Source organism: Thermodesulfovibrionales bacterium (genome assembly GCA_026417875.1).
Classification (GTDB): Bacteria; Nitrospirota; Thermodesulfovibrionia; order Thermodesulfovibrionales; family CALJEL01; genus CALJEL01.
In genome coordinates this window covers 1-89,333 of sequence record JAOACK010000001.1, presented here as the reverse complement: position 1 = coordinate 89,333, position 89,333 = coordinate 1, and the positions used below count along the sequence as shown (strand labels likewise).

Sequence of the window (89,333 nt, the reverse complement as noted above, 5' to 3'; positions counted from 1 at the left end):
GGACAGCACAGAGAGTACGCAATGAAGTTCATCGATGCCTATTCCACTTATAAAAAATTTGAGGATATGATAAACCTGGGTGCCTATAAAGAGGGTTCCAATCCAAAGGTTGATTATGCCATGAAGAAGTATGATTCAATGAGAGCCTACATTAGACAGGATATGAATGAGCACCGTGATCTTTCAGACAGTATTCAGGATCTAATATTACTTTTTGATAAAGGGAGGTCCTGATGACAGAGAAGAGGATAAGGAGAATAATAAACCTTAAGGAAAACGCTAAAGAAGAGATGGACAGGGAGATTAAAAGGATAAACAGGGAGCTTACTCAGGGTAAGGAGAATCTCAACAGTATTGAAAATGCAATGGACAGGCTTCTTGCAGGATTTCAGCCACATGCTTCATCCATGAATCCATTGGAGCTTGAGCTTTTTTATAATTCTCTTTTTGAACTTCAGAAAGAGGCCTCAAAGGAAAAGAGGCAGATAAAAGCCCTTGAAGATGATCTCGAGACCAAAAAGGCAAAGGCACTTGAGTTAAGCAGAGAGAAAAAATTACTTGATATTCTTCTTAAAAGACTTGTCAGGGAACGTTTAACAAAGGCATCAAAGGATGAACAGAGGGAGATGGATTTTGATTTCATAATCAGGAGACTCAGGGAATGACAAGATTGATATCCTGCTTTTTTGCCATCTTAATTGTGCTTTTTAGCACAGCAGGTAATGTCCGCTGTCAGGATGAACTCCTTGCCTTAATTGAGAAAAGGCAGAAAGAGCTTGATGAAAGAGAAAGGAATTTAAAAGTAGAAGAGGAAAGGCTTGCGGCACTAAAGAGAGACCTGGAGCTCAAGATAAAAAAATACTCAGAGCTCCTGAAAAAAATAAATTCCATACTTGATGAAATTGAACAGCGGGATATTAAAAATATGGAATATCTTGTTAAGGTCTATGAATCAATGCCACCTGAAGAAGCAGGTGAGAGACTGAGTGCACTTGATGAGCTTACGGCAGTAAGAATCCTTGAAAGGATGAAACCAAGAAAGGCTGCTGCAATACTCTCCACAATGGATCCAGGGAAAGTCTCTTCCATAACAAGGCATCTATCAAGTAAGAAAAATATTCCCCGGCGGTAAAATTTTCCTTCTTGCTTTATTAAAAATGCTTTGCCTTCAATCTTATTTCCTGGCATGAATATTGAATATGCCTTTTTATGAATATTATGATGGTCTTCCAGCATGCAGAGGTTGTTCAAAGGATTAATGAAATGACCAGAAATATGCCAGCTTCTTTTTATAAGCTTCTTTTTTGCGAAGCAGAGATCCTGAGGGATAATGAAAAACCTGACCTATTGCAGTATACTTGTCCTTTTACGGAAAGTGCAGAGCTCAGTTCTGAATCAAAGGATGAAGATAAACCTGATTTTAAAAAAATAAATTTTTTCGGCGAACCGGTGCGACCAGCGGAAACTTCATGTGTAGAGGTTAAGATTGCTCCAGAGATTTTTTTTCCTAATAATGGATATTTACCTGAATTGAAAGATAAAGACAAAGAATTACAGGTCATTATGTTTCCGTTGAAATTCTGTGAAAGTAACAGTGCGGGGTTTCAGAGTACCGAAAACCTTAATGCCTTTCAGACGGGATCCCTTCATTCCGGAACCTCTAACCTTTTATCTAAAAAATCTGATATCTCTTCTTTTAACAGACAACCTCTCTCAGGGCTGTCCAATGATGCTCGGACTTCTGAAAACATCATGATTCATGGTTTTTATGAACCTCTTACCAAGGTCTCATCCGGACTCTACGAAATTGTTACAAGAGATCTTGATCCCGCTGCTGATACTGTTGCTGGATTTTTTAAGAGCCGGGTTCAGGATTTAACGCTCACAGAACCTCTGATGAAGATGAGCAGTGGTAATTCTTTCTTTAAAGAGAGAAGATTTACTTTAACGGAGAAAGACCAGATTCTGGATTTCTTACACTCAGGCTCTATTGAATTTCATGGTTCTAAAGGGGATATTAAAGCAATTACGCAATTGGGTACAGACCTTGATACCAGAATAAAAAAGATAGAAAAACTCAGTTCCTATTATGAAAAGGACATTCAGACTTTACGGGTTTCTGTAGAGCCTGAGGGTCTTGGACGACTCGAGATTGCCCTCAATTCACAGAAAGGAGTGATAAAGGGGTACATTAGCGTCTTTGAGCTGCCCTCAAAGGAGGTGATAGAAAGAAATCTCTTTAATATTATCTCTATGCTCCAGAGGGATGGCATCAATATTGGTTCATTAACAGTGGGTTTAAGGGATAGCAGAAACAGTAATGATGAAAGGGAAAGAACCTCAGGTCCAAGAAACAGAATTGAAGGTAAAAAAGAAGTTTATCCATTTCAGAACTATGAGGGTCTAAGATATAAGCCTTTAATTAATGGCTTGAGCATATATGCATAACATGAAAGGAGGAAAAGATGATAAGGGATGTAATGAGTGGTACAGTGCATGGACAAAATATGCCTGGCAGACAGCTTTCAAAGAATGAATTCCTGAGGCTCTTCATAACCCAGTTGAGGTTTCAGGATCCCCTCAACCCCCTTGACAGTACAGGCATGACAGCCCAGCTCGCTCAATTCAGTGCACTCGAGGAGCTACAGAATCTCAGAAGCCAGATGAATGACCTTCTCCTCTATCAGAATTCTCTGCAGAACACCATGGCTATAAGTTTAATCGGTAAGAGGGTCAGGACTGGAGATGAACCCTTATATAAAACAGTAACAGGCATAACCTTTGAGGACAACACAACCTATCTTTTACTGGACAGTGGTGAGAAGGTCCAGTTAGGAGATATTAAAGAAATAGGAGGTGTATTATGATCACATCACTTTACACAGCCATCAGCGGCATGAATGCCAACGGGACCTATCTATCCGTTATTGGTGACAATATTGCCAATATGAATACCATCGGTTTCAAGGCAAGCAGGGTTGCCTTTGGAGATGTCTTGAGCCAGACAATTACAGGACTTGTGGGCACATCCCAGGTTGGTAGGGGTGTGCTTGTCAGTAGTATCACACCTCTATTCACACAGGGTTCTTTTGAATCAACAGCAAGTGCTCTTGACCTCGCCATTGATGGTGATGGATTCTTTATAGTTACTGATGGAGGCGCAAGATACTATACAAGGGCAGGTCAGTTCCAGATTGACAAAAATGGAAATATAGTGAACCCGGAGGGTTTGATTCTTCAGGGATACCTTGCTGATGCAGCGGGAAATATCACAGGTACTGTCGGAAATCTCACCATAGCAACAAGGCAGACGCCTGCAAATATGACCAGGGCAGTAAACATCGCCATTAATCTCAATGCCCAGGCAACATTACCTGCTGCTCCTTTTACACTTGATGGAAATGGAGATGGTATAAATAATGATCCCCAGAATTATAATTTTTCCTCTTCTGTTACAGTGTACGATTCTCAGGGAGGACCTCATCAGATAACACTTTATTTCGTTAAGACAGGTGCAAACACATGGGATGTTCATTATGTTTATAACGATCCTCTTAATCCCGGTCAGCTACTTGATGCAGGTACTCAGACCCTGATCTATAATGCTGATGGCTCACTGAACACTGATAATTCAGTACCAATCAATTTTAACTTTGGAGCAGGTATAACCTCACCTCAGGCCATTACATTTAATTATGGCATAGGAACAAGTGAAACACCTTCAGGAAATGGACTTGATGCATCAACACAGTTTGCCTCTGAATTCAGCCTTATGAATCTCAGCCAGGATGGGTATCCAGCAGGGTTTCTGAAAAACATAATAATATCAGAGGACGGAGTAATAACAGGTATATTCACCAATGGTCAGACAAGGACACTGGCACAGGTAGCCCTCGCAAGATTTCTTGCACCAACTGAACTAACAAAGCTCGGACGTAACCTCTATGCAGAGTCCTTTGATTCAGGCCAGCCAATTGTTGGTATGCCTTCAACCTCAGGTCTTGGAAGGGTGCTTTCAAATACCCTTGAACTCAGCAATGTTGACCTTGCAGAGGAGTTTGTAAAGATGATATCTGCCCAGAGAGGATTCCAGGCAAACTCAAGGATCATTACAACAACTGATGAGCTTCTTCAGGAACTTGTCAATCTGAAAAGATAGTAATAATTTAGAGGGACACCTTTATAATTTAGCAGGGGTGTCCCTGTTTCATCATTTAATTATGATGTAATTTTTTTGCTTGATACTATCGAGATATACAATTCTCTTAAAGAAGACCTTCCAGAGGCTGTAGCACTGTAGCCTGCCAATTTACTGGGAAAGGACGAGAGGAATGGACACTTTTTACCTGGTTTATAAACTTATCAAAAGTTAAAAAAGAAACTTTTTATGAAAGAAAGGGTTAAACATTTAGTTAATAAAGGATACTTGAGCCTTAATATATGAGATTGTTGAAGAGCGGAGAATTAAAAAGGCATTAGAACATAAAAAGTAGGCAGGAAGAAGATTTTAGATATCTTCAATAATATAGGCCAGGTGGGACAGGAGATAGCCAGCTCAGGCTGAGATACTTATTTCAACTGAAAAAGCACCGATATTATGTCATTTGTTTGACAGAAAAATTTTTCTTTTAAAAAAAATTTTTAATTTCAAAGATTTATATCTTGGCATGTTTTTTGATTATATTCTTAAAAAATTCAGGAGGTCCTATGACAGAAGAGAGGCATGACGAAATCCATCACGATGCTAAGAAAAAGGGGAAAGGTTTTCTTATATTAATTATTATCTTTACCCTCGTTGCAGCTGGCGGACTAAGTTATTTCTTTTTATTCAGCAAAAAATCAGCTCCCTCTGAGACCGAAACCAAGAAGCATGCTCAGAAATCTGCCCTTATTGCCCTTGATCCTTTTGTTCTCAATCTTCTTGAACAGGGAAGGTTTCTTAAGGTCTCCATGCAGCTGGAGATTGTGGATGAAACTCAGAGGGAGCTTGTCCAGTCAAAGATACCCCAGCTCAGGGATGCCATTATCACCCTTGTAAGCAGTAAATCTGTTGAGTCCATTTCAAGTCCTGAGGGTAAGATTCAACTCAAGGATGAGATACTACTCAGGGCAAATCAGATTATGGAAAAGGATGTAATCAAGAATATTTATTTTACGGAATTTGTGATGCAGTAGGTCAGGTATGAGCAGGATACTTTCCCAGGAAGAGGTTGAAGCTTTACTTAAAGGTGTCCAGACAGGAAGGATAAGCACAGAGGCAAAAAAAAAGGCCTTTGAGGTAAAGCCCTATGACTTTCTTAATTCTCCCAAACCATTAAAGAGTGCACCAGGGCTTGACAGGGTCTTTCAGAAATTCGGTTCTTTATTTAAGAATTCACTTTCAACTCTTCTTTATAAACCCCTTGATCTTCATACAAGGCCGTCAGAGCATGTAAGGTTCAGTGAATTTGTAAAAATGGTTCAGGTGCCCTCAAGCGTAAATGTAATCAAACTGAATCCATTAAATGGAAACGGTCTCTTTATTATGGAGACATCCCTGGTTTTCGCACTTGTAGAACTCTTTTTTGGAAGTCATAAAGTGAAACTCCAGAAGATAGAACCAAGGAATTTTACCTCTACAGAGGAAAGGGTTATTAAAAGGATAGTACTTCTTGCCCTTAATGACCTTGCAAACGCATGGAAGGACCTTTTTGTATTGAATCCTGAGTTGGTCGGCTCTGATATAAATCTTGAGTCAACAGGAATTGCCACTACATCTGAATTGATCATTAAGGCAGAGTTTCAGATAAATGTTGATGAGTTCTCAGGTAAAGCATTCTTTGCCATTCCTTTTTCGGTTATTGAGCCCTTTTCTGAGCAGCTCGTGAAAAAGAGTCCAGAGATAAAGGATGATGAGTGGATAAGTGTTTTGAGGGAAGCAATCCTTGATTCAGAAATTGAGGTGATTGCAGAACTTGCAAGACTGGAATTTACCTTTGGAGAAATCCTTAACCTCAAGCCAGGAGATGTAATAGCTCTTGGTGTGGGTGTAAATGATGAACTACTATTAAGGATTGAAGGTATCAGGAAATTTAAAGGCGTTCCTGGTAACAGCAGGGGAAATCAGGCTGTAAAGATAACTGCTTTATGTTAAAGAGGAGGAAAGATGGCAGAAAAAACAATTACAGAATCAAAGGTTTCGCACCGGGATCTGGATTTTCTTCTTGACATACCTCTTGAGGTTACTGTTGAGCTCGGAAGGGCAAGGATGCTTATAAGAGATCTTCTACAGCTCGGGCAGGGTTCTATACTTGAGCTCGACAAGCTTGCTGGAGAGCCCCTTGAGATACTTGTGAATAACAGGCTTGTGGCAAGAGGTGAGGTTGTGGTTGTTAATGAAAAATTCGGCATAAGGCTTACAGAGGTCATAAGTCCCCAGGACAGGATTAAACAGTTAAGATGATGGATTCTTATATTCAGATGGTTTTTGCCTTTGGTGCTGTTTTAGGGCTTCTACTTATTTTTTATGGTTTTACACTCAGGAGAAGGCAGACAGAAAGAAGTCTTATAAATATAATTGCCTACAGGGTTCTGGATCCAAAGAGAGGTGTTGCTGTAGCAGTAATGAAGATTGGAGAAGAGATCCTCTTTATAGGTATCACACCAAATGATATGAGGATTCTGAAGAAAATGCCGGATACAGAGGTCAGAAATCATAAATCAGCAGTAAATGATCTGAGATCAGAGGTAAGGAATAAGGATGCTTTCTCTGTTCAGGATGAATTCAAGTTCCGGACTTCTGATCTCCGGTCTCTAACATCTGCCATGAGGAAAAGGCTCAATGAAGATAACTGATCCAGCAATAGAGGTATTTTTTCTGGTAGGAGCGCTATCACTCCTTCCTTCTATACTTGTGAGCTTTACATCCTTTACAAGGATAGTGGTTGTTATGAGTATCTTAAGGCAGGCACTTGGAAGTCCCAATCTTCCACCAAACTCTGTAATCATAGGCATATCATTATTCCTTACTTTTTACATAATGGGTCCAACCCTGGATAGCGTCACCAGAAATGCCTTAATGCCCTATATTAAAAAGGAAATATCAATTGACCAGGCCTTAAAAAAGGCAGAACCAGACATAAAGGCCTTTATGCTAAGGCAGACCAGAGAGAAAGACCTTGCCCTCTTTGTGAAGCTATCAAAACAGGAGATTCCCTCAAGGCCTGAGGAATTGTCCCTAAGGATAGTTGTTCCTGCATTTGTTATAAGTGAGCTCAGCACTGCCTTCAAGATAGGGTTTCTCATTTATCTGCCCTTTCTTGTTATAGATATGGTTGTGAGCAGTATTCTTCTTTCCATGGGTATGATGATGCTTCCGCCAGTGCTTGTATCTATGCCCTTTAAGCTTTTGCTCTTTGTTATGGTTGATGGATGGAATCTTATTGCGGGTTCACTTGTAAGGAGTTTTCAATGACCGTGGAGCTTGTAAGGGACATAGCAGGTGAGGTTCTGAAGACTCTTCTCATGGTATCAGGTCCGGTACTTATGGTGAGTCTTATAGTGGGTCTTCTTGTGAGTCTCTTCCAGGCAGTCACTCAGATACAGGAATTTACACTTGTCTTTGTGCCGAAGATAGTTGCTGTATTTATCTGTATTTTTTTATTGATACCCTGGATGGCTAGGATACTTATTTCTTTTACTGTAAGTCTAATGGATAAGATCCCTCTTATGGTGAAGTAGATGGAGATAAGGACTGAGGAGATAATTGATTTTTTGTTGATATTTGTGAGAGCAGGTATCGCGATGACCCTGCTTCCTGTCTTTGGAAGCAGAAATGTACCGGCTACCTTCAGGATAGCTTTTATTATTAGCTTTTCATTTCTGCTGACTCCTGTAATGGATATAAAGATATCTCAGGGCGATATACCTTTACTCATGATCTCAGAGTTTTTGGCAGGTATGGTTCTGGGAATAATCGCAAGGACGGTATTCTTGGTAGCTGAAATTGCCGGGCAGGTAATAAGCAATACAGTAGGTCTTTCAATGGCAACAATTTTCGATCCAGAGGCCGGACATTCCACAGAGATATCAAGGCTCTTCTGGATTCTATCCCTTTTTATATTTTTTACCTCCGGTATTTACAGAGACATCATTTATATATTTGTAAAAAGTTATGAGATCGTTCCGCCCGGAAGACTTTATTCAGGAGATATTGTGAAGGAACTCATCCCCTATGGAGGCACAATTATTACTACAGCTCTTAAGATGGCATCTGGAGTTGTTGTCGTTATGTTTGCTGTGAATATTGTTATGGGATTTATCTCAAGGGCTGTTCCACAGATGAATGTATTTTTTGTAGCCTATCCATTTTATATAGGTCTGGGCCTTTTTGTAATGCTTGTATCTCTGCCTGCTTATATATATTTTTACAACACATCCTTTGATGCAATGAAAGAAGAATTAATGAAATCCCTTTATTTGATGAGGAGATAATGCCTGACTTTGAAGAAAGAACTCAGGAAGCCACACCTAGAAAAAGACAGAGGGCAAAAGAGAAAGGCCAGGTTGCTCGTAGCAGGGAACTTGTATCAATGGCTGCCTCTGGAGCAATCCTACTGGGTTTTTTTGTTTCAGGAGAAAAGCTGATGGCAGGGGTGTCTGACCTTTTAAGGGGAGGATTAAGTTTGCAGTACGGAACAGAGCCTCTTGAGGTTATAAGAAAAACAGGTAGCGAGTTATTCCTGTATATTATGCCCCTTCTTATTGTTAGCTTCTCAATGGTGCTTCTTTCAGGTTTTATGCAGGGAGGCTTTGTCCTGAAGTCAGTAGAGATTGATATGGAGAGGATAAATCCCTTAGGGGGATTCAAGAGGCTTTTTTCCATGACAGGAATCTTTGAGTTTCTGAAGGGATTAGCTAAATTTCTTATAGGAGGATTTGTTATTTATCTTGTACTAAGGAAATACCTTCCGGAAATTTCAAGGATGCCTGCCATGTATTTTGAAGATATTGAGAGAAGCAGTCTTATGATAATAAAAAAATCAACACTGACAATATTCATTACTTTTTTGAGTCTTTCTTTTATTGATTATATCTATGAGAGATTTAGATTTGAAAGATCTCTAAGAATGACGAGACAGGAACTTAAAGAGGAGTTTAGAGAAACAGAAGGTGATCCCCTGATAAAGGCAAGAATCAGGAGCATACAGAGGGAGCTTGCAAGGAAAAGGATGCTTCAGGAAGTTCCAAAAGCAACTGTGGTTGTTACAAATCCCACCCATATTGCTGTTGCCCTGCTGTATAAGAAAGAGATGGCAGCTCCAAAGGTCATTGCAAAGGGAGCAGATTTTCTAGCAGAGAAGATAAAGGAGATTGCAAGAACCCACGGAGTTCCCATCTACGAAGACAGGGCAATTGCAAGAGCACTCTTTAAGGTAAAGCTTGATTCCTATATTCCTGAAGAACTTTACAGGGCAGTGGCAAGGATAATTGCCTATGTATACAGATTGAGAGGTGTATCATGACCGCAGTAGATTTTCTGAACAGACGTTCTGACATAGTAATCGTTACTGCTATTGTGGGTATTATAGGAGTGATGATCCTTCCTGTGCCTCCTTTGATGCTCGATCTTCTCCTTACACTTTCAATCTCCCTTTCTATAGTAATCATAGTAACAAGTATATTTATTAAAAAGCCCCTTGATTTTTCTGCCTTTCCGACCATTCTTCTTGTTGCTACCCTTTATAGACTTGCCCTTAATATTGCATCAACCAGATTGATTCTTCTTAGAGGTCATGAAGGTCCGCAGGCAGCAGGTGAAGTTATAAAATCCTTTGGAAATTTTGTTGTTGCTGGCAACTATGCTGTAGGAATGATAGTATTCCTCATACTGGTGATCATTAACTTTGTGGTTATAACAAAGGGTTCTGGAAGGATTGCAGAGGTTGCAGCAAGATTTACCCTTGATGCAATGCCTGGCAAACAGATGGCTATAGATGCTGACCTTAATGCAGGAATTATTGATGATGCAGAGGCAAGAAAAAGGAGGGCTCTCATTGCTCAGGAAGCAGATTTCTACGGCGCAATGGATGGTGCAAGTAAATTTGTAAGGGGAGATGCAATTGCTGGTCTCATCATAACAGGAATAAATATAATAGGAGGACTTCTTATAGGTGTTCTCCAGCAGGGCCTTCCTCTAAGTGAGGCTCTCAGAACCTATACCATACTAACGATAGGTGATGGATTAGTTGCCCAGATACCAGCCCTTCTTGTATCTACAGCAGCAGGTATTGTGATAAGCAGGGCAGGCACAGAGACAGACCTAGGTAAAAGCATAGTGTCTCAGCTTTTCATGAGTTCAAGGGCGCTCTGGACTGCCTCTGCGCTTTTATTTATATTCGGAATAATCCCTGGGCTCCCCCATCTTCCTTTCTTCATGCTCTCTGTTGCAACAGGTGCTCTTGCCTATGTGGTTACAAAACCACCTGAACAGGAGGTGAGAGTGGAGCAGGCTCCAAAAGAGATACCCCCCGAATCTTTTATAGAAATAGAACCTATGACCTTTGAGATAGGATATGGACTTGTGAGCCTTGTTGATGGAGAGGCACCTTTACTTGGAAAGATAAAGGCAATGAGAAGACAGCTTGCGCAGGAACTTGGCTTTGTTATCCCTTCTATTCACATAAAGGATAATCTTCAGCTCAGGCCCCATGAGTATTCTTTTTACATAAGGGGTATAGAGGTTGGTAGAGCAGAGATTATACCTGGCCATTTTCTTGCTGTATCTGCTGAAAACACAGAGAGACTCAGGGGTATTCCGACAAAAGAGCCTGCCTTTGGAATTCCTGCTTACTGGATTGAAGAGCAGGAAGTTGAGGAAGCACGCATGAAGGGTTATATGGTGGTTGATATTCCAACCGTCATAGTTACCCATATAACAGAGCTTATTAAAAACCATTCATGGGAACTACTAACAAGAAGTGAGGTTCAGAATATACTAAACAGTGTATCCAGGAATTATCCAAGACTGGTTGATGAACTAATACCAGCTAGTATGACACTTGGCGGAGTTCAGCGGGTTCTCCAGAATCTTCTTAAAGAGAGAATTCCCATTAATGATATGGTTACAATCCTTGAAACACTCCTCGATCATGCACAACAGACAAAAGATGTTGAGCTTCTTACAGAGTATGTGAGACAGTCGCTTTCAAGATATATTACAAAGAATTTTGCCAGGGATGGCTTTATCCATGCCCTGACCCTTGATCCGAGGTGGGAGTTAAAGCTTAAAGAGGCAATTGATTCAGGCGGTCATATATCTCCAGATGATCTGGGAAGGCTCCTGAGAGCCATAGAGAATGCCATAAAATCTGCAGGAGAGAACTTAAAGGGTTTTCAGCCTGTTATAATCACCTCACCTTATATCAGGAGATTTCTGAGGAAACTGATTGAGAGGATTATTCCTTCACTGATGATTCTTTCCACAGCCGAGATTTTACCTTCAGTAAGAATATATACAGCGGGGGTGGTGAGATATGAAGATTAAGAGATTCCGGGCAAAGAGTTTTTCAGAAGCTCTTGAACTTGTAAAGAAAGAGCTCGGTGAGGATGCAGTGGTACTTAGTACAGAGGAAAAGAAGGGTATAATACCCTCCGTAGAGGTGGTGGCAGCAATTGACTACGATGATCCTTCAGAGAATTATAAAAATTTTTCATCACAGATAAATAAAAAGCCAGATCTTAACAATTCTCTAGAACCAGAGGCGTCAGAGATAAGACAACTCCTTTCAGAGATAGCATATCTCAAAGATTCAATCAATGAACTTAAAAGATATGGATATGAACTAACTTTGCCGGAAAAGAAGAGAGAGATATTTAATTATCTCAGAGAGAGGGCTATAAGGGATGAATTCTCTCTGAGGCTCTGCAACAGGGTCAGTACAAAGGAAGAACTTTTAAGACAGATATCTATGGACTTAAAGATAAAGAGGACTGTTTTTAATAGAAGGGCAATAATGCTCATCGGTCCAACCGGTGCTGGCAAGACCACAACAATTGCAAAACTTGCCTGGATTGCAATAAGTCAGGGACAGAAGGCTGCACTGCTTTCTCTCGATACTTACAGAATAGGTGCAATGGAGCAGATAAGAATCTATTCAAGGATCATGGGTATACCCCTTCTTGTAGTCTCAGGAGTAGAGGAATTAAAGGAGGGTCTTGAAAAATTCTCTTCTAGAGATACTGTGCTTATAGATACTACCGGAAGGAGTCCATCAGACAGAAGATATATATCTCAGCTTTCATCTATCATAACAGAACTAAAGAATCTTCCCGGAGATTTCAGCCTTGAGCTTCATCTTCTCATAAGCTCAAACTCTGATGAAAGCTCGATGATAGAGGCTTATAATCATTACAGAGAACTTCCCATAAATTGCATTGCCTTTACTAAGGTAGATGAGGCGGTAAGATTCGGACATCTTTACAATATTTACCTTACCTACCAGAAGCCTGTTGCGTACATAACAACCGGTCAGACTGTACCTGACGACATAAAATTTCCTGACCAGCGGGAACTCGCTTCACTTTTTCTCAGAAAGGGTTATTTTTGTAAGGAGGTGGTTAATGTCTGAAAGGGCTGTAAAGACTATATCAATCACGAGTGGAAAGGGTGGTGTGGGAAAAACAAATATTGTTGCAGCTCTTGCAATTGCCATGAGAAGACTCGGAAGGGATGTAATGATATTTGATGCAGATCTCGGTTTGAGTAATATAGATGTCCTGCTTCACCTGGCACCGAAGTACAATATTCAGCATCTCCTGAGGGGAGAGAAGACACTCAGTGAGATCATAATAGATGGACCTTTTGGAGTGAAGATAATTCCAGCAGGTTCTGGCATCCAGGAGCTTACAGCCCTTAATGAGTTCCAGAGATTGAAGATAATGGAGAGCTTTGACTCATATGATGGAAAGGTTGATGTGCTCCTGATTGATACACCTGCAGGGATATCTGAGAATGTTGCCTTTTTCTGTACCTCTTCTGAGGAAATAGTTGTTATAACCTCTCCTGAACCCACCGCAATTACCGATGCCTATGCAATAATTAAGGTGCTCTTCACAAGATATCAGGAAAAGGATTTTCATATCATAGTAAATTCAGCAAAAGACAAAGAGGAAGCCCTTGAGATTTTTGATAGATTATCACTCGCAGCCGAGAGATTTCTCAATATATCCTTGAATTATCTCGGCTATATACCACTTGATGATGCAGTGAAGAAATCAGTGATGGTGCAGCGTTCCTTTGCAGATCTCTATCCAGGTTCTCCAGCAACAAAGGCTGTTATGGAGATAGCAGAGAAGCTTCTTGAAGAAGAGGTACGGATAAAGGGAGGTCTTCAGTTTTTTATAAGAAATCTTATCGGTGGTTTGAGGGAAAAATCACTCTGTACGGTGGAAGAGAGATGAAAAGGATTGACATTTTATTAGAAGAGAAAGAAAGGACTGAAAAAACTAATCTTGAGGAATCCAGAAGGGAAGAAATAATCAGGTCCTTCTTACCCTTTATAAAATATACGGCATTGCGATTAAGCTGGAGACTTCCACCCCAGTTAACAACCGAAGACCTCATGAGTGCAGGGATAGCAGGTCTCCTTGAATCCCTCGACAGATACAGGGAAGAACTCGGAAATCTTGATTCCTTTGTGAAACAGAGGATCAGGGGTGCAATGATTGATGAGCTCAGGGCAAACAGTCAGCTATCAAGATCTTTAAGAGAAAAACTTTGTGCGATCAGGGATATGCACAGGGAGCTGGAGATAAAGCTTGGAAGGGCTCCGGAGGCAGAAGAGATAGCTGAGGGACTTAATATATCCATAGAGCAATACTACAGTATCCTCAGCGAGACAGCTAAATCCCATACCCTCAGGATGGACGAGTATATTGATCACAGATATGATGATGAGCTTTCTTTACATGAGTCCATACCTGATAGAAATATGAAGACGCCGGAAACCCTTTTTGAAGAAAAAAGATTGAAGGAGAGGATAGCCTCCTTAATAAATAAACTTCCAGAAAAAGAAAGACTTGTCCTTTCCCTTTATTACTGGGATGAGCTTACCATGAAGGAGATTGCCTCTATTCTTGGAATCACGGAAGGAAGAGTTTCGCAACTTCATAACCAGGCAATAATGAGACTGAGAAGTTCTTTTATGGAGGAAGCATAATGGATGAAATAGCTCTCATTTATTGTGATATAATGAAAAAAAGAGGGATGGGGGCTGGCTTGAAAGAGATTCTTGTAATTGATGATGAAGAGTTTATATCTGATATACTGAGTATTGTGCTTTCAGAACTTGGCTATTCTGTGACTGCTCTTCAGGATGGTACGGAGGCCTTGAAATATATAACTGAGAGAGAATACTGGGCTATTTTCTGTGATCTCAAGATGCCTGGCCTTGATGGCTTTGAGGTTTATGAGAAGGCTGTCGAATTAAGACCTGAGCTGAAAAATCGTTTTGTGCTTCTTACAGGCACCCTGCTTGATAAATCTATAAAAGAACTAATAGAGAAAAGGGGTATGAAGATACTCTTCAAGCCTTTTAATTTTGAAGATGTTAGCAGACTTCTCAGGGAGCTAGAGAAAAGCCATGTTGAATGATGACCTTAAGAGACTGATCCTTTCAACCTGCGATATACCTGCTGTGCCCCATGTGGCATTAAAGGTTGTAAGGTTAATTGATGCACCCGGTACCAGACTTGATGAGATTCAGAGGGCAATCCTTGCAGACCAGGCACTCACATCAAGGGTTTTGAAGATCGCCAATTCAGCCTATTATGGATTGAGACATAGTGTTGATACTGTATCAGAGGCAGTTGCAATAATGGGATTTAATACATTAAGAAGTCTTGTCCTTGCAGCAGCAACAAAGGAGGTCTATAAGAGGTTTGGCATTATTGAACAGAAACTCTGGGAGCACAGCCTTGGTGTTTCTGTTGCGGCATCATTAATTGCAAGGAGAAAAAGAAATATAAAGATGGAGGAGGCATCAGTTGCCGGGCTTCTTCATGATGTTGGCAAGGCGCTGATGAACAATGCCCAGCCCGAGAGATTCATGCTCCTTATGGAGAGGGTTTATGATGACAGAGTCACCTTCAGTTCTGTGGAGAGAGAATATTTTGCTTTCAGCCATTCGGACGCAGGCTCTATCCTTGCCGAAAAATGGGGATTTCCGTCGCTTCTCTGTGAGGTTATAAGGGACCATCACAGCTGTGATTCACAACAGGGTGATGATCCCTACAAAGACGAACTCTGCAGAATAATAAGTCTTGCAGATACCCTCTGCCTGAAACTCGGGGTAGGTTACAGGGGACCTATGCAGGATATAGACCTTAAAGAGGAAGAGAAAATCAGATCCCTTTTTATTGCACCGGATGAATATAAAAAGATTGAAGAGGAATTCAAGAATATCTATCTTAAAGAGAAGTTATTTTTTCTGGAGTGAGCTATGAAGGTGGAATCAATAAATCCATCAGGAAGTGCCACACAGAGACAGGAGACACAGCAGAAAAAGAAGCAGAAGAAGAGACCGGATGCCTTTCAGGCAAAAGCAAAAGAAGGAAAGGTGGATATAAAGGTCTGAGGCGACTTCCGGATGGTAGATTTTTAAATTGAACTATTAAAAGGGGAGTCATTATTAAGAGAATGCGCTTTTTCTTTAAAAAGTTCCTGAAATATTAAATCAGGGCAGGAGGTATTTTATGTTAAAGAGATTTTTAAAAATAGGTGATCGAACCAGTGAGTCAAGAGAGCTCAGAGAGATAGGTGAGCTTGTGATCAAAAGAATTGACAGAAAGATCAGTGAACTTAAAACAATTGAAAAAAAAGTTGAGCAGAAGATTGATGCCCTGAAGGTATTAATTCAGAAGGCTGAGGAGCTTCACCAGAGGGATATTAGAAAGGAGGAGATCATCTCTCTCTACAGAAAGGGTTTGAAGATTGACGATATTGCCTCGAGCCTCAAAATCCCCTCAGGGGAGGTTGAGCTTGTGCTAAGACTGTGCAAAAATTATCCTCAGGGAAAAAATTTCCTGTCAGATTCCCGACAGTTTTAAAACTTCAGTTCTTTTTTAAAAAAAATTTTTTTATTTTTCAACAAATAATAATTTTTTTTCTCTGGCATCAGATTTGCTAAATCATTTGGCATGCATAAAGGAATTTATATAGCCCTTTCAGGAGCATTGATGAAACAGAGGGAGCTTGAGCTTCTTTCAGAGAACATTGCAAATTCTGATACCCCGGGTTATAAATCTGCAAATATTTCCTTCAGAGATTATCTCATAAGTAAAGAACAGGATGATTCAAGGATAATGACCTATCTTAGCAATATGTCTGTCCAGTTTACACCAGGAGTTTTTATTAATACGGGAAAGATTCTCGATATAGCAATTGAGGGAAAGGGTTTTCTTAGCCTTGAGGGAGGTTTTTATACGAGAAGGGGAGACCTCAGAAAGACAGATGAAGGTTATCTTGTAACCTCCACTGGCAGGAAAGTTATGGGGAATAACGGTCCAGTCCGGATATCTGAGGGAGAGGTAGAGATTAAAGAAGATGGAAGTATATACGTTGATGGGAACATGATTGATAAACTTAAGATCGTTGATTTCGATGACCCCAGCGCATTAAAGAGAGCTGGTGAAGGTTTATACGAGACAGTGAATAATACTTCTGGAAGAGCCTCTTCATCAAGAATCCTTCAGGGATATATAGAAGGCTCAAATGTAGAGATAGTCAGAGAGATGGTAAAACTTATTTCAACAATGAGGGAGTTTGAGACCTTCCAGAAGGCAATACAGACCCTTGATGAGGCAGCTGGGAAGATAAACAATGAAATGGCAAGGATATAAAATTCTGAAAAGGAGGTAATTATGTTGAGGTCCCTTTTTATATCAGCATCAGGTATGGAGGCACAGAGGCTTAATCTTGATGTAATAGCAAATAATCTTGCAAATGCAAATACAGTGGGTTTCAAGAAGAGCAGGGCAGACTTTCAAGACCTTATGTATCAGACCATAAAATCTCCGGGTGCCACCTCTGCAGAAGGACTCCAGATACCATCAGGCATAATGATAGGACTTGGTGTAAGGCCGGTAGCTGTTCAGAAGATATTCACGCAGGGAGATTTTATCCAGACAGGTAACAGCCTTGATATGGTTATAGAGGGAGATGGTTTTTTCCAGATAGTAATGCCCGATGGGACAATAGCATATACAAGGGCTGGTGCCTTTAAGCTTGACAGCGAGGGAAGAATAGTAAATTCTGAAGGATATCCTCTTGAGCCAGCTATCACAGTACCTGCTGATACTATAAGTATCACAATAGGTTCTGATGGAAAGATTACAGTGCTTCAGTCTGGAGGTGCTACACCAGTAGAGATCGGCCAGATAGAGATAGCAAAATTCACAAATCCTGCCGGTCTCATGCCAGTGGGAAAGAATCTTTTTATACCAACGGCATCATCAGGAGAGGCAATTACAGGCATTCCGGGTTCGGAGGGTATGGGAACAATTGCTCAGGGATTTCTTGAGATGAGCAATGTAAATATTGTAGAAGAGATGGTGAATATGATTATAAGCCAGAGGGCCTATGAGATAAATTCAAAGGCAGTCCAGGCCTCAGATGAGATGTTGCAGGCAGTGAATAATCTTAAGAGGTAGAGATGAGATATCCCTTGATAGTGATATCATTCCTTATCCTCTCCTACACCTTGTCCTTCGGCAGTGAAGGAGTAGAGGAAATATTGAGGGAGGCTCTCATAAAGTATTATAACTGTGATGATGTGAAAATAGAGAACCTGAGGTTTTCGGCTCCTTTAACCAGTCAGGCAGTTGATATAAAAATAGAAGAGACTCCTCAGGGTCTAACAATCTTTAATATAAAGATGGCTGACGGAAAAAGTATAAGGGCTAATGCAAGGATAACCCTGCTCAGAAAGGTAGTTGTGAGCAGAAGACCATTGAAGAGAGGATTTCCTGTTACTGAAGAGGATTTAACATCAAGGCTTGCTGACCTAAGGAGAATACCTCAGGGAGCCTTCCAAGAGCCCCATGATATTACAGGCAAAATCGTCAACAGAAACCTGGCACCGGGAGTCATAATTACAGATGGAATGCTTGCAGGGAAGGATTCTATTAAAAGGGGTAAGAAGATATTAATAATTGCTGAATCCCTTAACTTCAGAATCTCGGTGCCAGGAGAATTAAGAGAAAATGCTGTTGTAGGCGGATATGCCAGGGCAATTAATCTCCTGACAAAGAAGACAGTATCAGGTATCCTTATCGATGAGAATACAATGAGGGTGGAGTTTTAGATGAGAGATAGAGTCATCAGACAGTTTGGGCATGATAGAGGATACAGGTCGGAATATTCAGGATTTAAAATTAAAAAAACAATAAAAAATTCGCTTTTGCTCTATTGTTTTACTGCGCTGATAATCTGTAGCTGTGCCACGCCCAGCCTGCCGCCTCCTCCGCCAAAATATGTTAATAAAGAAGAGTCAGCAATAGAGAAAACAAGAAACTCCCTCTGGACAGACGGAGGTGCACTTTTTGAAGATCTGAAGGCAAGAAGACTCAATGATATAGTGACCATTAAGGTGATGGAGAACATAGCCGGTTCAGGAAAGGCAGATACATCTACAAAGAGGGATTCAAGCCTTGAGGCTGGAGTTGATGAGTTTTTTGGTGCTCCTCTTAACCTTAATTTAAGGAATTTTTACGGTCAGGGATATACCTTCAGCCCATCTGTCAAAGGTGGAATGAAGGATGATTTCAAGGGTAGCGGTGAGACAAACAGACAGGGCAGACTCATAGGCACAATCACCGCAAAGGTTGTTGAGGTCATGCCGAATGGAAATCTGATACTTGAGGCAAGGAAGGAGATTGTAATAAATAATGAAAAACAGATTTTCATTCTTAAGGGAATGGCAAGACCTGATGATATAGCAGTGGATAATACAATCCTGAGCACAAGACTTACGGATACAGAGATATACTTTGTCGGTAAAGGTGTGCTTCAGGATAAGCAGAAACCAGGATGGCTTGTAAGGATACTGGATAAGATATGGCCATTTTAAGCATTAAAGACTTAAGGGAAAAATTATTAAGGATAAGGACTTCAATCTTCTTACTACTCTTAACCTTGGTCCTTAATCCTCCTCTTTTACATGCTGAACGTATAAAGGATATAGCAAGGTTTGAAGGATACAGGGAGAACCAGCTAATAGGTTATGGGCTTGTAGTTGGTCTTGATGGCAGTGGTGACAAGGGTATTGCCACTATGCAGGCCATTGCGAATATGCTCCAGAGGATGGGTATTACAGTAAGACCTTCTGACATAAAGGCGAAGAATACAGCAGCGGTTATTGTTACAGCCCTCTTGCCACCCTTCCCAAAACCAGGGATGAGGGTGGATGCCCTCGTCTCCACCATTGGAGATGCAAAGAGTCTCCAGGGTGGAACCCTCCTACTCACCCCCTTGAGAGGTCCTGATGGCAAGGTCTATGGCCTTGCCCAGGGCCCTGTCTCCATCGGAGGTTTTACAGGTGGAGGCGGTGGTACAAGGGTTCAGAAAAACCACCCGACAGCGGGAAAGATCCCTGAAGGAGTGATAATAGAAAGAGAGCCAGACTTTACACTCTCAGCTGACGGAAATATAAGGCTCTTTTTACTGAGACCTGATTTTTCAACAGCCTATGAGATTGCTAATAAGATAAACGAATTCTTCGGTAATGAGACAGCAATTGCTCAGGATTCAACATCTGTAAAAATAAGATTTCCGGAGCAATACAGAGAAAGGCCTGTGGAATTCCTCTCACTTATAGAAGGCATAGATATAAGGGTTGACAATTCAGCAAAGGTCGTTATAAATGAGAGAACAGGCACTGTTGTGATTGGTGAGAATGTGAAGCTCGCACCTGTTGCAATTGCCCATGGAAATCTAACCATAGAGATAAAGACTACATACAGGGTTTCCCAGCCACCTCCTCTTGCACCCGAAAGCGCAGAAACAGTTGTCGTTCCTGAAAAAGAAGTGAAGGTAGAGGAAGAGAAGGCATCACTTGTGGAAGTATCTGGAGCAACACTTGGTGAGATCATAAGGGCTCTAAATGCCCTAGGAGTAACACCAAGAGACCTGATAGCAATACTTCAGGCCCTTAAAAGTGCAGGTGCACTTAGAGCCGAGATTGAGATAATGTGAGTTTAATATGAGGATAAATCATTTAATAGAGCACCAGACCGGCAGATCCTTAGAGCCACAGGAAGGGAGAAGAAATATAAGAGAAGTTTCTAAGGAGCTTGAGTCACTTTTTCTCTATGAGCTCCTCAAGATAATGAGAAGGACTGTAGGTTCTCAGGACTCTCTTCAGAAGGATGTATACACTTCTCTCTTTGACCTTGAGCTATCAAAATTACTTGCTGAAAGGGGTACCGGTCTTCAGAAGGTAATAGAGAGACAGCTTCTAAATTCTCCTCTATTATCCACGGGATTGGACTTAAACTCAAATCCTGTTCTGCCGGCAGATGGAGCTGTGACCTCTAAATTTGGCGAAAGGCTTCATCCTTTAACAGGTAAATGGAGCCTTCATAAAGGGATCGACATTGCTGCTCCTTATGGTTCTCCTGTAAGGGCTGTCAGGGATGGCAAAGTTATCTTCAGCGGATATACGGACGGCTACGGAAACCTTGTTGTTATAGATCATGGAGATGGAATTCTAACAAGATACGCTCATAACAGAAAAAATATGGTTAAAGAAGGTGATAGGGTTAAAGCAGGTGACATTATTGCAGAGGTTGGAAGTTCAGGACTTTCTACCGGCGCCCATCTTCATTTTGAGGTCTTTCTTGATGATAAACCCATTGATCCTGAAAGGTTTTTTAAAATTAAAGACAGGGTGGCCTGATGCCGATTAATAAAACAAAAGACCTGTTCAAAAAGGAGGTATTTTAATGAAGATTCACGGAGAAAGGCCTTTAAATTCACAGGTATCAGGTCAGGAACTAAAAAAGATCTCAGAGCAACAGACTATCAATATCCAGAAAAAAGAAGTTTCCCAATCACTGAGAAACGACAGAGTTGATATCTCGGAAAGGGCAAAAGAGGCAGCCAGGTTGATGGAAGAACTCAAGAGCCTTCCAGAGATAAGACAGCAGAAGATTGATGAATTGAGGGAGGCAATAAAGAGCGGTAAATACATGGTTGATTCAATAAAGCTTGCAGAGAAGATATTAAGGGAGCTATGAGCGAACTTGAACTTATAAAGGATATCCTGAGACAGCAGGTTCTCGGTTATCATGCACTTAAAGAGATACTCCAGAAAGAGAGGATCTGTCTTACTGACCTCAGATCCTCTGAGATTGAGGGGCTCGCAAAAGAGAAAGACCTCATGGTGATGAGACTGAGACTTCTTGAGGAAGAAAGGATAAGGCTACTGAGAAGGCTTAAAGAGAAGATCAAAACAGAAAAGGAATTGAACCTTAGAAAGCTTTATGAAATTACAGGTGATGAGGAATTTTTGAGATTAAGGTCAGGACTGCTCTCCCTCACGCAGGCCATATCTGAACTGAATGATTTTAACAGAGTTCTGATTGAACGCACCCTAAACTATATAAGAGGTGCTTCATCCCTACTTGATTCCTTTGGTGTGAGAGTAGAGAGGGACTTTAGCAGGGAGGCGTAGGATGTCTATCTTCGGATTGTTTGACATAGGAAAATCAGCGCTCTTTTCCAGTCAGCTCGGCCTTTATGTTACAGGTCATAATATAGCAAATTTAAACACTCCCGGTTTTAACAGACAGGAGATCATCCTTGAGACATCCAGTCCTGTTTTCACAGATGGAGGATTTCTGGGTAGGGGTGTCAGGGTAGCCGGTATAAAAAGACATTTTGATAGATTTATATACAATCAGCTTTTTATTCAGGAACAGAGACTGGGCATGTCAAGAATCCTGAGTAATACCATGTCAAGAATAGAAACAACATTTAATGATATAAAGAATTTAGGACTCTCTGGTGCCCTCCAGGAGTTTTTTAATGCCTGGCAGGAGGTAGTCACATCTCCTGAATCCCTTCCTGCCAGGAACCTTTTAATCTCCAAGGCACAGACCTTTTTGAATGTGGCAAAGGAGATGGAGGGTTCTGTTAAGGATATACTGAAGGAAATAGAGGTATCAATCGGAGTTTCTATAGATAGGATAAACAGCCTTATTTCAAAAATAGGGGAATTGAATGGCAAGATTCTTCAGGTAGAGTCAGGTCTTTCTCACAGGGCAAATGATCTTAGAGATCAGAGAGAGGGATTATTAAGAGAGCTTTCAGGATTGATTAACGTAAGCTATTATGAGGAAGACAATGGCTCCATAACAGTTACCCATGGTACATTCCCTCTTGTAGAGAGGGAGAAGGCTTACCGAATTTCATCTGCAATAAGTACTGATGGTAAAAGAAGGATTTATGTATCAGGACAGGACATTACAGAGACCATAATATCCGGAGAACTTGGAGGACTCCTTTCATCAAGGTCAGATATTGAGAGGTATCAGTTATCTGGTTTTAGAAGGCTTATTGCGTCAATAATAAAGGAGATAAACCTACAGCACAGGCAGGGTTATGGACTTGATGGTAGCACGGGAAATAACTTCTTTACACCATTAAGCCTGCATATTGACAATTACACAAAGAATGCTGCAGCCACTGCTAATATATCTGATATAACACAGCTTACGCTTGATGAATACGAGATAAGCTTTGACTCTACTAATTATTATGTCCGTTCTCTTCAGACTGGTTCTCTTATAACAAGTGGTCCTTATGTGTCCGGCAATACAATAAGCTTTGAAGGTATAGATATCTCAATCTCAGGAGCAGTGCTCCACGATGAAAGGATAGTAATAAGTCCTTTGAAGAATATTTTGACAGATGCAAAGATAACTGTGGATGCCCTGAAGATTGCTGTCTCGTCTTCTTCCTCGTCCCTTCCCTCTGATAATATTAACGGCCTGTACATTCTCAATATCTTCCAGACACCCCTTTCATCCCTTGGTGGAGCCACATTCATTGATTACTACAGAGAGCTCGTTAGCACAACTGCAACTTTGAGCAGAACAGCTCAGGACAGTATGAGGTTTGAACAGAATCTTATGGATGAGATAATTAAGCAGAGAGAAGCCCTTTCAGGTGTATCCCTTGATGAGGAGGCAGTGAACCTTATAAAGTTTCAGAGGGCTTTTGAGGCCGGAGCAAAGGTGATAAAAGTGGCTGATGAACTCCTTGAAACAATAATAAATCTATGAGGATAACATGAGGATCACCTCACTGATGATTTATGAGCAGTTAAGGAAAGGACTCCAGAGCTCTCTTGAAGAGCTTTCGAGGAGAAATGAGGAACTTGCAACCGGGAAAAAGATTCTTAAACCTTCTGATGACATTACAGGCTCATCAAGAGCAATTGATTACCGGGTCAGTATATCTTTTTTAGAGCAGCTAATAAGAAACAGTACATCAGGAGACCTCCAGTTCAAGTTCACTGACAGGATACTCAGCTCAGCAGCAGACACTCTTGTAAAACTCAGGAAACTCACTTCTTCAGGAATCAATCCATCAGATCCTCAGGACAGGGAGTTTAATTCACGACAGGCTGCGATGTTGAGGGATTACCTGCTACAGTTGTCAAATAGCAGATTATCCGAAAGGTATATTTTTTCTGGTTTCAAAACCTCTAAGGAGTCCTTTGTGTATAATCCTGCAACCCGAAGATATGAATATCAGGGAGACTCTGGTGAGTTAAATATTCCTTTGAGTAATGATTCCTATCTATCTGTAAATATACCTGGTTCAAAGGTCTTCAGCACCACCCTGAGAGGGATGAATCCGGCCAGGCTTTCTGACGGAACTCCGGTAAATTATGTTGAGAGCCTTGACCCCGTAAGCGGTGTCAACACAATTACAATTGAAATAGGAGTAACCGGAGATCCCGAACATGACATATTCACAGTAACAAATATAATGGACATGGCAAATGTCCTGAGTTATGCCTGGAGGTATGAGGACATTGATGGTTCATCAATAAGTGAAGCTAAGGCAATGCACAGAATAGAGGTTCTCTCCTTTCTGATAGATGACGCAAGGGTTCAGATCCTTGAGAAGCAATCTGAAAATGCTACAAGGCAGGTCTTTTTATCACAGGAGACAGAGAGGGTAAAGAACCTTTTGAATAATATAAAAAATAATCTTTCAATTACAGAAGATGCCAACCTTACAGAGGTTGCAGTGGAGATAAAAAAGGCAGAAACAGCCCTTGAGGCACTGAGACTTGCATCATCAAGAATCCTTTCAGGTTCACTCCTTGATTTTTTGAAATGAGAGATTTGATTAATGTTAGAAGACCTTTGTATCCTGAAATATCACTGAAGTTTTAAGCACCGACCGAAATAATCTTTTTTTAAAACTCACTTAGCTAATTTACATTCACACCCCTTTAGTGTTGTAAGTGAATATCATAGATTTCTATAGGCAATTAAGGCTATTGATAAATTGACAGATCCTTAACCTTCTTGGTATATTTCTCAAAAGTGATATTGATGAGTAGCTATATCCTTTTGGGAGGATTCAATGAAATCCTATGATGATGTGGTGAAATTTCACGGTCACAGCTGTCCTGGCCTTGCCCTTGGTTACAGGGTTGGCTTGAGGGCCTTAAAGGAACTTGGTCTTGAGCAGGGCTCTTCTGATGAGGAGATTGTTGCCATTGTGGAGAATGATTCCTGTGCAGTTGATGCAATACAGGTTATTACAGGATGCACCTTTGGAAAGGGAAATCTAATATTTAATGATTATGGAAAACAGGTTTATACTATTGTAAAGAGACCATCTGGTGAGGGTGTGAGGATATCAATTGATTACATACCGCCCGAGGAGTCAGCCGAGGAGAGGGAAGCATGGAGGAGGTATTCAGAGGGAGATCGTTCAGAGGATGTACTCAAAATAGTCCACTCAAGAAAGGCAAAGAAGCTAGCAGCAATACTAGATGCTACTGATGAAGAGATAATGAAGTTGACAAAGGTAAAAATTGAACTTCCAAAGGAGGCAAAAATATACAGGAGTGTAAGGTGTGAGGTCTGTGGAGAAAAGGTTGCTGAGCCAAAGGCAAGACTTAAGGAAGGTAGAATATTATGTATACCATGCTTTCAGCTGTGATGAGATTTAAGCATGTTTATTGATGTAAAGAATCTTTCAAAACATTATTTCATTGGCTCTGAAGAGATAAAGGCAGTTGATAATGTGACATTTAATATAAAGAAAGGAGAGTTTGCATCTATTGTTGGTCATTCAGGAAGTGGAAAGACCACACTCTTGAGTCTCATCGGAGGATTAACAAAACCTGATTCAGGAAGCATTGTTATTGATGGAATAGAAATACTTAATCTAAGTGATGATGAACTTTCAGAATACAGAAATAAAAAGGTCAGCTTTGTATATCAGTTTTCAAGTTTAATACCCACACTTACAAGCCTTGAGAATGTACTGCTTCCTGCAATATTTTTAAAGGAACGAAGAACAGGTCTTGTTTCAAAGGCAAAGGACCTATTAGCACTTGTTGGGCTAAAGGACAAAATGAATGCCTATCCATCACAGCTTTCAGGTGGCCAGCAGAGAAGGGTTGCCATAGCAAGGGCTTTTATAAATGACCCGGAGCTTGTACTTGCCGATGAACCAACAGGTGACCTTGATGAGGAGACAGAAAAGGAGGTGATGACATTATTTGAGAGATTTAACACGGAAAAGGGCATAACCTTTATTCTTGTAACACACAGCAGTGAACTGGCGCGACATGCTTCAAAAAGATTTCATATGAGCTCCGGGAAACTTAGTGAAATTGCTTAATATTCAGGGGTATTGAAATTTTTTTTATTCTTATCTGGTTCATTAATCACACCTCAAAATTCATTTCCATTGTGAATGAGGCTATTATCAATTGAATAATAAATTCTGTAGCTCTGTAAAGACTTTAGACAGTCATTCCATTTTTCTCTGAATCTAAGATGATCTGTTCTCAAGGTCTCAAGAGCGAGACAAAAAACTTAATATTCAGAAAGTCTCTTAACTTTTTTATAAAAGTCATGCCCATCTTTTTTTCTGGTATAATAACCATTATGAAGATAGTTAGAATAGCTCTTGCGCAGATAAATACTACGGTTGGTGACCTTGAAGGAAATGTCAGAAAGATAAAGGCTTACATTAATAAAGCTGTTGAAAGAGGTGCTGATATCGTTGCCTTTCCCGAGCTGTCTATTACAGGTTATCCTCCTGAGGATCTTCTTTTAAAACCGCAGTTTATAAAAGATAATATGGAAGCACTTTATGAGATAGTTTCATCTACAGGTGATATTATTGCTGTAGTTGGATTCGTAAACAGATCAGATGATATATACAATGCAGCGGCAATAATCCATAACAGAAGACTTGTTGATGTTTATCACAAAAATTATCTTCCCAATTACGGAGTCTTTGATGAGTTCAGGTATTTCCAGACTGGTTCGAGAAGGCCGGTTTACAGGGTGGGTGATATAGTCTTTGGAGTGAGTATCTGTGAAGACATCTGGTATCCTGATGGACCTCCAACAATTCAGGCGCTGCACGGTGCTGAGTTGCTTATTAATATCAATGCCTCACCCTATCACAGGAGAAAAATAATTGAAAGGGAAAGGATGCTTTCTACAAGGGCTCTGGATAATTCAGCAGTGGTGTGCTATGTAAATGCAGTTGGTGGTCAGGATGAGCTTGTTTTTGATGGTGGTAGCATGGTTATTGATGAGACGGGTAAGGTTATTGCAAGGGCAGCCCAGTTTGAAGAGGTACTGCTTGTGGTTGATCTTAATGTGGAATCTGTCTTTACAAGACGGCTGAAGGATATTAGGAGAAGGCAGGCTGTTGCTGGACTTAAGGAAAACAGGATTGAGCTTATAAGGATTGAAAGAGAAATACCTTTTAGAGAAAAGCTCAGGGAGGTCCCATCACTTCCAGCCTTGCTTGATGAGGAAGAAGAGATATACAGAGCCCTTATTCTTGGCACAGCTGACTATGTAAACAAGAATGGATTTAAAGGCGTTTTAATAGGTCTGAGCGGAGGAATAGATTCTTCCCTTGTAGCAGCCATTGCTGTTGACGCCCTCGGAAAGGAAAGGGTCACAGGTGTTTTCATGCCTTCTCAATATACATCCTCTGAAAGCAGGGAGGATGTTGAGGAGCTTGTGAGGAATCTTGATATAAAGCTTATAGAGCTTTCCATTACAGATATCTTTGGATCTTATATTGCTGAATTAAGATCTATTTTCAAGGATCTTCCAGAGGATGTAACAGAAGAAAACATCCAGGCCCGGATAAGGGGTAACCTGCTGATGGCCCTTTCTAATAAATTCGGTCATCTGGTTCTCACCACAGGGAATAAATCAGAGCTCAGTGTTGGTTATGCAACACTTTACGGTGATATGGCTGGTGGTTTTGCGGTAATAAAGGATGTACCCAAAACTATGGTGTACAGGCTTGCAAGGTGGAGAAACTCAAAATCCCCTGTAATACCTGAGAGGGTTTTTATAAAACCGCCATCAGCGGAATTGAGACCCGGTCAGAAGGATACTGATACCCTACCACCCTATGATTTGCTTGACCCTGTACTCAAGGCTTATATAGAAGAGGACAGGAGCTTTGATGAGATAATAGTGGCAGGATGTTCTGAAGAATGCGTTAAGAATATTATAAGAATGGTTGACAGGAGTGAATACAAACGAAGACAATCTCCTCCTGGTATAAAGATAACCCGCCGTGCCCTGGGAAAAGACAGGCGATTCCCAATAACCAACGCATATAGGAGTTTCTGATGAAGAATATTTTTATCATTATTTCTCTATTTCTCATTTTCTCAGGATGCTCGGAAGAGCAGGTGAAAGAGTCAGACAGGGAATTAAGGATTGAAACCCTTCCTCAGGTCCAGCAGGTCAGGCCTGAAAAACCTGTTAAAATAAAACTGAAGAGAGATATACAGGGAAGATATTCCTGGGAGCTTAGCGGTGATAATCCGGAGGAGATTATAAAGATTGATAAAAGATTGAGAAAGGCATTCATTCCTGAGCAATCAGGACAATAATTTCTATTGATAGGAGGTTACCATGGCATTTACAGTCCATGAGGTTATTGAACAGGCAGTCCAGACAGAAAAACTTGGTTATGACTTTTACACTCAGATGTCCCAGAGATTCAAGGACCAGGAAGAGCTCAGGAAGCTTTTTGATATCCTTGCTGAAAAAGAATTAAGACACGAAAAGACATTTAGAGAGCTGCTTGAGATCACTGGAGATTCAGAACCCGAGGGATGGGAAGATATTTCTGCCTATATGAGAGCTATAGTGGAGTCAGAGTTCTTCCTTGGAAAGAATAAATCTCTTCCATCAATGGCTAATATAAAGACCGTTGAAGATGCTGTGAAATTTGCAATAGGTTTTGAAAAGGAGACACTGCTTTATTTCCATGGTATCAGGGATGCAGTGAAAGAAAAGGAGATTGTTGATGAGATAATAAATGAAGAAAAGAGCCATATAATGTGGCTAACGAGATTCAGGGATTCCTTTACAAAGAAATAATGCCTGGTGTCCTTTACATAGTTGCTACACCAATAGGAAATCTTGAAGACATTACTCTGAGGGCTCTCAGGGTTCTAAAAGATGTTGATTTTATCGCTGCTGAGGATACGAGGCATTCTTTAAAGCTTCTGAATCATTATGATATAGAAAAGCCTCTTCTCAGTTACTGGAGTGAAAGGGAGAAGGTTCGTTCAGATGAGATAATTAACCTTCTCAAGCAGGGAAGATCTGTTGCCCTCATATCTGATGCTGGTACTCCGGGTATATCAGACCCCGGTGCTGTGCTTATTGGAAGGGCAATAGATGAAGGTCTTACTGTTGTACCTGTTCCTGGAGCTTCTGCCCTTATAGCAGCCCTGAGTATCTCAGGACTTCCTACAGAGGAGTTTACTTTCTGTGGTTTTCTCCCTCCCAGAAGGGCAGAAAGAATCAGGAAACTTGAATTGCTTAAATTTGAAAGAAGAACACTGGTATTTTATGAAGCACCACACAGGCTTCTGGAGACAGTAGAGGATTTTCTGGAGGTCTTTGGTGGAGAAAGAAGGGTCGCTATTTTCAAAGAATTAACAAAGATTCATGAACAGGTATTCAGGGGTAGTATTCAGGAGGTTTATTCAAAACTTCTTGAATCTGTAGTTGCTGGTGAATATGTGATAGTCCTTGAGGGAAGTGGTAAAATTCTTTCTTCTTTTGAAGAGGCTCTTGAAGAGGTTAAGGTGCTAATGAAACAGGGTATGGGAAGAAAAGAGGCTGTAAAGACAGTTGCTGAACATTATAATCTATCAAGTAAGGAACTCTATGACAGGAGCCTTAAAGAGCAGTAAAGACTATCCACTTCCTGTAATTACAGGCTCCAGGGGAAATATATACGAAATAGAGGATTATAGGGCTGCAGGAATGTCAGGAGGATATTTTTTGCCTCTTGAGCCTTCAGACCTTATACCTGTTCCAGAGGGTACAAAATTTTTCTATATACCTGATTCAGTTCCTGTTGCCTACAGAGATAAACGGCTCGTAAGCATTGAGGGTGTTATGGCAGTTGCTGCCTTTCTCCCTCCGGGTTATACAAGGACTATGTTACCTGCCTATGAACAGAGAAAATCTACTGTCCTTCCCCTCTGGTCCTATACTGCAATTGCCTGGTACAGAGGAAGGTTTCATGCTGCTGCAGTGAAGGTAGCCTGGCACAGAAAGGCCGATCCAATGCTTCATGACGACAGAAAACTTCTGCCCCTTATACAAAAGAGACTTTCTGAATATAAGGATAACAGACTCCTCAGGCATCTTAAAAGATGTGCTTTAGAGTATCATTGCTTTGCAGCAAAGAATGTATTCTTTCAGAGATGGGAGGCGCCGGTTCCGACCTCACCAGGCTGTAATGCCAGATGCATAGGCTGTCTTTCCCATCAGGAAGGTGAATGCTGTGCATCTCAGGAGAGGATAAAATTCGTTCCATCACCTGAAGAGATAAGGGATATATGTGTACCACACCTTAAATATGGAGAAGATGCAATTGTTAGTTTCGGACAGGGGTGTGAGGGAGAGCCATTGCTACAGGCTGATATAATAGAGGAGGCAATAAGATTGATAAGAAAGGAGACAGAGGAAGGGATAATAAATCTAAATACTAATGGATATTCTCCTGAAAAGATAAAAAGACTTGCTGATGCAGGACTCCAGAGTATAAGGATAAGCCTTAATTCAACAATAGAGGATAGATACAATGCCTATTACAGACCAAAAGGGTATACATTCAAAGATGTAATCGAGTCTCTGAGGGTTTCAAAGAAAGCCGGACTTTTCACGAGCATAAACCTTCTTGTATTTCCTGGTTACACTGACAGAGATGAGGAGGTCAATGGGCTCATAAGATTAATTGGTGAAACCGGAATTGACCTTATACAGATGAGAAATCTTTCTATAGATCCCTATTTATATATGAAACATATTAAGAGACCTTCAGGCCATGCTATGGGAATAAAGAATTTAATAGAAAGTCTCAGGATGCAATTTCCACAGCTTAGAATAGGTTATTTTAATCTCTCAAAAAGGGAGATGGAACAGAATAATATACATAAAACCCTTACATCTGGAGGCTGTCATGAAACTTAGACCTCTTTATATTGGAATGAGTATAGGTATTGTATGGGGATTATCTCTATTCATTACTACCTGGCTTTCCTATTACACCGGATATGGAAAGCTTTTTCTTGAAGTGCTTGCAGGTTCTATATATCCTGGTTACAGAATAAGTCCTCTTGGAAGTTTTCTCGGGCTTATCTATGGTTTCGTTGATGGTCTTGTTAGCGGTTTCTTAATCGGGATTATTTACAATAAACTTTCGGGGGAAAAAAATGGCTGAAAAGGTCGCTAATGTTTATTTTGCTTCTGCAAGGGTTAAGAAATGGAAATATTCAGAAAGCCTTCCCGGTAAACTTGAAAGACTTCTTAAAGAGATAAATCTCAATAATTACTTTGAAAAGGGTGAATGGGTTGCCATAAAAACCCATTTTGGTTCTGACGGAGCTCACAGAATAGTAAGACCTGTTTTTCTGAGAAAGGTAGTAGAGGGCCTGAAGAGTATCGGTGCAAAGCCTTTTATAACTGACACTGTGAGGATAAAGGGTCTTGATTATCTTGAGGTGGCAAACCAGAATGGAATAAATCATCTTTCCTGCGGTGCACCTGTGGTGCTTGCTGACGGACTTTACGGAAATGACAATATTATGGTTAAGGCTGGTGAGATACTTGGAGAGATTGCTGTTGCCTCTGTAATTTATGACGTTCCTGCCATGGTGGTTTGCAGCCATTTTAAGGGTCATATAAATGCAGGTTTCGGAGGTGCTATTAAAAACCTCGCTATGGGTGCTGTGAGTGGTGCTCACAGACACTGCGGCTGGAAATGCGGAAGGGGTGCAATGCATACCATAGGAGAGGGGATGCTTATATGGGATAAAGAGAAATGCGAGCTCTGTCTTCAGTGCGAGGAGATATGTCCTCTTGAGTGTATTGAATTTAAAGAGGGTGAATTCTCCTATGATGATGAAAGGTGCTGGAGATGTGGCAGGTGTACAAGGGTATGTCCTGAGGGAGCACTTATGCTTCCAGGAGATGATGAGCTTTTTATGAGGTCTCTTGCAGAGGCTGCCATGGCAGTTCTCAGCACCTTCAAGCCCGGAAAGGTTATTTATATTAATTTTCTTACAGAGATTCAGCCTGAGTGTGACTGCATGCCGGCTGCTGAGGTGCCAGTAATTCAGGATCAGGGTATCCTTATTTCCGATGATATAGTCGCAATTGAGCAGGCAAGCCTTGACCTTATCACCGGAAAAGCCCCTTTACCGCAGTCACTTGCAGAGGACATGGGTATAAAGCCTGGTGATGATATACTCCTTGGTCTTCATAAAAAACCTTATATCCTTCAGATAGAGGAAGCTGAGAGACTGGGTCTGGGAACAAGAAAGTATAATTTATCAACCTTATCATAAAAAAGAGGCTACCGTCCGTGGGAATTGGACAGGCAGCCTAAGGGGAGGTAACGAGGCGTTTGATTATATTAATATCAGAAATTTAGCTAATTGTCAAGCATTAAGTTTAGATTATATCAAATTATAATTTTAGAAAGTCTAAAAAATTGCTAAAAATCAAAGACTTATAAAACCTGAAGAATTGCACACTTGAGGTATTCTGTTTCAGGAACATGGAGTAGCACCGGGTGATCCTTTGCCTGTGAGCGGAATTCAATCAATCTTATTGTCCTTCCAGCACCCCTTGCTGCTTGTCTTAATAAGTCAAAAAAGAGTTCTCTTGATATATGATGGGAGCATGAGGATGTTGCAAGTATTCCATCTTTTTTAAGAAGTCGCATACAAGTGCTGTTGATAAATCTATAGCCCTTCAGGGCCTCTTCTATCTTTGTCTTTGTCTTAACAAAGGCAGGCGGATCAAGAACAATGAAATCAAATTTTTCATCAGAATGTTTTGAGAGAAAGTCAAAGACATCAGCTTTTAGAAAAGTGCATCTTTCAGAAAGCCCATTCAGTTCTGCATTTTCCTTTGCCAGTGAGAGTGCTCTCTCCGAGTCATCAATAAAGAGCACATGTGCTCCATTTTTTGCAAGCTGCAGTCCCCAGGCACCTGTGTAGCAGAAAAGATCAAGCCCCTTTCCTCCTTTTATAAAATCTGAAAGGGCTAATCTGTTCTCTCTCTGGTCAAGAAAAAAACCTGTCTTCTGACCGTGAACAGGGTCAATTTTTAAGAGTATATGGCCTTCTCTAATCACCGGAAAGGATTCTCCTGTGCCTTTCAGAAACTCTGTTTTTAATTCAAGACCCTCAAGAACCCTTGAGGGAGCGTCATTTTTAACAAATATGGTAGAAGGTTTTATTAAGGTATCAAGGATTTCGATTATCTGAGGAAGGAACCTATCCATACCTGCTGTAAGACTCTGGATAACAAGCCAGTCAGAGTACTTATCCACTATAAGACCTGAAAGGAGATCGGATTCGCTATATATTAGCCTGCATGACTCTGTATCAGGCAAAAATCTTTCTCTGTAAGAAATGGCTTCCCTGATCCTTTTTTCAAAAAAAATAGAATTTATTTTTTCTTTTCTTCTTGTGAGGACCCGTACAGCAATATTAGAATAAGGATTGATATAACCGATACCCAGGAATTGTTCTTTTCTGTCCCTGAGCTCAACAATAGAGCCTGGTTTATAATTTTTTATTGAACTATCTATTTCCTGTTTAAAAACCCACAGATGGCCTGAAAGAATGCGTGAAGTTTTTTTTAAATAAAGAACCTCCATTTATAAATTGAAACTATGTCCTGTATGTGGCGTTTATTCTTACATAATCTTCAGAAAGGTCGCAGGTCAGCACCGTGAAGTCCTCCTGACCGACGCCGAGATCTATAATTATATTAAGCTCTTTTGAAGTCTTAAGTAGTTCATTTGCGGTAGAATCATTCCCTGCACTCAGACCCCTTTTTACAATCTGAAGATGATTAAAATATATATCAATACGTTCTTCCAGGACCTTTGCTCCTGATGCACCCAAACTTGCCATTATCCTTCCCCAGTTTGCATCATTTCCATAGAGAGCTGTTTTTACAAGCAGGGAATTGGCTACTGCCCTTGCTGCAAGTTCTGCATCTTTTTTGCTAGTCGCTCCCTTTACAATAACCTTTATACTCTTCGTTGCACCTTCACCGTCTTTAACAATCATCCTTGCAAGCTCTTCTGTGACAGAAATAAGGGAGTTTTTGAAATCTTTGTAAAATCTGGATTTTAATGTTATTGTATCATTTCCTGCAAGGGAGTTTGCCATGATCATAACCATATCATTTGTTGAGGTTGCGCCATCAATGGTAATCCTGTTAAAGGTAAGGTCAACTGCTTCCTTTAAAGCCTTTGCCAGGCTGATTCTTTCAACAGATAGATCAGTGATAATAAAACATAGCATGGTGGCCATTGAGGGGTTTATCATGCCAGCACCTTTAGCAATAGCTGAGATTGTTCCTGTCTCGGTACCGATCTTAAGTTCAGTGGATATGTATTTTGGAAAGGTATCAGTTGTCATTATGGCTCTCGCAACATCCTCAAAGGTTGACCTGCCGAGACCGGCTATCAGACCCGGAATAGCAGATTTTATTCTCTCCATGGGTAGCGGGATTCCTATAACGCCAGTTGAAGCAGGATAGATATATCGTTCATCCACTCCGAGCCCCTTTGATATCAGCCTTATAATCTCCTGGGTATCTTCCAGACCTTTTTTTCCTGTACAGGCATTTGCATTACCACTGTTTGCAATAATAATTCTTGCTTTCTGGGAGGGAATTTTTTTCATTGCGATCTTAACAGGAGCTGCCTTGATTAGATTCTTTGTGAAAACTGCAAAAGCAGTAGCCTCCACATCTGAGTAGATAAGGGCGAGATCTTTCCTGCCAGGCCTTTTTATAGCAGCCTCTGTTACCGCAAATTTAAAACCTCTTGGTATCTTTATACTCATGGGAAAAGCGAGATACCTCTCAGTCCTTTTGTCTCTTCGATGCCGAGGATAATGTTCATGTTCTGTATTGCCTGACCGGCTGCGCCCTTCACAAGGTTATCTATTGCTGACACCACTATTAGCGTGCCTGTTCTTTTATTCACCACCGGTTTAATATCACAGAAGTTTATACCCCTTACATATTTTATGTCAGGAAGATGATCAGTAATTCTTATAAATAACTCCATTTTATATGCTTCTCTGTAGAGGTGAAGTATATCATCCTCTGAGATATCTTTTTTAAGTTTTACATAGGCTGTTGTGAGTATCCCCCTGTCTAGGGGAAGGAGATGGGGTGTAAAATTTATTCTTACAGATCTACCTGATATCTCGTTAATTATCTGTTCTATTTCAGGAGTATGTCTGTGATTTGTTATACCGTATGCTCTGAATGATTCATTCACCTCTGAAAAAGAATAATTGAGCTCTGCTTTCCTTCCAGCTCCTGATACTCCTGATTTGGCGTCTATGATGATTGTGCTTTCATCAATAATACCAGCCTTTAATGCTGGATAAAGGGCAAGTATTGCACCTGTTGGATAGCAACCTGGATTTGCTATGAGAGAGGCTTTTTTAATCTTTTCTCTGTATAATTCAGGTAATCCATAGACAGCCTGCGAAAGAGTATCAACGAATCTATGGGGTGTTTTATACCATTGTTCATAAATATTAGGATCTTTCAGTCTATAGTCTGCTGAGAGATCTATAACCTTTTTGCCATTTTTGATCAGATAATCTGCTACTTCCTGAGATGTTCCATGAGGAAGAGCAAGAAAAAATATATCAGCCCTGTCTTTTATACTTTCCTTTTCAAGTGGTTCAAGGGTGAGATCAGAAATTCCTTTCAGGTGCGGAAAGACCTCATAAATTTTTTTACCTGCTGATTTTTCAGATGTGAGAACTTTTATCTCTACATCTGGATGCTGTAGCAGGAGTCTTAAAAGTTCAACACCTGTGTAACCACTTCCTCCGCATATAGCAACTGAAAACATATATCTGATACTGTATTGAGATTGAACGATTACCTCTTTGAGAACTGGAATCTCTTTCTTGCCTTTTTCTGACCGTATTTCTTTCTTTCTACTTCTCTCGGGTCTCTGGTGAGAAGACCTTCTTTCTTGAGTCTCACCTTGAGGTCAGCATCAAGTTTAACGAGTGCTCTTGCAATACCATGCCTTAAGGCCCCTGCCTGTCCTGAAAGTCCACCACCCTCAACAAGTGCATATATGTCATATTTATTCAATGTGCCTGTTATTTCAAGAGGCTGTCTTATGACCATTCTCAGAGTTTCCCTTGGAAAATAGGAGTCAACCGGTTGATGATTCACAAGTATAGTTCCAGTCCCGGGTTTAAGCCATACCCTTGCAATAGATCTTTTTCTTCTTCCAGTAGCATTATAGGCAATTTTCATATCTATCCCTCCGCTTACCTGATATCCAGTTTTTCAGGTTTCTGAGCAGAATGGGGATGCTCAGGACCTTTATAAACTTTGAGTTTTTTAAACATCTGTCTTCCGAGTCTTCCCTTGGGTAGCATTCCCCATACGGCATCTTTTATCAATCTTTCCGGGTTCTTTTCAAGTATCTCCTTTGGAGTGGCTGCCTTCAGACCGCCTCTGTAACCCGAGTGCCAGTAATAAATTTTTTCAGTGAGTTTTTTCCCTGTTAGTCTTACCTTTTCAGCGTTGATAACTATTATAAAATCTCCTGTATCTGCATTAGGAGTGAAGGTGGGTTTATGCTTGCCCCTCAGATAGTGGGCTATGCGGGATGCAAGCCTTCCAAGGGTTGCTCCATCAGCATCAACAAGATACCATTTTCTTTCTACTTCTGATTCTTTAATAAAGGCAGTCTTCATAACCACTCCTTAAAAAGAAATTTGATAGAAAATTATGATAATTCAAATGGATATTATAAGTCAAGATATCAACCTTTCAGGTTTTATCCTTCCAGCCCTGACCTTACCCAGACCTAGAAATCCTTTTTCATCATAAAGTCTGACAAGATTACCTTCTATTAATTTAATGTTTGATGGGAGGTCTATAAACATTCCGTGCCTTATTGCATCTGCCTGTGCCTCTCTGAGCCTAATATCAGGAAATTCTGTTAAACCAGAATCTGGTGGAAGGAGTTTGTATCTTCCTGCTTTCAGGTCTTCTAGGCCGAAGGAATCCTCAATCCTAAAAAAACCCACTGCTGTTCTCACCAAATCTGTTATATGGGCAAAGGTGCCAAGATGAAGACCGATATCATCCACAAGTGTTCTTACATATGTACCCTTTGAACAGCTAACTCGTATTTTTATCAGGGGTAGATTGAATTCAAGGAGTTCAATATTATAAATATTCACCTCCTTAAGAGGTCTTTCGAACTCCACCCCCTTTCTTGCAAGCCTGTAAAGAGGAATCCCTTCTCTTTTAGCCGCTGAAAAGTACGGCACCTTCTGTAACTGTTTTCCTTCAAATTTTTTTATGGTATCCACGAAGATTTTTTCTGATACAGAGAAGTTTTCCTTTCTGTCTATTACCTTTCCCTCTGCATCAAAGGTATCTGTCCTCTCTCCGAGCTTCATCGTGATAATATATTCTTTATCAAGATTGCTATAATAACCAGCAAATCTTGTTGACTTTTCAAGGCATATAACAAGCACGCCTGTTGCTATAGGATCAAGGGTTCCTGTATGTCCTGCCTTTTTTATCCTGAGGATCCTTTTGACAGCAGTTACAGCATCCTGAGAGGTTATACCTCTGGGTTTATTAAGATTTAAAAGCATAATATACCGCTATTGAGCTCAGAAGCATGAGCATTATACCTGGAAGCAGTCTTTTATAAACTCCTGCCATATCAGCTTTAAAATATTCCCTGGTAAGAACAAGACAGAGATGTACTGGTGAGAGCAATACCCCTGCATAACCGGACACAAAGGCAAAGGCTAAAATAGAGAGGTCCTTACCTGCCATTGCAATTAAGAGCGGAAATGTGCTTCCTATAAAACCAACTACAAGACCTGTAAGAAGTCCTGCGATAAATGGCAGGATAAAGGCAATAAGTAAAACCGGCACCCCGGTTTCCACAAAATATCTATCCAGTCCTTCAACTGCACCTGATGCCTCCATCATGCCTTTTAGAAGCATAACTCCAGCTATTAGTAAAAAAACATCCTTTGAAAAGCCATATTTAAGTAAGCTAAAAATACCTTTGAATGACTCTTTATAGAAGATTATAAGCAGAATGAGAATTCCTATCAGCACCTGGTGAAGTTCTATTCCAAAAAGGGAGACCCCTCCTATTACAGCAATAACAGGCATAAGGGGTAAAAGAACATCACTTAATTTGGGCTTCTTGATTTTAGACTGGATGCTTCCTCTGATATCTTTGAGTCCTATAAAAAAGCCAGCAATGACCATTGTAATAGCAACGAGCATGTTGGCCGCAATAAAGCTTCTCAAAGGAATATTTGTTACTGCAGAAGCCAGAACAATTCCTGGATATAGAGGAAGTATGAGCTCCCAGGGATGTCTGAACCAGTAATTGATGTATGCCTTATGTTCACTGGTTAGATTAAGGTCCCTTGAGGATTCCTCAACCATTGGAGCTGAAAAATAGGCTCCACCAAGGGAGGGAAGCATACCTATAAGTAGCGGCATGGATATAATGACAAGTTTTCTCTTTTTTAATATTGAACCTGTTGCCTCTGTAATCTTCTGGAGCAATCCCTTTTCTCTTAATATCATCTCAAAGGATCTGATAAATGAAAGGGCAAGAAGCAATTTAAGACTAACAGGAGATGTGAGTGTTTTAAAGGATTCTGTGATTATTTTTTTAGGTGGCATAAGATAAAAAAGGGCTAGCAGAAAGGCGCCAAGTGACATCACCACACCGATGTGCCACTTCTTTCTTAGAAAAAGAATAATCAAGAATAAGACGAGTAAAATCCTGATAAGGTCAAGCATGAATAAAATTATAGCATATATTTATACAGACTTTTTAAGAACTGTCTCTTTCGTTGAGAGCGGGATATATTAGTTTATAATAATCATTATGGAAATAGTGAGGGCAGAGGCTCTTGTTAAAGAATACGATTCATTCAGAGCTGTTGACGGGATTAATTTTGAAATAAACGGGATGGAGTGTTTTGGTTTCCTCGGTCCAAATGGAGCCGGTAAGACAACAGTGATGAAGATGATACATTGCTTTATGCCCCCAACAGAGGGAATACTTACGGTTTTTGGTCTTGATGTAATAAGATATCCATCTGAGATAAAGTCGAGGCTTGGTGTTATGCCACAGGAAAATAACCTTGATCCGGATCTTTCTGTAATAGAAAATCTCATAGTTTATGCAAGATATTTTGGTATAAAAAAGAAGGATGCACTTAAAAGGGCTGAAAGACTGCTTGATTTTGTTGGTCTTCATGACAGGCTCAATACAAATGTGGAAGAACTTTCTGGAGGGATGAAAAGACGACTTGTCCTTGCAAGGGCCTTACTGAATGAACCTGATTTATTAATACTTGATGAGCCAACAACAGGTCTTGATCCTTTAAGCAGAAGACAGGTCTGGCAGATGATAAAAACAGAGCAGAAAAAGGGAAGGACCCTGATACTGACAACCCATTATATGGAGGAGGCTCAGCTTCTCTGTAACAGGGTAGCCATTATGGATTCAGGAAGAATAGTGGCAATGGGTTCCCCGGAAAACCTTATGAAAGAATACAGTGGTACCCTTGAAGATGTTTATCTGAAACTAACGGGTAAGAGACTAATAGAGGATACAGGTGAGGCAGTAGCTCTAGATGAAAGCAGGTGACTATGTTCAATCTTAAAAGGGCAATAAGCGTATGGCAGAGGAATTTTACTGTTTATAGAAAACTTTATAAATCAAGCATGGTTCTTAATTTTGTTGAACCACTGCTTTATCTCACAGCCTTTGGTATTGGACTGAGTACATACTTAAAAGAAATAAATGGAATACCATATATAAAATTCATCGCACCTGGCATAGTTGCCTCTTCATCTGCCTTTGCCGCAACCTATGAATGCACCTATGGAACCTATGTGAGGATGCATTACCAGAAAACCTTTGATGCTATACTTGCAACACCTGTAAATCTGAATGACCTCATAGCCGGTGAAATTCTCTGGGGAGCTACTAAGAGTCTGATCTACGGCACAATCATTATATCTGTAATCTCTATAGCAGGTCTCGTTGATTCATGGACAATTATACTGGCTATACCACTTATATTCCTTTCGGGGCTCTTATTCTCTGAGATATCAGTTATTACATCAGCAACTGTTCCGGGCATTGATTCCTTTAATTACTTTTATACCCTTTTTATGACTCCGCTATTTTTGTTTTCAGGGATATTTTTTCCACTAGAGGGGCTTCCAGAAATCATAAAGAAAATTTCCTTCTTAAACCCGCTCTATCACATGGTAGAGATAATGAGGGCTTTTTCGTCAGGAAATATGTCCCGGAGCCTGCCTCATATATCATGGATTCTTATCATAAACATCTTGCTTATCAGTCTACCTTTCAGGCTCATGAAAAGAAGGCTGATAAAATAATCCTGCATGGCTTTAAACTTCTGTCCTTACTGCATGAATTATCAAATCTTTCTGCACCAGGAAAAGGGCCTTAAAATATAAAACTTGATGGATCTCTATAGGCATGGCATTTTGTGCATATTCTGGATGCCAGCTTTCTACCTACCCTCCATGTATGCGCCTTATGGCAGAATAAACAATCAACCTTGGCCTTTTCTACATGGAGTCTGTGCTGACCGACCTCAAGTTCATGGCTGTGGCATCGTCCAAGACAATCACTTCCTTTAAGCTTGATCATACCATGTGGTTTATGACAGTCAAAACACCTTAGAGCCGACATAGGACCTGTCTTAGGAACATTATGGCATTGCAGACATCTTTTTTCAGAAGCTAGTTTCTGAGACGGCTCTTTACTGAATGTATGGCAGTTAAGACACTGAAGACCCTCCATTCCAAGTCCGTGAACTAACTTGTCCCTATGGCATTTCATACAGGCTTTGCTTTCAGGCTTGAATTCATGAAGTTCACCTAAATGGCATTCGTTGCAAGTGATCTTCATACTAAATACATGTCTTGCATGACCAAATGTTTTACTGTCACTGATAGCACCCTGTTCTATATCAGGGAAATGGCATTTCTTACAGGACTGCCAGGGTTTTTGCCGTCCATGGGTCTCAGTTACAGATTTTTTACCTGCCACAAATGCTACAAGTAATCTGTTCTGCTCAATAAGACTCAATCTGTGGCAGGTCTGGCACACTATATCACTGTGACGAGATCTCTGCCATGTCTTATAGGCTTCTTTCATTAGATGACAGGAAAGGCAGAATTCAGGAGACTCCTGGGTATGTCTGTAATATTTATACCCGAGGACTATTACTGTTAGAGAAATAAGAAAGAGAAGTAGCAAAACAGAGCCTCTTATCTCATGCAGAAAATCTCTCTCCATCTAAGTCCATTACCTTTCAGCCAGGTATGAGTTTTGCCTTGCCCTGAGCTATAATATTTCCTTCTCTGTCCTTAATTACTGATTCGGTCTCGATTAATTTTGGATTTCTGGATACAATCCATGCCTCAACAATACAGGTATTACCCATAAAGAGGGGTTTTCTGAATCGTACCGTAATTTCGGCCGTAATTGCATTAATCCCGTTAAGGATGCATGCCTTCACCATTGCCTCATCAAGTAAAGTGCTTATAATACCACCATGAACTATATCGGTATATCCCTGGTATATCTTTAAAGGTGTGAATACAGCAGAGACCTTTTCATCTTTTTTTATAAAGTTAAGGTGTAATCCCCGAGGGTTCAGGTCTCCGCATGCAAAGCAGTAGCCATCATCTCTGAGCTCTGGGATCTTCAATCCGACCCCTTAATTATTTATTCATCATCTCAAGGAATTCCTTATTGCTTTTTGTACCCATGAGTTTACTCAGAAGAAATTCCATGCTTTCTACTGTGCTCAGAGGGCTGAGTGCCTTTCTAAGTACCCACATCTTATTAAGAACATCCTTTTCAACGAGAAGCTCTTCTTTCCTTGTGCCAGAGGCATTTATATCAATGCTCGGGAATATCCTCTTGTCAACAAGTTTTCTGTCAAGGTGGAGTTCCATGTTACCTGTTCCCTTGAATTCTTCAAATATTACATCATCCATCCTGCTTCCCGTATCTATCAGTGCGGTGGCTATTATTGTGAGGCTTCCGCCGCCCTCAATATTCCTTGCAGTGCCAAAGAATCTTTTCGGCTTCTGCAGGGCATTAGCATCAAGTCCGCCTGAAAGTACCTTTCCGCTTGTTGGAATTATGGCATTATAGGCCCTGGCAAGTCTTGTGATGCTGTCAAGGAGTATTACCACATCCCTCTTTATCTCCACAAGCCTCTTGGCTCTTTCAATGACTATTTCAGAGACCTGGCAGTGCCTGTTTGGGGGCTCATCAAAGGTGGAACTTATTATCTCTGCACCATTGACCTGTCTCTTCCAGTCTGTAACCTCTTCCGGTCTTTCATCAATAAGGAGAATAATCAAATGGACATCTGGATGATTCTTTCTTATTGCCTTTGCAATTGACTGGAGGAGCATCGTCTTTCCGGTCCTCGGTGCAGCAACTATCAGACCCCTCTGCCCGAATCCTATTGGTGTTATGAGTTCCATTACCCTTGTGGAATAATCAGTGGGTGTGTATTCAAGCTTGATTCTTCTCGTTGGATAATAGGGTGTAAGATTATCAAAAAGCGGCCTTGTTATATTCTCTTCAGGTGGTTCATGATTGATTGCTTCTACCTTTAAAAGGGCAAAGTATCTTTCATTTTCCTTTGGGGGTCTTACCTGGCCTGAGACAAGGTCACCTGTCCTCAGGTTAAATCTCCTGATCTGAGAGGGCGAGACATAGATATCATCGGGACCTGGAAGATAGCTGTAATCCGGTGATCTCAGGAATCCAAAACCATCAGGAAGAATCTCAAGCACGCCCTCAGCAAATATGTTTCCTGCCCGCTGCGTCTGAGCCTGAAGAATAGCGAAGATAAGCTCCTGTTTTCTCATGCTCCTTGCACCTTCAACACCAAATTCCTTTGCGAGCTGGGCAAGTTCTTCAACTGTTTTCTCCTTGAGTTCGGAAATGGAGATGCTCTCAACAGTTGATTTTGTTTCCTGAGTTGTTCTGGTTTCTGTTTCCATATTTTCCCCTCTCATAAGTTGTTTTTAGCTCTGGCAACAAAGCCAGAACTTTTAAATTAAGACCTGTTCAGAATACACCTTCTGTTATTTGCGGGTTTTCTGGAAGGTTTATAAATTTAAATGCCATCAATCCATTCACTGGAATTTTTTATCATATATTTTTGGCCATACTGGAAGGCTTATTTAAAATAACAGATAAAGCTATCTTCTGTCAACTGATATTTATGATTTCGCCCTTCATGGTTTCAAGGTCAAATATTGCAAAGGATGGTTTTCCATAAAGCCATCCAGCAAGTTCTCCGGGATTGATTATTATAACACCCTTTTCCTGCCTTATATCTGCTTCATGAGTATGACCATAAATAATAATATCAAAGTGTCCGCTATCCCGCAGCGCTTCAATAAAGACAGGTTCATGCATAAGGACTATTTTTTTACCATTAAATGTAGTGGTATAGGGTTGGGTATAAATCCTTCCATTAAACTTTTCACTGAGTAAAAGTCTATCACCATCATTATTTCCAAAGACACCTGTTAATGGACATTTTAATTCTTTAAGTGCCCTTATTGTAAAAGGGGAGGTAAAATCTCCCGCATGAAAGACATGCACAGCACCAGAAGAATTAATAATCTCTACAGCCTTTCGCAGATTATCAAGATTATCATGGCTATCAGATATTACTGCTATCTTCATCACAATCTGAATCTCCTTAAATTATTTTAAATCTCAATCTGGTTAGAATTTATTTTCAAATGATTTTTTTAGCTATTCATGCACAGTGGATTTCAGTTCTCCGGACTGTATAATCATCAATACCTGTTGATCTTCTAAGTTCCTCATATATAATCTCTGAGAGGTTTAAAAGGTTTACTGTATCTTCTTTATTATATTCTAAAAGCAAGTCAAGCGCCTCCTTTGAACCCCTTCTGTAATACTGCCAAAGGAGGACTGCATCGTATCCATTAAGGTCCTGAACTATCTCATCCCTCTTTATCCCAAAGTATGTTTCCAGTCTCTTTAGCCCGCCTTTGAGACCAAGCCTTCTAGCTCCAAAACATAGGTCAAAGTGTGGTTTATTTATCTTTAAACCAGGAAATGTCCTCAGGAGAAAAGGTATGTCAAAGACTCCACCATAAAAGGTTATTAGTAGGTCAGCTCTATCGATCTCTTTCTGGAGGTTTGCCAGTGTAAGGTTTTCACCCCTTATAAATTGTTTGCATTCCAGCCCGTCATAAAATCCTACAACTGTAACATAACCACCATTCTCTGGCTGATAGCCATTTGTTTCTATATCAAGACAGAGGGCCCTTAATTTAAGTTCACTGAACAGTCTCCAGTGTTCTCTTATTTTTAGATTTCTTGCAAAAAACTCTGAATCTATAATGTTCAGGGCTTTCTGGTAGTTTGAAAAAATTCCGTCAAAATAACCCTTCCTTTCCCTGGGTATGCCTGAAATTGTATCAGCTTCAATAAAATCCATCCATGTGAGGATACCATGGCGCCAGAGATGTTTTTCCAGTCTTTCCCCTATACCCTGAGCAATTGAAAAGGTATGGATTATCATAAAAAATCCTTTCTTTTTTTCATTATAACAGATTGGTGCAAAAGTGTCCATTAAGTGCACCAAACAAAAAGTGTGGTATAATGCTGTATGGAGCTTTCAGAAAATGCCCTCAGGGTTTTGAGAGCGAGATATCTTTTAAAGGATGCCAGTGGAAATGTTATTGAGACTCCTGAGGGAATGTTTCTGCGCGTATCAAAGGCAATTAGCGATCCAGAAAAATTCTATGGTGAAGATTCTTCCTACTGGCAGGAAAGGTTTTATAAACTCTTAACCAGTCTAAGATTTCTTCCAAATTCTCCCCTTTTGATGAATGCAGGAAAGGAAATGGGGCAGCTTGCTGCCTGTTTCGTCCTTCCTGTTGAGGACTCTATGGTAAGCATCTTTGAGACTCTGAAGAATGCAGCCATGATACTTCAGAGCGGTGGTGGTACTGGTTTTAATTTTTCCAGACTAAGACCAAAGGCTGATGTGGTACGCTCAACAGGTGGAATAGCAAGCGGTCCTGTATCATTTATGAAGATATACAATACTGCTACAGATGTCATAAAACAGGGTGGCGCCAGGAGAGGAGCAAATATGGGAATTCTAAGGGTTGACCATCCTGATATACTCGACTTTGTGAGAGCGAAAAGGGAAAAGTCAGAGCTTGAGAATTTCAATATTTCTGTATCAATAACAGATGCTTTTATGGATGCGCTCAAAAAGGACGAGGAGTATGAGCTTATAAATCCAAGGACAGGGCAGCCTGTGCGGAAGATAAGGGCAAGGGAGGTATTTGATGAGATAGTAAGATGTGCCTGGGAAACAGGAGACCCCGGTGTTATCTTTATAGACAGGATAAACAGAGCAAATCCAACACCACATATAGGCCAGATAGAAAGCACCAATCCCTGTGGAGAACAGCCCCTGCTTCCCTATGAGGCTTGCGTGCTTGGCTCAATGAATCTCTCAAAATATGTAAAGGATGGAAAGATCCTATATGATCAACTGGGAGAGGACGTGAAACTTGCTGTAAGATTTCTTGATAATGCAATAGATGCAAATAAATATCTCATACCTGATATTGAGGTTATGCATAAAGGTAACAGAAAGATTGGTCTTGGAGTTATGGGATGGGCTGATATGCTCGTGCTTCTTGGAATTCCCTATAATTCAAGGAGGGCCTTTAAACTTGCAAGAGAACTTATGAAATTCATCAGAGATACAGGATGGAAGGCATCCGAAGAGCTGGCACAAAAACGAGGACCCTTTCCGAATTTTAAGGGTTCCATATATGATAGACCTGGAATGCCGGTCTTAAGAAATGCAACTGTCACCACCATTGCACCAACGGGCACTCTCTCAATTATTGCAGATTGTTCAAGTGGCATAGAGCCCTATTTTGCTATTGCCTACAGAAGATTGATACTTGATACAGAACTCTTTGAGGTGAACAAATATTTTGTAAAAATGGCAAAAGAACAGGGATTCTATTCTGAGGAATTAATGGAAAAGGTGATAAAGAGGGGAAATCTCAGAGGCATAAAGGAAGTACCTCAAAGGATAAAGAGACTCTTCAGAACAGCCCATGAGATACCGCCAGAGGATCATGTAGAGATGCAAGCAGCCTTTCAGGAATACACTGACAATGCAGTATCAAAGACAATTAACCTACCAAAGAGTGCAAAGCCAGAGGATGTGGCAAAGGCATTCCTGCTTGCCTATGAAAAAGGATGTAAGGGTGTAACAGTATTCAGGTACGGTTCAAAAAGGGGTACACTCGAAAAATTCAAGAGGCCATCTGAAGAGATTGTTGAGATAGTCTCAAGGAGAGACCTTGATTAATGATAGAAAACCTGAGGTTAATAGGAAAAAGACTTTTTTCTGAACTTTTATCCCTAAGATATTCCTTTCTTCATAAAGATATATCGGATATCAAAACCCCAAGAGGTGCATCAGGAGACAGGACATTTCCTATAGATAAGCGGGCAGAAGAGATAATTATTGAAGAACTTGAGAGACTGAAGGAACCACTAAGCATAGTCTCTGAGGAATATGGCATGAAGGATATCAGGGGAGGTGGCAGGAGGTTTTTAATAGATCCAGTAGATGGAAGCAAAAACGCCATAACAGGGATTCCCTTTTACTGTACCTCTATAGCTGTTGCTGAAGGTGATACCATCGGAACTATCAGTCATGCCTATATAATAAATCTACTTACAGGAGATGAATTCTATGCTGCAAGGGGCAGGGGAGCATTCCTGAATGACTACCCTTTAAAAACCCAGCAGGATGATACTTTTTATGTTGTTGCCTATGAAGCCCAGCTTCCTAAAAGAGATATTCCTGCTATATTGCCACTCCTTCAGGCTGCAAGAAGAACACGCTGTCTTGGTGCAACTGCCCTTGATCTATGCTTTATTGCAACAGGTTCGATAAGCCTGTTTGTGAGTCCGGCACCTTCAAGGAGCTTTGATTTTGCTGCAGGATGGCTCATAGTGAAAGAGGCAGATGGTGTATTTACTGATATGGATGGCAATCCTGTTGATCATGTGCCTCTGGGTCTTGAGAAAAGCACCACACTCCTTGCAGCAGGAAATAAAAGACTTCACAAAAGGGCTCTTGAATTACTTACAAGGAAATGTCATGACTGAGTTTATCATTTATCTTTCAAGCATCATTATTAAGGCATCTTCAACTGGATTTATATAATATGCCCTTCTTATTCCAACCACTTTGAAACCAAATTTTTCATAAAGTCTACGTGCTTCCATGTTTGATGCCCTTACCTCAAGATAGATGTATCTACATGAAGAGACAAACTCTGAATTTAGTGCTTCTTTTATAAGTGCACTTCCAATTCCCTGTCTTCTTTTAAGCGGATGGACAGCAAGGTTCAGTATATGACATTCCTCAAGTATCCTGCTCATGCATATATAACCGGCAAGTCCTTCCTCTGTCTCAGCAACAAGACATAGAGACCTTGGATTATATATTTCTTTATAAAATGCAAGCTCAGACCATGGTGTGGAAAAGCAGCTTCTCTCAATCTCCGTAGCCTCTGGAACATCTTGAGGGGCCATGAGCCTTATCTTAAAAGATCTCATAATGATGAAGTTCCTCTCTCTTCTGCCTGAGACTTTCTTAGATAAAGAGGTGTGAGCGTAAGAGGATCGGAGAACCTCCCTTCTCTTGCAATCCTCAGTCCAAGAAAAGCCACATTTGCAGGAGATGGAAGGATATGATGTCCTTGAGGAATAAGGAATTCTTTTCTTTCTTTATAAAAATCACAACCGTTTCCTATGAGTATAACTCTTTCGCTGTTAACTATCTCCCTTACAATATCCGGAAGTCTGTTCCTTTCTATAACAGATGGTTCTTTAAGTGTTATAAAATTTTCTTCTTTCCATTTAAAAAGAGCCATGAATACTTGATTCCTTCTTGCATCAAGCACGGTGCAGACAGGATAGTGAGTATAGGGTAAGTTCCATGCCATTGCCTCAAGTGTGGAGACTGCGATCAGGGGTTTCCCGCTGGCAAAGGAAAGTCCTTTCGCAGTTGCCATACCCACTCTCAGGCCTGTAAATGAGCCAGGACCGGTAGAGATGGCAAAGGCATCAATATCCTCTATTGAGAGGCCCGAGGCCTTTATAAGGTGAGCTATCTCTGGCAGGAGCCTCTCTGAATGTTCAACAGATACATTCAGTCTTATCTCAGAGATAAGTACCTTATCATCAACAATGGCAATGCCGCCAAGTACTGTTGAGGTCTCTATGGCAAGGATTCTCATAATAGAAAGAATAACATATTCAGGGCCTTCAATCCCGGTTATACCTCTCGGTTACAGTGAATACCAGCCCTCCAACCATTGTTAAAAGAGAAAGAATTTTTAAGCCTGTAGCCGCACCTGCAACAGAGGCAAGAGAACCTACAAGCAGATTTCCAGCTGGAGCCATTCCAAGGAATACAAGTGTATAAATACTCATGATCCTTCCCCTCAGATTGTCAGGTGTCCTGTGCTGTATGAGACTGTTTGCCGTAGCAAGGAGGCTTATAATACAGAATCCAGCAAGGAAGAGGAGCAATAAGCTAAGAAAAAGTTCTTTTGAGAGCGCAAAGAAAAAAAGAACTATTGAAAAGATGACAGTAAAAAATCCGATGTGCATCCTTTTATTACTAACTTCCTGTCTCAGGGCAATAGATAGGGCTGCTGCGAGGGAGCCTGCTCCCTGGGCACCCATCATGATGCCATATATTCCTGCAGATGAACTGAAAACCTCAGTGGCAATTACTGGAAGCAGGATTATATAAGGAATTCCAAAGAGGCTGAAGGCCATTACAAGAAGGAGTGTGTGAAACACTGTAGGATCAGACCTCAAGAAGTCCATGGCCTCTTTTATCTCGGGAAGGAGCGTTCTGCCTTCTTTTTTTCTATGCCAGAGTTCTGAAGAATCATTCCTTTGTTCACTTTTCATCATGTTAAGGGCAAGAATTATAGGTATATAGCTTATAGCATTTAAATAAAAACATGTTGAGATGCTGAAGAAGGATATAATCACTCCGGCTATCACAGGGCCAATCAGCCTTGCTCCATTAAAAATTGCTGAATTTAGGGCTATAGCACTTGTTAGGGATTCTCTGCCAACCATCTCTATTAAAAAGGATTGTCTTGTGGGCACATCAAGGGCATTTATTGAACCAAGCAAAAAGGCAAAGATGGCTATATGGAAAACTGTTATTATCCTAAGATCAATAAATATACCCAGTAATAGTGCAGGTATTATGGAAAGAATCTGTGTAGCCATCAGGATTTTCCTTTTTGAGAATCTGTCAGCAATAATACCGCCAGGAATCGTAAAGAGGAGCATAGGGAGTGAAGAGGCACCAGCCACAATTCCTAGATAAATAGACGAGTTTGTCAGGCTCCAGACAAGCCAGTTCTGGGCAACAGACTGCATCCATGTGCCGGTGAGAGACACCATCTGTCCAGCCATGTAGAGTCTAAAATCCCTTGAATTTACAGCAGGAGGAAGCCTGAGAAAGGGCATTAACTATTATAATCCAGATGCCCTTGCATCAGATATACTTTATTCTGTATGCTTTTTATTATGAAGAATATCTTTGGACGCCTCATTTTAACCCTGTTCTTATTTATACCTATTAATCTCGGAGCTGAAGAATTAAATATCCTTGTTTCTATCTATCCTCTCGAGGATATAACAAAAAATATAGGTAGACAGAGGGTAACGGTCAGAACACTAATCCCTGCAGGTGCCAATCCCCATGCCTTTGAACCTGCACCATCAGAGATAAGAGAATTAACAAAGACAAGGCTTTTCATAAAGATAGGAGCTGGACTAGAGTTCTGGGCAGAGAGGTTTGTAAGATCTGCAAAAAAAGATATAAGGATCCTTGACCTTTCAAAAAATATACCTCTTCTTGAGGCAGTGGAGGAAGGTCACGGCCATTCCCATGAAGGTGATCCTCATTACTGGCTTGACCCTGTACTTGTAAAATCAATGGTGGACAGTATTACAGCCACTCTAATAAGCCTTGACCCTGGATGGAGGGATTTTTATATTGAAAATGCTACCGAGTACAAAAAGAGGCTTGATGACCTTCATAAAGAGATTAAAAAAAGGATATCTCAACTCCCAAAAAAAGAATTCGTTGCCCTCCACCCTGCCTGGAATTATTTTTCTAAAAGATATGGCCTTAACCCAATCTACATAATAGAGGGAGCCGGCAGGGAATTGAGGCCTGGAAATATAAAAAGGATTATTGATTTTATGAGAGAGAAAAAGACAAAGGCAATCTTCGGTGAACCCCAGTTTAGTACCCATCTAGTAGAGGCTCTTGCTCGGGAGTCAGGTGCTATGATTTTGATGCTTGATCCTATCGGTGGAAGGGATATTCCAGGAAGAGACAGTTATATAAACCTTATGCTTTATAATCTCTCAATGTTTGAAAAGGCTCTAAGATGAATGCCGTTGAGATAAAAGGTCTTTATTACAGTATCGGAAGTAAGGATATACTTAAGGACATAGACCTTGTTCTTGAAGAAGGAAGATTCCTCGGTATAGTTGGACCAAATGGAGGTGGAAAGACTACACTTCTTAAGATAATCCTCGGAATATTAAAACCATCGTCGGGTACAGTGAAGGTAGAGGGAGGCACTCCTTTAGAGGCAATAAAAAGAGGTTTATTCGGTTATCTTCCTCAGGCATTGAAGATTGACCTGAATTTTCCGGCAAGGGCAATAGATGTTGTGCTGACAGGACTTTATGGAAAGATAGGTTATATAAGGTTTCCTTCAAAGGAGCACAGAGAAAAAGCTCTCGAGGTATTAAGGGTTATGGGAATGGAAGGTTTAGCCTTTGAGACCTTCGGTAATCTATCAGCAGGGCAGCAACAGAGGGTCCTTGCAGCCAGGGCGCTTGTGGCAGGTCCCAAGATACTTATACTTGATGAACCAAGCACAGGTATAGATGTAGTCGGTCAGGAAGACTTCTATCATCTCCTTAAAGGACTCCAGAGAAAGTTAAATATTACAATAATAATGGTTTCCCACGACATTGGCGCCCTTTCAGGTTATGTGGATGAAGTTGCCTGTCTTAACAGAATACTCCATTATCATGGAAGTCCTGTGAATGCCCTTTCAGATGAAGTGCTATCAAAGCTCTACGGACGCTCGGTAGATATAATGCTTCATTCAGAGGCCTGTGAAAGATGTGAAAGGCTGAAGAGGGGCTATGTTTGATGTACTGAACTATGGATTTGTCCAGAGGGCAATCATAAGCGGTGCCTTACTTGCCGTATTCTCAGGCATAATCTCTGTCTTTGTTGTCTTAAGAAGGATATCCTTCCTCGGTTCAGGCATAGCACATGCTGCCTTTGGTGGCGTGGCAATTGGCTTTATACTGGGAATAAATCCCTTATTAAGTGCGATCCTTTACAGTCTCTTAGTCTCCTATGGAATAGAATTTGTCAGCTCAGAGGGAAGACTGGCAGAGGATACATCAATAGGCATATTCTTTACAGCATCAATGGCACTTGGAATTGTTCTTATAGGCATATCAGGAAAATATAATGTTGACCTATTCGGCTACCTCTTTGGAAGCATACTTGCAATCACAGAATCAGAGGCACTAACAGGTTCAATTATAATACTCATCCTGCTCGGTCTTACCGCCCTAATATTAAAAGAACTTTATCTGATCACCTTCAATGAAGAACTTGCCTTTGTAAGCGGTATAAAGGTACGGGCTATAAAGGCACTCTTTCTCCTAAGCATGGCTGTGGCTATTGTACTGGGTATAAAACTTGTTGGAATTATACTTATATCTGCTCTGTTGGTAATACCGGGTGCTACAGCCCATCTCCTCACAAAAAGATTTCTCAGGATGATAACATTATCCTGTATTGTTTCCCTTATATCAGTAATAGGCGGAATATTTCTGTCTTTTTACTTTAATATACCTACAGGAGGTACGATAAGCCTTCTTCTTGCATTATTTTTCTTTGGAGCCTTTATATTCTCAAGAAGAATATAGCTCTTCAATTAATCTTCTTAGAGGTTTTAATATATTTTATTATTGACTTCTCGACTTCGATGCTGAGCTCTACCGTAAAAGGCAATACTTTTCTTTTAATATTTATGTAGCCTATGAGGTGTGAATGGAATTTGCGTCTTTTCCTCTTTTTAAAAGAGACTTCAATAATCTTTTCTTTTATCATACCTTGACAAAGCGCGCTCTGTTAATTAATAATTAAACATGAAAAAGATAGTATTGATATTTCTGCTTACATGTATAGCCTTCCTTTTTTCCTCCTGCGCCCATGTAGTACCCCGGGAATTGAGATCTCAAGTTGATGTTGCCCTGACACCCGAGATGATTTTTAAAGACCCCGAAGCTCACAGAGGTAAGACTGTAATGCTTGGTGGATTGATACTCTCAACTGCAAATACTAAGGATGCCACCTATATAGAAATTCTTGAAAGGCCGCTGGATTCAAGAGGAAGACCCGAGGATACAGAGCTCTCAAGGGGTAGGTTCATGATCAAATATGAAGGTTATCTTGATCCAGCAATCTACACAAAGGGAAAGCTCATTACAGCAGTTGGAGAATTATCAGGCATCATACCTGGAAAGATAGGTGAGATGGAGTACAAATACCCACTGATTGTATCAAAGAATCTTTATCTCTTTGAAAAGTCCAGGGAGATACCTGTGAGATTCGGCATAGGGATATTTAAGAGCTTCTAAGAGGTTAATTAAACAAAAATTAAAGAAAATTTTAGGATTTTTCTTGTATTGACATCTTATTAAGAATAAGTAGAAAGGAAATCTTTTATGAGAGAAACAGTTAAACAGTTAGTCAAAAAAGTAACCCTTGAGCTTATTTATCAGGTTGTCGAAGAGCGAACAGAGGAATTAAAAAGGGGTATTGAAGACATAAAAAAGAGGCAGGAAGAGGATTTCCGATATCTTAATAATAAAATAGATATGCAGATAGGTCAGTTAAGGCAGGAGGTAGGACAGCTTAGGCAGGAGATAGGATCAGTTGAGGAGAAGATTAATAACAAGATAGACACTCAGATAGGTCAGTTAAGGCAGGAGATGGGTCAGCTGAATCAGAGGATTGATACAGTAATCCAGCTTCTTGTAGAGATAACGAAGAAATAGAATTAAAGAAAATAGGCTTGTAAAAAGAGATAGAGTATTTTTACCCTTAATTTAAGGTCTTTTTAGTTCTTTTAACCACCATGGCAAAAGTATTATCCTAAAAATTAAGCCAGTAATTATCAGAATCAAGCCTGCTACAATTACATAGACTGCATCATCCTTTACTATCTCAAGAAGTACCCAGTAGGTATGACCTGTAACTGTAATGGTATAATTATCAAATTTTAAAGGACTTACTGATTTACCCTCTGCAATTAGAGTTCCCGCCTCCTCAGGATTTATTATCCTGAAGACCTTTAACTCATAGAGTCTGTCATTGAGATTATATTCCTTTGCAAGGATATCGCCCTTTTTTATCTCCTTTGATGGAAGAAGTTTCATGGTTATTCTGTAAGGAAGACCTTCAAGTACTGCATAATCAGTACTGCCTGCTGGAAGTATCCGCAGGGCCAGATCACCTTTAAGGACAAGTTCGCCTTCTCTGTTTTTTACCTCTATGGATGGTGCTATATTAAAATTAAGTATATGAAAGAATGTGCCATCAATCCTGCGGGGTGGGTATACACCCACTCTGTAGGTATTCCTGAAATCGGTTAGCAAGACCACAGGCTCTGTCGTGAATATGGGTGATGGTGATTCCTGCTCTATATCAAGAAATCTCTCCTTTATGGAAGGCTTAATATCCATCACTCCGTATCTTTTTTGAGACCAGGGTATCTGGAATATGTCCTCCTTTCCTGTCAGTATTCTTGTTTCCATTCTCATCGTAGCACTCAGGAAGAATCCAGAAAGGAACAGTAGTATGCCTGAAGGAAGTATGAGCCAGAACAGTGCAAGCAATATATTATTCTTCATTATCTTCCTGAATCTGTAGATTATCTCTATAGTGAGCAGAAAAAGAAAGCCCAAAAAGACTACCTGCCATAAAAGACTTCTTCCAAGTCCTGAGACGAATTGGGCAAAGGCCTCTTCTGACCATGTGCTCCAGGTAAGATAATATACTAGCCATGCCCACAAGATGAGCCTTCTAAGTTTAATAAGCCTTTCGATCCTGAAAAATTCCTTCATTCTCTGCCTATACCTGAGTGTACCAGTTTCCACTTCCTAAGTATCTCCTGGACATCTATCTTTATCTCTGTCTCTGTAAGGATAAAGCTGAGCGGAATGGGATTACAGCCTCCCGGCTCGCCTACTGTTCTGTATGGAATGGGGGTATTACAGTATATGCATATTAAATGCTCTCGTGCCTGTCCATATCCTTCCGGTGCACATATCTCGCAGGCATCAAGGCAGACAGTGAATCTTCCATCAGGCCTCTTGAGAACAAAAAATCTGTAGAGACTGTTATCCTTGTTGAAATTGAATTTGTGAATCTTCCCATCGCTCAGGTCTCGAACTGGCTCTTTTAGTTTAAGCCTTATAAATCCATCCTCCTCAATCACAGGCACTGGCTGGGGTATATAAAGCTCAGGCCCTGATTCCACCTTAAAGAACCAGAAAAGGCATACGATGAGGGTAAAGATAAGCATAGGGACAGCCTTCTTTCTGTTCATTAGCATGAAATCATGTATGTATTTTCTCCTTTCAGCTCCTTTGAGGTTGTCAGGAACATCTAAAGGCCTTTTCAGAAGTCTTGAGACAATGTACAGGGGAGGAATGGCCAGTATCAGTAGTGTTGCTATCAATGTAAAGAATTCTCCAAAAGCAAGACCGATAAAGTTCCATACCGTTGTCTTAAGAAGAGGATGGTCAGGGACCATTAAAAAAACAAAGATCTGGTGGACAAGGTCATGGAAGAACTTCATGAGCCCTTTCTGGACTGCAGGTATAAGGGAAAACTCAGCATATCCACCTGTGCCTCCAAGAAGGAGCTTTATACCGGAAAGACTGAAGAGAAGTCCTGTAAAGGAAAGATAGGGAGATAACTTCGGGGTTATCTTTTTTTCAAAAAGAAGAAGTAAAAATCCTGATATAGCTCCTGTTAATCCTCCTGCATAAGCTCCCCCATAGTTCTCTCTCATTACAGAAAGATCCTTAAGAAAAAAGGAGAGGCTTAATACATCAGAAGTATAAAGGAGCATTACAAGAATTATATAGATTAATCTAAAATCTCTCCCTGATGATAAACCAGCTGAAAAAAAAGCAGTTATCAGTAACAGACCAAAGAAATAGGCAGACGCCCTTCTGATCTGGTCCTTATAAAATACATCGAGCTCTATAAAGGTTCCAGCAATAAAGAGAAGCACAAACCATGATATTAAAATAATTATATGCAGGGAACTCCTTTCAAACTTTCCCGAGCCTGGACAGGAGTTGATAATAAGCAAAGAAAGGCTCAGGGCAATTGATGTCTTTAAAGCTGCAAGAAATGCCTCAGGAATGAACAGGCTCATCCTTTATTATCCTTCCATCCTCCATGGATATAAGCCTCTTACCCCAGGATGCCACAAAGGGATCATGGGTAACAAGTACAATAGTAAAGCCTTCANTTCTGTGAAGGTCTCTAAGGAGCTCAAGAATCATCCTTGTATTCTCTCTGTCAAGATTCCCTGTAGGCTCATCTGCAAGGAGCACCCTTGGAGAATTTATTAATGCCCTTGCAATACATACCCTCTGCTGCTCACCACCTGAGAGTTCAGATGGTCTGTGATTTAGCCTGTGACCAAGACCTACCCTTCTGAGTGCCTCTTTTGCTTCCTCTTCATCAACAATGCTGTGGAAGTACTGGGCAAGCATCACATTCTCAAGAGCAGTCAGGTAAGGTATGAGGTGGGATTGCTGAAAGACAAAGCCTATATTCTCACGCCTGAATTTGGCAAGCTCATCCTCATTAAAGCTGGTTATTTCTTTTCCATCATAGTTAACAGAACCCTCTGTTGGGTAATCAAGCCCGCCCAGGATATTTAATAAAGTAGATTTACCCGAACCGGATGGCCCCATTATAGAGACCCACTCATTTTCCATAATATCAACATCAACTCCTCTCAGGGCAACTGCGGAGGGATAGATCTTTTTAAGACCTCTCACCTTTATCATATCTCTCCTCTTAATATAATTGATGGTCTGTAGGCTGAAACCCTCTTTATTGGTATCATGGCTGATAAAATCGAAAGAAATAGTCCTGTTAAGAATGCCACAGGAATAGCTATAATTGGAAAACCAACTGCCCGCTGGAATGCACTGAATGCTATAAGCTCAGCAGCAAGAGTACCGGTAAGAAGACCTCCAATAGAACCGAGTACGCCCGCGGTAACAGCCTCCAGTGTAAAGAATACCTCTATCTGCCTGTTTGTACCGCCCATCGCCTTCATGAGGGCTATGTCTGTTAGTCTTTCAAATATTGTAGCAGCCATTATCCCTGCTACTGTTATAACAGAGGCAATGACTACAACGATTGATACAATAATAAGCAGGAGTTCTGTTTTTTTAAGCAATGACTCTTCTGATGTTGCTATCTGTCTTACAGCCCTTACTTCAAGCTCAGGTAATTCTTTTTGTATCCGCTCCATGGTAAGGTCAAAGCCCTCTGGTTTAATTCTGAGCATTATAACACTTACTCTATCTTCAAGACCCAGCAGTTTCTGTGCCTCTTTTAACTCCATAATAATGGCATCATCTTCAGGTCCCACTTTTTCGAATGTTCCTGAAATTATAAATTTTCTCTCAGGAGCTCCGCAGGGGATTGAAAGTGATACTTCCTGACCTGTTTTGAGGTTTCCAGCCTTTGCGAGTCTGCTTCCAGCAAGGATATAGCCTTTCCTGACCTCTCCTGTGATCCTAAGACCCCTTATGCTTTCAAAAGGCATTCCGATTATATTTACAATTATTTCTTTAAAGCATGCCCTTCCGTAGAGTTCCGGAAGAACTTCATCTATACCATTAATATTTAAGATTTTTTGAACCATCTCTTCTTTTATGTATTCAGAGGATGTAATAATGGCATTGGCACCGTATGCCTTTAGCTCATCTGCAAGCCTCTCTCGCATACCTCTGCTTAAAATCATCATTGCAACAAGCAATCCCACAGAGAGGGATAGGGCAAAGACCATAAGTAATACCCTCTGGAGTCTCTCCCTTATTGCCTTTCCTACGAAGAAAAAAAGCCAGCGGTATTTCATTCCATACCCTTAAGCACAATAGCAGGTTTTAAAGCAAGTGTCCTTTTTAATGGAATAAAGGCACCTGCGAGATTCATTAAAATTCCACTCACAAGTGCCATGGGAAGAAGAAAGACTCTGTTCTCAAGCCCTGTTCCAAAAACCTCTTTGCCAATAATATTTGAAAGAAAGAGTGAGAGAATAAAGCCTCCAAGGGATGCAAGGATGCTCACCACCGATACCCCTGAAAGAAGGAGCATACTTATCTTCAATCTACTGCCACCCATTGCTTTCATGAGACCTATCTCTCTTGATCTTTTTAAAAAGGAGCTCATGAGGGTTGCAGACAGTCCCATTGCACTTGCAAGGAGTGTTATCAGGCTCATGAGATATACAGCAAGTTTTAATCTCTTAAGAATATTACCCTCCGCCTCAGCAACCCTCCAGACAGGTCTTGCAGAAGAACCCCTGACAACCTCGGCTATCTGTTTTGCAATAGATGTTACATATCCTGTACAGTACCACTTTTCGTATTCTGCAGGTGTCATTGTTGATGGATCTTTATAGGCAAATTCATCCATTGGTGTGGTTAGGGCACTTATCCAGATAGAAGAAATCTTTCCCTGAAGTCCTTTTATACTCTGGAGCTCCTCAAGATTCATAATAAGGGATTCATCTTCCTTAGATCCAGTAGAGATAATTCCAGAAATGGTGAATCTTTCTTTTCCGATTGTAATACTTTCACCGGCAGTCAATTTTAATCTCTGTGCCAGGGCCGAACCTATTAGACACTCTCCTTTAGCAGGAACTCTTCCCTCTATATACCACCATGGTGCAACTGTAAATATGCCTGTTTTCCATGTTCCGGATTCTCCTGGAACAGGAAGTTCTCTCTCAAACCATGTGCCTATAACATTTAACTTAGAGATTTTTCCATTTATACTTACATCAACAGATGATTCAAGAAAGGGAGCAATTCCTATGATATTATGTCTCCAGAATATGGTCTTTATCTTCGGGATATCAGATTCCGTTAGATAATGAGGCTGGCCTGCCAGACTCATTAGACCCCTAACCTCTGGCTCTACGATTATATTTGCACCAAAAGACCTCAATTCCCTCTTAACCTTGTCCTCAATCTCTAGGGAAAGAGAGAGCATGGTAGCAATAACTGCAGTGCCGGCCACAGTTGAGAAAAATATTACAGATATAGCTTTCTTCTCCTTTTTGATGAAGTTTATTATCACCCTGAGGAACATATATAATTTTAACATAAAGGGTGCGGAATGATTTTAAAATAATTACATGGAGTTCTTGCATGATATAATATTTCATGGTGAAATCAGGAGGTGTCATATGAAGGTGTCAATATTATTAGTTTTAATCTTATTATTCAGTTCCTGCGTATCTTCAAAGGAATATAAGGCAAGGCTTTCCGAGATTGAAGGCCTGAAAGTTAGTGTATCACAGCTCGAGCAGACCACAAAAGAGAAAGAGGCTCAGAATAAAGCACTTGAGGAAGAACTTTCAGGACTCAAAAGAAATTATGAAGAGCTGAAGAAAGAAAGGGATAATCTTCTGGAAGACAATGCAAACCTGCGATACCTTCTTGAGGCAAAAAAGGATGAGCTATCAAAGGCAATAACGGACCTAAGGGCAAAGGTTTCTGAAAAGGAGCAGAGGATAAGGGAGCTTGAGCAGGAGATAACAAGACTTTCAGAAGAAAAGGCAAGGGCACTTGAGGAAAAGGAAAGGGCAATCGCAGAGCTTAAAGGTACATATAACAGACTTGTTGCTGAACTTCAGGAAGAAATTAAAAAAGGAGAGATTGAGGTCACGCAGCTCAGGGATAAACTTACCCTCAGCATGGTTGAAAAGATACTCTTTGATTCTGGAAGTGCAGAAATAAAAAGAGAGGGCAAAAAGGTCCTGGACCGGGTGTTTGAGATACTGAAGAATGTCAAGGACAGACAGATCAATATCGAGGGCCATACAGATAATGTACCCATAAGTCCTAGGTTAGCCCATAGATTTCCAACAAACTGGGAGCTCTCCACTGCAAGGGCGACAAATGTTGTTAGATACCTTCAGGAAAGAGGTATTGACCCGTCGGTTCTCAGTGCAACGGGTTATGCAGAATACAGACCTGTTGCCTCTAATGAGACAGAAGAGGGAAGGGCTAAGAACAGGAGGATAGAGATAGTCCTCGTACCCCTTGAGTTAAAAAAGTTAGAATGAAGATTGAATCAAAAGAAAAGGTAGTAGAAGAACTTTATAATCTCCTCAGGGAGTGCAGACTCTGCCCAAGGAACTGCAGGGTGAACAGGCTTGAGGGCAAAAAGGGATTCTGCAGGACTGGCTCAAAACCGGTTATCTCAAGCTGGGGACCTCACTTTGGAGAGGAAAGACCACTCGTAGGAAGATTCGGTTCTGGTACAATCTTTTTTACACACTGCAATCTCGGGTGTCTTTACTGCCAGAACTGGACAATAAGCCATCTCGGGGAGGGTGAAGAGACCACAGTTGAGAGACTTGCAAATATAATGCTCATGCTCCAGTCTGAGGGATGCCACAACATTAATCTTGTTACACCCACGCACCAGACTCCCATGATAGTTGAGGCGATATTCATAGCAAGAGATAAGGGCCTTGAGATACCTGTAGTTTATAACTGCGGTGGCTATGAATCAGTGGAGACACTGAGACTCCTTGATGGAATTATAGACATATACATGCCCGATATAAAATACATGTCCGGTGAATTTGCAAAAAAATACTCCCTTGCTCCAGATTATCCGGAGATAGTTAAGGCTGCAGTGAAGGAGATGCATAGACAGGTGGGAGATCTCCTGATAGACCAAAGGGGCATTGCCGTGAAAGGTCTTTTAGTAAGACACCTTGTTCTTCCAAATGATATTGCTCAGACAGAAGAGGTTGTAAAATTCATTGCTCAGGAGATCTCAAAGAATACATACATCAATATAATGGATCAGTACAGACCCTGCTACAGAGCCTTTGAATTTCCCGAGCTATCACGGAGAATCACTCCTGGTGAATATGAATCTGCAATAAAGGCTGCCCTCAAGGCAGGTCTTAAAAGGATTGATGGAGTAACGGTTTGAAGATAAGGTTTTTCGGTGCTGCAAAGGAAGTTACAGGTTCATGCTTTGTTCTTGAGATAAATAATTTAAAGATCCTGATTGAATGCGGACTTCATCAGGGAGAGGGCAATCACGAAGAAAACTTAAAACCCTTCCCCTTTGACCCATCGGAGATAGATTATATCTTTCTCACCCATGCCCATCTTGATCACTCAGGGCTGATTCCAAAACTTGTAAAGGATGGCTTCAGAGGTCGCATTATCACAACTCCAGCCACAGGGGATCTTCTTGAACTTCTCCTCTTTGATGCAGCCCATATTCAGGAGGCTGATGCGGAGTGGGCGACTAGAAAGGCTCTTAGGAGTGGAAGGCCTCCTGTAAAGCCTCTTTATACAGTAGATGATGTAAGGATGGTACTGCCACTTCTTGACACAAAACCCTACGGGAAAATCTTTCATCTCGGTAGTGGTATTAAGTACAGATTTCTTGATGCAGGTCACATACTGGGCTCAGCAACAATTGAGCTCTGGTATCAGGATGGTCCTGAGGAAAGAAAGATAATCTTTTCTGGAGATATCGGTAAAAAAGGAAGTCCGATAATTAAAGACCCTGAAATAACAAAAGAGGCAGACTATATAGTGATGGAGGGAACCTATGGAAACAGGCTTCACAAACCTCTTGAGGAGAGTATAAATGAGCTTATTGATGCAATAAAAACAACATTCAAAAGAGGAGGAAATGTCTATATACCATCTTATGCAGTTGGAAGGACTCAGGACCTTCTTTATATCCTTAACAATCTTGTAAGAGAAGGAAGGCTTTACAGAATCCATGTTTATCTTGATAGCCCCCTTGCTGAGGAAGCCACAAAGGTCTATCTTGCCCATCCGGAGTGTTTTGATGAAGAAGCAATGAAGCTATTTACAGCAAAAAAAATGGGTGATTCCATGGTACTTCATTTTGTAAAGACCGCAGAGGATTCCATGGCGCTGAACAGAATAAAGTCAGGGATCATAGTTATTGCAGGAAGCGGTATGTGTGAGGGTGGTAGAATCAGACACCACCTCAAGCATAACCTCTGGAGACCGGAATGTAGTGTAATCTTTGTTGGATTCCAGGCAAAGGGAACACTGGGAAGAAGAATCATAGATGGAAACCCTACAGTAAATATCCTAGGTGAAGAAGTAGCTGTAAAGGCATCCATCTACACTATAAATGGCTTTTCAGCCCATGCAGACAGGGATGGTCTTTTAGAATGGTTAGGAAATTTTATTGATTCACCCCGCATATTCCTTGTGCACGGTGAGAGGGAGGTTCTTGAGAGCTTTAAAGATTCTATTGTGGATAAATATGGATTCCAGGTAACCATCCCAGAAAGGGGAGAGAGTTTTGATATATAGTACTTGAAAAATATTTTTAATAATTGTATGCTTTATCTTGGATGGGGGATAAGAAATACTGCATATGCTGTGGTGAGGATGTTCCCTACTACATAGTGGAGAGGGATCAGAAAAGGGAATATGCCTGTTCCTTTTGCGGTTTTACTCTTGATGTTTTAAAACTCTGGGAAGAGCGAGAAGAGGTCATGACAGAGGGAAAGGCAGTTGAGGCTGAGAGGGTGATGGAAAGATATAAAGAATTAACTGAAGCAGGGAAGAAAGGGATTGAAGAAAGTATAGGATCAGGGGTAGAGAGAGCCGATGAGCTGAGAGAAAAAGGGAAAGAAGAGCAGGCACAGAGGGAATTGAATAGCGAGGATCCTGATATAAAGAATGTGGAAGAGGTTTTAATTGAGCAGGTCTCAGAAGATAAAAAAGTCACAAAATTAAAACAGGAACCAACGAAGCTCGGTGAAAGCCCTGCCTTAAAAACAGAGGAAGATACAGGTGATGCACCTTTTGAAAAGGAGGCAATCAGGATAAAATTACAGGCAGAAAGTAAGATTATAGAAAAAGAAGAGAAAGGAAGCCCTGAACGTTCCTTTGCAATAATAGCTGAGGATTCCGAATTCCTGAGAACACTCCTCAAGGAACTTGTTTTAAGGAAATCCCTTTCAGATACTGTTATTACAGCAACAAATGGCCTTGAATTTATAGCTGAATATACCAGGCTCATGAATGAGAGGCGGAGGATAAATTTTGCTATTGTTGATATCAACATGCCCGAGATGGACGGTCTTACAGCTGTAAGGACTGTTAGGGCACTTGAGGACAGAAATAATAGAGAAAGAGTCCCTGTCGTCTTTTTCTCTGCTGTTAAGGCTGATGAAGACCTGAGAAAGCAGATGAGCATTCTTGAGCCAGCCAGTTATATTAACAAGGGTGTGTCAGCCTCACCAAAAGTTCTTGCAGAGAGGGTAGAGGTATTACTTCATTTTCTGACCTACAGATATACAAGAACGGGAAAGGGACATAATTCACGGCCTGGTTAATTATCTCAATCTTTCTGCAATATCTCTTGCGAGTATTGAAAGACTTTCATCTCTTGCGCCGAAGACAACAAAGGTATTCCATCCATCAATCCTGTTCAAGATCTCCTCTCTTTCATCAATTACTTCTACAGACCTTCCCCTCATCCTGATAGCACTGGCAAGGTCATGGCTTGATATATCCTTCTGTACCGTACCACCGGAATAATATATGGGGAGCAGTATAAGGTGATCCTTATCTGAAAGTTTTTCTGAAAAGACCTTTATGTAATCATCCTTCATGAGCCTTGTTGGTCCATAGCCGTGAGGCTGGAATATGAAGCATACAGAATCCCTGAACCTTTTGACCGTTTCTATTAAAAAACCTATTTTATGGGGATTGTGGGCATAATCATCAATGACTAGGTATGTACCGTTGTCAAGAACAATATCAAAACGCCTTTCTACCCCCTTGAATTTTCTGATTATATCACTCATGTCTTTCAGTGATACACCTGTCTCTGCAAGAATAGCTATTGAAGCAAGGGCATTGTAGAGATTGTGCATTCCCGGTAGTGATAATTTAAATCTTATGCCCCTAAGAATAAATTCTGTCCCAAGTGGAAGAAATTTAACCTCATCTGGTCTGTAGAGTGATTGCTCCTTTACTGAAAAAGAGAGCGGCTCTTTAATCCTTAGTCCCTTTATATTCCGGTCATCAAGATTAACTATAACCCTCCTTGAGGTATTATCAATTATCTTCTGGAAGAGTGCTGATGTAATACTGACCGGATGGTGGTCGAGTTCCAGATTCAGCAGGGCAAGATATTCAGGCCTGTAATGGATAATGGTTCCATCAGATTCACATGCTTCAATCAAAAGGATGTCACTACTTCCTGTAAGATAGTTTCCGAGGCCATTTCTTTCCTTTAAGTTCTTTATCCGGCCTCCACCGATGAAATTAGGTTTCATGCCCATTGCATCCATGATAAAGGCAATCATACCTGAGGTGGTCGATTTTCCGCTCGTTCCTGCGACTGCAAATGTTCTGAATCCTGTTGATAGTTCTATAAGGAATTCAGGCCTTGTCTTTAGAGGTATTTTTAGATTCATTACTCTTTCGTATTCTGGATTTGTCTTCTCCACTGCTGTACTGAATACAGCCAGGTCAAAGGAACTATCAACAGCAGCACCGTCCTGAGGGAGAATCTTTATATTTTTATTTTTAAGAAGTTTCAGGACAGGATGTTCTGGGTCTTTATCAAAGGCCCTGTCCGAGCCCCAGACATCATGGCCCCTTTCAGCCATAAAACCTGCTATGGCAGAAAGGCCACTACCACCTATTCCTGAAAAAAATACCTTCATTTATGATATGTGATGTAGTTACCTAATGAATTATCACTCATTTTCTTAGAATCCTGCTAAGGAACAATCTTGTTCTTTCCTGTGAGGGATCTGTAAATATCTTTTCGGGATCTCCTTCTTCAATAATCTCACCCCTGTCCAGGACAACTACCCTGTCTGCCACATCCTTCGCAAAATCCATCTCATGGGTTGATATGAGAGTTGTGAGACCCTCATATATGAGGTCTTTTATTACAGAAAGAACCTCACCAACCATCTCAGGATCGAGTGATGAAGTGGGCTCATCAAAGAGCATTACCTCGGGCCTCATTGCTAGGGCACGGACAATTGCAACCCTCTGCTGTTCTCCGCCTGAGAGTTCATCAGGGTATCTTTTAAGCTTTTCCTGAAGTCCTACTCTCTTTAATAGTGATATGGCATACTCTGTTGCTTCCTCTCTGTTTATCTTTAAAACCCTTACAGGAGCTTCTATTATATTTTCAAGAACAGTCATGTGAGGAAAAAGATTGAACTGCTGAAAGACCATGCCTGCAAGAAGCCTTACCTTCTGCATAGCCTCCCTGTCCTGAGCCGAGGGTCTCTTTTTATTTATTGAATGGAGTTCTATTCCATCAACTATTACTTCACCTCTCTGGAACAATTCAAGTCCATTAATGCATCTGAGGAGTGTACTCTTACCGCTACCTGATGGTCCAATAATGGCAATGGCTTCACCCTTTTTAACAGAGAGATTTATTCCCTTAAGAACAGGGACCTCTCCATAATATTTGTAAAGATCTATAATCCTTATGAGCTCCACTTCCTGCTCCGATTCTTACCTTTAAGTCTCTCTTCAAGCCTTCTTGCAAGTATTGAAAGGGGATAACTCATTCCAAAATAAAGGATTGCCACAATAAGACCAAGCTCAAAGAATCTTAATGTGTTTGCAGCAAGTATGGTATATGTCTTTGTTAGCTCTACCATGGCTATTACTGAGACGAGGGATGAATCCTTAAAGAGGGCTATGAAATCATTTGTTACACCCGGAAGGGCGATCCTGAATGCCTGTGGAAGGACTATCCTTTTCAGTGCAAGCCCTCTGGTCATGCCCAGGGAAAGGGCTGCCTCCATCTGTCCTTTTGACACAGCATTTATTCCAGCTCTGTAGAGCTCTGCCTCATAGGCTGCATAATTCATACCGAGTCCAAGCACAGCTGCAGTGAAGGGACTAAGGGAGATACCGATATTTGGTAAGCCATAGTAAAGTATATAAAGCTGGATAAGTAAAGGGGTTCCACGATACACCTCTATATAGGCTGTAGCAAAGGAGCTAAGAGGGGTTCCTCCATAAAGTCTGATTATGGTTAAAATCAGACCAAAGACTATTGCCAGTGCCATTGATATAACTGATATGACTATAGTAAGACCTGCACCTTTAAGGAGATTGGGAATAAATCTTGAAAGGGGTGCCTCTTTCATTGTCTCAAGTTCAGGATAGCTCTCTTCAGCCATTGTATAAAGCTTNATCTGAGCACTATTCCACATGTCCCATTTTTCATAAATCCTCTTGAGCTCTCCTGTTCTGATAAGTTTTCTCAGTGCGCTATCAATTGCCTCTTTAAGCTCTCTGTCTTCTTTTCTTATGGCAATTCCATAAAATCCCTCACCTACAGGTTCGCCGGCATACCTTAATCTTCTGTCAGGTTTTGCATAATAGGCAGCAATGGGCAGGTCCAGGAATACGGCATCGAGTCTTCCAAGGGCAAGGTCTTCATAGGGTTCAACAACACCCGAATAGACAACTATCTTCACACCACCGATCTCCTCAAGCATCCTGTGTGCAACAGCACCTGAGAGAGTGCCGACCTTTTTACCTTTAAGATCAGAAAGCGAATTTATTTCCTTATTATCTGCCCTCACAACAAGCTGTTCTGTATAAACATAGTAGGGAATTGAAAAGAGAATCCTTCTTGCCCTGTCAGGAGTTATCTCTATACCATTCATGGCAATATCATAGTCACCTCTTTCAAGGCCCGGAATAAGACTGTCCCAGGCATTCTGGACCATCTTCTGTTTAACGCCCAGTTCCCGTGCAATTGCCTCTGCAATATCAACCTCAAAACCTATTAATCTTGAGGGATCTTCAGGATGGGGAAAGACATAGGGTGCTCCGCCTTCAGCATCAGAACCCCAGAGGAGATAACCGCGGGCTTTTATCTCTTCTAGTGTAGAGGCATGACATAATGGATGGAAGGATAGAAATAGGAAAAATGAAAAAATAGTAACCCTAATCTGTGTCCTCATCTAACCTTTGCCTTTTTTGTAATGCTCTAAAAACCTTGTTACTTCTGTTATAAATCTCTCTATGTCCGACAGGTTATTTTTTATGATCTCATAGAGCTCCTCAGCAGAGACCTCATGATACATATGAACCATCCTATTTCTGTAACCAGCCATCTTTATAAGTATTCTGGAATAGTCCTTGTCAGATATTATCTTCTCGCCAAACTTTTTTGCAATCTCTTTATACTCAAGCTCTTTAAAACCATAGCTCTTGGCAAGGATATGCCTGCATGTGTCAAATATGGTTTCCAGAGCTCTCCTGAGATAGCTCTCCGCAGCAGCTGGATTCCTTTTGTCAGAGAGGAATTCTTCTAAAGATAATCTTGAAAGTTCTTTCATCCCCAGAATAAATTCCTGTATTAGATGAAGGTTTTTCTCTATCTTATCTGTTCTCAAGCTCGAAATAACCATCCCGTACTGCCTCAAAGAAATCCCTTTCAAACTCAGTTTTTTTGAAAGATAAATCTGACGCCTTCTTCATTATTTTTTCTTCATAATCATCAACAAAAAGTTCATCTTCATAATATAAAATTTCACCCTTTATGGCTTCATACTGAAATAGAGAACTGGTTTCTTCAAGAAAGACAAGGTCAATATTAAAGGGTTCAAAAAATTCTGTAAGGTCTGCATAAAGTTCTCCATAGGTTTCACTCTTTTTTTCTGGCAGACCATCAAAGACCACGCCTATATCAAGGTCAGTCCCCTTTTCAGGTAAAACATATCTGCCTTTAAGAAAGAGCATACCCTTTTCTTTTTGTGAACCAAAGATATAGGCTAGCTTTACTTTATATTTTTTGAAAATCTCAGGAAGTGTCATGGAAAATTATAACATAAATATCTAAAATCTTAGAGTTGCCTTCAATCTCTTTGGATTCAGTAGAAGGTCAAGGCCATCGGTAATGGATTTAACAATTATATCTGCTGACCTCATGGCATCTCCAGAACATCCCTCATCAATTATTACAGCCACACCAAGCCTTGCTGTCTTGAGCATCCTTGTGTCATTATTTCCATTTCCAAAGGCTATGACCCTTTCAGGTCCGAGTTTTTTTACATATTCTTCCTTCTGTATATCATGGTCTTCGCCTTTAAGGATATGGACCTCGCAATTTATATCCTTGAGCTCTTCCTTTGCTCTTCCAAAGGTATCTGCTGTAAGGATGTGAATCTTTAAATGTTCTGACAGTTCATTAAGCCTTTCTTTTACCCCTGGTATCAATCTTCCATCTACAGAGAGTGTGCCAGTAAAATCTGAGACAAGATGCTCAAGTCTCAGAATTCCAAATCCAGGTATATCTAGCTCAAACATGCCAATTTCCTTTTGGACTCAGAATGAAGAAACTTCAATATATTATAGAAAGGCTTAGGGGATAAAGCAAACAGCGCTAAAGGGTGTCAACCTGAATGAGCCCGTCTTTAAGTCTTACAACCCTGTCTGCCCTTTTTGCCAGTTCAGGATTATGGGTTATAAGTACTACAGTAAAACCTCTATCATTGAGAGATTTCAGGACACTAAATATTTTTTCACTGTTTTCAGAATCAAGATTTCCTGATGGCTCATCGGCTAGGATAATTTCAGGGTCATTCACCAGTGCCCTGGCAATTGCAACCCTCTGCATCTCGCCACCGCTTAACTGGTTTGGAAGCCTGTCAGACTTTCTGTCAAGCCCTACTAATTCAAGAAGTGAGATTATCTTTGCTCGATCAACCTTTTTTCGTGAAAATAAAAGTGGAAGAGTAACATTGTCAAAAACACTGAGTCCCGGGATGAGATAAAATTGCTGGAAGACAAATCCTATCTTTTTTCTCCTTATCTCAACAAGAGCAGATTCCTGCAGACCTTCAATCTCCAGTCCATCAATTTTAATAATACCCTTTGTTGGTTTATCGAGGCAGCCCATTAAATGCAACAGCGTAGTCTTCCCCGAACCTGATGGTCCCACTATAGATATAAACTCACCCTTGGACACAGTCAGGTCTATTCCTTTGAGGGCGTGAACATCCTCTGCTCCCCTTCTGTAGGTTTTGTATACACCTTTAAGCTCTATCATCCCCTTATAGCCTCAATTGGTGTAATCTTTGAAGCCTTCCATGCCGGATAGAAACCTGAAAGTATTCCTGTAAATAAAGAAAAGAATATGCACAAAGCAGCAAGCTCGGGCTCAAAGGATATCATACTTCCAGATGGCACATAAGGTATGAATTTCCTCACAAAGAATTCAATTATTCCTGATCCTATGTTTGCAAGAAAGATACCCGTGATGCCACCAGTTAATGTGAGTATCACTGTCTCTTTAAGTATTATCCTGAAAATATCGAATCTCGATGCACCTACAGCTCGCATCATACCTATCTCCTGAGTTCGCTCAAAAACAGACATAAGTATTGAGTTCATTACTCCTGATGCACTTATCAGTATTGCTATTACTGCCATAGAAAGACTCAGAACCTTACCTGAACTGGCAAGGGATGAAAGGCTATTCATGACCTGTCCCATGGTAACAATCTGTATTCCCGGTATATCTCGTGATAGTTCTTCGATAACCTTATTTAAATTTGCTGGATCTGAGACCCTGACTCCAATTGCTGTTGAGCCTTCTGGCCTATTAAATAAATCCTGAGCCGACTTGAGAGGCATGTATATAAAGGCATCATCCTGACCACCTGTTCTCTCAAGTATCCCTGCTACACGGAATGTTCTTTTTACTGAAGGATAATTTATGATATCACCGATATTAATTCTGTCATGTGAGGCAATTTCTGCACCAATGATTACTTCATTATCACTTTCTGGTATGGAACCTATTACTTTCCATGATGGTTTCAACCTCCTCAGGTGCTTCATCTCCAAACCGTATATCAGATCTATCCTTCCTTTTTCAGGATTGGGAATCTGACCTACAAGAAAGGGAGATGCCAGTTCAATTTCACGGACATTCCTTAGATGTTCCATTACTTTCAGGTCAAGAAATTTAGGTATCACAGCGCCATGGAGCACAAGTGAGGCAACTTCATGAGGACAGCCTGATGGTACAATCATAAAATGAATGCCAGTTCTTTCAAGTTCCCTTTCAAGCCCTCTTTCAAAACCTCTGTTAAAGGATAGAACAGAAAAGAGCACTGCCACCGAGGTAGTTATTCCTGTCAAAGTGAGAATACTCCTAATACGATGCCTGAGTAGATTTTTAAATGCAAGCTTAATAAAGGACATTATCTTATCTCAACACCCTCTGCGATTATCAGAAAGCCATTTTCACTCTTCTGAACAATACCTCTGACCCGTGCCTTTTTACCAGTCCTTGGTGGAATAGAAAAGCCCTTTACAGAAAGATCTATAAATATCTGACCTGTACCATCATGCAGAAAGAACCAGCAGCCATTTGACATGCACTGCGTTACTATTATACCTTCTAGATTAACGACCTTTCCCTGAAGGGATGGATTAAGCATTACATCCTTTATTCTTACAGTCTGGACATCCTCTTTAATTTCCACACCGTATTTTTCTGCTTTACAGCCTGCTACGAGCAGAGCAATATACAGAAGCAATCCTGCTGTTAATACCTTCATGAGACACTCCTTTTTTATAAAATTTTAATTAAAAAATATGAAGAAATTATGAATACTCTAATTTGCCGAATAGAAAAAGGGCAGGCACGCCTTAAAGTCTTTACAGAGCGACAGAATTTATTATTCACTTGATAATAGCCTTATTCACCATGAAGGTGAGTTTTGTGATGTGGTTAATAAAGGCCATATGTTTTCTGGGTATTCAGTATAAGGTGTAGCAGAAGGGGTCTCCAAAAAATCTTTGATTTTTTGGGCCATGGTATTGCCTTTTCGGCACAGCTGCCTTTTAATTGTAAGACTATCATAGATTTCTATCGGCAGATTAGGGGAATATTAAATCTGAAGACTTTGTCTTTTACCGATCTGCTGTTTAAAAAGAGCCTGATAGATTATTCGCAGTGATAAAGAAGGCATATCAGGCAGGTACAATCCTTATCTTACTGGCACCTTTTGCATTTTTTAAGGCTTTCGGATCTGAAAGAAGTCTTCCAACTATGTTTACATCACTTGCAGGCACAGGGTCATCACCTGTGCTTAGAGGTGTTGGTCCAAAGAATATGGCAATAGCCCTTCCCGGAGGCCAGTAACCAATATCACCTGCTTTTACAGAAGTAGTGGCAGTCTCATCAAGCTCCATAGCGAGGGGAATGGGGAAATAGAACTCATCACCCCATTCGTGTATATGTGATTCTAACGGAAGGGTGTTGTAGATCGATCTTGCGCAGTCTGTATCAAAAAGCTCTGCCTCAAGCACAAGGTCATTTATTAATACTTTGATCATAAAAGGCATCTTTAATAATCCCTCTGTCTATTTACCTTTTCTCAATAAAGTAAGTATAGCATCAAGCTCCATCGTTTTTTAATTCTCTTTCCAATCCATAATCCGGTGTCAAGATTACTCTCCTCATGAGGATTTTCCCTTTGCCCTTAAACTGGAGAGAGTTATCATCTCTTAATAAGATAACCTTTAAGAAACTTCTCTTGCAATCCCCTCCAGAATCCTCTTCTCTAAATAGTTAGGGACCTCATGGACAGGTGAAATCGCCATAAAAATAATATGTAAAGGAAGAGACGGTAAAGCAAATGGGAAATTTTCTAAAACATTCTTTTAGATAGCAAGTTTTTTCGGTCTTTCATAATCAACTCCTCTGCCTTTTTCTTTACCAGGCGTGTTTCCGAGTTAAGACAATCTTTTATAAAGGCTATTGCTTTCTCTGTGTGTATACCATAAAGTGCCTGAAGAATATCCCTCTTTAAGAAGGGATCATCTGTTAGCCCAAAGAGTTCTATGAGAGGTTTTACGGCCTTTATGCTCTTTAATCTTCCCAGTATCCAGACAGCCCTCTGGACTGTCTCTCTTTCACGGTGCCTCAGGGCATTTATAAGTTTATCTTCAAAGCCCTTTTTTTCATGCTCGGTTATGTCAGCACTGCAGTACGGACAGACCCTGTGCTTTTCTTCGATCTCCTTCCAGCAACTGGGGCAGAAGAAGGTCACGACAGGACCTCTTTCTTTATCACCTCAAGCCTTCCTTCTAAATCCTTAATTTTATCAGCCATCTCCATCAGTATAGCCTTTCTATTTTCAACCTCTTCTTCGCCTTTCTGCCTTTCAGCCATCCCCTTTTTTATTGCTGTTTCTATCCCTTCAATAGTCGCCTCTATTCTCTGTATCATCTCCAAGCGAAAGTTAAGTTTGCTTCTGTCAAGCCTCTCTGCAAAGTCGTATCTTATTCTTCCAGACTGTATGTCTATAACCTGGTGAAGATATTCCTTCATCTTCTTTAGGATTATACTTCCTCCAAATTTGAGTATTTTTGTACTGGAGATGATTCTGATAATTTAACTATTTCAGCCATTGACAGTCGCCTCTTTAATAACCCTAAGTCTATATTTTGAGCAGTAGTTTTATTAATGAATATTTATCAGTTAACTGTTGCACTCTGCTCTTTTTCACTATTTGACTATTGTCACTGTGCATGGTGCATAGGTTGCCACCCTTTTCGATACCGAGCCGAGAAGCCAGTTCTCTATCTTTGACTTACCCCTCTGACCAAGGACAATCATATCACATTTATTCTCCCTCGCATACCGCACTATCTGGTCTGCTGGATGCCCCACGACAACCTCTGTTTTTATCTCAAGATTCTTCTCCTTTGCCTTATCCCTTAAGTTCCTGAATAACTCTTCATAATGCTGCCTTGCACTGTCAATTATGGCATCCATCTCAACAATGTCTGCTGGTTCAGGTGGCTGGGCAACAGAGAGTACTATTATCTCCGGCGCAGCACCAGGGCAGAGCTTTGAGAGCTCAAGGCTGAATTCAAAGGCCTGATAGGACTGAGGTGAACCATCAAAGGCAACAAGTATTTTTTTTAACATGGCTTCCTCCTTCACATTTTCACTTCTATTCCTCCCGCTTTTTCGGCAATAGATAATGGGGTATAAAGAAGGTATTTGCTATCAATGTGGGTATAACTGCACTTCCTATTATTGCGGCAATAAGAAGGGAATACTGTTGCTGGTCAATTATCCCGTGGGTGAATCCAAAAAGGGCAGAGATTGAACCAAAGGTAAGGCCTGTTGACATCAGAAGGGTTGTGAACATTCCTTCCTTCTGGGCATATCTGAATGCCTTTGTAATAGGATATACGCCAAGGAACTTTGTTATCATCTTGGACATAAAAAGGATAAGAAGCATAAGGGGTGCAGCCATTATTGATGCAATGGATACAAAAGAGCCTGCCCTTATAAAGTAAAAGGGTGTAAGAAGTCCGAATGTCATTGTCCTCAGTCTTCTTATGAGGCCATGGTCCCTGCCAACAGTGCCGGCAAGTATCATGCCGATTATGTAGGCTGGAAGCACGGCCTCACTCTCAGACCACACAGCAATTGCACCAAGACCAAAGAGCACAAGCAGAAGATACTTAGCCTCTATCTCTGAAGGTCTTCCACCAAATCTATGGAAAAATCTAGGAGTGATATGAGGAAGAAGGATAAAGACGGTCAGGCTTACAATTACAAATACAGCAGTCTTCACCGTAAATGGTGAGAATATAAGACCAAGGGCAAGGACTGTTCCGAGGTCATTGATAAAACAGGCTGCAAGTATGACCTTTCCGAATTCTGTCTTATTCAGGCCTAGCTCGAGCATCACTGCATATACAACTGCAACAGATGTGGTTGATAGGGCTACTCCTGTAAGCCAGCTTGCCTTTACAGTCCATCCAAGGAGATAATAGGCGAAGGCAGTGCAGCCAAGAAAGGGAGCAAAGAAGGCCACAAGACCTATCACCGTTGCCTCCTTCCATTTCACTCTGAAGACATCAGGATCAATCTCTGCACCTGCGAGAAAAGTAAGTATTATTGCTCCAGCACCTGCAAGGAATTTTATCCATGGTTCATTTGCGTTGAGGCTCAGACCAAGTGCACCTGTAACAAGAAGCTGGGCCAGTGTTCCAACCATTATCTCAGATAAAGCAGTAGCAATCCTCAGCCAGGCACTTAGAAGCGCTGCGATGAGGGCAAGCCCTATCCAGAGTGATGCCAATGTCCAGACCTCATACATAAGTTCATACCTCTGCTCAATGCGTGATGATTTATATGTAATGAGTTTTTATTTCTCAAGCCTCAACAGGCAAATAAAAAACTCCTGCCCTCGTATATTGAGAGTAGGAGTTATCAGCCCTTGAAACTCAGGGGCGGTTAAAGGCGCACTCCATCGCCTTTTTAATATTACTCCCTGGACCTGCTACTGTCAAATAAAATTTTTTTATTAGATCATTCGTCTTAAGTGATATGCTGTAACCACTTGTTTTTCAGTAATAAGCTTAAAACATGTGTTTTTAATCACACATTCTGGTTGAGTAAAGCTATCCCGGACTAAACCAGAACGGAAATATTGTTCTTCTGAGAGAAACCAGTACTTACCTTCTTTACAGTTTTTACAATTCTAATTTATAATAAAACCTAAAAAAGAGAAAGGAGGAAAAAATGCCTATTAAGAAGTATCTTCTTGCACCAGGTCCAACACCTGTTCCACCAGAGGTATTACTGAAAATGGCAATGCCCATAATACATCACAGGGCACCTGATTTTATTCCTGTTCTGGATGAGGCAAAAAACGGTCTCAAATGGATTTTCCAGACAAAGAATGATGTCCTTATCCTGTGTTCAACAGGTACCGGCGGGATGGTAGGTGCTGTTAATAATTTCTTTAATCCTGGAGATAAAGTTATAGTTGTAAATGGTGGCAAATTTGGTGAAAGGTGGACAAAGATCTGTCAGGCCTACGGACTGAATGTTCATGAGATAATGGTCGAATGGGGTTATTCTGTTAAGCCGGAGCAGGTTGAAGAAGCACTGAAAAAGGTTCCCGATGCAAAAGGGCTCTTTATACAATCCTGTGAGACCTCTACAGGTGTTTATCATGATATAGAGGGTATTGCCAGGGTTCTTAAAAATTATCCAGAGGTTCTTTTTATAGTGGATTCTATTAGTGCCCTGGTTGCCCATGATATAAAAACTGATGAACTGGGAATAGATGTCCATGTAGCAGGCTCTCAGAAAGGTCTCATGCTTCCTCCAGGTCTTGCATTTGTAAGTGTATCTGAAAAGGCATGGAAGAGGGCAGAGTCTTCAAAGATGCCAAGATTTTATTTTAATTTTAAGAAAGAAAGAGAAAATCTGCAGAAGAACCAGACAAATTTTACTTCAGCCGTTACCCTTATAATAGGTCTCAACGAAAGCCTGAGACTTCTTAAACAGGAGGGTCTTGAGAATGTCTTTAAAAGGCATGCAAGACTTGCTCATGCAACAAGAAAGGCTATGGAGGCTATAGGTCTTAAACTCTTTGCAAAGGATTCTCCAAGTAATTCAGTCACAGCAATAGAGGCACCGCCTGGTTTAGATGGCCAGGCAATATATAAAAATCTGAGAGAAAAATATGGTATTACAGGTGCTGGTGGTCAGGATAAGCTGAAGGGTAAGATATTCAGGATAGCTCATCTTGGATACGCCGATACCTTTGATGTTATTACTGCAGTAAGCGGTGTTGAGATGGTTCTTAAATCTATGGGATATAATATAAAGCTCGGCACAGGTGTCGGTGTTGCTGAAGAAATTTTAATGGAGGAGTAGATGAAGGTTCTCATAAGTGATGACCTTTCAAAACAGGGGATAGAGATACTTAAGAATGCAGGGCTTGAGGTTGATGTCCGTTCAGGCATGAAGCCAGAGGAACTCAAGGCTGTTATCAAGGAATATGATGGTCTGATTATAAGGTCTGCTACAAAGGTTACTGCAGATATTATAGAGGCAGCTACTAAACTCAAGGTAATCGGAAGGGCAGGCTCAGGTCTTGACAATGTAGATAAGACTGCAGCTACAAAAAAGGGTATTGTTGTAATGAATACTCCGGGAGGAAATACCATCACAACAGCTGAACATACTATTGCACTTCTATTTGCTGTAGCAAGGCAGATACCCCAGGCAGATTCTTCAATGAAGGCAGGTAAATGGGAAAAGAAGAAATTCATGGGTGTGGAGCTTTATAAAAAGACCATAGGTGTAATTGGAATAGGAAATATTGGTTCCCAGGTTGCCAGGCGCTGTCTCTGTCTTGGTATGAATGTAATTGCCTATGATCCCTTCCTCAGTGATGAGAAGGCGGCAGAGCTTGGTGTTAAAAAGGTTGATTTATCCGAGCTTTTCAGGAATTCTGATTTTATAACTATTCACACACCCCTTACATCTGAGACAAAGAATCTGATTAATAAAAACACAATAGCTATGATGAAGGATGGTGTGAGAATTATAAACTGTGCCAGGGGTGGTATAGTAAATGAGAAAGACCTGCTCGAGGCACTTGAGACCGGTAAGGTTGCAGGAGCAGCACTTGATGTTTTTGAGGAGGAGCCAACACCTCCAGACCATCCCCTTGTAAAACATCCAAATGTTGTCTGTACACCCCATCTTGGAGCTGCAACAATTGAGGCACAGGAGAATGTAGCAATTGCAATAGCTGAGCAGGTAGTCGATTATCTTGTTCATGGCGTAATAAGACATGCAGTTAACTTTCCATCTATACCTCCTGATCAGGTGCCCATACTACAGCCCTATATAGATCTTGCTGAAAGGATAGGGCTCTTTGCATCCCATCTATTTGAGGGCGGAATAACAGAGGTTACTGTGGAATACAGGGGTGAGGCTGCAGCTATAAATACAGCACCTGTTACAATTGCTGCCATAAAGGGTCTTCTAACACCTCTTCTTCAGGAGACGGTTAATTTTGTTAATGCACCTATAATTGCAAAAGAAAGGGGTATTGATGTAAAAGAGACAAAGGCAAAAGAGGCAGGTGATTACAGTACCCTTCTATCCCTCAGGGTGAAATCTCCCCAGAAAGAGCTCCTTATTTCGGGCACTCTATTCAGCAGGAAATCTCCAAGGATAGTTCATATTGACCGCTTCCCTGTAGAGATAGTGCCAGAAGGAATAATGCTTCTGATGTACAATTACGACAGGCCAGGTGTTATCGGCAACATAGGTACGGTTCTCGGAAGGAATAATATCAATATTGGAAGAATGCATTTTGGAAGAGAGACTGCGGGAGGTCTTGCCATATCAGTTGTAAATATTGATTCAGAGGTCTCTGATGCCATCCTTGATGAGATTAAGAGACTACCAAATATAATCTCCGTAAAATTGCTCAGACTGCCCTGAGCAAATACTGAATTCTGAGGTTAAATGCAATGTCTGTTGTTGTGGTGGTTGGTACGCAGTGGGGTGATGAGGGAAAAGGAAAGATAGTTGATGTCCTTTCTGAAGAGGCTGAGCTTATAGTCAGATACCAGGGTGGTCACAATGCGGGCCATACAGTTGTTATAAATAATGAAAAATTCATCCTTCACCTGATACCTTCTGGAATCCTTCATAAGGACAAGTTGTGCATCATTGGAAATGGAGTCGTTATTGCACCCGATGCCCTTCTTAATGAGATAGATGGTTTAAGAAAAAGAGGCATTAAGGTAGAGGATAATCTCCTGATAAGCAAGAATGCCCATCTTATAATGCCCTATCATGTGCTTCTTGACACAGAGGCTGAGAGGACCACAAAGGTAAAGATAGGGACAACAGGAAGAGGAATCGGACCTGCCTATACACATAAGGCTCAGAGAATAGGTATAAGGGTCGTGGATCTTCTTGAACCTGATATATTCAGAGAAAAACTTGAGAGGAATCTTGAAGAGGTAAACTTTATACTGAAAGAAAGATATGGATTAAAGCCCCTTGATGGTGAAAGGATTTATGATGAATATATGGAATATGCACGGAAAATCTATCTCCATATCTCGGACACTGAGATTGTTATAGACAGTGCCATAAAGAATGAGAAAAAAGTCCTTCTTGAAGGAGCACAGGGAACCCTTCTTGATGTTGACCACGGAACCTATCCATTTGTTACATCAAGCAACCCTGTTGCTGGTGGTGCCTGTGTTGGAGCTGGAATTGGTCCTACAAAGATAACCTCTGTTTTGGGAGTTGTAAAGGCCTATACTACAAGGGTTGGAGAGGGACCTTTCCCAACAGAACTAAAGGATGAGATCGGAGAATTATTAAGGACAAAGGGTGGTGAGTTTGGTGCAACAACAGGCAGACCAAGAAGGACCGGATGGCTTGATACAGTGGTTCTCAGGCATTCAATGAGGGTTAACGGAATAACAGGCCTTGTGCTTACAAAACTTGACATCCTTGATGAACTTGATACAATAAAGATATGCACGGCTTATAAATACGAAGGAAAGGTATACGAGGAGATGCCAAAGGAGTTTAAGATATTTTCCAGAGCCGAACCAGTTTATATAGAGATGAAAGGCTGGAAGGAAAAGACAACAGGTATCAGGGAATACTCCAGATTACCTCAGGGTGCAAAATCTTATATAAAAAAAATAGAGGAGCTCCTTGGAGCTCCGGTACTTCTCATCTCCACAGGCCAGAGGAGAGATGAACTTATAAGGATGGGTTCTGTTTTTTAATGTCAAAGAGAGCGGCAAAGAGATATGTAAGGAGGCTTGAGGCTGAGTTTGAGGGTGGTGGTTTCAGCGGAAGAGGGCTTACAAGTGATGTATCAAGAAAGGGTTTATTTATAAGAACGCAGAACGCACTTGCGCCCGGAACTTCAGTTATAGTGAGACTTCACCTTTCTGATGGAAAGATATCTGTTGTTAAAGGAGTGGTCAGAAGAGCCATAAAGGTGCCAATTTATGCCTCTGAGATAAAGAACGGGATGGGTATAGAAATTTTAGAAATGGATGATGCCTTCAGGACTCTTCTCAATGATCTAGAAGACGAGGGATATTTAGGAGAAAGAAAAGAAGCAGCGCTGGAAGATTTCCGTATCATTATATGTCCTTCCTGCGGGATCAAGAATAAAGTACCAGCAGATAAGGTTTCGCTTGGTCCGAGATGTGGAAAATGCAAGGCCTATCTTATGGCAAATTGATTCTTGACAGTATCATAAAGGGCCTTTTCCCTTCTATCTGTCCTCTTTGTGATAGTGAATCTTCAAATAAGTTCTATCCCTTCTGTATTGACTGCTGGAACGGGGTTGAGCCTTTTATAGGAAATAGATGCAATGTCTGCTCGATTCCTCTTCCGCAGGGCTCCTCAATTTGTGGTGACTGTATAAAAAATAGGCCTTATTTTAAGAATTCTTTTGTCTATGGATTATTTGATGGAGTACTAAGACAAGCAATAGCCCATCTAAAATATTCGGGCATAAGAAAGCTGGCAAAACCACTCTCTGAATTATTACTGGAACTTTCCCTTCCAGAGTCTGACTTAATAGTGCCTGTTCCTCCTGACAGTCAGAGATTAAAGACCCGGGGATTCAATCATACATCACTGATAGCAAAGGAGATTTCCAGGAGACTTTCTTTGCCTCTTGAAATTAATGGTCTTATAAAGATAAAGTCAACGCCTCAGCAGATCGGTCTTAAAAGAGAGGAGAGATTGAAGAATCTAAGAAGGGCCTTCAGAGCACTAAAGAACTTTTCAGGAAAAAGGATTCTTCTCATCGATGATGTAATCACAACAGGGACAACTGCATCAGAATGTGCAAGGGCATTACTTAAGGCTGGTGCTCAAGAGGTTCATCTTTTAGCTATTGCAAGGAGTGCAGTAGATTATATACATAATATTGACTTTTCAATACCTGAAAGGTTAACTTAACAGCATGATAGATCTACATACTCACAGTGTGTTCAGTGATGGCGAGCTCATACCTGCCGAGCTGGTAAGAAGGGCTGAACATCTGGGATATGAAGCTCTTGCCATTACTGACCATGTTGACCACTCAAATATTGATATAGTTGTTCCGAGACTACTTGAGGTTGTAAAAAAGTTAAGCGATCGAGTTTCCGTAGATGTGCTGGCAGGAGCTGAAATTACACATGTGCCGCCTTCATTGATTCCACCGCTGGTGAAAGAGCTAAGGTCAATGGGCGCAATGATAGTACTCGTTCACGGTGAGACTCTTGTTGAACCTGTATATGAAGGTACAAACAGAGCTGCCATTGAGGCAGAGGTTGACATACTCGCACATCCCGGTATAATGAGTAGAGAGGATTTATTGTTTGCAAAGGAAAAGGGTATATACCTGGAGATAACCTCGAGGAAGGGTCATAGCCTTTCAAACGGCTATATAGCAAGGGAGGCACAGAGATTCGGTATTCCTCTGGTTATTAATACAGATGCTCATGCACCATCTGATTTAATAACAAGGGATATGGCAATAAGAGTACTCTTAGGAGCAGGGATTGAGGAGACAAGGATAAATTCTATTTTTTTAAATTCCAGGCAGATTGTAGAAAAGGCATTGAGGAGGCATTATGCCAAAGCCCATTAAGAAAAAAATTGTTAAAAAGTCTGAGCCAGAGGAAGAAATCGCATCAGGTTTAAAAAAATTCAGGGAAAGGCTTAAAGATAAGGTTACTGACCTTAGAAAGATATTGATAATAAGCTTTACATTGATTCTTCTGGTGGCTGCTTTTCTTTTATATACCTTTTATTCAAGTTCAAGGGCATCAAGGCTTTTTTACGAAGGGTACAGGATTTTTTTTATACAGACAGGAGTTTCTCCTCAGGATTATAAAAAGGCTATTGAGCTACTCAGAAAATCCTACGAAGCAAGACCTGATCCAGTCACACTTCTTTACATCATTGATGCTTATTACAGAACCGGTGCTTTTGATGAGGCGCTGAAACAACTTCAGGAATTTAAAAACAAATACGGCGACAATAAGTATCTTATGCCACTATGTTATCAGAGGATGGCCATGGTCTATAAGAAGAAAGGACACCATGAGGAGGCCTTAAGGGTCTATGATGAGCTTTACAAAAATGGTTCCACCTTCAAAGACCTTGCCCTTTATGAATCTGCAAGGATTCTTACAGAGCTTAAAAGAAATGATGAGGCAAAAAACAGGATAGAGCAGTTAAAAAAGGAATTTCCCCAATCACCCTATCTAACAGTGTTAAAGAATATCTAGTCCTTTATCGCCTCTAATATTGTAAATATCGCCTTTCTTTTATTTCTGTCCTTTATATTCCTGAAGTGTTCAATAAGTTTTATTTCCTCTTCTGAAAGTACACCATATGGTGACTCTTCTTCAGAAAGTACTTCTTTTTCTGATGGAAAAAATTTATGTACAGGTATTCCCAGTGCCTCTGATATAGCGATGAGTCTTTCAGCGGTAATGCTGTTTTTGCCTGACTCATATTTCTGTATTTGCTGATAGGATACACCTATCTTTTCAGCAAGTGCCATCTGGGAAAGGCCCTTTTGCTGCCTGTACTTTTTTATCAGCCTTCCTATGAGATTTCGCTGATTTTTCACCCTCAGTCTGAAGATTATGTGAACTGCTCTCATTAAGTCCATCAATCCAGAGTTGTATCTATTGACTTTATACAACTTTTAGTTGTATAAGATATTATGTCCTCTGAGGTTAGAGAGCGTATACTTTTAGTGGAAAATGATGATGGTATACTCATGCTCTTGAAGGATTTTCTTAGCCTTTCAGGATACAGTGTAAGGACCGCTCAGGACGGCCTCTCTGGCCTGAGGTTTCTGGAAAAAGAGCCTTTTGATATATTGATTACTGACTGTGATATGCCAGGACTCAATGGCATTGAATTAACAGCCCACTGTCGCAAAATTAATCCTTCTGTATTTATTATAGGCATAAGCGCAAGGCATAATAAGGAATATTTTCTTAAAGCTGGTGCTGACCTTTTCATACCCAAGCCATTCAGTCTCTCCGAGATACTTGATGCAATTAAAAGAGCAAGTTCAGGCTGAAGGATTCTTTTTTCTATAAGTTCTTCTCTTTTTCTTAAGGTCATCAGGATCGGGTTTGAATCCCTCTGGTGGAATTTTTATTTCTCTCTCCGGTTTGAGGTCAGAACCCTTTATCTCTGGATTTAGGGCATATATGACAGATTCCTGTATTCCGTATCTCTTTGCAATCTTTGATACTGTTTCTCCTTTTCTAACCCTGTGGATTCTGTATGAATATCTCTTTTCCTTCGGAATTTTCTCAAGGTTTTGAAGAAATATTTCCTTCTTCTCAGCCGGTATTCTTATTATGTAGGTGGGCTGATCGGGTGGAGTGCACCACCTTTTTAGCTCAGGATTAAGCAGCCTTATAGTCTGAAGATCGGTCTCCGCAGCCTTAGCTATTATCTCAAGGTCTACAGGCGATTCTATCTCGACCTCTGTGAATTCCACCGGCTCATGATAATCAATGTCTTCAAAACCATATTTTTCAGGTTCAAGAGCAATAAGGCTGGCTGCAATGAACTTCGGTACATATTCCCTTGTTTCCCTTCTTAGATAAGTCTTTTTCTGAAGAAGGGTCCAGTGGTCTTCTGTTCTGGTTTTTCTTAATGCCCTCATTACCTTACCTTCACCAGCATTATAGGCAGCCATTGCAAGATGCCAGGAATTAAACATATCATAGAGGTCTTTTAAATACCTTGCTGCTGCTTCTGTTGATTTTATGGGGTCTCGTCTTTCATCTATCCACCAGTTTATTGTTAGGCCATATTTTCTCGCTGTAGATGCTATGAACTGCCATGGTCCTACAGCCCTTGCCCTTGAGTAGGCATTAGTGTTAAAACCACTTTCAATAAGGGGTAAAAAGACCAGTTCCTTCGGAAGACCATTCTGAACAAGTATCTCTTTCATAATGTCAATATACATACCAGCCCTGGACAGCCAGATGGCAAATCTATCCCTCAGTCTAGTAGTGAAGGTATTTATATGGCGTTCAACAGCCCTTATGGCGAGATTATTTGAGTCATAATCATGTATCAGGGTTTTCAGGTCGTAAAATTCCTCATCAAGGGGCTTTCTTTCAACTTTATCCTTTTGATCAGGCACTATTAAGGGGTCCTTTATTTTACTTACCAAATTATTTTCTGTGGAAGATTGATCTGTCTCTATGGGAGATTCCTGAGCAGGAAGGTCTTTGACACTAAATATAAATAAAGCCAAAAGGAAAGCAAAAAGATAATTACTCAAAATTTTTAAAAACATAATAATCCTCCAGGGTAAAAACTCTTATTATTCTTAAGCAAAAAACATGCTCAGAATATAGAATATTTTTATCTTAAAATTCAATCACTTATATTTAAAAGAACACAAAAAAAAGCCAAAAACTGTCATATTATATCAAAAAATGTCAAAAAATCTCGCAGAGGAGCAAAATTGGTAAATTTTGCTCTATGAGCAAGGCAGCATAAAATTATTATTAATCCTCCAAGGTATCAACAAATTCAGAAACTTTTGCCTCCCTCTCAGGGTTTAGTTTATAATAATTGACTATGGAAAGGGTTTTAAGCGGAATGCAGCCAAGCGGAAGACTTCATATCGGAAATCTTGTGGGAGCGCTCAGAAACTGGGTGAAACTTCAAGACAGGTATGAGTGTTTTTATTTTGTGGCAGACTGGCATGCCCTCACATCAAATTACCAGAATCCTTCTGTTATAAAGGAGTTCACAGATGACCTTATTATAAACTGGCTTTCAACAGGTATAGATCCTGAAAGGTCTGTTATTTTTATCCAGTCAAAGATCCTTGAACATGCAGAACTTCATTTGCTTCTAAGCATGATCACACCTCTTGGGTGGCTTGAGAGGGTTCCCACTTATAAGGAAAAAAAAGAAGAGATAAAGGACAGGGACCTAGATACCTATGGCTTTCTAGGTTATCCAGTGCTTCAGGCGGCAGATATACTTATATACAGAGCAAGGTATGTTCCTGTTGGGATAGACCAGATTCCCCACCTCGAGATAACAAGGGAGATAGCAAGAAGGTTCAATTTTCTTTATACCAAAGAGGTCTTTCCTGAACCAGAACCCCTTCTTACTGAGTTTCCGAAGGTTCCTGGTACAGATGGAAGAAAGATGTCGAAGAGTTATGGAAATGCCATATACCTTTCTGATCCGCCTGATGTAGTAAGGCAGAAGATAATGACCATGATTACAGATCCTGCTAGAAAAAGGCGATATGACCCAGGTAATCCTGAGCTTTCACCAGTATTTCAGCTCCATAAGATTTTCTCCACAAAGGAAGAGCAGGAAGAAGTTGCAAAGGGATGCAGAACTGCAGGGATTGGCTGTATTGAATGCAAACACGTACTTCTTAAGAATCTATTCCTTATGCTTGAGCCAATATGGGAAAAGAGGAAGTATTACTCAGAAAGACCCGAACTCCTCAGAGATATAGCTGAAGAGGGTTCAAAAAAGGCAAGGCTCATTGCCCAGGAGACCATGAAAATTGTAAGGGAAACAATGGGGATAAATCAGTGAAACTTACCATTGGCTTTTCTTCCTGCCCCAATGATACTCTTATATTCTATGGCCTTGTGAATAAAAAAATAGAAAGCGATATTATTTTTAAAGAATTCATTGAAGATGTTGAGACCTTAAATGAAAGGGCTATTTCTGGAGACCTTGACGTAACAAAGGTATCTGTTGCAGCCTACCTTAAAGTTAAGGATAAATATGAACTTCTTAATTCCGGTGCTGCAATAGGAAGGGGATGCGGACCACTTATTGTTACAAAAGAGCTGAGCTCAATAAGAGAGCTTCAGGGATCAGAAATAGCAATACCAGGAAGACTCACAACAGCAAATCTGCTCTTCAAGGCATATGTTAAAAAAAATTACGGTTCTTTCTCCTTTATACCGAAATTCATGACCTTTGATAAAATTATTCCCTCTGTCTGCAGGGGTGATGTAAAGGCAGGCATCATAATCCATGAGTCAAGATTCACCTATGAAAAAGCAGGTCTTATGTCGCTTATAGACCTCGGTGAGTGGTGGGAGAAGGATACGGGCCTTCCCATTCCTCTTGGATGTCTCATAGCTAAAAAATCTCTTGGCAAGGATTTAATTAAAAAGATAGATTCCCTGATTCATAACTCAGTTATTTATGGTCTTGAACATCTCAAAGAGGTACTTCCTTACATTAAAAGTCACAGTCAGGAACTCTCAGAGGATGTGATAATGAAGCATATAAGACTTTATGTGAATGACTTTACCATTGACATGGGTTCTCATGGAAGAGAGGCCATAGAAAGACTCAAGAATATGGAGGAGGTTTTATGAAGCATTATCTTGTTACTGGTGCAGCAGGGTTCATAGGCTGGAAGGTCTCTGAACTTCTCCTTCAAAGGGGCAATAGAGTTACAGGAATAGACAATCTCAATGACTATTATGATCCATCCCTTAAGAGATGGAGGATAAAGGTACTTAGAGAATTTAAGAATTTTAAATTTCATAAGATGGATGTCGCCAAATTTGGCTCATTAAAGAGACTTATTAAATCGAATAAATTTGATGCCATCCTTCATCTTGCAGCACGGGCAGGGGTCAGGGCATCCCTTGAAGATCCATGGATATATCTTGATACAAACACAAAAGGAACTCTGAACCTCCTTGAATGTGCAAGAGAGTATGGAATTAAAAAATTCCTGCTTGCCTCTACATCAAGCCTTTACAGTTTTGCGAGGATGCCCTTTAAAGAGGATGCCATTACAGACAGTCCACTTTCACCCTATGGAGCAACAAAAAAGGCAGCAGAGCTTCTCGGCTACACCTATCATTATCTTTACGGAATTGATGTGATAATTCCGAGATATTTCACTGTCTATGGACCGGCAGGGAGACCTGATATGAGCTATTTTAAATTCATAAAAAACATCTACAATGAAAGACCAGTAACTGTTTACGGTGATGGCAAACAGCAGAGAGACTTCACATATATTGATGACATTGCAGAGGGAACAATCAGATGTCTTGATGTAGAGGGTTATGAGATATTCAATCTTGGTAGTGACAGGCCGGTTGAATTGCTTTATCTTATAAGATTGATAGAAGAAGGTCTCGGTAAGAAGGCACTGATAGAATGGAAGCCCGTACATCCAGCAGATATGAAGGCAACATGGGCAGATATTACCAGGGCAAAGGAACTCCTTGGGTGGTCACCTGAGGTTTCCATTGAAGAAGGAATAGACAGGACCATAAAGTGGTTTATGGAGAATAAGAGGTTTTTAAAAGTTAAAAGATAAATTAGCTGAATAACAGCCAGTTCATAATTTGGAAAATTATTTAAAGTTAAAACTATTGACAGCAATGCTTTAACTGAATTTAAAAAAATTTCCTTCCTTTATAATTGAGAGGAGATTTTATTACAATCGTTCAGGTAAGCATATTAAAACCCTGGAAAAAGCCTTTATTAAAGAAACAAAAAATTATTCCCTCCACTGCAGTCCAGCAAATAGAGGCCGATTTTTATTATGACATTAAATTTTTATTTTTAGCATTGATTTTTCAAAAATAAGTTCGTTACTTTCTCGGCATTTAACCTAGGTGCGGCTATAAACGCCAATAATAATGGAAGGAAGCTAATAACTCACCATTAACAGAGCTGTTTTTAGCTCAAAAGGCAGTGGTGATGTAACAAAATTACTTTTTATTTTACGGTCAGGATAAATTTTTGAAAAATAGGAAGTCTTGTTTCTGGTATTGAAAATCATGGAAAGCAAATCTATGAGATAAAAGAGTCTTTATAAAAGGTTAAGAAAATTTACTATATATAGTATTCCAGCCTTTTAAAACCTCTATATATTGAACTTTATTAATTATCTTCATTTTTCTCTTGACAAGGCTTATGATTTTTATTATATTTGTGGTAATATGTGGTAAAAAGTGGAAAAAAATATGGCAAGTTTTTCAGGAAAATTTTATTACACCATTGATGAGAAGGGCAGGTTAATGATTCCTGCTTCCTTCAGAGAAATTATATCTTCTAATTACGGACCCCGGCTTTATTTAACAAATGCACCATTTGATAGATGTCTTAATCTCTATCCTCAGGAGGAATGGCAGAGGCTTCTTGAAAAGGTAAGGAACCTTCCAAGAAGTTATGAGGAGGTAAGATTTTTTATGAGGAGAGTCATCGCCTCTGCGGTTGAATGTGAGCTTGACAAACAGGGAAGGCTCCTTATCCCAGCTCCTTACAGAGAAGACGCTGGAATAGATGGCGAGGTTGTTGTGGTAGGCGTGGTTGACAGGATTGAGATATGGTCAAGACCAGAATGGGATAAGGTTGTTGATCCATCAAAGATAAATATCCAGAGTGCCATTGAGAGACTGGCAGGTCTTGGAATATGATCAAATCTATTATTGCTGTAAAAAAAGAGAATAGCCATGCAGTAAAAAATGGAGGTAAATTGACCTTCCATCAGGAATTTAAGTATCACAGACCTGTACTCCTTGATGAAGTTCTTGCTATGCTTGCTCCCCAAAAAGGTGGTGTATTCCTTGATGCGACAGTTGGTACCGGTGGGCATGCCATGGCTATACTTGAAAAACTTCAGGGTGAGGGTCTTCTTATATGTGCAGACAGGGATGAAGATGCCCTGAGGATTTCTATGGAGAGGTTGAAGGCAAAAAATGTTGTATTTGTTAAATCAAGATTTTCTGAACTGTCGAAGAAGATTGAGGCACTGGGAATCAACGGAATTGATGGAGCACTCTTTGATCTCGGTGTTTCTCTTTATCAATTAAAGAGCGGTGAAAGGGGTTTTGGCTTTTCCTCAGATTCAAGGCTTGATATGAGGATGGACAGGTCAGGTGGAATAACAGCATGGGATGTTGTTAATACCTATCCGGAGGAAAGACTAATGAGGATCATAAAAGAATACGGAGAGGAGCCGGTGGCTGCAAGGATTGTGAGAGCAATAATAAGAAAGAGAAAGGACTCTCCAATAAATACACCTAAGGAGCTTGCAGAATTGATTGAAAAGACACTTGGAAAAAGAGGAAGGATTCATCCAGCAACAAGGACTTTCCAGGCAATAAGGATAGAGGTTAATGATGAGCTCAATGAGATAAGAAAAGGTCTTGCCTCTATTTTCGAATTCCTAAATAGAGGAGGTAGAATCTGTGTTATATCCTATCATTCCCTTGAAGACAGGATTGTGAAGCATACTATGAAAGAATGGGTGAAAAGAGAAATGGCAGAACTGTTAACAAAAAAGCCGGTCACTCCTTCATCTGAAGAATTAAGACTTAATCCGTCGTCAAGGAGTGCAAAACTAAGGGGGGCAAAGAGACTGTGATTTATTCAAAGACGAGGAATGTGTTAAAATGGTATGAATGGATTCTACTGATTGCTATTATTATAGGTGGTCTTTTTACTGTAATATGGTTAAGATCAGCCATAACGGCACTCGAATACAATATAGCGAAACTAGAAGAGACAAAAATTGAACTCCTCAGTGTAAGGAAAGAACTCCTTGCAGAGCGTGCGACTCTCTCTTCAGTAAAAAGAATAGAAACCATTGCATCCAGCCGTGGTCTTACTATCCCTGATAGGCGGTATATACACTTTAAAAAGCGGAATGAATCAGTAGAGGTGGTGACAGTTTCGGGTACACTAAGACTGGATGAATTATTATTCAATAAATAATGACAAGAAGGGCTGTAATATTAAATACAGTTATCATTGGAGCCTTCGCTGTCATAATGCTAAGGCTCTTTGATTTAATGATTATTAATCATGGAAGATTAAAGATAAGGGCAGAGGTTCAACATTATAAAAAGGAGAAAAAGGAGGTTGTAAGAGGGCTTATCCTTGACAGAAGGGGAAGGGAGCTTGCTGTGAATATTGATGCAGAATCTGTATTCCTGAGACCTCATGAGATAGAGTCTCCTGAAAAATGCACTATGGTTCTTTCAAGATTTCTGGATAAAAGACCAGATTTAATAAGAGCAAAGTTAACTTCTCAACAGAGATTTTTGTGGATAGAAAGGGGTGTAGATCCCGAAAAAACCGAAAAATTAAAAAAACTTAATCTGAAAGGAATAGGTTTTATCAGAGAACCAAAGAGATATTATCCAAAGAAGGAGCTTGCATCCCATGTAATAGGCTTTGTGAATATTGACCAGAAAGGTTTAGAAGGGATTGAGCTCATGTATGATTCTCAGCTCAGGTCCATTTTAACGAGGGCATCCCTTCTAAGAGATGCAAATGGTAGGTATCTTTCAGAGGGTCTTGAGGAACCAAAAGGTAATAATATTGTCCTTACAATAGATGAAGGACTTCAGTATATTTCAGAAAAATCCCTTGAAAAGGCACTTTCAGCTTGGAAGGCAAAATGGGGAGTTATCATCATGATGGATCCTTTTACAGGCGAGATATTCTCAATGGCTGTGAGACCTTCCTATGACCCTAATAATTTCAGCAAATATGAACCTGCAGCAAGAAGAAATAGGGCAATAACTGACAGCTATGAGCCTGGCTCTACCTTCAAACTCGTAACAGCTGCTGCTGCCCTTGAAGAGGGAATTTTAACTCCTGATACAAAAATAGATTGTCAGGGAGGAAAAATAAGGATAGGCTCTAAAGTTATTGAGGATGTCCATCCTGCAGGTTTTCTCACCTTTAAAGAGGTATTAGAAAAATCATCCAATGTGGGTATAATAAAAATTGCCCAGAAAATTGGAGCTGAAAAGCTTTATCATTATGCAAGACTCTTTGGCTTTGGTTCAAAAACAGGTATAGATATCCCGGGTGAGGCTTCGGGAAGTCTGAGACCTCCTGATAAATGGTCAGTACAGTCAATGGGTGCAATACCTATAGGTTATGAGGTTGCTACTACACCTCTTCAGATCCTCAGGGCATATGCTGCTGTGGCAAATGGTGGATGGCTTGTAAGACCCCATATTG

Annotated in this window: 105 protein-coding genes and 1 riboswitch; of the genes, 69 read left to right on the top strand and 36 right to left on the bottom strand. The window is 40.5% G+C overall.

Going from position 1 to position 89,333, the window contains the following annotated elements; translation table 11 throughout:
- The 41 genes from fliI to N2257_00325 all read left to right on the top strand — a co-directional run.
- A partial coding sequence (gene fliI / locus N2257_00525) for a flagellum-specific ATP synthase FliI (protein MCX7792881.1) occupies positions 1 to 234 on the top strand: 234 nt, incomplete at its 5' end.
- Positions 234 to 665 carry a flagellar export protein FliJ gene (locus N2257_00520; GenBank protein MCX7792880.1) on the top strand — a complete coding sequence of 144 codons (432 nt, stop codon included), beginning with the start codon at positions 234 to 236 and terminating at the stop codon, positions 663 to 665. The genes fliI and N2257_00520, both read left to right, overlap by 1 nt.
- The gene (locus tag N2257_00515) at positions 662 to 1,132 is read left to right on the top strand and encodes a hypothetical protein (protein ID MCX7792879.1); all 471 of its coding nucleotides are present in this window, start codon (positions 662 to 664) and stop codon (positions 1,130 to 1,132) included. The genes N2257_00520 and N2257_00515 overlap by 4 nt, the downstream gene beginning before the upstream one ends.
- 86 nt (positions 1,133 to 1,218) lie before the next feature.
- Complete coding sequence (locus N2257_00510) at positions 1,219 to 2,448, top strand: flagellar hook-length control protein FliK (protein ID MCX7792878.1); 1,230 nt, start codon at positions 1,219 to 1,221, stop codon at positions 2,446 to 2,448.
- A gap of 17 nt (positions 2,449 to 2,465) precedes the next feature.
- The gene (locus N2257_00505) at positions 2,466 to 2,867 is read left to right on the top strand and encodes a hypothetical protein (GenBank protein ID MCX7792877.1); all 402 of its coding nucleotides are present in this window, start codon (positions 2,466 to 2,468) and stop codon (positions 2,865 to 2,867) included.
- On the top strand, positions 2,864 to 4,159 hold the full coding sequence (locus tag N2257_00500; protein ID MCX7792876.1) for a flagellar hook protein FlgE: 1,296 nt from the start codon (positions 2,864 to 2,866) through the stop codon (positions 4,157 to 4,159). Before N2257_00505 ends, N2257_00500 begins: the two co-directional genes overlap by 4 nt.
- A 548-nt stretch (positions 4,160 to 4,707) precedes the next feature.
- The gene (locus N2257_00495) at positions 4,708 to 5,175 is read left to right on the top strand and encodes a flagellar basal body-associated FliL family protein (protein ID MCX7792875.1); all 468 of its coding nucleotides are present in this window, start codon (positions 4,708 to 4,710) and stop codon (positions 5,173 to 5,175) included.
- Between the two features lie 7 nt (positions 5,176 to 5,182).
- Positions 5,183 to 6,133: a flagellar motor switch protein FliM gene (gene fliM / locus N2257_00490; protein MCX7792874.1), complete on the top strand. Its 951-nt coding sequence runs from the start codon at positions 5,183 to 5,185 to the stop codon at positions 6,131 to 6,133.
- 12 nt (positions 6,134 to 6,145) lie between these two features.
- A complete protein-coding gene (fliN, locus tag N2257_00485; GenBank protein MCX7792873.1) occupies positions 6,146 to 6,442 on the top strand; it encodes a flagellar motor switch protein FliN in 297 nt (98 codons plus the stop codon).
- The gene (locus N2257_00480; GenBank protein MCX7792872.1) at positions 6,439 to 6,834 is read left to right on the top strand and encodes a flagellar biosynthetic protein FliO; all 396 of its coding nucleotides are present in this window, start codon (positions 6,439 to 6,441) and stop codon (positions 6,832 to 6,834) included. Before fliN ends, N2257_00480 begins: the two co-directional genes overlap by 4 nt.
- The gene (fliP, locus tag N2257_00475; protein MCX7792871.1) at positions 6,821 to 7,453 is read left to right on the top strand and encodes a flagellar type III secretion system pore protein FliP; all 633 of its coding nucleotides are present in this window, start codon (positions 6,821 to 6,823) and stop codon (positions 7,451 to 7,453) included. Before N2257_00480 ends, fliP begins: the two co-directional genes overlap by 14 nt.
- Positions 7,450 to 7,719 (top strand): flagellar biosynthesis protein FliQ, encoded by a 270-nt coding sequence (gene fliQ, locus N2257_00470; GenBank protein MCX7792870.1) that lies wholly within the window; start codon positions 7,450 to 7,452, stop codon positions 7,717 to 7,719. The genes fliP and fliQ overlap by 4 nt, the downstream gene beginning before the upstream one ends.
- Positions 7,720 to 8,472 (top strand): flagellar biosynthetic protein FliR, encoded by a 753-nt coding sequence (locus tag N2257_00465; GenBank protein MCX7792869.1) that lies wholly within the window; start codon positions 7,720 to 7,722, stop codon positions 8,470 to 8,472.
- Entirely contained in the window at positions 8,472 to 9,503 is a 1,032-nt protein-coding gene (locus tag N2257_00460) for an EscU/YscU/HrcU family type III secretion system export apparatus switch protein (GenBank protein ID MCX7792868.1), read from the top strand. Before N2257_00465 ends, N2257_00460 begins: the two co-directional genes overlap by 1 nt.
- The gene (gene flhA, locus N2257_00455) at positions 9,500 to 11,524 is read left to right on the top strand and encodes a flagellar biosynthesis protein FlhA (GenBank protein ID MCX7792867.1); all 2,025 of its coding nucleotides are present in this window, start codon (positions 9,500 to 9,502) and stop codon (positions 11,522 to 11,524) included. Before N2257_00460 ends, flhA begins: the two co-directional genes overlap by 4 nt.
- Entirely contained in the window at positions 11,514 to 12,608 is a 1,095-nt protein-coding gene (flhF, locus tag N2257_00450; protein ID MCX7792866.1) for a flagellar biosynthesis protein FlhF, read from the top strand. Before flhA ends, flhF begins: the two co-directional genes overlap by 11 nt.
- Positions 12,601 to 13,440, top strand: a complete 840-nt coding sequence (locus N2257_00445) for a MinD/ParA family protein (GenBank protein MCX7792865.1) — start codon at positions 12,601 to 12,603, stop codon at positions 13,438 to 13,440. The genes flhF and N2257_00445 overlap by 8 nt, the downstream gene beginning before the upstream one ends.
- Positions 13,437 to 14,198, top strand: a complete 762-nt coding sequence (locus N2257_00440; GenBank protein MCX7792864.1) for a FliA/WhiG family RNA polymerase sigma factor — start codon at positions 13,437 to 13,439, stop codon at positions 14,196 to 14,198. Before N2257_00445 ends, N2257_00440 begins: the two co-directional genes overlap by 4 nt.
- Entirely contained in the window at positions 14,198 to 14,632 is a 435-nt protein-coding gene (locus N2257_00435) for a response regulator (GenBank protein MCX7792863.1), read from the top strand. Before N2257_00440 ends, N2257_00435 begins: the two co-directional genes overlap by 1 nt.
- Entirely contained in the window at positions 14,622 to 15,476 is an 855-nt protein-coding gene (locus N2257_00430) for an HDOD domain-containing protein (protein MCX7792862.1), read from the top strand. The genes N2257_00435 and N2257_00430 overlap by 11 nt, the downstream gene beginning before the upstream one ends.
- 3 nt (positions 15,477 to 15,479) lie before the next feature.
- Entirely contained in the window at positions 15,480 to 15,614 is a 135-nt protein-coding gene (locus N2257_00425) for a hypothetical protein (GenBank protein ID MCX7792861.1), read from the top strand.
- 118 nt (positions 15,615 to 15,732) lie between these two features.
- Positions 15,733 to 16,086 (top strand): cytochrome P450, encoded by a 354-nt coding sequence (locus N2257_00420; GenBank protein MCX7792860.1) that lies wholly within the window; start codon positions 15,733 to 15,735, stop codon positions 16,084 to 16,086.
- 90 nt (positions 16,087 to 16,176) lie between these two features.
- Positions 16,177 to 16,878 (top strand): flagellar basal-body rod protein FlgF, encoded by a 702-nt coding sequence (gene flgF, locus N2257_00415; protein ID MCX7792859.1) that lies wholly within the window; start codon positions 16,177 to 16,179, stop codon positions 16,876 to 16,878.
- Positions 16,879 to 16,899: 21 nt separating this feature from the next.
- Entirely contained in the window at positions 16,900 to 17,688 is a 789-nt protein-coding gene (gene flgG / locus N2257_00410) for a flagellar basal-body rod protein FlgG (GenBank protein MCX7792858.1), read from the top strand.
- A gap of 2 nt (positions 17,689 to 17,690) precedes the next feature.
- Positions 17,691 to 18,341: a flagellar basal body P-ring formation chaperone FlgA gene (flgA, locus tag N2257_00405; protein ID MCX7792857.1), complete on the top strand. Its 651-nt coding sequence runs from the start codon at positions 17,691 to 17,693 to the stop codon at positions 18,339 to 18,341.
- Complete coding sequence (locus N2257_00400; GenBank protein MCX7792856.1) at positions 18,342 to 19,106, top strand: flagellar basal body L-ring protein FlgH; 765 nt, start codon at positions 18,342 to 18,344, stop codon at positions 19,104 to 19,106.
- Positions 19,107 to 19,171: 65 nt separating this feature from the next.
- On the top strand, positions 19,172 to 20,230 hold the full coding sequence (locus N2257_00395; protein MCX7792855.1) for a flagellar basal body P-ring protein FlgI: 1,059 nt from the start codon (positions 19,172 to 19,174) through the stop codon (positions 20,228 to 20,230).
- Positions 20,231 to 20,237: 7 nt separating this feature from the next.
- Positions 20,238 to 20,933 carry a peptidoglycan DD-metalloendopeptidase family protein gene (locus tag N2257_00390; protein ID MCX7792854.1) on the top strand — a complete coding sequence of 232 codons (696 nt, stop codon included), beginning with the start codon at positions 20,238 to 20,240 and terminating at the stop codon, positions 20,931 to 20,933.
- Positions 20,934 to 20,979: 46 nt separating this feature from the next.
- Positions 20,980 to 21,273, top strand: a complete 294-nt coding sequence (gene flgM / locus N2257_00385) for a flagellar biosynthesis anti-sigma factor FlgM (protein ID MCX7792853.1) — start codon at positions 20,980 to 20,982, stop codon at positions 21,271 to 21,273.
- Entirely contained in the window at positions 21,270 to 21,710 is a 441-nt protein-coding gene (locus N2257_00380) for a flagellar protein FlgN (protein MCX7792852.1), read from the top strand. The genes flgM and N2257_00380 overlap by 4 nt, the downstream gene beginning before the upstream one ends.
- A 1-nt stretch (position 21,711) precedes the next feature.
- Complete coding sequence (flgK, locus tag N2257_00375) at positions 21,712 to 23,322, top strand: flagellar hook-associated protein FlgK (protein ID MCX7792851.1); 1,611 nt, start codon at positions 21,712 to 21,714, stop codon at positions 23,320 to 23,322.
- A gap of 7 nt (positions 23,323 to 23,329) precedes the next feature.
- Positions 23,330 to 24,391: a hypothetical protein gene (locus N2257_00370; GenBank protein ID MCX7792850.1), complete on the top strand. Its 1,062-nt coding sequence runs from the start codon at positions 23,330 to 23,332 to the stop codon at positions 24,389 to 24,391.
- A 249-nt stretch (positions 24,392 to 24,640) separates the two neighbouring features.
- The gene (locus N2257_00365; GenBank protein MCX7792849.1) at positions 24,641 to 25,225 is read left to right on the top strand and encodes an FmdE family protein; all 585 of its coding nucleotides are present in this window, start codon (positions 24,641 to 24,643) and stop codon (positions 25,223 to 25,225) included.
- Positions 25,226 to 25,237: 12 nt separating this feature from the next.
- Entirely contained in the window at positions 25,238 to 25,912 is a 675-nt protein-coding gene (locus tag N2257_00360; GenBank protein ID MCX7792848.1) for an ABC transporter ATP-binding protein, read from the top strand.
- 269 nt (positions 25,913 to 26,181) lie between these two features.
- Entirely contained in the window at positions 26,182 to 27,906 is a 1,725-nt protein-coding gene (locus tag N2257_00355) for an NAD+ synthase (GenBank protein MCX7792847.1), read from the top strand.
- Positions 27,906 to 28,172, top strand: a complete 267-nt coding sequence (locus N2257_00350; protein MCX7792846.1) for a hypothetical protein — start codon at positions 27,906 to 27,908, stop codon at positions 28,170 to 28,172. Before N2257_00355 ends, N2257_00350 begins: the two co-directional genes overlap by 1 nt.
- A gap of 22 nt (positions 28,173 to 28,194) precedes the next feature.
- Positions 28,195 to 28,665, top strand: a complete 471-nt coding sequence (locus tag N2257_00345) for a ferritin family protein (GenBank protein ID MCX7792845.1) — start codon at positions 28,195 to 28,197, stop codon at positions 28,663 to 28,665.
- Positions 28,626 to 29,489: a 16S rRNA (cytidine(1402)-2'-O)-methyltransferase gene (gene rsmI / locus N2257_00340; GenBank protein ID MCX7792844.1), complete on the top strand. Its 864-nt coding sequence runs from the start codon at positions 28,626 to 28,628 to the stop codon at positions 29,487 to 29,489. Before N2257_00345 ends, rsmI begins: the two co-directional genes overlap by 40 nt.
- Positions 29,464 to 30,777, top strand: a complete 1,314-nt coding sequence (locus N2257_00335) for a radical SAM protein (GenBank protein MCX7792843.1) — start codon at positions 29,464 to 29,466, stop codon at positions 30,775 to 30,777. Before rsmI ends, N2257_00335 begins: the two co-directional genes overlap by 26 nt.
- Complete coding sequence (locus tag N2257_00330; GenBank protein MCX7792842.1) at positions 30,767 to 31,027, top strand: bacteriophage holin; 261 nt, start codon at positions 30,767 to 30,769, stop codon at positions 31,025 to 31,027. The genes N2257_00335 and N2257_00330 overlap by 11 nt, the downstream gene beginning before the upstream one ends.
- Entirely contained in the window at positions 31,020 to 32,153 is a 1,134-nt protein-coding gene (locus tag N2257_00325; protein ID MCX7792841.1) for a DUF362 domain-containing protein, read from the top strand. Before N2257_00330 ends, N2257_00325 begins: the two co-directional genes overlap by 8 nt.
- Before the next feature lie 164 nt (positions 32,154 to 32,317).
- Here N2257_00325 and N2257_00320 read toward each other — a convergent pair whose 3' ends face one another.
- Genes N2257_00320 through N2257_00290 form a run of 7 tightly spaced genes read right to left on the bottom strand, consistent with a single transcriptional unit; the run spans position 32,318 to position 38,667 of the window.
- Positions 32,318 to 33,475 carry a class I SAM-dependent rRNA methyltransferase gene (locus tag N2257_00320; protein MCX7792840.1) on the bottom strand — a complete coding sequence of 386 codons (1,158 nt, stop codon included), beginning with the start codon at positions 33,473 to 33,475 and terminating at the stop codon, positions 32,318 to 32,320.
- A gap of 13 nt (positions 33,476 to 33,488) precedes the next feature.
- Positions 33,489 to 34,676 carry a bifunctional glutamate N-acetyltransferase/amino-acid acetyltransferase ArgJ gene (gene argJ, locus N2257_00315; protein ID MCX7792839.1) on the bottom strand — a complete coding sequence of 396 codons (1,188 nt, stop codon included), beginning with the start codon at positions 34,674 to 34,676 and terminating at the stop codon, positions 33,489 to 33,491.
- Positions 34,673 to 35,707, bottom strand: a complete 1,035-nt coding sequence (gene argC / locus N2257_00310) for an N-acetyl-gamma-glutamyl-phosphate reductase (GenBank protein MCX7792838.1) — start codon at positions 35,705 to 35,707, stop codon at positions 34,673 to 34,675. Before argC ends, argJ begins: the two co-directional genes overlap by 4 nt.
- 29 nt (positions 35,708 to 35,736) lie before the next feature.
- Complete coding sequence (gene rpsI, locus N2257_00305) at positions 35,737 to 36,126, bottom strand: 30S ribosomal protein S9 (GenBank protein ID MCX7792837.1); 390 nt, start codon at positions 36,124 to 36,126, stop codon at positions 35,737 to 35,739.
- 14 nt (positions 36,127 to 36,140) lie between these two features.
- Entirely contained in the window at positions 36,141 to 36,572 is a 432-nt protein-coding gene (gene rplM / locus N2257_00300) for a 50S ribosomal protein L13 (protein MCX7792836.1), read from the bottom strand.
- A gap of 60 nt (positions 36,573 to 36,632) precedes the next feature.
- Entirely contained in the window at positions 36,633 to 37,487 is an 855-nt protein-coding gene (truB, locus tag N2257_00295; protein ID MCX7792835.1) for a tRNA pseudouridine(55) synthase TruB, read from the bottom strand.
- Complete coding sequence (locus tag N2257_00290; protein ID MCX7792834.1) at positions 37,471 to 38,667, bottom strand: DUF401 family protein; 1,197 nt, start codon at positions 38,665 to 38,667, stop codon at positions 37,471 to 37,473. Before N2257_00290 ends, truB begins: the two co-directional genes overlap by 17 nt.
- Before the next feature lie 88 nt (positions 38,668 to 38,755).
- Here N2257_00290 and N2257_00285 point away from each other — a divergent pair, with 88 nt between their 5' ends.
- Together N2257_00285 and N2257_00280 are read left to right on the top strand one after the other, a co-directional pair.
- Positions 38,756 to 39,523 carry an ABC transporter ATP-binding protein gene (locus N2257_00285; protein ID MCX7792833.1) on the top strand — a complete coding sequence of 256 codons (768 nt, stop codon included), beginning with the start codon at positions 38,756 to 38,758 and terminating at the stop codon, positions 39,521 to 39,523.
- A gap of 2 nt (positions 39,524 to 39,525) precedes the next feature.
- On the top strand, positions 39,526 to 40,284 hold the full coding sequence (locus N2257_00280) for an ABC transporter permease (GenBank protein ID MCX7792832.1): 759 nt from the start codon (positions 39,526 to 39,528) through the stop codon (positions 40,282 to 40,284).
- 70 nt (positions 40,285 to 40,354) lie between these two features.
- On the opposite strand, the gene N2257_00275 is transcribed toward N2257_00280, so the two are convergent.
- The 5 genes from N2257_00275 to N2257_00255 all read right to left on the bottom strand — a co-directional run bounded on the left by N2257_00275 (position 40,355) and on the right by N2257_00255 (position 44,558).
- On the bottom strand, positions 40,355 to 41,212 hold the full coding sequence (locus N2257_00275) for a NapC/NirT family cytochrome c (GenBank protein ID MCX7792831.1): 858 nt from the start codon (positions 41,210 to 41,212) through the stop codon (positions 40,355 to 40,357).
- Between the two features lie 16 nt (positions 41,213 to 41,228).
- The gene (locus N2257_00270) at positions 41,229 to 41,627 is read right to left on the bottom strand and encodes a PaaI family thioesterase (protein MCX7792830.1); all 399 of its coding nucleotides are present in this window, start codon (positions 41,625 to 41,627) and stop codon (positions 41,229 to 41,231) included.
- Positions 41,628 to 41,640: 13 nt separating this feature from the next.
- A complete protein-coding gene (gene rho / locus N2257_00265) occupies positions 41,641 to 42,891 on the bottom strand; it encodes a transcription termination factor Rho (protein ID MCX7792829.1) in 1,251 nt (416 codons plus the stop codon).
- A gap of 262 nt (positions 42,892 to 43,153) precedes the next feature.
- A complete protein-coding gene (locus N2257_00260) occupies positions 43,154 to 43,636 on the bottom strand; it encodes a metallophosphoesterase (GenBank protein ID MCX7792828.1) in 483 nt (160 codons plus the stop codon).
- A gap of 76 nt (positions 43,637 to 43,712) precedes the next feature.
- Positions 43,713 to 44,558 (bottom strand): ribonuclease H-like domain-containing protein, encoded by an 846-nt coding sequence (locus N2257_00255; GenBank protein ID MCX7792827.1) that lies wholly within the window; start codon positions 44,556 to 44,558, stop codon positions 43,713 to 43,715.
- A gap of 36 nt (positions 44,559 to 44,594) precedes the next feature.
- On the opposite strand from N2257_00255, the gene N2257_00250 reads away from it, so the two are divergent.
- Both N2257_00250 and N2257_00245 read left to right on the top strand, forming a co-directional pair.
- Positions 44,595 to 46,331 (top strand): adenosylcobalamin-dependent ribonucleoside-diphosphate reductase, encoded by a 1,737-nt coding sequence (locus tag N2257_00250; protein MCX7792826.1) that lies wholly within the window; start codon positions 44,595 to 44,597, stop codon positions 46,329 to 46,331.
- Positions 46,331 to 47,140, top strand: a complete 810-nt coding sequence (locus N2257_00245) for a hypothetical protein (protein MCX7792825.1) — start codon at positions 46,331 to 46,333, stop codon at positions 47,138 to 47,140. Before N2257_00250 ends, N2257_00245 begins: the two co-directional genes overlap by 1 nt.
- A gap of 9 nt (positions 47,141 to 47,149) precedes the next feature.
- Here N2257_00245 and rimI read toward each other — a convergent pair whose 3' ends face one another.
- The 3 genes from rimI to N2257_00230 are packed head-to-tail and all read right to left on the bottom strand — an operon-like array spanning position 47,150 to position 49,534.
- Positions 47,150 to 47,593 carry a ribosomal protein S18-alanine N-acetyltransferase gene (rimI, locus tag N2257_00240; protein MCX7792824.1) on the bottom strand — a complete coding sequence of 148 codons (444 nt, stop codon included), beginning with the start codon at positions 47,591 to 47,593 and terminating at the stop codon, positions 47,150 to 47,152.
- Positions 47,590 to 48,276, bottom strand: a complete 687-nt coding sequence (gene tsaB / locus N2257_00235; protein MCX7792823.1) for a tRNA (adenosine(37)-N6)-threonylcarbamoyltransferase complex dimerization subunit type 1 TsaB — start codon at positions 48,274 to 48,276, stop codon at positions 47,590 to 47,592. Before tsaB ends, rimI begins: the two co-directional genes overlap by 4 nt.
- Before the next feature lie 28 nt (positions 48,277 to 48,304).
- Positions 48,305 to 49,534 (bottom strand): MFS transporter, encoded by a 1,230-nt coding sequence (locus N2257_00230; GenBank protein ID MCX7792822.1) that lies wholly within the window; start codon positions 49,532 to 49,534, stop codon positions 48,305 to 48,307.
- Positions 49,535 to 49,594: 60 nt separating this feature from the next.
- Here N2257_00230 and N2257_00225 point away from each other — a divergent pair, with 60 nt between their 5' ends.
- From N2257_00225 to N2257_00205, 5 genes are all read left to right on the top strand, one after another.
- On the top strand, positions 49,595 to 50,470 hold the full coding sequence (locus N2257_00225) for a metal ABC transporter substrate-binding protein (protein MCX7792821.1): 876 nt from the start codon (positions 49,595 to 49,597) through the stop codon (positions 50,468 to 50,470).
- A complete protein-coding gene (locus N2257_00220; GenBank protein MCX7792820.1) occupies positions 50,467 to 51,246 on the top strand; it encodes a metal ABC transporter ATP-binding protein in 780 nt (259 codons plus the stop codon). Before N2257_00225 ends, N2257_00220 begins: the two co-directional genes overlap by 4 nt.
- Positions 51,239 to 52,039: a metal ABC transporter permease gene (locus tag N2257_00215; protein ID MCX7792819.1), complete on the top strand. Its 801-nt coding sequence runs from the start codon at positions 51,239 to 51,241 to the stop codon at positions 52,037 to 52,039. Before N2257_00220 ends, N2257_00215 begins: the two co-directional genes overlap by 8 nt.
- Before the next feature lie 222 nt (positions 52,040 to 52,261).
- A complete protein-coding gene (locus N2257_00210) occupies positions 52,262 to 52,753 on the top strand; it encodes a Slp family lipoprotein (protein ID MCX7792818.1) in 492 nt (163 codons plus the stop codon).
- An 87-nt stretch (positions 52,754 to 52,840) separates the two neighbouring features.
- Positions 52,841 to 53,173 carry a hypothetical protein gene (locus N2257_00205; protein ID MCX7792817.1) on the top strand — a complete coding sequence of 111 codons (333 nt, stop codon included), beginning with the start codon at positions 52,841 to 52,843 and terminating at the stop codon, positions 53,171 to 53,173.
- Positions 53,174 to 53,224: 51 nt separating this feature from the next.
- On the opposite strand, the gene N2257_00200 is transcribed toward N2257_00205, so the two are convergent.
- From N2257_00200 to N2257_00180, 5 genes are all read right to left on the bottom strand, one after another.
- Entirely contained in the window at positions 53,225 to 54,241 is a 1,017-nt protein-coding gene (locus tag N2257_00200) for a hypothetical protein (protein ID MCX7792816.1), read from the bottom strand.
- Positions 54,238 to 55,566, bottom strand: coding sequence for a DUF2318 domain-containing protein (locus N2257_00195; GenBank protein ID MCX7792815.1), 1,329 nt, complete (start codon positions 55,564 to 55,566; stop codon positions 54,238 to 54,240). Before N2257_00195 ends, N2257_00200 begins: the two co-directional genes overlap by 4 nt.
- Positions 55,547 to 56,209 (bottom strand): ABC transporter ATP-binding protein, encoded by a 663-nt coding sequence (locus tag N2257_00190; protein MCX7792814.1) that lies wholly within the window; start codon positions 56,207 to 56,209, stop codon positions 55,547 to 55,549. Before N2257_00190 ends, N2257_00195 begins: the two co-directional genes overlap by 20 nt.
- Positions 56,206 to 57,291 (bottom strand): ABC transporter permease, encoded by a 1,086-nt coding sequence (locus N2257_00185; protein MCX7792813.1) that lies wholly within the window; start codon positions 57,289 to 57,291, stop codon positions 56,206 to 56,208. Before N2257_00185 ends, N2257_00190 begins: the two co-directional genes overlap by 4 nt.
- Entirely contained in the window at positions 57,288 to 58,529 is a 1,242-nt protein-coding gene (locus N2257_00180) for an ABC transporter permease (GenBank protein ID MCX7792812.1), read from the bottom strand. Before N2257_00180 ends, N2257_00185 begins: the two co-directional genes overlap by 4 nt.
- Positions 58,530 to 58,626: 97 nt before the next feature.
- Between N2257_00180 and N2257_00175 the strand changes: the two genes are divergently transcribed.
- The 4 genes from N2257_00175 to N2257_00160 are packed head-to-tail and all read left to right on the top strand — an operon-like array spanning position 58,627 to position 62,802.
- Complete coding sequence (locus tag N2257_00175) at positions 58,627 to 59,508, top strand: OmpA family protein (GenBank protein MCX7792811.1); 882 nt, start codon at positions 58,627 to 58,629, stop codon at positions 59,506 to 59,508.
- A complete protein-coding gene (locus N2257_00170; GenBank protein MCX7792810.1) occupies positions 59,505 to 60,392 on the top strand; it encodes a radical SAM protein in 888 nt (295 codons plus the stop codon). Before N2257_00175 ends, N2257_00170 begins: the two co-directional genes overlap by 4 nt.
- Positions 60,389 to 61,771 (top strand): MBL fold metallo-hydrolase, encoded by a 1,383-nt coding sequence (locus N2257_00165; protein MCX7792809.1) that lies wholly within the window; start codon positions 60,389 to 60,391, stop codon positions 61,769 to 61,771. Before N2257_00170 ends, N2257_00165 begins: the two co-directional genes overlap by 4 nt.
- A 41-nt stretch (positions 61,772 to 61,812) precedes the next feature.
- The gene (locus N2257_00160) at positions 61,813 to 62,802 is read left to right on the top strand and encodes a response regulator (GenBank protein ID MCX7792808.1); all 990 of its coding nucleotides are present in this window, start codon (positions 61,813 to 61,815) and stop codon (positions 62,800 to 62,802) included.
- Here N2257_00160 and N2257_00155 read toward each other — a convergent pair whose 3' ends face one another.
- The 14 genes from N2257_00155 to N2257_00090 form a co-directional block, all read right to left on the bottom strand.
- Complete coding sequence (locus N2257_00155) at positions 62,803 to 64,143, bottom strand: Mur ligase domain-containing protein (GenBank protein ID MCX7792807.1); 1,341 nt, start codon at positions 64,141 to 64,143, stop codon at positions 62,803 to 62,805.
- A gap of 37 nt (positions 64,144 to 64,180) precedes the next feature.
- Complete coding sequence (locus N2257_00150) at positions 64,181 to 64,942, bottom strand: amino acid ABC transporter ATP-binding protein (GenBank protein MCX7792806.1); 762 nt, start codon at positions 64,940 to 64,942, stop codon at positions 64,181 to 64,183.
- Positions 64,930 to 66,426: an ABC transporter substrate-binding protein/permease gene (locus N2257_00145; protein ID MCX7792805.1), complete on the bottom strand. Its 1,497-nt coding sequence runs from the start codon at positions 66,424 to 66,426 to the stop codon at positions 64,930 to 64,932. Before N2257_00145 ends, N2257_00150 begins: the two co-directional genes overlap by 13 nt.
- Positions 66,427 to 66,876, bottom strand: a complete 450-nt coding sequence (locus N2257_00140; protein ID MCX7792804.1) for a DUF86 domain-containing protein — start codon at positions 66,874 to 66,876, stop codon at positions 66,427 to 66,429.
- Positions 66,848 to 67,282 carry a nucleotidyltransferase domain-containing protein gene (locus tag N2257_00135; protein MCX7792803.1) on the bottom strand — a complete coding sequence of 145 codons (435 nt, stop codon included), beginning with the start codon at positions 67,280 to 67,282 and terminating at the stop codon, positions 66,848 to 66,850. Before N2257_00135 ends, N2257_00140 begins: the two co-directional genes overlap by 29 nt.
- A gap of 21 nt (positions 67,283 to 67,303) precedes the next feature.
- Positions 67,304 to 67,774, bottom strand: a complete 471-nt coding sequence (locus tag N2257_00130) for an HAD hydrolase family protein (protein MCX7792802.1) — start codon at positions 67,772 to 67,774, stop codon at positions 67,304 to 67,306.
- A gap of 76 nt (positions 67,775 to 67,850) precedes the next feature.
- Positions 67,851 to 68,516: an ABC transporter ATP-binding protein gene (locus N2257_00125; protein MCX7792801.1), complete on the bottom strand. Its 666-nt coding sequence runs from the start codon at positions 68,514 to 68,516 to the stop codon at positions 67,851 to 67,853.
- Positions 68,513 to 69,613 (bottom strand): ABC transporter permease, encoded by a 1,101-nt coding sequence (locus N2257_00120; protein MCX7792800.1) that lies wholly within the window; start codon positions 69,611 to 69,613, stop codon positions 68,513 to 68,515. The genes N2257_00125 and N2257_00120 overlap by 4 nt, the downstream gene beginning before the upstream one ends.
- Before the next feature lie 62 nt (positions 69,614 to 69,675).
- Positions 69,676 to 70,035 carry a hypothetical protein gene (locus tag N2257_00115; GenBank protein MCX7792799.1) on the bottom strand — a complete coding sequence of 120 codons (360 nt, stop codon included), beginning with the start codon at positions 70,033 to 70,035 and terminating at the stop codon, positions 69,676 to 69,678.
- 415 nt (positions 70,036 to 70,450) lie between these two features.
- On the bottom strand, positions 70,451 to 70,816 hold the full coding sequence (locus tag N2257_00110; protein MCX7792798.1) for a cyclophilin-like fold protein: 366 nt from the start codon (positions 70,814 to 70,816) through the stop codon (positions 70,451 to 70,453).
- A gap of 314 nt (positions 70,817 to 71,130) precedes the next feature.
- On the bottom strand, positions 71,131 to 71,532 hold the full coding sequence (locus N2257_00105) for a HEAT repeat domain-containing protein (protein ID MCX7792797.1): 402 nt from the start codon (positions 71,530 to 71,532) through the stop codon (positions 71,131 to 71,133).
- A complete protein-coding gene (locus N2257_00100) occupies positions 71,529 to 71,813 on the bottom strand; it encodes a hypothetical protein (protein ID MCX7792796.1) in 285 nt (94 codons plus the stop codon). The genes N2257_00105 and N2257_00100 overlap by 4 nt, the downstream gene beginning before the upstream one ends.
- A gap of 177 nt (positions 71,814 to 71,990) precedes the next feature.
- Complete coding sequence (locus tag N2257_00095) at positions 71,991 to 72,416, bottom strand: universal stress protein (protein ID MCX7792795.1); 426 nt, start codon at positions 72,414 to 72,416, stop codon at positions 71,991 to 71,993.
- Between the two features lie 25 nt (positions 72,417 to 72,441).
- Positions 72,442 to 73,584 (bottom strand): cation:proton antiporter, encoded by a 1,143-nt coding sequence (locus N2257_00090; GenBank protein MCX7792794.1) that lies wholly within the window; start codon positions 73,582 to 73,584, stop codon positions 72,442 to 72,444.
- A gap of 115 nt (positions 73,585 to 73,699) precedes the next feature.
- Positions 73,700 to 73,769: riboswitch (Fluoride riboswitch) on the bottom strand.
- A 258-nt stretch (positions 73,770 to 74,027) separates the two neighbouring features.
- On the opposite strand from N2257_00090, the gene N2257_00085 reads away from it, so the two are divergent.
- Genes N2257_00085 through N2257_00055 form a run of 7 tightly spaced genes read left to right on the top strand, consistent with a single transcriptional unit; the run spans position 74,028 to position 80,584 of the window.
- Positions 74,028 to 75,173: an alanine--glyoxylate aminotransferase family protein gene (locus tag N2257_00085; GenBank protein ID MCX7792793.1), complete on the top strand. Its 1,146-nt coding sequence runs from the start codon at positions 74,028 to 74,030 to the stop codon at positions 75,171 to 75,173.
- A complete protein-coding gene (gene serA, locus N2257_00080; protein ID MCX7792792.1) occupies positions 75,174 to 76,757 on the top strand; it encodes a phosphoglycerate dehydrogenase in 1,584 nt (527 codons plus the stop codon).
- 29 nt (positions 76,758 to 76,786) lie between these two features.
- Positions 76,787 to 78,070 (top strand): adenylosuccinate synthase, encoded by a 1,284-nt coding sequence (locus N2257_00075; GenBank protein ID MCX7792791.1) that lies wholly within the window; start codon positions 76,787 to 76,789, stop codon positions 78,068 to 78,070.
- Complete coding sequence (locus tag N2257_00070; GenBank protein ID MCX7792790.1) at positions 78,070 to 78,537, top strand: PilZ domain-containing protein; 468 nt, start codon at positions 78,070 to 78,072, stop codon at positions 78,535 to 78,537. The genes N2257_00075 and N2257_00070 overlap by 1 nt, the downstream gene beginning before the upstream one ends.
- Entirely contained in the window at positions 78,510 to 79,265 is a 756-nt protein-coding gene (locus N2257_00065; protein MCX7792789.1) for a ComF family protein, read from the top strand. The genes N2257_00070 and N2257_00065 overlap by 28 nt, the downstream gene beginning before the upstream one ends.
- Positions 79,266 to 79,269: 4 nt before the next feature.
- A complete protein-coding gene (locus tag N2257_00060) occupies positions 79,270 to 79,941 on the top strand; it encodes a histidinol phosphate phosphatase domain-containing protein (GenBank protein ID MCX7792788.1) in 672 nt (223 codons plus the stop codon).
- The gene (locus N2257_00055; GenBank protein ID MCX7792787.1) at positions 79,925 to 80,584 is read left to right on the top strand and encodes a tetratricopeptide repeat protein; all 660 of its coding nucleotides are present in this window, start codon (positions 79,925 to 79,927) and stop codon (positions 80,582 to 80,584) included. Before N2257_00060 ends, N2257_00055 begins: the two co-directional genes overlap by 17 nt.
- Here N2257_00055 and N2257_00050 read toward each other — a convergent pair.
- The gene (locus N2257_00050) at positions 80,581 to 80,964 is read right to left on the bottom strand and encodes a helix-turn-helix domain-containing protein (GenBank protein MCX7792786.1); all 384 of its coding nucleotides are present in this window, start codon (positions 80,962 to 80,964) and stop codon (positions 80,581 to 80,583) included. The genes N2257_00055 and N2257_00050 overlap by 4 nt on opposite strands.
- 63 nt (positions 80,965 to 81,027) lie before the next feature.
- Between N2257_00050 and N2257_00045 the strand changes: the two genes are divergently transcribed.
- Positions 81,028 to 81,393 (top strand): response regulator, encoded by a 366-nt coding sequence (locus N2257_00045; GenBank protein MCX7792785.1) that lies wholly within the window; start codon positions 81,028 to 81,030, stop codon positions 81,391 to 81,393.
- Here the strand turns inward: N2257_00045 and N2257_00040 are convergent.
- Entirely contained in the window at positions 81,385 to 82,632 is a 1,248-nt protein-coding gene (locus N2257_00040; GenBank protein MCX7792784.1) for a transglycosylase SLT domain-containing protein, read from the bottom strand. The genes N2257_00045 and N2257_00040 overlap by 9 nt on opposite strands.
- Positions 82,633 to 82,919: 287 nt before the next feature.
- Here N2257_00040 and trpS point away from each other — a divergent pair, with 287 nt between their 5' ends.
- From trpS to N2257_00005, 7 genes are all read left to right on the top strand, one after another.
- Complete coding sequence (trpS, locus tag N2257_00035) at positions 82,920 to 83,906, top strand: tryptophan--tRNA ligase (GenBank protein ID MCX7792783.1); 987 nt, start codon at positions 82,920 to 82,922, stop codon at positions 83,904 to 83,906.
- On the top strand, positions 83,903 to 84,706 hold the full coding sequence (locus N2257_00030) for a 1,4-dihydroxy-6-naphthoate synthase (protein MCX7792782.1): 804 nt from the start codon (positions 83,903 to 83,905) through the stop codon (positions 84,704 to 84,706). Before trpS ends, N2257_00030 begins: the two co-directional genes overlap by 4 nt.
- Positions 84,703 to 85,668, top strand: coding sequence for a GDP-mannose 4,6-dehydratase (locus N2257_00025; protein ID MCX7792781.1), 966 nt, complete (start codon positions 84,703 to 84,705; stop codon positions 85,666 to 85,668). The genes N2257_00030 and N2257_00025 overlap by 4 nt, the downstream gene beginning before the upstream one ends.
- Positions 85,669 to 86,320: 652 nt before the next feature.
- On the top strand, positions 86,321 to 86,773 hold the full coding sequence (gene mraZ, locus N2257_00020; protein ID MCX7792780.1) for a division/cell wall cluster transcriptional repressor MraZ: 453 nt from the start codon (positions 86,321 to 86,323) through the stop codon (positions 86,771 to 86,773).
- Positions 86,770 to 87,723, top strand: coding sequence for a 16S rRNA (cytosine(1402)-N(4))-methyltransferase RsmH (rsmH, locus tag N2257_00015; GenBank protein ID MCX7792779.1), 954 nt, complete (start codon positions 86,770 to 86,772; stop codon positions 87,721 to 87,723). Before mraZ ends, rsmH begins: the two co-directional genes overlap by 4 nt.
- Entirely contained in the window at positions 87,720 to 88,073 is a 354-nt protein-coding gene (locus N2257_00010; protein MCX7792778.1) for a hypothetical protein, read from the top strand. Before rsmH ends, N2257_00010 begins: the two co-directional genes overlap by 4 nt.
- Positions 88,073 to 89,333: penicillin-binding protein 2 (locus N2257_00005; GenBank protein ID MCX7792777.1), on the top strand; the 1,261-nt coding region annotated here is incomplete at its 3' end. The genes N2257_00010 and N2257_00005, both read left to right, overlap by 1 nt.

Excerpts from the sequence above, each read along its gene's own strand:
- N2257_00505 (MCX7792877.1), top strand. The coding sequence starts at position 2,466 with ATGATAAGGGATGTAATGAGTGGTACAGTGCATGGACAAAATATGCCT.
- N2257_00215 (MCX7792819.1), top strand. The coding sequence starts at position 51,239 with ATGTTTGATGTACTGAACTATGGATTTGTCCAGAGGGCAATCATAAGC.
- N2257_00040 (MCX7792784.1), bottom strand. The coding sequence starts at position 82,632 with ATGTTTTTAAAAATTTTGAGTAATTATCTTTTTGCTTTCCTTTTGGCT.
- argC (MCX7792838.1), bottom strand. The coding sequence starts at position 35,707 with ATGTTTTCAGTTGCTATATGCGGAGGAAGTGGTTACACAGGTGTTGAA.
- N2257_00135 (MCX7792803.1), bottom strand. The coding sequence starts at position 67,282 with ATGACACTTCCTGAGATTTTCAAAAAATATAAAGTAAAGCTAGCCTAT.
- N2257_00225 (MCX7792821.1), top strand. The coding sequence starts at position 49,595 with ATGAAGAATATCTTTGGACGCCTCATTTTAACCCTGTTCTTATTTATA.
- N2257_00050 (MCX7792786.1), bottom strand. The coding sequence starts at position 80,964 with ATGAGAGCAGTTCACATAATCTTCAGACTGAGGGTGAAAAATCAGCGA.
- N2257_00445 (MCX7792865.1), top strand. The coding sequence starts at position 12,601 with ATGTCTGAAAGGGCTGTAAAGACTATATCAATCACGAGTGGAAAGGGT.
- N2257_00085 (MCX7792793.1), top strand. The coding sequence starts at position 74,028 with ATGCCTATTAAGAAGTATCTTCTTGCACCAGGTCCAACACCTGTTCCA.
- flgG (MCX7792858.1), top strand. The coding sequence starts at position 16,900 with ATGTTGAGGTCCCTTTTTATATCAGCATCAGGTATGGAGGCACAGAGG.
- N2257_00355 (MCX7792847.1), top strand. The coding sequence starts at position 26,182 with ATGAAGATAGTTAGAATAGCTCTTGCGCAGATAAATACTACGGTTGGT.
- truB (MCX7792835.1), bottom strand. The coding sequence starts at position 37,487 with ATGCTTTTAAATCTTAATAAACCCAGAGGTATAACCTCTCAGGATGCT.
- N2257_00440 (MCX7792864.1), top strand. The coding sequence starts at position 13,437 with ATGAAAAGGATTGACATTTTATTAGAAGAGAAAGAAAGGACTGAAAAA.
- N2257_00260 (MCX7792828.1), bottom strand. The coding sequence starts at position 43,636 with ATGAAGATAGCAGTAATATCTGATAGCCATGATAATCTTGATAATCTG.
- N2257_00125 (MCX7792801.1), bottom strand. The coding sequence starts at position 68,516 with ATGATAGAGCTTAAAGGTGTATACAAAACCTACAGAAGGGGAGCAGAG.
- fliP (MCX7792871.1), top strand. The coding sequence starts at position 6,821 with ATGAAGATAACTGATCCAGCAATAGAGGTATTTTTTCTGGTAGGAGCG.
- N2257_00255 (MCX7792827.1), bottom strand. The coding sequence starts at position 44,558 with ATGGACACTTTTGCACCAATCTGTTATAATGAAAAAAAGAAAGGATTT.
- N2257_00290 (MCX7792834.1), bottom strand. The coding sequence starts at position 38,667 with ATGCTTGACCTTATCAGGATTTTACTCGTCTTATTCTTGATTATTCTT.
- fliQ (MCX7792870.1), top strand. The coding sequence starts at position 7,450 with ATGACCGTGGAGCTTGTAAGGGACATAGCAGGTGAGGTTCTGAAGACT.
- N2257_00365 (MCX7792849.1), top strand. The coding sequence starts at position 24,641 with ATGAAATCCTATGATGATGTGGTGAAATTTCACGGTCACAGCTGTCCT.
- N2257_00115 (MCX7792799.1), bottom strand. The coding sequence starts at position 70,035 with ATGAAGGTATTAACAGCAGGATTGCTTCTGTATATTGCTCTGCTCGTA.
- N2257_00325 (MCX7792841.1), top strand. The coding sequence starts at position 31,020 with ATGGCTGAAAAGGTCGCTAATGTTTATTTTGCTTCTGCAAGGGTTAAG.
- N2257_00110 (MCX7792798.1), bottom strand. The coding sequence starts at position 70,816 with ATGATCAAAGTATTAATAAATGACCTTGTGCTTGAGGCAGAGCTTTTT.
- N2257_00055 (MCX7792787.1), top strand. The coding sequence starts at position 79,925 with ATGCCAAAGCCCATTAAGAAAAAAATTGTTAAAAAGTCTGAGCCAGAG.
- N2257_00060 (MCX7792788.1), top strand. The coding sequence starts at position 79,270 with ATGATAGATCTACATACTCACAGTGTGTTCAGTGATGGCGAGCTCATA.
- flhA (MCX7792867.1), top strand. The coding sequence starts at position 9,500 with ATGACCGCAGTAGATTTTCTGAACAGACGTTCTGACATAGTAATCGTT.
- N2257_00100 (MCX7792796.1), bottom strand. The coding sequence starts at position 71,813 with ATGAAGGAATATCTTCACCAGGTTATAGACATACAGTCTGGAAGAATA.
- serA (MCX7792792.1), top strand. The coding sequence starts at position 75,174 with ATGAAGGTTCTCATAAGTGATGACCTTTCAAAACAGGGGATAGAGATA.
- N2257_00140 (MCX7792804.1), bottom strand. The coding sequence starts at position 66,876 with ATGGTTATTTCGAGCTTGAGAACAGATAAGATAGAGAAAAACCTTCAT.
- rplM (MCX7792836.1), bottom strand. The coding sequence starts at position 36,572 with ATGAAGACTGCCTTTATTAAAGAATCAGAAGTAGAAAGAAAATGGTAT.
- N2257_00380 (MCX7792852.1), top strand. The coding sequence starts at position 21,270 with ATGAGCGAACTTGAACTTATAAAGGATATCCTGAGACAGCAGGTTCTC.
- N2257_00245 (MCX7792825.1), top strand. The coding sequence starts at position 46,331 with ATGATAGAAAACCTGAGGTTAATAGGAAAAAGACTTTTTTCTGAACTT.
- N2257_00400 (MCX7792856.1), top strand. The coding sequence starts at position 18,342 with ATGAGAGATAGAGTCATCAGACAGTTTGGGCATGATAGAGGATACAGG.
- N2257_00220 (MCX7792820.1), top strand. The coding sequence starts at position 50,467 with ATGAATGCCGTTGAGATAAAAGGTCTTTATTACAGTATCGGAAGTAAG.
- N2257_00210 (MCX7792818.1), top strand. The coding sequence starts at position 52,262 with ATGAAAAAGATAGTATTGATATTTCTGCTTACATGTATAGCCTTCCTT.
- N2257_00045 (MCX7792785.1), top strand. The coding sequence starts at position 81,028 with ATGTCCTCTGAGGTTAGAGAGCGTATACTTTTAGTGGAAAATGATGAT.
- N2257_00180 (MCX7792812.1), bottom strand. The coding sequence starts at position 58,529 with ATGTTCCTCAGGGTGATAATAAACTTCATCAAAAAGGAGAAGAAAGCT.
- N2257_00345 (MCX7792845.1), top strand. The coding sequence starts at position 28,195 with ATGGCATTTACAGTCCATGAGGTTATTGAACAGGCAGTCCAGACAGAA.
- N2257_00130 (MCX7792802.1), bottom strand. The coding sequence starts at position 67,774 with ATGTTTGAGCTAGATATACCTGGATTTGGAATTCTGAGACTTGAGCAT.
- N2257_00420 (MCX7792860.1), top strand. The coding sequence starts at position 15,733 with ATGTTAAAGAGATTTTTAAAAATAGGTGATCGAACCAGTGAGTCAAGA.
- N2257_00320 (MCX7792840.1), bottom strand. The coding sequence starts at position 33,475 with ATGGAGGTTCTTTATTTAAAAAAAACTTCACGCATTCTTTCAGGCCAT.
- fliN (MCX7792873.1), top strand. The coding sequence starts at position 6,146 with ATGGCAGAAAAAACAATTACAGAATCAAAGGTTTCGCACCGGGATCTG.
- flhF (MCX7792866.1), top strand. The coding sequence starts at position 11,514 with ATGAAGATTAAGAGATTCCGGGCAAAGAGTTTTTCAGAAGCTCTTGAA.
- N2257_00250 (MCX7792826.1), top strand. The coding sequence starts at position 44,595 with ATGGAGCTTTCAGAAAATGCCCTCAGGGTTTTGAGAGCGAGATATCTT.
- flgK (MCX7792851.1), top strand. The coding sequence starts at position 21,712 with ATGTCTATCTTCGGATTGTTTGACATAGGAAAATCAGCGCTCTTTTCC.
- N2257_00460 (MCX7792868.1), top strand. The coding sequence starts at position 8,472 with ATGCCTGACTTTGAAGAAAGAACTCAGGAAGCCACACCTAGAAAAAGA.
- N2257_00515 (MCX7792879.1), top strand. The coding sequence starts at position 662 with ATGACAAGATTGATATCCTGCTTTTTTGCCATCTTAATTGTGCTTTTT.
- flgA (MCX7792857.1), top strand. The coding sequence starts at position 17,691 with ATGAGATATCCCTTGATAGTGATATCATTCCTTATCCTCTCCTACACC.
- N2257_00370 (MCX7792850.1), top strand. The coding sequence starts at position 23,330 with ATGAGGATCACCTCACTGATGATTTATGAGCAGTTAAGGAAAGGACTC.
- rpsI (MCX7792837.1), bottom strand. The coding sequence starts at position 36,126 with ATGAAAATTGCCTATAATGCTACTGGAAGAAGAAAAAGATCTATTGCA.
- rsmH (MCX7792779.1), top strand. The coding sequence starts at position 86,770 with ATGATCAAATCTATTATTGCTGTAAAAAAAGAGAATAGCCATGCAGTA.
- N2257_00170 (MCX7792810.1), top strand. The coding sequence starts at position 59,505 with ATGAAGATTGAATCAAAAGAAAAGGTAGTAGAAGAACTTTATAATCTC.
- N2257_00360 (MCX7792848.1), top strand. The coding sequence starts at position 25,238 with ATGTTTATTGATGTAAAGAATCTTTCAAAACATTATTTCATTGGCTCT.
- N2257_00070 (MCX7792790.1), top strand. The coding sequence starts at position 78,070 with ATGTCAAAGAGAGCGGCAAAGAGATATGTAAGGAGGCTTGAGGCTGAG.
- N2257_00480 (MCX7792872.1), top strand. The coding sequence starts at position 6,439 with ATGATGGATTCTTATATTCAGATGGTTTTTGCCTTTGGTGCTGTTTTA.
- mraZ (MCX7792780.1), top strand. The coding sequence starts at position 86,321 with ATGGCAAGTTTTTCAGGAAAATTTTATTACACCATTGATGAGAAGGGC.
- N2257_00425 (MCX7792861.1), top strand. The coding sequence starts at position 15,480 with ATGAAGGTGGAATCAATAAATCCATCAGGAAGTGCCACACAGAGACAG.
- N2257_00335 (MCX7792843.1), top strand. The coding sequence starts at position 29,464 with ATGACAGGAGCCTTAAAGAGCAGTAAAGACTATCCACTTCCTGTAATT.
- N2257_00280 (MCX7792832.1), top strand. The coding sequence starts at position 39,526 with ATGTTCAATCTTAAAAGGGCAATAAGCGTATGGCAGAGGAATTTTACT.
- N2257_00275 (MCX7792831.1), bottom strand. The coding sequence starts at position 41,212 with ATGGAGAGAGATTTTCTGCATGAGATAAGAGGCTCTGTTTTGCTACTT.
- N2257_00495 (MCX7792875.1), top strand. The coding sequence starts at position 4,708 with ATGACAGAAGAGAGGCATGACGAAATCCATCACGATGCTAAGAAAAAG.
- N2257_00465 (MCX7792869.1), top strand. The coding sequence starts at position 7,720 with ATGGAGATAAGGACTGAGGAGATAATTGATTTTTTGTTGATATTTGTG.
- N2257_00390 (MCX7792854.1), top strand. The coding sequence starts at position 20,238 with ATGAGGATAAATCATTTAATAGAGCACCAGACCGGCAGATCCTTAGAG.
- N2257_00095 (MCX7792795.1), bottom strand. The coding sequence starts at position 72,416 with ATGTTAAAAAAAATACTTGTTGCCTTTGATGGTTCACCTCAGTCCTAT.
- fliM (MCX7792874.1), top strand. The coding sequence starts at position 5,183 with ATGAGCAGGATACTTTCCCAGGAAGAGGTTGAAGCTTTACTTAAAGGT.
- N2257_00510 (MCX7792878.1), top strand. The coding sequence starts at position 1,219 with ATGATGGTCTTCCAGCATGCAGAGGTTGTTCAAAGGATTAATGAAATG.
- N2257_00285 (MCX7792833.1), top strand. The coding sequence starts at position 38,756 with ATGGAAATAGTGAGGGCAGAGGCTCTTGTTAAAGAATACGATTCATTC.
- N2257_00025 (MCX7792781.1), top strand. The coding sequence starts at position 84,703 with ATGAAGCATTATCTTGTTACTGGTGCAGCAGGGTTCATAGGCTGGAAG.
- N2257_00155 (MCX7792807.1), bottom strand. The coding sequence starts at position 64,143 with ATGAAGGTATTTTTTTCAGGAATAGGTGGTAGTGGCCTTTCTGCCATA.
- N2257_00075 (MCX7792791.1), top strand. The coding sequence starts at position 76,787 with ATGTCTGTTGTTGTGGTGGTTGGTACGCAGTGGGGTGATGAGGGAAAA.
- tsaB (MCX7792823.1), bottom strand. The coding sequence starts at position 48,276 with ATGAGAATCCTTGCCATAGAGACCTCAACAGTACTTGGCGGCATTGCC.
- N2257_00430 (MCX7792862.1), top strand. The coding sequence starts at position 14,622 with ATGTTGAATGATGACCTTAAGAGACTGATCCTTTCAACCTGCGATATA.
- N2257_00520 (MCX7792880.1), top strand. The coding sequence starts at position 234 with ATGACAGAGAAGAGGATAAGGAGAATAATAAACCTTAAGGAAAACGCT.
- N2257_00330 (MCX7792842.1), top strand. The coding sequence starts at position 30,767 with ATGAAACTTAGACCTCTTTATATTGGAATGAGTATAGGTATTGTATGG.
- N2257_00435 (MCX7792863.1), top strand. The coding sequence starts at position 14,198 with ATGGATGAAATAGCTCTCATTTATTGTGATATAATGAAAAAAAGAGGG.
- rimI (MCX7792824.1), bottom strand. The coding sequence starts at position 47,593 with ATGAGATCTTTTAAGATAAGGCTCATGGCCCCTCAAGATGTTCCAGAG.
- N2257_00230 (MCX7792822.1), bottom strand. The coding sequence starts at position 49,534 with ATGCCCTTTCTCAGGCTTCCTCCTGCTGTAAATTCAAGGGATTTTAGA.
- trpS (MCX7792783.1), top strand. The coding sequence starts at position 82,920 with ATGGAAAGGGTTTTAAGCGGAATGCAGCCAAGCGGAAGACTTCATATC.
- argJ (MCX7792839.1), bottom strand. The coding sequence starts at position 34,676 with ATGAGTATAAAGATACCAAGAGGTTTTAAATTTGCGGTAACAGAGGCT.
- N2257_00200 (MCX7792816.1), bottom strand. The coding sequence starts at position 54,241 with ATGAAGGAATTTTTCAGGATCGAAAGGCTTATTAAACTTAGAAGGCTC.
- flgM (MCX7792853.1), top strand. The coding sequence starts at position 20,980 with ATGAAGATTCACGGAGAAAGGCCTTTAAATTCACAGGTATCAGGTCAG.
- N2257_00195 (MCX7792815.1), bottom strand. The coding sequence starts at position 55,566 with ATGAGCCTGTTCATTCCTGAGGCATTTCTTGCAGCTTTAAAGACATCA.
- N2257_00205 (MCX7792817.1), top strand. The coding sequence starts at position 52,841 with ATGAGAGAAACAGTTAAACAGTTAGTCAAAAAAGTAACCCTTGAGCTT.
- N2257_00065 (MCX7792789.1), top strand. The coding sequence starts at position 78,510 with ATGCAAGGCCTATCTTATGGCAAATTGATTCTTGACAGTATCATAAAG.
- N2257_00350 (MCX7792846.1), top strand. The coding sequence starts at position 27,906 with ATGAAGAATATTTTTATCATTATTTCTCTATTTCTCATTTTCTCAGGA.
- N2257_00185 (MCX7792813.1), bottom strand. The coding sequence starts at position 57,291 with ATGAAATACCGCTGGCTTTTTTTCTTCGTAGGAAAGGCAATAAGGGAG.
- N2257_00500 (MCX7792876.1), top strand. The coding sequence starts at position 2,864 with ATGATCACATCACTTTACACAGCCATCAGCGGCATGAATGCCAACGGG.
- flgF (MCX7792859.1), top strand. The coding sequence starts at position 16,177 with ATGCATAAAGGAATTTATATAGCCCTTTCAGGAGCATTGATGAAACAG.
- N2257_00175 (MCX7792811.1), top strand. The coding sequence starts at position 58,627 with ATGAAGGTGTCAATATTATTAGTTTTAATCTTATTATTCAGTTCCTGC.
- N2257_00160 (MCX7792808.1), top strand. The coding sequence starts at position 61,813 with ATGGGGGATAAGAAATACTGCATATGCTGTGGTGAGGATGTTCCCTAC.